102 protein-coding genes and 1 pseudogene (1 of these 103 cut by a window edge) are annotated in these 114,331 nt (G+C 61.5%); 48 read left to right on the top strand and 55 right to left on the bottom strand.

The features are described 5' to 3' along the window. Window positions 1-418, bottom strand: the beginning of a protein-coding gene (locus AC07W4_RS16015) for a cytochrome P450 (RefSeq protein WP_495033068.1). Its footprint begins 692 nt before the window's first position; only the first 418 of its 1,110 coding nucleotides appear in the window; its start codon is at window positions 416-418; the stop codon falls past the left edge of the window. A 79-nt stretch (window positions 419-497) separates the two neighbouring features. Between AC07W4_RS16015 and AC07W4_RS16010 the strand changes: the two genes are divergently transcribed. Next, complete coding sequence (locus AC07W4_RS16010) at window positions 498-1,271, top strand: ArsR/SmtB family transcription factor (protein WP_495033067.1); 774 nt, start codon at window positions 498-500, stop codon at window positions 1,269-1,271. 285 nt (window positions 1,272-1,556) lie between these two features. Here the strand turns inward: AC07W4_RS16010 and AC07W4_RS16005 are convergent, their stop codons facing one another. The 5 genes from AC07W4_RS16005 to AC07W4_RS15985 form a co-directional block, all read right to left on the bottom strand. Beyond that, window positions 1,557-2,576: a branched-chain amino acid aminotransferase gene (locus AC07W4_RS16005; protein WP_008052737.1), complete on the bottom strand. Its 1,020-nt coding sequence runs from the start codon at window positions 2,574-2,576 to the stop codon at window positions 1,557-1,559. 277 nt (window positions 2,577-2,853) lie between these two features. Then, the gene (gene lpdA, locus AC07W4_RS16000) at window positions 2,854-4,236 is read right to left on the bottom strand and encodes a dihydrolipoyl dehydrogenase (RefSeq protein WP_495033066.1); all 1,383 of its coding nucleotides are present in this window, start codon (window positions 4,234-4,236) and stop codon (window positions 2,854-2,856) included. 18 nt (window positions 4,237-4,254) lie between these two features. Continuing rightward, a complete protein-coding gene (locus AC07W4_RS15995; RefSeq protein ID WP_495033065.1) occupies window positions 4,255-5,526 on the bottom strand; it encodes a dihydrolipoamide acetyltransferase family protein in 1,272 nt (423 codons plus the stop codon). Next, window positions 5,527-6,585, bottom strand: a complete 1,059-nt coding sequence (locus AC07W4_RS15990) for an alpha-ketoacid dehydrogenase subunit beta (protein ID WP_495033064.1) — start codon at window positions 6,583-6,585, stop codon at window positions 5,527-5,529. A gap of 1 nt (window position 6,586) precedes the next feature. Further along, window positions 6,587-7,822, bottom strand: coding sequence for a 3-methyl-2-oxobutanoate dehydrogenase (2-methylpropanoyl-transferring) subunit alpha (locus tag AC07W4_RS15985; RefSeq protein ID WP_495033063.1), 1,236 nt, complete (start codon window positions 7,820-7,822; stop codon window positions 6,587-6,589). Window positions 7,823-8,007: 185 nt separating this feature from the next. Here AC07W4_RS15985 and bkdR point away from each other — a divergent pair, with 185 nt between their 5' ends. Continuing rightward, window positions 8,008-8,496, top strand: coding sequence for a Bkd operon transcriptional regulator BkdR (gene bkdR, locus AC07W4_RS15980; protein ID WP_007976593.1), 489 nt, complete (start codon window positions 8,008-8,010; stop codon window positions 8,494-8,496). A 168-nt stretch (window positions 8,497-8,664) separates the two neighbouring features. Here the strand turns inward: bkdR and AC07W4_RS15975 are convergent, their stop codons facing one another. Continuing rightward, a complete protein-coding gene (locus tag AC07W4_RS15975) occupies window positions 8,665-9,528 on the bottom strand; it encodes an MBL fold metallo-hydrolase (protein ID WP_495033062.1) in 864 nt (287 codons plus the stop codon). A gap of 103 nt (window positions 9,529-9,631) precedes the next feature. On the opposite strand from AC07W4_RS15975, the gene AC07W4_RS15970 reads away from it, so the two are divergent. From AC07W4_RS15970 to AC07W4_RS15960, 3 genes are all read left to right on the top strand, one after another. Continuing rightward, window positions 9,632-9,973, top strand: a complete 342-nt coding sequence (locus tag AC07W4_RS15970) for an ArsR/SmtB family transcription factor (RefSeq protein ID WP_008052731.1) — start codon at window positions 9,632-9,634, stop codon at window positions 9,971-9,973. Between the two features lie 165 nt (window positions 9,974-10,138). Then, entirely contained in the window at window positions 10,139-11,383 is a 1,245-nt protein-coding gene (locus tag AC07W4_RS15965; protein WP_495033061.1) for an NAD(P)/FAD-dependent oxidoreductase, read from the top strand. Between the two features lie 9 nt (window positions 11,384-11,392). Continuing rightward, window positions 11,393-12,193 (top strand): sulfite exporter TauE/SafE family protein, encoded by an 801-nt coding sequence (locus AC07W4_RS15960; RefSeq protein WP_495033060.1) that lies wholly within the window; start codon window positions 11,393-11,395, stop codon window positions 12,191-12,193. A 3-nt stretch (window positions 12,194-12,196) separates the two neighbouring features. Here AC07W4_RS15960 and AC07W4_RS15955 read toward each other — a convergent pair whose 3' ends face one another. The 6 genes from AC07W4_RS15955 to copC all read right to left on the bottom strand — a co-directional run bounded on the left by AC07W4_RS15955 (window position 12,197) and on the right by copC (window position 17,859). After that, a complete protein-coding gene (locus AC07W4_RS15955) occupies window positions 12,197-13,066 on the bottom strand; it encodes an aldose 1-epimerase (protein ID WP_495033059.1) in 870 nt (289 codons plus the stop codon). Window positions 13,067-13,071: 5 nt separating this feature from the next. Then, a complete protein-coding gene (locus AC07W4_RS15950) occupies window positions 13,072-13,962 on the bottom strand; it encodes an SMP-30/gluconolactonase/LRE family protein (RefSeq protein WP_495033058.1) in 891 nt (296 codons plus the stop codon). Between the two features lie 52 nt (window positions 13,963-14,014). Then, window positions 14,015-14,839, bottom strand: coding sequence for an NAD-dependent epimerase/dehydratase family protein (locus AC07W4_RS15945; protein WP_495033057.1), 825 nt, complete (start codon window positions 14,837-14,839; stop codon window positions 14,015-14,017). Window positions 14,840-15,089: 250 nt separating this feature from the next. Next, complete coding sequence (locus AC07W4_RS15940; RefSeq protein WP_495033056.1) at window positions 15,090-16,385, bottom strand: OprD family porin; 1,296 nt, start codon at window positions 16,383-16,385, stop codon at window positions 15,090-15,092. A 247-nt stretch (window positions 16,386-16,632) separates the two neighbouring features. Then, window positions 16,633-17,490: a copper homeostasis membrane protein CopD gene (gene copD, locus AC07W4_RS15935; RefSeq protein WP_495033055.1), complete on the bottom strand. Its 858-nt coding sequence runs from the start codon at window positions 17,488-17,490 to the stop codon at window positions 16,633-16,635. 3 nt (window positions 17,491-17,493) lie between these two features. Continuing rightward, window positions 17,494-17,859: a copper homeostasis periplasmic binding protein CopC gene (copC, locus tag AC07W4_RS15930; protein ID WP_495033054.1), complete on the bottom strand. Its 366-nt coding sequence runs from the start codon at window positions 17,857-17,859 to the stop codon at window positions 17,494-17,496. 135 nt (window positions 17,860-17,994) lie between these two features. On the opposite strand from copC, the gene AC07W4_RS15925 reads away from it, so the two are divergent. Continuing rightward, on the top strand, window positions 17,995-18,615 hold the full coding sequence (locus tag AC07W4_RS15925; RefSeq protein WP_008046717.1) for a TetR/AcrR family transcriptional regulator: 621 nt from the start codon (window positions 17,995-17,997) through the stop codon (window positions 18,613-18,615). Between the two features lie 125 nt (window positions 18,616-18,740). On the opposite strand, the gene preA is transcribed toward AC07W4_RS15925, so the two are convergent. From preA to hydA, 3 genes are all read right to left on the bottom strand, one after another. Further along, entirely contained in the window at window positions 18,741-20,015 is a 1,275-nt protein-coding gene (gene preA, locus AC07W4_RS15920; RefSeq protein WP_495033053.1) for an NAD-dependent dihydropyrimidine dehydrogenase subunit PreA, read from the bottom strand. Further along, entirely contained in the window at window positions 20,016-21,383 is a 1,368-nt protein-coding gene (locus AC07W4_RS15915; RefSeq protein WP_495033052.1) for an NAD(P)-dependent oxidoreductase, read from the bottom strand. Between the two features lie 160 nt (window positions 21,384-21,543). Further along, window positions 21,544-22,983: a dihydropyrimidinase gene (hydA, locus tag AC07W4_RS15910; protein ID WP_495033051.1), complete on the bottom strand. Its 1,440-nt coding sequence runs from the start codon at window positions 22,981-22,983 to the stop codon at window positions 21,544-21,546. Window positions 22,984-23,524: 541 nt separating this feature from the next. Here hydA and AC07W4_RS15905 point away from each other — a divergent pair. The 6 genes from AC07W4_RS15905 to AC07W4_RS15880 all read left to right on the top strand — a co-directional run bounded on the left by AC07W4_RS15905 (window position 23,525) and on the right by AC07W4_RS15880 (window position 29,110). After that, window positions 23,525-25,009, top strand: coding sequence for an NCS1 family nucleobase:cation symporter-1 (locus AC07W4_RS15905; protein ID WP_495033050.1), 1,485 nt, complete (start codon window positions 23,525-23,527; stop codon window positions 25,007-25,009). 144 nt (window positions 25,010-25,153) lie between these two features. After that, window positions 25,154-26,437, top strand: coding sequence for a Zn-dependent hydrolase (locus tag AC07W4_RS15900; protein ID WP_495033049.1), 1,284 nt, complete (start codon window positions 25,154-25,156; stop codon window positions 26,435-26,437). A 94-nt stretch (window positions 26,438-26,531) separates the two neighbouring features. Continuing rightward, complete coding sequence (locus tag AC07W4_RS15895) at window positions 26,532-26,966, top strand: carboxymuconolactone decarboxylase family protein (protein WP_495033048.1); 435 nt, start codon at window positions 26,532-26,534, stop codon at window positions 26,964-26,966. Between the two features lie 3 nt (window positions 26,967-26,969). After that, a complete protein-coding gene (gene sigJ / locus AC07W4_RS15890; protein ID WP_495033047.1) occupies window positions 26,970-27,908 on the top strand; it encodes an RNA polymerase sigma factor SigJ in 939 nt (312 codons plus the stop codon). Between the two features lie 103 nt (window positions 27,909-28,011). Next, window positions 28,012-28,653 carry a LuxR C-terminal-related transcriptional regulator gene (locus AC07W4_RS15885; protein ID WP_495033046.1) on the top strand — a complete coding sequence of 214 codons (642 nt, stop codon included), beginning with the start codon at window positions 28,012-28,014 and terminating at the stop codon, window positions 28,651-28,653. Window positions 28,654-28,888: 235 nt separating this feature from the next. Further along, window positions 28,889-29,110 carry a hypothetical protein gene (locus tag AC07W4_RS15880; protein ID WP_495033045.1) on the top strand — a complete coding sequence of 74 codons (222 nt, stop codon included), beginning with the start codon at window positions 28,889-28,891 and terminating at the stop codon, window positions 29,108-29,110. Window positions 29,111-29,174: 64 nt separating this feature from the next. On the opposite strand, the gene AC07W4_RS15875 is transcribed toward AC07W4_RS15880, so the two are convergent. Together AC07W4_RS15875 and AC07W4_RS15870 are read right to left on the bottom strand one after the other, a co-directional pair. Then, window positions 29,175-29,942, bottom strand: a complete 768-nt coding sequence (locus tag AC07W4_RS15875) for an SDR family oxidoreductase (protein WP_008046696.1) — start codon at window positions 29,940-29,942, stop codon at window positions 29,175-29,177. A 37-nt stretch (window positions 29,943-29,979) separates the two neighbouring features. Beyond that, window positions 29,980-31,047 carry a phosphotransferase family protein gene (locus AC07W4_RS15870; protein WP_008046693.1) on the bottom strand — a complete coding sequence of 356 codons (1,068 nt, stop codon included), beginning with the start codon at window positions 31,045-31,047 and terminating at the stop codon, window positions 29,980-29,982. A gap of 190 nt (window positions 31,048-31,237) precedes the next feature. On the opposite strand from AC07W4_RS15870, the gene AC07W4_RS15865 reads away from it, so the two are divergent. Beyond that, window positions 31,238-31,633, top strand: a complete 396-nt coding sequence (locus AC07W4_RS15865) for a DUF4280 domain-containing protein (protein ID WP_008046692.1) — start codon at window positions 31,238-31,240, stop codon at window positions 31,631-31,633. A 290-nt stretch (window positions 31,634-31,923) separates the two neighbouring features. After that, window positions 31,924-32,001 (top strand): annotated as a pseudogene (locus AC07W4_RS15860) (DUF4280 domain-containing protein); the annotation flags it as partial. A 147-nt stretch (window positions 32,002-32,148) separates the two neighbouring features. Here the strand turns inward: AC07W4_RS15860 and AC07W4_RS15855 are convergent. The 11 genes from AC07W4_RS15855 to tssB form a co-directional block, all read right to left on the bottom strand. Next, a complete protein-coding gene (locus AC07W4_RS15855) occupies window positions 32,149-32,691 on the bottom strand; it encodes a toxin-antitoxin system YwqK family antitoxin (RefSeq protein WP_495033044.1) in 543 nt (180 codons plus the stop codon). 12 nt (window positions 32,692-32,703) lie between these two features. After that, complete coding sequence (locus tag AC07W4_RS15850; RefSeq protein WP_495033043.1) at window positions 32,704-34,713, bottom strand: type VI secretion system Vgr family protein; 2,010 nt, start codon at window positions 34,711-34,713, stop codon at window positions 32,704-32,706. Window positions 34,714-34,749: 36 nt separating this feature from the next. After that, complete coding sequence (locus AC07W4_RS15845) at window positions 34,750-35,331, bottom strand: hypothetical protein (protein ID WP_495033042.1); 582 nt, start codon at window positions 35,329-35,331, stop codon at window positions 34,750-34,752. A gap of 91 nt (window positions 35,332-35,422) precedes the next feature. Continuing rightward, window positions 35,423-35,956: a hypothetical protein gene (locus AC07W4_RS15840; RefSeq protein ID WP_495033041.1), complete on the bottom strand. Its 534-nt coding sequence runs from the start codon at window positions 35,954-35,956 to the stop codon at window positions 35,423-35,425. 60 nt (window positions 35,957-36,016) lie between these two features. Continuing rightward, window positions 36,017-38,560, bottom strand: a complete 2,544-nt coding sequence (tssH, locus tag AC07W4_RS15835; RefSeq protein WP_495033040.1) for a type VI secretion system ATPase TssH — start codon at window positions 38,558-38,560, stop codon at window positions 36,017-36,019. Window positions 38,561-38,562: 2 nt separating this feature from the next. Next, the gene (tssG, locus tag AC07W4_RS15830) at window positions 38,563-39,588 is read right to left on the bottom strand and encodes a type VI secretion system baseplate subunit TssG (RefSeq protein ID WP_008046677.1); all 1,026 of its coding nucleotides are present in this window, start codon (window positions 39,586-39,588) and stop codon (window positions 38,563-38,565) included. Continuing rightward, a complete protein-coding gene (tssF, locus tag AC07W4_RS15825; RefSeq protein WP_495033039.1) occupies window positions 39,552-41,345 on the bottom strand; it encodes a type VI secretion system baseplate subunit TssF in 1,794 nt (597 codons plus the stop codon). Before tssF ends, tssG begins: the two co-directional genes overlap by 37 nt. After that, window positions 41,329-41,769: a type VI secretion system baseplate subunit TssE gene (gene tssE / locus AC07W4_RS15820; RefSeq protein ID WP_008046675.1), complete on the bottom strand. Its 441-nt coding sequence runs from the start codon at window positions 41,767-41,769 to the stop codon at window positions 41,329-41,331. The genes tssF and tssE overlap by 17 nt, the downstream gene beginning before the upstream one ends. Window positions 41,770-41,784: 15 nt before the next feature. Then, window positions 41,785-42,282, bottom strand: a complete 498-nt coding sequence (locus AC07W4_RS15815; RefSeq protein WP_008046674.1) for an Hcp family type VI secretion system effector — start codon at window positions 42,280-42,282, stop codon at window positions 41,785-41,787. Window positions 42,283-42,359: 77 nt separating this feature from the next. Next, entirely contained in the window at window positions 42,360-43,841 is a 1,482-nt protein-coding gene (gene tssC, locus AC07W4_RS15810; protein WP_495033038.1) for a type VI secretion system contractile sheath large subunit, read from the bottom strand. Between the two features lie 28 nt (window positions 43,842-43,869). Then, window positions 43,870-44,412: a type VI secretion system contractile sheath small subunit gene (gene tssB, locus AC07W4_RS15805; RefSeq protein WP_008046673.1), complete on the bottom strand. Its 543-nt coding sequence runs from the start codon at window positions 44,410-44,412 to the stop codon at window positions 43,870-43,872. Between the two features lie 226 nt (window positions 44,413-44,638). Here tssB and AC07W4_RS15800 point away from each other — a divergent pair, with 226 nt between their 5' ends. The 5 genes from AC07W4_RS15800 to tssA are packed head-to-tail and all read left to right on the top strand — an operon-like array spanning window position 44,639 to window position 52,163. Beyond that, window positions 44,639-45,088, top strand: coding sequence for a type VI secretion protein (locus tag AC07W4_RS15800; protein WP_495033037.1), 450 nt, complete (start codon window positions 44,639-44,641; stop codon window positions 45,086-45,088). Window positions 45,089-45,142: 54 nt separating this feature from the next. Continuing rightward, entirely contained in the window at window positions 45,143-46,474 is a 1,332-nt protein-coding gene (gene tssK / locus AC07W4_RS15795) for a type VI secretion system baseplate subunit TssK (protein WP_495033036.1), read from the top strand. Between the two features lie 18 nt (window positions 46,475-46,492). Continuing rightward, window positions 46,493-47,260 carry a DotU family type IV/VI secretion system protein gene (locus AC07W4_RS15790; RefSeq protein ID WP_495033035.1) on the top strand — a complete coding sequence of 256 codons (768 nt, stop codon included), beginning with the start codon at window positions 46,493-46,495 and terminating at the stop codon, window positions 47,258-47,260. Further along, entirely contained in the window at window positions 47,257-51,078 is a 3,822-nt protein-coding gene (locus AC07W4_RS15785) for a type VI secretion system protein (RefSeq protein ID WP_495033034.1), read from the top strand. Before AC07W4_RS15790 ends, AC07W4_RS15785 begins: the two co-directional genes overlap by 4 nt. After that, the gene (gene tssA / locus AC07W4_RS15780) at window positions 51,075-52,163 is read left to right on the top strand and encodes a type VI secretion system protein TssA (RefSeq protein WP_495033033.1); all 1,089 of its coding nucleotides are present in this window, start codon (window positions 51,075-51,077) and stop codon (window positions 52,161-52,163) included. Before AC07W4_RS15785 ends, tssA begins: the two co-directional genes overlap by 4 nt. Here the strand turns inward: tssA and AC07W4_RS15775 are convergent. The 3 genes from AC07W4_RS15775 to AC07W4_RS15765 form a co-directional block, all read right to left on the bottom strand. Then, on the bottom strand, window positions 52,160-53,131 hold the full coding sequence (locus AC07W4_RS15775; RefSeq protein WP_495033032.1) for a 2-hydroxyacid dehydrogenase: 972 nt from the start codon (window positions 53,129-53,131) through the stop codon (window positions 52,160-52,162). The genes tssA and AC07W4_RS15775 overlap by 4 nt on opposite strands. A gap of 180 nt (window positions 53,132-53,311) precedes the next feature. Then, window positions 53,312-53,899, bottom strand: a complete 588-nt coding sequence (locus AC07W4_RS15770; RefSeq protein ID WP_495033031.1) for a TetR/AcrR family transcriptional regulator — start codon at window positions 53,897-53,899, stop codon at window positions 53,312-53,314. A gap of 28 nt (window positions 53,900-53,927) precedes the next feature. After that, window positions 53,928-54,311 carry a tautomerase family protein gene (locus AC07W4_RS15765; RefSeq protein WP_008046658.1) on the bottom strand — a complete coding sequence of 128 codons (384 nt, stop codon included), beginning with the start codon at window positions 54,309-54,311 and terminating at the stop codon, window positions 53,928-53,930. Between the two features lie 374 nt (window positions 54,312-54,685). Here AC07W4_RS15765 and AC07W4_RS15760 point away from each other — a divergent pair, with 374 nt between their 5' ends. After that, complete coding sequence (locus AC07W4_RS15760; RefSeq protein ID WP_008046650.1) at window positions 54,686-55,966, top strand: serine/threonine transporter; 1,281 nt, start codon at window positions 54,686-54,688, stop codon at window positions 55,964-55,966. Window positions 55,967-56,060: 94 nt separating this feature from the next. Then, window positions 56,061-57,713: a SulP family inorganic anion transporter gene (locus tag AC07W4_RS15755; protein ID WP_495033030.1), complete on the top strand. Its 1,653-nt coding sequence runs from the start codon at window positions 56,061-56,063 to the stop codon at window positions 57,711-57,713. A 175-nt stretch (window positions 57,714-57,888) separates the two neighbouring features. Here AC07W4_RS15755 and acnB read toward each other — a convergent pair whose 3' ends face one another. Beyond that, window positions 57,889-60,489, bottom strand: a complete 2,601-nt coding sequence (acnB, locus tag AC07W4_RS15750; protein ID WP_495033071.1) for a bifunctional aconitate hydratase 2/2-methylisocitrate dehydratase — start codon at window positions 60,487-60,489, stop codon at window positions 57,889-57,891. Between the two features lie 458 nt (window positions 60,490-60,947). Between acnB and AC07W4_RS15745 the strand changes: the two genes are divergently transcribed. Beyond that, a complete protein-coding gene (locus AC07W4_RS15745) occupies window positions 60,948-61,418 on the top strand; it encodes a DUF1289 domain-containing protein (protein ID WP_056727706.1) in 471 nt (156 codons plus the stop codon). Between the two features lie 125 nt (window positions 61,419-61,543). Here AC07W4_RS15745 and AC07W4_RS15740 read toward each other — a convergent pair whose 3' ends face one another. Then, on the bottom strand, window positions 61,544-62,407 hold the full coding sequence (locus AC07W4_RS15740) for a universal stress protein (RefSeq protein ID WP_495033029.1): 864 nt from the start codon (window positions 62,405-62,407) through the stop codon (window positions 61,544-61,546). Between the two features lie 162 nt (window positions 62,408-62,569). Here AC07W4_RS15740 and AC07W4_RS15735 point away from each other — a divergent pair, with 162 nt between their 5' ends. After that, the gene (locus AC07W4_RS15735; protein ID WP_495033028.1) at window positions 62,570-63,178 is read left to right on the top strand and encodes a MiaE family protein; all 609 of its coding nucleotides are present in this window, start codon (window positions 62,570-62,572) and stop codon (window positions 63,176-63,178) included. Window positions 63,179-63,324: 146 nt separating this feature from the next. On the opposite strand, the gene AC07W4_RS15730 is transcribed toward AC07W4_RS15735, so the two are convergent. Beyond that, window positions 63,325-63,813, bottom strand: a complete 489-nt coding sequence (locus tag AC07W4_RS15730) for a GFA family protein (RefSeq protein WP_495033027.1) — start codon at window positions 63,811-63,813, stop codon at window positions 63,325-63,327. Window positions 63,814-64,092: 279 nt separating this feature from the next. Between AC07W4_RS15730 and AC07W4_RS15725 the strand changes: the two genes are divergently transcribed. The 3 genes from AC07W4_RS15725 (at window position 64,093) to AC07W4_RS15715 (ending at window position 67,287) form a co-directional block, all read left to right on the top strand. Continuing rightward, window positions 64,093-64,977, top strand: coding sequence for a LysR substrate-binding domain-containing protein (locus AC07W4_RS15725; RefSeq protein WP_495033026.1), 885 nt, complete (start codon window positions 64,093-64,095; stop codon window positions 64,975-64,977). A 100-nt stretch (window positions 64,978-65,077) separates the two neighbouring features. Continuing rightward, a complete protein-coding gene (gene aguA / locus AC07W4_RS15720; protein ID WP_008050807.1) occupies window positions 65,078-66,187 on the top strand; it encodes an agmatine deiminase in 1,110 nt (369 codons plus the stop codon). A 2-nt stretch (window positions 66,188-66,189) separates the two neighbouring features. Next, a complete protein-coding gene (locus AC07W4_RS15715; protein ID WP_495033025.1) occupies window positions 66,190-67,287 on the top strand; it encodes an extracellular solute-binding protein in 1,098 nt (365 codons plus the stop codon). A gap of 129 nt (window positions 67,288-67,416) precedes the next feature. On the opposite strand, the gene AC07W4_RS15710 is transcribed toward AC07W4_RS15715, so the two are convergent. From AC07W4_RS15710 to AC07W4_RS15690, 5 genes are all read right to left on the bottom strand, one after another. After that, window positions 67,417-68,034 carry a DNA-3-methyladenine glycosylase family protein gene (locus AC07W4_RS15710; protein ID WP_495033024.1) on the bottom strand — a complete coding sequence of 206 codons (618 nt, stop codon included), beginning with the start codon at window positions 68,032-68,034 and terminating at the stop codon, window positions 67,417-67,419. Between the two features lie 4 nt (window positions 68,035-68,038). Then, complete coding sequence (locus tag AC07W4_RS15705; protein WP_495033023.1) at window positions 68,039-68,851, bottom strand: isocitrate lyase/PEP mutase family protein; 813 nt, start codon at window positions 68,849-68,851, stop codon at window positions 68,039-68,041. Window positions 68,852-68,886: 35 nt separating this feature from the next. Further along, the gene (locus tag AC07W4_RS15700; RefSeq protein ID WP_495033022.1) at window positions 68,887-69,969 is read right to left on the bottom strand and encodes a bifunctional transcriptional activator/DNA repair enzyme AdaA; all 1,083 of its coding nucleotides are present in this window, start codon (window positions 69,967-69,969) and stop codon (window positions 68,887-68,889) included. Window positions 69,970-70,171: 202 nt separating this feature from the next. Further along, entirely contained in the window at window positions 70,172-70,792 is a 621-nt protein-coding gene (locus AC07W4_RS15695) for a LysE family translocator (protein ID WP_495033021.1), read from the bottom strand. A gap of 91 nt (window positions 70,793-70,883) precedes the next feature. After that, window positions 70,884-71,780, bottom strand: coding sequence for a DMT family transporter (locus AC07W4_RS15690; RefSeq protein WP_495033020.1), 897 nt, complete (start codon window positions 71,778-71,780; stop codon window positions 70,884-70,886). Window positions 71,781-71,869: 89 nt separating this feature from the next. Here AC07W4_RS15690 and AC07W4_RS15685 point away from each other — a divergent pair, with 89 nt between their 5' ends. Then, a complete protein-coding gene (locus AC07W4_RS15685; protein ID WP_495033019.1) occupies window positions 71,870-73,201 on the top strand; it encodes an aminotransferase-like domain-containing protein in 1,332 nt (443 codons plus the stop codon). Between the two features lie 86 nt (window positions 73,202-73,287). Continuing rightward, complete coding sequence (locus AC07W4_RS15680) at window positions 73,288-73,875, top strand: LysE family translocator (RefSeq protein ID WP_495033018.1); 588 nt, start codon at window positions 73,288-73,290, stop codon at window positions 73,873-73,875. Window positions 73,876-73,892: 17 nt separating this feature from the next. On the opposite strand, the gene AC07W4_RS15675 is transcribed toward AC07W4_RS15680, so the two are convergent. Together AC07W4_RS15675 and AC07W4_RS15670 are read right to left on the bottom strand one after the other, a co-directional pair. Next, window positions 73,893-74,726: an AraC family ligand binding domain-containing protein gene (locus AC07W4_RS15675; RefSeq protein ID WP_495033017.1), complete on the bottom strand. Its 834-nt coding sequence runs from the start codon at window positions 74,724-74,726 to the stop codon at window positions 73,893-73,895. 33 nt (window positions 74,727-74,759) lie between these two features. Next, window positions 74,760-75,263, bottom strand: coding sequence for a VOC family protein (locus tag AC07W4_RS15670; protein WP_008051850.1), 504 nt, complete (start codon window positions 75,261-75,263; stop codon window positions 74,760-74,762). Between the two features lie 322 nt (window positions 75,264-75,585). Between AC07W4_RS15670 and AC07W4_RS15665 the strand changes: the two genes are divergently transcribed. The 5 genes from AC07W4_RS15665 to AC07W4_RS15645 all read left to right on the top strand — a co-directional run bounded on the left by AC07W4_RS15665 (window position 75,586) and on the right by AC07W4_RS15645 (window position 80,920). Beyond that, window positions 75,586-76,041 (top strand): (2Fe-2S)-binding protein, encoded by a 456-nt coding sequence (locus AC07W4_RS15665; protein ID WP_495033016.1) that lies wholly within the window; start codon window positions 75,586-75,588, stop codon window positions 76,039-76,041. 7 nt (window positions 76,042-76,048) lie between these two features. Beyond that, window positions 76,049-78,217, top strand: a complete 2,169-nt coding sequence (locus AC07W4_RS15660) for a xanthine dehydrogenase family protein molybdopterin-binding subunit (protein WP_495033015.1) — start codon at window positions 76,049-76,051, stop codon at window positions 78,215-78,217. 1 nt (window position 78,218) lies between these two features. Then, window positions 78,219-78,800, top strand: a complete 582-nt coding sequence (locus AC07W4_RS15655; protein ID WP_495033014.1) for a hypothetical protein — start codon at window positions 78,219-78,221, stop codon at window positions 78,798-78,800. Between the two features lie 73 nt (window positions 78,801-78,873). Further along, window positions 78,874-79,455 carry a GGDEF domain-containing protein gene (locus tag AC07W4_RS15650; RefSeq protein ID WP_495033013.1) on the top strand — a complete coding sequence of 194 codons (582 nt, stop codon included), beginning with the start codon at window positions 78,874-78,876 and terminating at the stop codon, window positions 79,453-79,455. Between the two features lie 220 nt (window positions 79,456-79,675). Next, on the top strand, window positions 79,676-80,920 hold the full coding sequence (locus tag AC07W4_RS15645; protein WP_495033012.1) for a hypothetical protein: 1,245 nt from the start codon (window positions 79,676-79,678) through the stop codon (window positions 80,918-80,920). A gap of 68 nt (window positions 80,921-80,988) precedes the next feature. Here the strand turns inward: AC07W4_RS15645 and fabI are convergent, their stop codons facing one another. The 8 genes from fabI to gloB form a co-directional block, all read right to left on the bottom strand. Further along, window positions 80,989-81,783, bottom strand: a complete 795-nt coding sequence (gene fabI, locus AC07W4_RS15640; RefSeq protein ID WP_495033011.1) for an enoyl-ACP reductase FabI — start codon at window positions 81,781-81,783, stop codon at window positions 80,989-80,991. 19 nt (window positions 81,784-81,802) lie between these two features. Next, a complete protein-coding gene (locus tag AC07W4_RS15635) occupies window positions 81,803-83,413 on the bottom strand; it encodes an ABC transporter ATP-binding protein (protein ID WP_495033010.1) in 1,611 nt (536 codons plus the stop codon). 1 nt (window position 83,414) lies between these two features. Next, window positions 83,415-84,434 carry an ABC transporter permease gene (locus tag AC07W4_RS15630; protein ID WP_008051868.1) on the bottom strand — a complete coding sequence of 340 codons (1,020 nt, stop codon included), beginning with the start codon at window positions 84,432-84,434 and terminating at the stop codon, window positions 83,415-83,417. Window position 84,435: 1 nt separating this feature from the next. Beyond that, window positions 84,436-85,509: a microcin C ABC transporter permease YejB gene (locus AC07W4_RS15625; RefSeq protein WP_008051869.1), complete on the bottom strand. Its 1,074-nt coding sequence runs from the start codon at window positions 85,507-85,509 to the stop codon at window positions 84,436-84,438. A gap of 4 nt (window positions 85,510-85,513) precedes the next feature. Continuing rightward, entirely contained in the window at window positions 85,514-87,355 is a 1,842-nt protein-coding gene (locus tag AC07W4_RS15620) for an extracellular solute-binding protein (protein WP_008051870.1), read from the bottom strand. Further along, the gene (locus tag AC07W4_RS15615) at window positions 87,352-89,181 is read right to left on the bottom strand and encodes an extracellular solute-binding protein (protein WP_495033009.1); all 1,830 of its coding nucleotides are present in this window, start codon (window positions 89,179-89,181) and stop codon (window positions 87,352-87,354) included. The genes AC07W4_RS15620 and AC07W4_RS15615 overlap by 4 nt, the downstream gene beginning before the upstream one ends. Window positions 89,182-89,480: 299 nt before the next feature. Next, window positions 89,481-90,911, bottom strand: coding sequence for a transglycosylase SLT domain-containing protein (locus AC07W4_RS15610; RefSeq protein WP_495033008.1), 1,431 nt, complete (start codon window positions 90,909-90,911; stop codon window positions 89,481-89,483). 99 nt (window positions 90,912-91,010) lie between these two features. Continuing rightward, on the bottom strand, window positions 91,011-91,778 hold the full coding sequence (gene gloB / locus AC07W4_RS15605) for a hydroxyacylglutathione hydrolase (protein ID WP_495033070.1): 768 nt from the start codon (window positions 91,776-91,778) through the stop codon (window positions 91,011-91,013). A 65-nt stretch (window positions 91,779-91,843) separates the two neighbouring features. Between gloB and AC07W4_RS15600 the strand changes: the two genes are divergently transcribed. The 5 genes from AC07W4_RS15600 to AC07W4_RS15580 all read left to right on the top strand — a co-directional run bounded on the left by AC07W4_RS15600 (window position 91,844) and on the right by AC07W4_RS15580 (window position 97,101). Further along, window positions 91,844-92,602: a class I SAM-dependent methyltransferase gene (locus AC07W4_RS15600; RefSeq protein WP_008051875.1), complete on the top strand. Its 759-nt coding sequence runs from the start codon at window positions 91,844-91,846 to the stop codon at window positions 92,600-92,602. A gap of 92 nt (window positions 92,603-92,694) precedes the next feature. Continuing rightward, window positions 92,695-93,147: a ribonuclease HI gene (gene rnhA, locus AC07W4_RS15595; protein ID WP_007979123.1), complete on the top strand. Its 453-nt coding sequence runs from the start codon at window positions 92,695-92,697 to the stop codon at window positions 93,145-93,147. Between the two features lie 193 nt (window positions 93,148-93,340). Then, the gene (dnaQ, locus tag AC07W4_RS15590) at window positions 93,341-94,099 is read left to right on the top strand and encodes a DNA polymerase III subunit epsilon (RefSeq protein ID WP_008051876.1); all 759 of its coding nucleotides are present in this window, start codon (window positions 93,341-93,343) and stop codon (window positions 94,097-94,099) included. Between the two features lie 117 nt (window positions 94,100-94,216). After that, on the top strand, window positions 94,217-96,472 hold the full coding sequence (locus tag AC07W4_RS15585; protein WP_008051878.1) for an Orn/Lys/Arg family decarboxylase: 2,256 nt from the start codon (window positions 94,217-94,219) through the stop codon (window positions 96,470-96,472). Window positions 96,473-96,486: 14 nt separating this feature from the next. Continuing rightward, complete coding sequence (locus tag AC07W4_RS15580) at window positions 96,487-97,101, top strand: GNAT family N-acetyltransferase (protein ID WP_495033007.1); 615 nt, start codon at window positions 96,487-96,489, stop codon at window positions 97,099-97,101. Here AC07W4_RS15580 and AC07W4_RS15575 read toward each other — a convergent pair. Both AC07W4_RS15575 and AC07W4_RS15570 read right to left on the bottom strand, forming a co-directional pair. Further along, window positions 97,067-97,960: a LysR family transcriptional regulator gene (locus tag AC07W4_RS15575; RefSeq protein WP_008051883.1), complete on the bottom strand. Its 894-nt coding sequence runs from the start codon at window positions 97,958-97,960 to the stop codon at window positions 97,067-97,069. The genes AC07W4_RS15580 and AC07W4_RS15575 overlap by 35 nt on opposite strands. Window positions 97,961-98,048: 88 nt before the next feature. After that, window positions 98,049-98,276 (bottom strand): hypothetical protein, encoded by a 228-nt coding sequence (locus tag AC07W4_RS15570; protein ID WP_008051885.1) that lies wholly within the window; start codon window positions 98,274-98,276, stop codon window positions 98,049-98,051. A 175-nt stretch (window positions 98,277-98,451) separates the two neighbouring features. Between AC07W4_RS15570 and AC07W4_RS15565 the strand changes: the two genes are divergently transcribed. Beyond that, window positions 98,452-99,012 (top strand): NADPH-dependent FMN reductase, encoded by a 561-nt coding sequence (locus AC07W4_RS15565; protein WP_495033006.1) that lies wholly within the window; start codon window positions 98,452-98,454, stop codon window positions 99,010-99,012. Between the two features lie 17 nt (window positions 99,013-99,029). Here AC07W4_RS15565 and AC07W4_RS15560 read toward each other — a convergent pair whose 3' ends face one another. Beyond that, a complete protein-coding gene (locus tag AC07W4_RS15560) occupies window positions 99,030-99,695 on the bottom strand; it encodes a TetR/AcrR family transcriptional regulator (RefSeq protein ID WP_495033005.1) in 666 nt (221 codons plus the stop codon). Window positions 99,696-99,749: 54 nt separating this feature from the next. Between AC07W4_RS15560 and AC07W4_RS15555 the strand changes: the two genes are divergently transcribed. Continuing rightward, on the top strand, window positions 99,750-100,853 hold the full coding sequence (locus tag AC07W4_RS15555; RefSeq protein WP_495033004.1) for a DUF2855 family protein: 1,104 nt from the start codon (window positions 99,750-99,752) through the stop codon (window positions 100,851-100,853). Window positions 100,854-101,022: 169 nt separating this feature from the next. On the opposite strand, the gene AC07W4_RS15550 is transcribed toward AC07W4_RS15555, so the two are convergent. Then, window positions 101,023-101,973, bottom strand: a complete 951-nt coding sequence (locus tag AC07W4_RS15550; protein WP_495033003.1) for a DUF1853 family protein — start codon at window positions 101,971-101,973, stop codon at window positions 101,023-101,025. A 117-nt stretch (window positions 101,974-102,090) separates the two neighbouring features. Between AC07W4_RS15550 and AC07W4_RS15545 the strand changes: the two genes are divergently transcribed. From AC07W4_RS15545 to AC07W4_RS15510, 8 genes are all read left to right on the top strand, one after another. Then, window positions 102,091-102,981, top strand: coding sequence for an NAD(+) kinase (locus AC07W4_RS15545; RefSeq protein WP_008016128.1), 891 nt, complete (start codon window positions 102,091-102,093; stop codon window positions 102,979-102,981). Then, on the top strand, window positions 102,981-103,952 hold the full coding sequence (locus tag AC07W4_RS15540; protein WP_008051895.1) for a metallophosphoesterase: 972 nt from the start codon (window positions 102,981-102,983) through the stop codon (window positions 103,950-103,952). Before AC07W4_RS15545 ends, AC07W4_RS15540 begins: the two co-directional genes overlap by 1 nt. Continuing rightward, complete coding sequence (locus AC07W4_RS15535) at window positions 103,949-104,818, top strand: rhomboid family intramembrane serine protease (RefSeq protein ID WP_495033002.1); 870 nt, start codon at window positions 103,949-103,951, stop codon at window positions 104,816-104,818. Before AC07W4_RS15540 ends, AC07W4_RS15535 begins: the two co-directional genes overlap by 4 nt. A gap of 33 nt (window positions 104,819-104,851) precedes the next feature. Further along, window positions 104,852-105,112: a YeaC family protein gene (locus AC07W4_RS15530; RefSeq protein ID WP_056727623.1), complete on the top strand. Its 261-nt coding sequence runs from the start codon at window positions 104,852-104,854 to the stop codon at window positions 105,110-105,112. Continuing rightward, complete coding sequence (locus AC07W4_RS15525) at window positions 105,109-105,939, top strand: DUF2797 domain-containing protein (protein WP_008051898.1); 831 nt, start codon at window positions 105,109-105,111, stop codon at window positions 105,937-105,939. Before AC07W4_RS15530 ends, AC07W4_RS15525 begins: the two co-directional genes overlap by 4 nt. 10 nt (window positions 105,940-105,949) lie before the next feature. Beyond that, window positions 105,950-108,607 (top strand): aminopeptidase N, encoded by a 2,658-nt coding sequence (gene pepN / locus AC07W4_RS15520; protein ID WP_495033001.1) that lies wholly within the window; start codon window positions 105,950-105,952, stop codon window positions 108,605-108,607. Between the two features lie 1,212 nt (window positions 108,608-109,819). Further along, a complete protein-coding gene (locus tag AC07W4_RS15515) occupies window positions 109,820-110,872 on the top strand; it encodes a WD40/YVTN/BNR-like repeat-containing protein (protein ID WP_495033000.1) in 1,053 nt (350 codons plus the stop codon). A 28-nt stretch (window positions 110,873-110,900) separates the two neighbouring features. Beyond that, window positions 110,901-113,285 (top strand): efflux RND transporter permease subunit, encoded by a 2,385-nt coding sequence (locus AC07W4_RS15510; protein ID WP_495032999.1) that lies wholly within the window; start codon window positions 110,901-110,903, stop codon window positions 113,283-113,285. A gap of 175 nt (window positions 113,286-113,460) precedes the next feature. On the opposite strand, the gene AC07W4_RS15505 is transcribed toward AC07W4_RS15510, so the two are convergent. Beyond that, window positions 113,461-114,180, bottom strand: a complete 720-nt coding sequence (locus tag AC07W4_RS15505) for a FadR/GntR family transcriptional regulator (RefSeq protein WP_032829613.1) — start codon at window positions 114,178-114,180, stop codon at window positions 113,461-113,463. Window positions 114,181-114,331: the final 151 nt, after the last annotated feature.

The following is a 114,331-nucleotide window of genomic DNA, read 5'->3' as shown; positions in this document are numbered from 1 at the left end:
GGGTGAACCCCAACGACGCCGCCACCACGCACACCGGTCCGCGAAACATGGCGTTGTACAGGCCAGCGGCGTCGGCGGTGATCAATCGGGCGCTGACCAAGGCCTCGACTTCCCGCTCATTGACCCATTCCAGCCCCGGCGCAATCGCCGATCGTGGGCAACGCTGGCGTTCACCTTCATTCATGCGCATCAATTGGCCGAACACCTGGCCGGCCATGCCGTGGGCGATCGCCTTGGGGACTGGCTCCTGCGCGGGTCGAACGTGGCAATCGGGATGCGCCAGCACGGCGGCCACCGCCCGGGCGCTGCTGGCCACCCACAGGTTCAGCCCCGGATGAAAAGTCAGCCCACCGTTGGCACGCAGTTGTGCGTAGTAGGGATAGGGATCGGCATGAGTCGCAGCGATGATCGGGTCCATGGGTCACAGCCTTTTGTTGTTGGAAAGTGTTGCTACTATCTCCAGTCGGAAAAGGCGTTGATTCGTCCGGGAGCGAAATATGAGCGCAGAACAACACGACATCGGCGTCTCGCAAGTGGCGGCAGCGATCGCTGAGCCGGCGCGGACGAAAATCCTATGCTCGCTGATGGACGGCCACGCCCGCACCAGCACCGAACTGGCGGCGGTGGCCGAAGTCAGCGCGTCGACCGCCAGTGCCCACCTGGCCAGACTCAAGGAACTGGCGCTGGTGCGGCTGCACGTTCAGGGACGTCACCGCTATTACAGCCTGGCGGACAAACGCGTGGCCCAGGCCCTGGAGGCACTGATGGTGATCGGCCAGCACACAGCGCCGAGGTTCCAGGCGCGGACCCCGGATCGCCTGCAATTTGCCCGCACCTGCTACGACCACATGGCGGGAACCCTGGCGGTGCTGTTGCATGACCGGATGCTTGAAGCGGGCTGGCTTGAAGAAACCGACGAACAGGCCTATCGCTTGAGCGACAGCGGTACGGCAATGTTTCAAGGGCTCGGGATCGAGGTACAGGACTTGAGCACCTTGCGTCGCCGTTTTGCCTGCCCGTGCCTGGACTGGAGCATGCGCCGGCCACATCTGGGCGGGTCGCTGGGCGCGGCGTTGCTGCAAACGGCGCTCAAGCGCAAGTGGGTGACCCAGGATCTGGACAGTCGGGCGTTGGCGTTGACGGCGTTGGGGCGCAAGGAGGTAGCGGGGCGGTTCGGGGTTGAGTTGCCGCTGCTGGTTGAAGGCAATGGCAAAAGATCACCCATCGCGGCAGCTGCGACCACACCAGGTGCATCCATTAACGATCAATAGCATTTTTCCGGTTGCTTCTGTGGTGACTGACATACTGCCTTCGCGGGCAAGCCCGCTCCCACAGGGATTGTGGTGTTTGCAGGATCTATGGCATACCAAAATCCAATGTGGGAGCGGGCTTGCTCGCGAAAGCGGTGTGTCAGGCAATGATGATGTCGAATCTGACGGCCCCTTCGCGAGCAAGCCCGCTCCCACAGGGGGGAGTGGTGGATTCGTCAGTACGATGCAAACAAAAAGCCCCCCGTCGGTCACCCGATGGGGGGCTTTTGTGCGTCTGGCGTCAGGTCAAACCTTGACGATCCAGCCCGCTGGCGCTTCGATGTCGCCGGTTTGCACGCCGGTCAGCTCTTTGTAGAGCTTCTGGGTGACCGGGCCGACTTCGGTTTCGCTGTGGAACACATGCAGGTGGTCGTTGTAGTCGATGCCGCCGATTGGCGTGATCACCGCCGCAGTGCCGCAAGCACCGGCTTCCTTGAAGTCGGAGAGCTTGTCGATGAACACGTCGCCTTCGATCACTTCCAGGCCCAGACGGGTCTTGGCCAGCTCGATCAGCGACAGACGGGTGATGCCCGGCAGTACCGATGGCGAGTTCGGGGTCACGAACTTGTTGTCGTGGGTGATCCCGAAGAAGTTGGCCGAACCGACTTCCTCGATCTTGGTGTGGGTCATCGGATCCAGGTAGATGGCGTCGGCGAAGTGGGCTTTCTTGGCCTTGGAGCCCGGCATCAGGCTGGCGGCGTAGTTGCCACCGACCTTGGCGGCACCGGTGCCTTGTGGCGCGGCGCGGTCGTAGCTGGAAATCTGGAAGTTGTGCGGGGTCAGGCCGCCCTTGAAGTAGGCGCCGACCGGAATGCAGAAGATCGAGAAGATGAACTCGGGGGCGGTACGCACGCCGATGTTGTCACCCACGCCGATCACGAACGGGCGCAGGTACAGCGCGCCGCCGGTGCCGTACGGTGGAATGAAACGCTCGTTGGCACGGACCACTGCCTTGCAGGCTTCGATGAACTGCTCGGTTTCCACCTGCGGCATCAGCAGGCGAGCGCAGCTGCGCTGCATGCGCAGGGCGTTCTGGTCCGGGCGGAACAGGTTGATCGAGCCGTCCTTGCAACGATAGGCCTTCATGCCTTCGAAGCATTGCTGGCCATAGTGAAGGGCAGTGGAGCCTTCACTGATGTGCAGCACGTTATCTTCGGTCAGGGTGCCTTTGTCCCACTCGCCATTGCGAAAGTACGACAGATAGCGCTTGTCGGTCTTGATGTAGTCAAAACCCAGCTTGTCCCAATTGATGCTTTCGTTACCCATGACACCCTCTATCACTTAACAACCGCCGAAACGGTTCAAGGCTTCTGACGTTTTTTGGATGGGGACAACAATACTTCATTCCGGGCTGGTTTCGCAGCCCGCAATTCGATCCTTGTAGCAGCTGTCGAGCAAAGCGAGGCAGCGTTCGGCGGCGTAGCCGTCGCAATTCGGCTGACTCGGTATGCCTGAAAGCATGCGATGGCAGGTTTTGCGTCGACTTCGTCGCCGAACGCTGCCTCGCGGTGCTCGTCAGCTGCTACGGGGTTCTGCGTTCGGTTCAGAGATGCAGCGCGTGGCCAAGGGCACGCAACGCCGCTTCCTGCACCGCCTCACCCAGCGTCGGGTGCGCATGGATGGTGCCGCCGATGTCTTCCAGCCGCGCGCCCATCTCAAGGCTTTGCGCAAACGCCGTGGACAATTCCGATACACCGACGCCCACCGCCTGCCAGCCGACAATTACATGATTGTCGCGGCGGGCGACCACCCGCACGAAGCCGCTTTTCGACTCCAGGGTCATCGCCCGGCCATTGGCGGCGAACGGGAAGCTCGACACGATGCAGTCCCAACCTGCGGCGTTGGCCTCGTCCGGTGTCTTGCCGACCACCACCAGTTCCGGGTCGGTGAAGCACACGGCGGCGATGGCGGTCGGGTTGAACTCGCGGGACTTACCGCTGATCAGCTCGGCGACCATCTCGCCCTGGGCCATGGCCCGGTGGGCGAGCATCGGTTCGCCGCTCAGGTCACCGATAGCGTACACGTTGCGCATGCTGGTCTGGCAGCGGTTGTCGATCCTGATCGACGAACCGTTCATGTCCAGGTTCAGCGCTTCGAGATTCCAGCCCTGGGTGTTCGGCTTGCGACCGACGGCCACCAGCACCTGGTCGGTTTCCAGGTTCAGGGTCGCGCCGTTCGGAGCCAGTACTTGCAAGGTATTTTCTTTTGAATCAAAGCCTTGAACGCTATGTTTCAAGTAAAGCTTCACGCCGAGTTTTCTCAGTTCGTCGTGCACCGGTTGAGTCAGCTCGGCGTCGTAGGCCGGCAGGATGCGCTCCTGCGCTTCCACCACGCTGACCTCGGCGCCGAGCTTGCGATAGGCAATGCCCAGCTCCAGACCGATGTAGCCGCCGCCGACCACAATCAAGCGCTTGGGCACGGATGTCGGCGCCAGGGCTTCGGTGGACGAGATGATCGGCCCACCAATCGGCAACATCGGCAGGTTCACGCTTTTCGAACCGGTGGCCAGCACCAGGTGCTCGCACAGGATGCGTGTGTCGCCGACCTCGACGGTTTTACCGTCAACCACGTTGGCCCAGCCTTGAACGACCTGGACCTTGTTCTTTTTCAGCAGTGCGGCAACGCCGGTGGTCAGGCGATCGACGATGCCGTCTTTCCATTCGACGCTCTTGGTGATGTCGAGGGTCGGCGCCGAAACGCTGATGCCCAGGGCCGAAAGCTGGCTATGGTGTTGCGTTTGATGGAACTGCTCGGCGACGTGAATCAGTGCCTTGGACGGAATGCAGCCGATGTTCAGGCAGGTGCCGCCCAGGGATTGGCCTTCCACCAGGATTGTCGGGATGCCCAGCTGGCCGGCACGGATCGCCGTCACATAACCGCCGGGGCCGCCGCCGATGATCAGCAGCGTGGTGTTCAGGGTCTGCATGACTTTCTCCACAAATGCTTAATCGACAAAGAGCGTGGCGGGTTGCTCGAGCAGGCCACGAATGGCCTGGATGAAGAGCGCCGCGTCCATGCCGTCGACCACGCGGTGATCGAAGGAGCTGGAGAGGTTCATCATCTTGCGGATCACGATCTGGCCTTTGATCACCATCGGCCGTTCGACGATCTTGTTCACGCCGACAATCGCCACTTCCGGCAGGTTCAGCACCGGCGTGCTGACGATGCCGCCCAAGGCGCCGAGGCTGGTCAGGGTGATGCTCGAGCCGGACAGCTCGTCGCGGCTGGCCTTGCCATTGCGCGCGGCGGTGGCCAGGCGAGTGATTTCCGCCGCGCTGTCCCACAGGCTGCGGGCTTCGGCGTGACGTACCACCGGCACCATCAGGCCAATATCGGCTTGCGTGGCAATACCGACATGCACGGCGCCGAGGCGGGTGATGACCTGTGCCTCATCGTCATAACGGGCGTTGATCTGCGGGAAGTCGCGCAGGGCGACGACCATGGCGCGGACCAGGAACGGCAGCAAGGTCAGCTTGCCGCGGGTCGCGCCGTGTTTTTCATTGAGGTGCGCACGCAGCTCTTCCACGGCGGTGACGTCGATTTCTTCGACGTAGCTGAAGTGGGCGGCGCGCTGGGTGGCGTCCTGCATCCGCTGGGCGATCTTGCGGCGCATGCCGATCACCGGGATCTGCTGTTCATCGGTGCGCTGGGTGTAAGCGCTGCTGACCGTCGATGCATTCGACTGACCCTGAGCCAGGTAGGCGTCGAGGTCTTCATGCAGTACGCGGCCGGCGGGGCCAGTGCCCCGCACCAGGCGCAATTGAATGCCGAGGTCCAGCGCATGCTTGCGCACGGCCGGGGAGGCCAGCGGACGCTCATCGGCCTGGCGAGCAACCATCGGGCCCTGGCATACGGCAGCTTTCGGTGCCGGGGCCGCGACCGGTTTGCTTTCAACCACGGCTTCAATTTTGGGTGCGGCCACCGGGGCTTCTTTAACGGGAGCCGGCTGCGCCGATTCCTTAACGTTGCCCGCGCCTTCGACTTCAATGCTGATCAGCACACTGCCAACGGCCATGACTTCGCCTGGCTGACCACCGAGGGCAATCACCTTGCCATGCACCGGCGACGGGATATCGACCATCGCCTTGTCGGTCATCACATCGGCCAGCACCTGATCTTCGACGACCATGTCGCCGACCTTGACGTGCCATACCGACAATTCAACTTCTGCAATGCCTTCACCAATGTCCGGCATTTTAATGACGTGCGTGCCCATTCAGACCTCCATGACCCGTTTCAACGCCGCGCCCACTCGGGACGGGCCTGGGAAATACGCCCACTCTTGCGCGTGCGGGTAAGGGGTGTCCCAACCGGTGACGCGTTCGATCGGCGCTTCCAGGTGGTGGAAGCAATGCTCTTGCACCAGCGACACCAGTTCGGCACCAAAGCCGCAGGTACGGGTTGCTTCGTGCACCACCACGCAACGGCCGGTCTTTTTCACCGATTTGACGATGGTTTCCAGATCCAGCGGCCACAGGCTGCGCAGGTCGATGACTTCGGCGTCAACGCCGCTTTCTTCAGCAGCGACTTGCGATACGTACACGGTGGTGCCGTAGGTCAGCACGGTGACGTCCTTGCCCGGACGGGTGATGGCGGCGACATCCAGCGGCACGGTGTAGTAACCGTCCGGCACTTGTGCGGCGGGGTGCTTGGACCACGGGGTTACCGGGCGGTCGTGGTGGCCGTCGAACGGGCCGTTGTACAGGCGTTTCGGTTCGAGGAAGATCACCGGGTCATCGTTTTCGATGGAAGCGATCAACAGGCCCTTGGCGTCGTACGGGTTGGACGGCATTACCGTGCGCAAGCCGCAGACCTGGGTGAACATCGCCTCGATGCTCTGGCTGTGGGTCTGGCCGCCGTAGATGCCGCCACCGCAAGGCATGCGCAGGGTCATCGGCGCGGTGAACTCGCCGGCCGAGCGATAACGCAGGCGGGCGGCTTCGGAAATGATCTGGTCGGAGGCAGGGTAGACGTAGTCGGCGAACTGGATTTCAGCTACGGGACGCAGACCGTAGGCACCCATGCCCACGGCGACACCGACGATGCCGCTTTCGGAGATCGGCGCGTCGAACACCCGGGAGGTACCGTACTTGTTCTGCAGGCCTTCGGTGCAGCGGAACACGCCGCCGAAGTAGCCAACGTCCTGGCCGAAGACCACGACGTTTTCGTCCCGTTCAAGCATCACATCCATGGCCGAGCGCAGGGCCTGGATCATGGTCATGGTGGTCGTGGTCATGGCGGTTTCCAGCTCGATATTGTTGTTGTGATCGTTCATGTCAGATCCCCAACTCTTGGCGCTGGCGCTTCAAGTGCTCCGGCATCTCTTTATAGACGTCTTCGAACATGGTCGCGGCGCTCGGAATCTGGCCGCCGGCAAGGGTGCCGTACTGTTCGGCTTCTTTCTGTGCGGCGATCACTTCGGCTTCCAGTTCGGCGCTGACGGCGGCGTGTTCCTCTTCGGACCACTGGCCGATCTTGATCAGGTGCTGCTTGAGGCGCGCGATCGGATCACCCAGCGGGAAGTGGCTCCAGTCATCGGCGGGACGGTATTTGGAAGGATCATCAGACGTCGAGTGCGGGCCGGCGCGGTAGGTGACCCATTCGATCATGGTCGGGCCGAGACCGCGGCGCGCTCGTTCGGCGGCCCAGGCAGAGGCGGCGTAGACCGCGACGAAGTCGTTGCCATCGACCCGCAGGGAGGCAATGCCGCAACCGACGCCACGACCGGCGAAGGTGGTGGCTTCACCACCGGCAATCGCCTGGAAGGTCGAAATGGCCCACTGGTTGTTGACCACGTTGAGGATCACCGGCGCGCGGTACACGTGGGCGAACGTCAGGGCGGTGTGGAAGTCCGACTCGGCGGTGGCGCCGTCACCGATCCACGCCGAAGCGATTTTGGTGTCGCCCTTGATCGCCGAGGCCATGCCCCAGCCCACGCCCTGAATGAACTGGGTGGCGAGGTTGCCGGAAATGGTGAAGAAACCGGCGTCCTTGACCGAGTACATGATCGGCAATTGCCGGCCCTTGAGCGGATCGCGCTCGTTGGACAGCAGCTGGCAGATCAGGTCGACCAGCGGTACGTCGCGGGCCATCAGGATGCTTTGCTGGCGGTAGGTCGGGAAGCACATGTCGTCGATGTTCAGGGCCAGGGCCTGAGCGCTGCCGATGGCTTCTTCGCCAAGGCTCTGCATGTAGAACGACATTTTTTTCTGACGCTGGGCGACCACCATGCGGTTGTCGTAGATCCGCGTCTTGAGCATGGCGCGCATGCCCTTGCGCATTATCGCCACCGGTACGTCTTCAGCCCAGGGGCCGTGGGCGTTGCCCTGGTCGTCGAGCACACGGATCAGGCCGCGGGCCAGATCAGCGGTGTCAGCCGGTTCAACGTCGATTTGGGGTTTGCGCACCATGCCGGCATCGGTCAGGTGCAGGTAGGAGAAGTCGGTTTTGCATCCTGGACGGCCCGAGGGTTCAGGGACGTGCAGGCGCAGCGGTTCATACGCTTGGGTCATGGCTTCTACGCTCGATCTTGTGAATTTCTTGTAGTGAGCTGACAGATTTCGTTCGGTAGAAGAAATCTTGTCCTACAACAATCATAGGCCCGGCCAAGAAGAATATTTCTCTCTGTTTCGTTGCGCTGAAGATCATTTGCAGATAAAAAACCTGCATAAACATAAAAAACAGGTGGTTTTGTCTCATGCGTAAACTGGACCGTACCGACATCGGCATTCTCAACAGCCTTCAGGAGAATGCGCGCATCACCAACGCCGACCTGGCGCGTTCGGTGAACCTGTCGCCGACGCCGTGTTTCAACCGGGTCAAGGCCATGGAAGAGCTGGGGGTGATTCGCGAGCAAGTGACGCTGCTGGACGCCGACCTGCTGGGGCTGCATGTGAACGTGTTCATTCACGTCAGCCTGGAGAAGCAGGTGGAGGAGGCGTTGCAGCATTTCGAAGAGGCGATTTCCGATCGCCCCGAAGTGATGGAGTGCTACCTGATGGCCGGCGACCCGGACTACCTGATCCGGGTGCTGGTGCCGACCATCCAGTCGCTGGAGCGCTTCATGATGGACTTTCTGACCAAGGTGCCGGGGGTGGCGAACATCCGTTCGAGCTTTGCGCTCAAGCAGGTGCGCTATAAAACGGCATTGCCGTTGCCGGCGAACGGCCTGACTTTGGGCAATTAAACGCAAGCCCCCGTACCCGTAGCAGCTGTCGAGCAACGCGAGGCAGCGTTCGGCGGCAGAGCCGTCGTAAAACCTGCGACCGAATTCTTTCCGGCAAACCGCGTCAGCCGGATGACGACGGCTGCGCCGCCGAACGCTGCCTCGCGGTGCTCGACAGCTGCTACAGGGTCAGAATTTGTTCAGGGGGATTTTCAGGTAAGTCACGCCATTGTCCTCTGCCGGCGGCAGTTCCCCCGCCCGCACATTTACCTGAATCGCCGGCAATAGCAGCGTCGGCATGCCCAACCCCGCATCGCGCCGGGTGCGCATTTCCACGAAGGCGTTTTCGTCGATGCCGTCGCGTACGTGAATGTTGTTTTTGCGCTGTTCACCGACGGTGGTCATGCATTCAGGTACGCGGCCCTCGGGCGGATAATCGTGGCAGATGTAGAGACGCACATCGGCGGGGAAGGCCAACAGCTTGTGGATCGAGGCGTACATCTGGTTGGCATTGCCACCGGGAAAGTCGCAGCGCGCGGTGCCCACGTCCGGCATGAACAGCGTATCGCCGACCAGGATCACATCGTTGCCGATCAGGTAGGCCATGTCCGCCGGGGTATGGCCGGGCACGTGCAGGGCGGTCGCCTTGAGGTTGCCGATCATGAACGATTCGTCGGGGGCGAAGAGGTGATCGAACTGGGAACCGTCGATGCGAAAGGATGGCTCCAGATTGAACAGCACCTTGAACACGTCCTGGACCTTGCTGATCGACTCGCCAATAGCGATTTTGCCGCCAAGCACCCCGCGCAGATACGGTGCGGCGGACAAGTGATCGGCATGGGCGTGGGTTTCCAGCAGCCATTGCACTTGCAACTGATGGGCGCGCACGAAGGCGATGATCCTGTCGGCCTGGGTGGTCGCGATACGCCCGGCGGCACCGTCGTAATCGAGCACCGGATCGACAATCGCACACTGCCCGCCATCGGCCTCGTAGACCACGTAGCTGTAGGTCGAGGAGGCGGGGTCGAGGAAAGCTTCAATCAGCGCGGGCATGGACACGAACCTGTGCAGGGGGAGAAAAGTCAGTCATGGGTTGCAACACTTTATGTAAAGACATAATGTTCGCAGCTTAAGTGACGTTGAAGGCATCCTGCAAATGCAATCCAGTCTGAACGAATGTGAAGTCGCCCAACTGCGCGCCTCGGCCTCCAAGGCATGTGCGCTGCTCAAGGCCCTGGCCAATGAGGATCGCCTGTTGATCCTGTGCCAGTTGACCCAGGGCGAACGCAATGTGGGCGAGCTGGAAAAAATGACCGGCGTGCGCCAACCGACCCTGTCCCAGCAATTGGGGATCCTGCGCGATGAAGGACTGGTCGCCACCCGTCGTGAAGGCAAGTACATTTTTTACGGTCTCGCCAGTCACGAAGTGATCCAGGTGATGAAAACCCTCTCCGGGCTGTATTGCGGGGCGGTGCTTAAAAGCTGGGTTCAACCTTGATCTTGTTCAATACACCGAACCTGTGGGAGCGGGCTTGCCCGCGATGGGGCCGGCACATCCAACATAAATGGCGACTGACCTGACGTCATCGCGGGCAAGCCCGCTCCCACAGTAGTTTTGTGTGTTGACTGGAAAAATCCTTGCGTGCAGCAAAAGGAACAAGCAATGAACGATCAACACTGGGGCCCATCCATCAGTGCAGATATCGTGGTCATCGGCGGCGGCACCGCAGGCATCGGCTTGGTCGCCAGCCTGCTCAAGCGTAGCCCGCACCTGAACATCACCGTGATCGAACCCGACTCCCGGCACTACTATCAACCCGCCTGGACGCTGGTCGGCGGTGGTGCCTACAACGTGGAAAACACCGTGCGGCCGATGGCGTCGGTGATGCCGCGCGGGGCCCATTGGCTGCAGGCTGCCGTGACGGGTATCGATCCCGACAAGCGCCAACTCACCCTCGGGGACGCGCGTACGGTCAGCTATCAAAACCTGGTGGTCTGCCCCGGCCTGCGTCTTGCCTGGGAGAAAATCGAAGGCCTGGAGGACACCCTCGGCCAGCACGGCGTGACCTCCAATTACAGCTACCGACACGCGACCTACACCTGGGACCAGGTGCAGAAATTGCGCGGCGGCAAGGTGCTGTTCACCCAGCCGGCGATGCCGATCAAATGTGCCGGCGCGCCACAAAAGGCGCTGTACCTGTCCTGCGATCACTGGCGCAAGAGCGGTGTGCTGAACAACATCGACGTCGAATTCAATCTGGCGGGCGCGGCGCTGTTCGGAGTGCCGACCTTTGTCCCGCCGCTGATGAAGTACATCGAGAAGTACAAAGCCCGGTTGGCCTTCAACACCAACCTGATCAAGGTCGATGGCCCGGCGAAAACCGCGTGGTTCGACATCAGGGATGCCGACGGCAATGTCACCCGCCAGGCAAAGGCCTTTGACCTGCTGCATGTCGTTCCGCCTCAGGTGGCTGCGGATTTCGTCGCCTGCAGTCCGCTGGCCGACGCCGCCGGCTGGTGCGAGGTCGACCCCCACAGCCTGCAGCATCCGCGTTATCCCGATGTCTTTGCGCTGGGCGATATCTGCGGCACCACCAATGCAAAAACCGCCGCGGCGGTGCGCAAGCAGATCGTGGTGGTCGCCGAAAACCTGTTGGCCTTGCGCAAGCGGCAGCCGTTGCCGCTGAAGTACGACGGCTATGGCTCCTGCCCGCTGACGGTTGAGAAAGGCAAGGTGATCCTTGCCGAGTTCGGGTACGCGGGCAAGCTGCTGCCGACTTTTCCCCTTGACCCGACGACCCCGCGCCGCTCGGCGTGGTGGCTGAAGGCGACACTGCTACCGTGGTTCTACTGGAACGGCATGCTCAAGGGCCGCGAGTGGCTGACACGTGTGACCAAGGTCGACTGAGAACTCCCTATGTTGCTGGCAAGTCTGTTTGGTGTAGTGATGGGGTTGGTGCTCGGCTTGACTGGCGCTGGCGGCGGTATCCTTGCGGTCCCGGCCCTGGTGTTGGGGTTGGGCTGGAGCATGACCCAGGCCGCTCCGGTGGCGTTGTTCGCGGTGGGCAGTGCGGCGGCGGTCGGTGCCATCGACGGATTGCGCCACGGCCTGGTGCGTTATCGCGCGGCGCTGCTGATCGCCGCGCTGGGTGCGGTGTTTTCGCCGCTGGGCATCTACTTTGCCCACCGGTTGCCGGAAAAAATCCTGATGATCCTGTTCAGCCTGCTGATGGTCATGGTGGCCTGGCGGATGTTGCGCCGTGAGCGCAAGGACGAGGGTCCCAGCGATCATGGTCAGGCCAACTGGGGCCAGAAGAACTGCATGCTCGATCAACAGACCGGGCGCTTTTCCTGGACCGCCAAATGCACCGCGACCCTCGCCGCGCTCGGGGCAGTGACCGGCGTGGTCTCGGGATTGCTGGGGGTGGGCGGCGGCTTTCTGATTGTCCCGGCCTTCAAGCAACTGACCGACGTGCAGATGCGCGGAATCATCGCCACCTCGCTGATGGTGATCAGCCTGATTTCGGCCATCGGCGTGATCGGCGCGTTCAATGCCGGGGTGCGCATCGACGGTTTGGGCATTGCCTTCATCGTCTCCAGCATCGTCGGCATGATCATCGGCCGCAAGCTCTGCGCCCGGGTGCCGGCGCGGGCGTTGCAGCTTGGGTTCGCCAGTGTCTGCCTGATTGTCGCCGTCTATATGTTGATCCGCGCCTGAGTTTCAGAGTGCTCGGTATTGCAGGTTGAAACCCAGTTCCGCGGACTGACCCTGTTCCAGTAAGCGTAACCCCGGCCGGCCGGGCAGGTGGTGCGCGTTGACCGGGTGACTCACCGGTTCGATGCAGAAAAACTCCAGGCCCACGGGACAGTAGAGCAGGTAGTAATCGCTGCCGGTGGCCTGGCAGTCCAGTTCGTATCCGAGGTCGGGCTGGCTGATCAGGCAGTGGCCGTTCCATTCGCAGAAGCCGTTGTCCACGAGCGATTCGGGCAATGACTTGAGCTGCTGAAAATCCCACTCGACCGGCAATGCACTGAGTTGCGTCGGTAGTTTTTTCTCATTGCACAACCATACCTCGCGGGCTGGCGCCTGTAGGCGAGTATTCACAGTGCGCGGCAAGTATGGGTGCAGGCCCAGACCATGCCAGGCGGCACGTTCAGCCAGATGGGTGACGCTCAGTTCGATGCTTAGCTTGCCCTGGCTCAGATGGAAACGCTGGCGGGCGCGATAGGCGAAGGGAACGCTGCTGTCGAGTTGCAGGACTACGTCTTCTCGGGTTTGAGAAACCACCTCCCACACCTGCTGCCAGGCGCTGCCATGAATTGGCAGGGGATCGGTGAGGCTGTTGGGCGCCAGTGCCAGCCAGCCATCGGGGCAATCGAAGCCGCCTTCGGCGATGCGGTTGGACCAGGGGATCAAGGGAAAGCAGCCGAGCTTGCCGGGCAGGCCGGTGTTCAGGGCGTGCTCATCGGCGTGGCGCAACAAGGGCTGGCCGCTGCTGCGCACCGTCCAGTTGACGATACTGGCGCCGAGTTCGGGGGCGAGTGTCAGGTGAGTGTATTCGTCTTCGAGTTCGAGAAGTGCGGGCGTCATCGTCGTCACTGATCCTGAAATCGCGGTTCCGGCAATCCCTTCACGCCAGGATCGAGCGCGAACACGCCCCCGGCCAGTGATTGCGGGTCATGGTCGTCGCCGGGGCGGATCGAGGTCACGAACAGCGTGTCCAGTCGAGGGCCACCGAAGGCGCACATGGCGGGTTTTTTCACCGGTACGGCGAGGGAACGGTCAAGTCGGCCGTCGGGGGTAAAGCGGTGGATCAAGCCTGCGTCGTTGGCGCAAATCCAGTAGCAGCCATCGGCGTCGACCGCCGCGCCGTCGGGTCGACCTTCGTGCTCGTTCATGTCAACGAACACGCGGCGGTTGGAAGGGGTGCCGGTTTCGATGTTGTAGTCGAAGGCCCAGATCTGCTGGATCTGCGGATGGGAGTCGGACAGGTACATCGTGCGCCCGTCCGGGCTGAAGCCCAGGCCGTTGGGCACGATGAACCCGCTCAGCCGGGAATCGAGTGGCCCGCGTTGCCCGGCGCTGTAGCGGTACAACCTACCGTTGGCGGCGTTGGCGCTCATGTTCAGCACCATGCTGCCGGCCCAGAAGCGTCCTTGACGATCGCAGCGGCCGTCATTCAGGCGCATGTCGGCGCGGGCATGGTCGACGTGGGCCAAGGGTTCACTGTCGAGGCTACCGTCGTTGCGCGGATGCAGGCGGAAGAACCCGCTTTCCATGCCGGCGACCCAGCCGCCGTCGGCATGACGCGCGATGCAAGCGAGCATCTGCGGGGTTTTCCAGGTATCCACCTGCCCGGTGTCGGCACTCCAGCGCTGTAAACCGCCGGCGGGAATATCCACCCAGTACAGGGCGTTTTCCTCAGGCACCCAGACCGGGCTTTCACCGACTGCGTTGCGGGCGTCGACAATCAATTGAGCTTGCATGGCAACTCATTCCCTTGGTTTTTGTTGTGGGGATCAAGCGGGGTGCGAAGGTTCAGTCACCGAACGGGCCGGCTACGCAAAAGGCGCCGCCCTGATACAGCCGCGCCGGGTCATCGGCGGCAGGCATCGGCTGGGCTTCGATTTTTTCGCGGAACTGTTCGGAGCTGTCCTGCGCGACAAAACCCAGGGCCGTGGCATGGCGGTTGTCCCACCAGACGTCCTTGTTGTCGGACACGCCGTAGACCACGGTGTGGCCGACGTTCGGGGTGTACAAGGCGCATTCGAGCAGTTGCGTCAGGTCGCCGAAACTCAGCCAGGTGCTCATCATCCGCCGATTGTGCGGCTCGGGGAACGAGGAGCCGATGCGCACGCTGACGGTCTCGATGCCATAGCGGTCGAAGTAGAACGTAGCCATGTCCTCGCCGTAGGACTTGGACAGACCGTAGTAGCTGTCCGGACGGCGAGGGGAGCGGGCGTCGATGACTTCGTCCTGCCGGTAGAAGCCGATCACATGGTTGGAACTGGCGAAGATCACCCGCTTCACCCCGTGGCGGCGCGCGGCTTCGTAGATGTGGAATACGCCGCAGATGTTGGCGCCGAGGATCTCTTCGAACGAGTGCTCGGTCGACACGCCGCCGAAGTGCAGGATAGCGTCCACGCCTTCGACCAGTTGATGCACCGCCTGCTTGTCGGCGAGGTCGCACGGCACGACTTCTTCGCGATCATCGATGGCTGGCGCAATGTCGGCGATGTCCGACAGGCGAATCACATTGGCGTAGGGGCGCAGGCTTTCGCGCAGGACTTTGCCAAGGCCACCGGCGGCGCCGGTCAGCAGCAGGCGGTTGAAAGGGGGGCGGGCGGTTGCTGTGGTCGTCATGGGAATCCTGGACACGTGGTTATTATTGGTTTGTTGTAGGTTGTCGTACGACTGTGCTGAGTATCGTTAGGGTTTCCGGCTCTTGTCAACGCGACATTGGTGGAAATTGACGGAGGGTCGTTCCTGTTCGCTGAACTGAAATACCCTCCTGTGGGAGCGGGCTTGCTCGCGAAGGCAGAGTGTCAGCTAAAAACATGTCGACTGACACTCCGCTTTCGCGAGCAAGCCCGCTCCCACAGTGGTTCTGTGTTTACAGGAGGCTGATCGGATAGCTGATGAAAATCCGGTTCTCATCGAATTCGTTGGTGCTGAAACTCTTGCGGATACTCGCGTTACGCCATTTCACGTTGAGATTTTTCAGTGCTCCACTCTGCACGGTGTAGGCCAGCTCCGATTCGCGACCCCATTCCTCGCCGTCGGTAATTTTCCCGGTGTGCACATTGTCACCGCTGATGTAGCGGTTCATCAGGGTCAGGCCCGGAACGCCCAGGGCGACGAAGTTGTAGTCGTGGCGCACCTGCCAGGATTTTTCCCGGGCGTTGTCATAGCTGGAGTTGTAGCTGTCGTTGGCCAGGGTGCCGCCGCTGGTGCCGTTGACCCGCATCCAGACGTCATCGCCGGTGAGTTTTTGCAGGCCGACGTAGAAAGTGTTACCGCCATACTTGGCCGAGAGCAGGGCGAAAGCGGTCTTGTTGTCGAGGTCACCAGCCTTGGCGTTACCGTCTTCCTTGCCGATGAAATAGCCGAGGTTGGCGCCCAGGGTCCAGTCGCCGAGGGGCTGGCTGTGGGTCAGGTTGAAATATTGCTGCTGGTAAATGTCACTGAGTTCCGAGTACCAGACGCCGACCTGCGTGCGCTTTTCATTGAACGCATATTCACCGCCGCCGAAGTTGAAACGGTCCGAAGTGAACGCCGTTTTGCCGTTCATGAACATGTCTTCCATGCTCGCGTCGTTACGCGGGCTGTTTTTCTGGAATTGACCGCCGTAGAGCGTCAGGCCGGTGATTTCTGTGGAGGTCACTTGAGCGCCCTGGAAGGTCTGCGGCAGCGAGCGACCATCGTCGGAACGCAGGATCGGCAGCACCGGCATCCATTCGCCGACCTTCAATTCGGTTTTCGAGATCTTGCCTTTGAGCGCCACGCCGAGTCGGCCGAAATTGTCGGCGGGGCGGCCATCGCTATGAATCGGCAACAGTTGGGTGCCGCCGGTGCCTTTGCCGCCATCGAGCTTCTGCGAGTACAGGCCCAGTACATCGACTCCGAAACCCACGGTGCCCTGGGTGAACCCGGAGCGGGCATCGAGAATGAAGTTCTGCGTCCACTCTTGCGCCTTGCCCTGGGGGTAGGCCGGGTTGGTGTAGTTGCGGTTGAAATAGGCGTTGCGCAGGTTCAGCGTGGCCTTGGCGTCGTCTGTGAAACCTTCGGCCTGGCAGGTGATGGGCAGGACGAGGGCCAGGCCGCTGCAGCCGATCAGGCTCAGGGTATGACGAGGGGTAAAGTCTGGACGCGAAGAACGGGCGGAGGAATTGCGGACGAGCTTGCTCACTGTGACGCTCCCTTGTTTCTTGTTTTTATTGTTGTCATACGTCGTCGTACAACATTGAGGGCGATATTTGCGGGATTTTTGGGGGTTGTCAATCGGAAGTTATACGATGACTTGGTACGAATTTTGGGATATCCGGGAAACACCTGTGGGAGCGGGCTTGCTCGCGATGACGGATTGTCAGTCAACATTTCTGTTGGATGTCAGGCCGCTATCGCGAGCAAGCCCGCTCCCACAGGGGATGGGGACATCATTTAGAGATCATGGGGGGCAGGGTGCCCAGCAATGAGACCGCCGCCACTGCGCCAAGCCCCAGCATCCACTCCAGCATCACGCTGGCGCGCAATGCTTGCACACGCAGCTCACAATCATTGATGCGCAACCGATGGAACAACGCCAGGCCCAGCATCGCCATCACCAGCGCGGCCTTGATCAACAGGATCAAGGCGAACCCGCTGAACAGCGGCGTCGGCCAGAACGCCCCGGTGAGCACCCGCACGTTGATCAGCCCGGTGATCAGCAGCCCGGCGACCAGGCCGTAACCGACGCCGCTGAAGCGCTGCAGCATCACGCGGATCGAATACCCATCGGGTTGACGCAAGATCATCACCAGCAGCATCAAGCCGCCGAGCCAGGCACCCACGCAGATCAAGTGAATGAGTTGATTGAGGATCAGCAACCGCCCTGCGGCGCCATCGAGCATGGCGCCGTGGCCGACCGGGGCCAGGGTGGCCAGCAGCAGGCCGCTGAGGATCAGGCGCAGCGCAAGGCTGGCGCGCAGTGGGGTCAGCAACAACGCCAGCAACAGCAGGTTGATCAGCAAATGCCAGCGCCAGACCTGGCCGAAAAAGGTATTGCCCAGCACCAGGTGCAGGGTCGACGGATCGAAGGCCGCGTCCCAGGCGCCGGCCATGCTCGCGGTAATCAGCAACAACCAGCAGACCCCGCTGGCCAGTGCCACCACGGCCAGCCAACGGGAGGTTCGTGTCAGCCGATGATCCAGTGCGGTTTCGCCATTTGCCAGCAAGGGCCTGAACACCCAGCCCCCGAACAGCATCAGCACCACGATGAAATGCAGGAAGCGGCACAGCACCAGCGCACTCGCCATGAATTACTGGCCGACCTTGAAGGCGTAGGCACCTTCGCTTTTATGGGTGTCGACGGACACGGCGTGCCATTCGACTTTGTAGGCGCCAGCAGTCAACGGCGCGGCCGGGGTGACGATCAGGGTCTTTTTATCGCTGCCTTCGGTGGTCAGCGCCTTGACCGCCACCGGTGCGCCATCCCGTGTCAACGTGACTTTGGTGAAACTGGCCTCGATACCTTCGGAGAACTCCAGGCGCAATTGCGCCGGCGCGGCCACGGTGCTGTCGGCGGCCGGTGTCTGGCTTTTCAGGTGGGCGTGGGCCAACACCGAAGAAGCGGCCAGCAGCGAGCCGAGCAGGGCAGCGACGGTCAGGGTTTTCTTCAGCAGCATCGTGGGTACCTCAGGCAGTTTCCAAGTGCGCAGAGTTTAGCTTTCCGACAGCGGCTGTACGAAGATTCGTTTTCCCCTGTCGCCGCATTCCAGAGCGGATGCTAGTCTTGCTCAACGTTGTTGTCGGGGACCCGCATGGGCAATCACAAGATCGAGATTCGTCGCAGTAACGTCGAAAAAATCCTGCTGGGGGCGGAAAAAGTCTTCGCTGAAAAGGGCTTTGGCAGCACCGCCATGGCCGACATCGCCGCTGAAGTGCAACTGCCGCGCTCCAACCTGCACTATTACTTCAGCACCAAGACCGAGCTGTACAGCGCCGTGCTCTTCGACTTGCTGGAAGTCTGGAAGCAGGACGCGCTGTGCTTCGAGATGTTCGATGACCCGCGCGTGGTGCTCAGCAGCTACATCCGCGCCAAGATGAACCACTCCCGCAGCCGGCCGTATGGCTCGAAAGTCTGGGCCAACGAAATCATCCATGGCGCGCCGACCCTCGGCGAAGCGCTGGATGCGAGCCTGTACGACTGGGCCAAGATGAAGGAAGCGAAAATCCGCCAGTGGGTGGACGACAAACGCATCCTGCCGGTGGAGCCGTCGAGCCTGCTGTACATGATCTGGGCGTCGACCCAGCACTACGCCGACTTCGATCACCAGGTGAATATTCTCAATGATCATCAGCCGTTGTCGGACATGCAGTTCGAGAAAGCGGTGCAGACGGTGACCAGCGTGATTTTGCGGGGGATTGGGTTGGAGCCTTGAGGTTGGGGGGTGTGGCTGCTGGCCTCTTCGCGGGCAAGCCCGCTCCCACAGGGATCGTATTAACACTGAGATCCCCTGTGGGAGCGGGCTTGCCCGCGAAGGCGCCAGTTCAGGCGCCTCAGATTTCAAGGGCTGACGTGATACGGATTCCTCGGATCATGGTTCCAGTCCAGGAACGGCTTGCCGGTCTCCACCGGCACCATCTCGATGCAGTCCTGCACCGGGCAGGTGATCTGGCACAGGTTGCAGCCCACGCACTCCTCATCGATCACCTGGTACTTGTGTGTGCCATCCGCTTGCTTGAGGCTGGCCACGGCCTGGTGCGAGGTGTCCTCACACGCGATATGGCAACGACCACAACCGATGCAGGCCTCCTGATCAATCTTCGCGATCACCTGGTAGTTGATGTCCAGGTACTTCCAGTCCGTGGTATTGCCCACCGCGCGCCCGGAAAACTCCGAAATGCTGGCGTAGCCCTGACTGTCCATCCAGCGTGACAAACCGTCCTTCATGTCTTCGACAATCCGGAAGCCATGCAGCATCGCCGCCGTGCACACCTGTACCGAACTGCTGCCCAGGGCAATGAATTCCGCGGCGTCGCGCCAGTTGCCGATGCCGCCGATGCCGCTGATCGGCAGGCCCTGGGTCTGCGGGTCGCGGGCGATTTCGGCGACCATGTTCAAGGCAATCGGCTTGACCGCCGAGCCGCAGTAACCGCCGTGGGTACTTTGGCTGCCAACCATGGGGTTGGCGACCATGCGTTCGAGGTTGACGCTGGTGATCGAGTTGATGGTGTTGATCAACGACACCGCATCGGCACCGCCCCGGTGGGCGGCGCGGGCGGCGACGCGGATGTCGGTGATGTTCGGCGTGAGCTTGACGATCACCGGCAACGAGCAATACGTCTTGCACCAGCGGGTGACCTGTTCCACGTATTCCGGCACCTGGCCGACCGCTGCGCCCATGCCCCGTTCCGGCATGCCGTGGGGGCAGCCGAAGTTCAGTTCGATGCCGTCGGCGCCGGTGGCTTCCACCAGCGGCAGGATGTTTTTCCAGGATTCTTCGACGCAGGGCACCATCAAGGACACGATCAGCGCACGGTCCGGCCAGTCCTTTTTGACCTGGGTGATTTCCCGCAGGTTGATCTCCAGCGAGCGGTCGGTGATCAGTTCGATGTTGTTAAAACCGAGTACCTCCCGGTTAGCCCCGAAGTGTGCCGAGTAGCGCGACGACACGTTCACCGCCGCCGGGTCTTCTCCCAGGGTTTTCCAGACCACGCCGCCCCAGCCTGCCTCGAAGGCGCGGACCACGTTGTAGGCCTTGTCGGTCGGCGGCGCGGAGGCCAGCCAGAATGGATTGGGTGCTTTGATGCCGGCGAAGACAATCGACAGATCGGCCATTTACGCAGCCTCCACGTTGAGCATCAGTTGAGCATTGATTGCCTCGGCGGCGCGCTTGCCGTGCTGCACGGCTTGCACGGTGAGGTCTTGATCGAGGCTGGTGCAGTCGCCGCCGGCATACACGCCGGGGATGCTGGTGCGCAGGTTCTCATCGACTTCGATGCGCTCACCCTGGCGCTTGAGTTCGCGCGCGAGCGGATCGGCGAGGGCGTCATTGTCAAAGGCCTGGCCGATGGCCTTGAAGATCGCGTCGGCGGCCAGTTCGAAGGTTTCACCGGTGGTTTGCAGGCGGCCTTCCACCAGACGGGTGCGGGCGAAACGCATGCCGCGCACGCGGCCTTGGTCATCGAGCAGCACTTCTTCGGGTTGTGCCCAGGTCATCAGTCGCACCTGATTGGCCTTGGCAATCTCCTGTTCGTGATGGGTGGCGCCCATGTCTTCGATGCCACGGCGGTACACCAGATTCACATCGTGGGCGCCGAGGCGGGCCATTTGCACCGCCATGTCGATGGCGGTGTTGCCCGCGCCGAGGACGATGCAATGATCGGCCAGGGGCAGTTGCGTCAGGTCATCGGCCTGGCGCAGTTCGCGGATGTAGTCGGTGGCGGCGAGCAGGCCGGGCGCGTCTTCGTGGGCCAGGCCCAGCTGTTTGCTGGCGTTGAGCCCGAGGCCGAGGAACACCGCATCGAACTGTTGGTGCAGTTCGCCGAGGGTCAGGTTCTCCCCGAGTTTGTGCCCATGGCGGATTTCGATGCCGCCGATTTCCAGCAGGAACTCAAGCTCTTTTTGTGCGTAGTCATCCACCAGTTTGTATTTGGCGATCCCGTATTCGTTGAGGCCGCCAGCCTTTGCCCGCGCCTCGAAGATCACCACGTCATGCCCGTGCATGGCACTGCGGTGGGCGCAGGACAAACCGGCTGGACCGGCGCCGACCACGGCGATGCGCTTGCCGGTGGCCGCTTCACGCTGGAACGGGTGAGCGCTGAAGTGGGCGTTGTCCACGGCGTAGCGTTGCAACAGGCCGATCATGACCGGCGCACATTCGTGAGCGTTGTTGCGCACGCAGGCTTGCTGGCAAAGAATTTCCGTCGGGCACACCCGGGCGCAACTGCCGCCGAGGATGTTGGCCGAGAGGATTTTCTGCGCGGCGCCTTGCACGTTGTCCTGCGCGATGTTGCGGATGAACGAAGGAATGTCGATCTCGCTCGGACAGGCATTCACGCAGGGCGCGTCGTAGCAATACAGGCAGCGCGAGGCTTCCAGTTGCGCCTGGCGCTCGTTGAGCGGCGGTGCCAGATCGGTGAAATGGCCGGCGAGGGCGGCCGCATTCTCGATGGGATGCGGGAGGTGGTCCAGGGTCTTGATCACGGTTTTGGCCTCACGGTTATTTGAGGTGCTGCCTCTTATGGGCATTGTTTTTTGTTGCCTGTACCGGCCTCTTCGCGAGCAAGCCCGCTCCCACAAGGATCTCGGGTGTCCACAAAACCTGTGGGAGCGGGCTTGCTCGCGAAGGCCGGAGGCCTCGATTTCAGCGTTTCACAGCCGTCGGCTTGTGCAGTTCAGCCCGCTTGCTCAGCAAATCAAACACCGCCGGGTACGCCGGCCGTTCGATATACCGCCCGGCCCCGCGTTCGGCCCGCAGGTCGCCGTCGGCCCAGACCACGCGGCCCTGGCTGATGGTGTGGCTGGGCACGCCGCTCACGGTCTTGCCTTCGAAGATGTTGAAGTCCACCTGCTGATGGTGGGTCTTGGCGGAAATGGTCCGTGTGCCTTGCGGGTCCCACAGCACCAGGTCGGCATCGGCCCCCACGCGAATCGCGCCTTTGCGCGGGTAGAGGTTGAAGATCTTCGCCGTGTTGGTGGACGTCAGCGCGACGAATTGCTGCATCGAAAAGCGTCCGCTGTTCACGCCCTCATCCCACAACACTGCCATGCGGTCTTCGATGCCGGCGGTGCCGTTGGGGATTTTGCTGAAGTCATCCTTACCGGCGGCTTTTTGCTCGGCGCAGAAACAGCAGTGGTCGGTGGCGGTGGTGTGCAGGTTGCCCGATTGCAAGCCATGCCAGAGCGCCTCTTGATGGCCGCGAGGACGGAACGGCGGGCTCATCACATAACCGGCGGCGGTTTGCCAGTCCGGATGGCGGTAGACGCTGTCGTCCAGCAGCAGGTGCCCGGCCAGTACTTCGCCGTAGACCGGCTGGCCCTTGCCCCGGGCGTAGGTGATTTCGTCCAGCGCTTCCTTGGTCGAGACGTGGACCAGATACAGCGGCGTGCCGAGGGTTTCGGCGATGCGGATCGCCCGGCTCGCGGCCTCGCCCTCAACCTGCGAAGGACGCGACAGCGGATGCGCTTCCGGCCCGGTGATGCCTTGGGCCATCAGCTTGCGTTGCAGGTGATACACCAGTTCACCGTTTTCCGCGTGAACGGTCGGCACCGCGCCCAGTTCCAGGCAGCGTTCGAAACTCGCCACCAGGGTGTCATCGGCGGCCATGATCGCGTTCTTGTAGGCCATGAAATGCTTGAAGCTGTTGACGCCGTGCTGGCTGACCAGCTCGGCCATTTCCTCGCGGACCTGTTCGCTCCACCAGGTGATGGCAACATGAAAACCGTAGTCCGACGCCGACTTCTCGGCCCAGCCGCGCCACTGATGGAAGGCTTCGAGCAAGGATTGCTGCGGATTGGGAATCACGAAGTCGATGATCGAGGTGGTGCCCCCGGCCAGTCCCGCCGCCGTGCCGCTGTAGAAGTCTTCGCTGGCCACGGTGCCCATGAAGGGCAGTTGCATGTGGGTGTGCGGGTCGATGCCGCCGGGCATCAGGTATTGGCCGCTGCCGTCGAGCACTTCGGCGCCTGCAGGAACATCGAGTTTTTCGCCGATGGCCTTGATCACGCCGTCTGCGCAATACACATCGGCGCGATAACTTTCATCATGGGTAACAACGGTGGCGCCACGGATCAACAGAGACATTCCGAGTTCCTCGCAGGCAATGACCGGCTTGTGCCGGCTCTAGATGTTTTATATGACGCCAGCGTCAACAGGTGTATTCCTGTCAGTGCTGTCAGGATTAAACGCTAGCTGCAGTTTTCCGAATCGGCAAGAATATTTTTTATAAGCTTATGCAATTATTAACTTATTGATATTTAACGTTTAAATATAAGAATCACCAAAATGGTGAGCGACCTCACCATTTTGACGCACTTGACAGGATCAAAAAATAGTCAAGATTTCCTATGTGAAATCAGCTGTTTGAGTATGGTCTATGGTTGATGCGCAGCCATTGAAAAAAGATCGACGCACCAGTTTGAGTCCTGACTGTTTCGACAACTTGCCAGGCATTCGGCCTGAGTGGCCTGACAAATAGTCGAGTCAGCGAATAAAACCGATAAACATCAGTTGGTTGCAATGTGTTTATGGAACTGCCCGATGCGTAATCGGGGTACCCGGCACGTTTATTGATGCCGCCAGCCCCCGATGAGCAAAAAATAATTCAAAGAACAGTGGAGCGGCCATGCAACAGATCAGATCGCAAGTGACCGAGCGCGACGGCTTGTTCGAGCTCGAAGCCGGCAGCGATGTCCTCGACAGTCCCCGTTACAACCACGACATTGCACCGACCAAGGTGCGCGAACGCACCTGGAACAAATGGCACATCACCGCGCTGTGGGTGGGCATGGCGATCTGCGTGCCGACCTACACCCTCGGTGGCGTGCTGACCGCGTACTTCGGCCTGACCGTCGGTGAAGCGCTGCTGGCGATTCTGTTTGCCAACATCATCGTGCTGATTCCCCTGACGCTTAACGCCTTTCCCGGCACCAAGTACGGCATTCCCTTTCCGGTGCTGCTGCGCTCGTCCTTCGGCGTGCTCGGCTCCAACATTCCGTGCCTGATCCGCGCCCTGGTGGCGTGTGGCTGGTTCGGCATCCAGACCATGTTCGGCGGGCTGGCGATACATCTGTTTCTCGGCTCGGTGTTCGAGGGCTGGAAGTCTTTGGGCGGCACCGGTGAGGTCATCGGCTTCATGGTGTTCTGGGCGCTGAACCTGTGGGTGGTGATTCGCGGCGCCGAGTCGATCAAATGGCTGGAAACCCTGTCGGCGCCGCTGTTGGTACTGGTGGGTGTAGGGCTGCTGGTCTGGGCCATGCCCAACGTGTCGATGACCGAGTTGCTGGCGATTCCGGCCAAGCGTCCTGAAGGCGCCGGCGTGGCCAGTTACTTCGCGGCGGGGCTGACGGCGATGGTCGGCTTTTGGGCCACGCTGTCACTGAACATTCCGGACTTCAGTCGCTATGCAAAAAGCCAGAAGGACCAGATTGTCGGGCAGATCATCGGCCTGCCGCTGACCATGTTCCTGTTCGCGTCCCTCGGCGTGGTGATGACCGCGGCGTCGGTGAAACTGGTGGGGGTGACGGTGTCCGATCCGGTGACCTTGATCGGCCATATCCAGAGCCCGGTTTGGGTCGCACTGGCGATGGCGCTGATCATCATCGCCACGCTGTCGACCAATACCGCAGCCAACATCGTGTCACCGACCAATGACTTCCAGAACATCGCGCCCAAGGCGATCAACCGCACCAAGGCAGTATTGCTCACCGGGTTTGTCGGGTTGGCATTGATGGCCCATGAGCTGCTGAAAAAACTGGGTCTGATTGTCTCGGACGTCAGTCTCGAAACCGTCTATTCCAACTGGTTGCTTGGCTATTCCAGCCTGCTGGGGCCGATCGCCGGGATCATGGTGGTGGACTATTTTCTGATCAAGAAACAGCAACTGGACCTTGCCGGCCTTTACCGCGATGACGTGTACCCGGCGTGGAACTGGAGCGGGTTCATCGCGTTTGGCGTGCCGGTGGTGCTGACGTTGTTGTCCCTGGGCAGCGATGCGTTCAGCTGGTTCTACAGCTATGGCTGGTTTACCGGCTCGGCGCTGGGTGGGGTTATTTATTACGGGTTGAGTGTGATGCGGCCCAGCCCGTCTGTCGCGAAATCTGCGGTGTAAGTGAGGGCCTCATCGCGGGCAAGCCCGCTCCCACAAGGGGGGAATGCATTCCAAATGTGGGAGCGGGCTTGCTCGCGAAGGCGGCCGCACAATCACCAAAGCATTGCCTGAAGAAACACACAAGAACAGCCAGAGGAGATCATCATGAACGCGGCCGTAGACGTTCTGCAGTCCAGCCATCAGCACATCAACCGCGACCGCCTGTGGCAATCGCTCATGGAACTGGCCAGGCTCGGCGCCACGGTCAAGGGCGGTGTGTGTCGCCTGGCCCTGACCGATCTTGACCGCCAGGCCCGGGACATCTTCGTCAAGTGGTGTATCGATGCCGGCTGCACCGTCAGCATCGACGCCGTCGGCAACATCTTCGCCCGTCGCCCCGGGCGCAATCCGGACCTGCCACCGGTGATGACCGGCAGCCACATCGACACCCAGCCCACCGGCGGCAAGTTCGATGGCTGCTTCGGTGTATTGGCGGGCGTCGAGGTGCTACGCACCCTCAATGACCTCAACATCGAGACTGAAGCGCCGCTGGAAGTGGTGGTCTGGACCAACGAGGAAGGCTCGCGTTTTGCTCCTTGCATGATGGGCTCCGGCGTGTTCGCGGAAAAATTCACCCTCGAGGAAACCCTGGCCAAGGTCGATGCCGAGGGCGTGACGGTCGGTCAAGCACTCAATGCCATTGGTTATGCCGGCCCACGCAAAGTCAGCGGCCACAAAGTCGGCGCGTACTTTGAAGCCCACATCGAGCAAGGCCCGATCCTGGAAGACGAACGCAAGACCATAGGCGTGGTCATGGGCGCCCTCGGGCAGAAATGGTTTGACCTCAAGCTGCGCGGTGTCGAAGCCCACGCCGGCCCGACCCCGATGCACTTGCGCAAGGACGCCTTGGTCGGCGCCGCAGTGATCGTCGGTGCGCTCAACCGCGCCGCTCTCAGCCATCAACCCCATGCCTGCGGCACCGTCGGTTGTCTGCAAGCCTATCCCGGCTCGCGCAACGTCATTCCCGGCGAAGTGCGCATGACCCTGGACTTCCGGCACCTGGAACCGGCGCGCCTGGATGCGATGATCGCCGAAGTGCGCGAAGTCATCGAAACCACCTGCGACGAACACGGCCTGACCTACGAGCTCACGCCAACGGCAGACTTCCCGCCGCTGTACTTCGACAAAGGCTGCGTCGAAGCCGTGCGCGGTGCCGCTCAAGGCCTGGGCCTGTCACACATGGACATCGTCAGCGGCGCAGGCCACGACGCGATCTTCCTGGCCGAACTAGGCCCGGCCGGGATGATCTTCGTGCCCTGTGAAGGCGGCATCAGCCACAACGAAATCGAAAACGCCGCGCCGGATGACCTGGCGGCCGGCTGTGCGGTGCTGTTGCGGGCGATGCTGGCGGCTTCGGCGGCGGTGGCGAAGGGCGAGCTGGCGGCCTGAACCGAGTGACGTGCGCTGAAATTTTCAGCGCACGTCACAACGCGCAATCCTCAATCGTCATCCTGTTGAATCCCTCAATCAGTGGAGCAACACGATGTCGTCCAACACCCAAGCGGTCAACCTGCTGCAAGCGATCCCACAGGTTTTCGAAAGCCTGACCCAGGTCCATGTCGTGCTCGATCAGCATGATCTCGATCCTTCCCTCAAGCACTTGATCCACCTGCGCGCCTCGCAGATCAACCAGTGCGGTTTCTGCGTGAAGATGCACACCCGTGAGGCCCGGGAAGCCAATGAAACCAATGAACGCCTGGATCGCCTGATCGTCTGGCGTCATGTCAGTGATTTCAGCCCTTCGGAGCGCGCCGCGCTGGCGTGGACCGAAGCCTTGACGGTACTGGATGCAAAAACCGATTACGCCAGCCTTCGTATTGAACTGAGGGCGCATTTCAATGACGAACAGATCGGCGCCTTGACGGCCGAGATCGGGATGATCAACCTGTGGAACCGCTTGCAGGTGTCGAGGCACTGATTGATGAACTGCACTGAAAACGCCGCTACTGTGTTCGAGCAGCGCCGGCCCTTTTTGCTTGGTCTGGCCTATCGCATTCTCGGTTCGCGCGCCGAAGCCGAGGATGCGGTGCAAGAGTTGTTCATCAAGTGGCTGGAGGCCGACCGGGCCTCCATCGCCACGCCGGCTGCCTGGCTGACCACAGCCTGCACCCGGCACTGCATCGATGTGCTGCGCTCGGCGCACACATCCCGGGTCGACTACATCGGCACCTGGCTGCCGGAGCCGATTCACACCACCCACCAGGACTCACCCGAACACAGGCTTGAACTGGCCTCGTCATTGTCCACCGCGTTCATGTTGCTGTTGGAACGCCTGACACCCAAGGAGCGCGCGGCGTACCTGCTCCACGAAATCTTCGACATGGATTACCCGCAGGTCGCCGATGCGGTCGGGGTGCAGGAAGCCGCTTGCCGCAAGCTGGTGTCTCGGGCCAAGGCGAGTCTTGGCGGCGGACAGGCCCGTTACCAGCCCGAACCCCTGCGTCAAACCCAATTGCTGGGTGCGTTTCACGGCGCTATCGCCAGCGGTTCGACCGCTGCCCTGAGCGCCATGCTCAGCGAAGACGTTGAACTCTGCGCCGACAGCGGCGGCAAGGCTGCGGCCATCCGCGAAACCCTGTCGGGTATCACTCGTGTACTGGAGTTCATCGGTCAGTCGCTGCACACCTATTGGCAGGCGTGCGAATGGCTGCCCACTGAAATCAATGGTGCACAAGGCGTCATCATCAAGGCCGACGGCAACATCACGGCGGCGATGACCTTTGGCTTTGATGAGGCGGGGCGGGTGAATCGGGTTTTCATCATGCGTAATCCGGACAAACTGGCGGGGCTTGATGGAGATCCCAGTGGGAGCGGGCTTGCTCGCGAAAGCGGTAGACCAGTCAACATGTATGTCACCTGACACACCGCTTTCGCGAGCAAGCCCGCTCCCACAAGGTTCATTGCACTAACCACAACTCCGGCGGTCGTATTCTTCACAGGGTCACAATACATGTGGAGACGTAATGAGCCATGACGTCCTGACCACGGAAACCGATCACCGCCAATTGCGGCAAATCATCGCCGGCCTGTCCGACGGAGTGATTGTGCTGGACCCCAACCAGAGCATCCTGTGGGCCAATGATGCCGCGCTGGCCATGCACGGCGCAGCGCACATCAGCGATCTGGGCAGCAACGCCAAAGCCTATGTCAAACGCTTCGTCCTGCGTTATCGCAACAATCACCTCGTGTCGGCCGACAGCTACCCGATCAATCGGGTGGCCCGTGGCGAGACGTTCAGCGATGTGCTGGTGGAGGTGACATCGGCGGGGAGCGAAGCGTGCACCTGGGTCCATCGCGTGCGCAGCCTGGTATTGGCTGACAGCCGTGGCAAGCCGCAATCGCTGGTGTTGATCATGGACGATGTCACTGACCGGGCCAGCACAGGGCAACTGACCGCCCGTGAGCGCGATGTGCTGGGCCTGATCTGCGAAGGCCTGGCCGACAAGGACATCGCCGCGCGCCTGAAACTGGCGCCGAACACAGTGCGCAACCATGTGGCTACGGTGTATTCCAAGCTCGATGTGCACAGTCGCAGCGGGGCGATTGTCTGGGCTCGGGAGCGGGGACTGTTCTCTGGTGAATCCCGGTCGAAGGGGCAGGGTTAAGGTACAAACGCACTATCGGTCACCACATTGATCGAAGTTCTGCGTTACGAACTGCAAAGCAACTCCCTGTAACCCCCGCATCCGGTGATGTAAGAACTGTCAGCTTTTACGGGTGTTGGCCACGGACTGGGCTATAAATGATTCGCGGATATTTATTTTTTGACAGGTGCATGGATTTTGCACGCCGGTTTTGTTGTCACAAAAAATGTGTCTATCACTTATCGCGGGTCAACCTATGAAAACTCTTGGGAAACGCGTTATCTCACCTTTGTCGCTGGCATTGTGCGTGGCGATCCTCGGCGGCTGTGCCAGTGCGCCACCCCCTCCAGCGGTCACGCCACCCCCTCCTGAACGCACCTGCCAGGCCATGGATAAAACCGATGTCCTGGGCGATGTGCGGGCTGAAGACGGGCAGGTGACCCGAGTCACCACTACGACTCGTTGCGTCACGCAGTAAATCGGGGTTCACTTTGTGGGAGCGAGCAAGCTCGCTCCCACAGGGGGTTGTGGAACTCAGGCCATCAGGACAGGAAACCGCCATCCACATTCAGCGAAACGCCGGTGGTATAGCTGGAAGCATCGCTGGCCAGGTACAACACTGCGCCGGCCATTTCGCTCGGGTCGGCTACGCGCTTGAGCGGGATCTGTTGCAGCGCGGTGTTCAGGATGGCTTCGTTTTTCACCAGTGCCGAGGCGAACTTGGTGTCGGTCAGGCCTGGCAGCAAGGCATTGCAGCGAATCCCGAACTGCGCGCACTCCTTGGCGAAGACCTTGGTCATGTTGATCACCGCCGCCTTGGTCACCGAGTAGATGCCCTGGAAGATGCCCGGCGAAACACCGTTGATCGAGGCCACATTGATGATGCTGCCGCCGCCGTTTTCGCGCATCAGCTTGCCGGCTTCGACCGACATGAAGAAATAGCCGCGGATGTTCACGTCGACGGTTTTCTGGAAGGCGCTGAGGTCGGTGTCCAGTACGTTGCAGAACTGCGGGTTGGTCGCGGCGTTGTTGACCAGGATGTCCAGGCGCCCGAACTGTTCCTTGATGCCGGCGAAGACCTGGCTGATCTGTTCCATTTCGCCGATGTGGCAGGCAACGGCGGTGGCCTTGCCGCCAGCGGCGATGATGGCGTCGGCGACGTGCTGGCAGCCTTCGAGCTTGCGGCTCGACACGATCACGTGGGCGCCTTGCTGGGCCAGCAGTTTGGCGATGGCTTCACCGATGCCACGGCTGGCGCCGGAGACGAAAGCGATCTTGCCGTCGAGGTCGAACAACTGAGTCTTGGACATGGGATTCCCTTGTTATGAAGCCTTGTGATGACACTGATCAGAGGCTGGATTTCGAAATGACCTGCAGGCTCATCTGCTCCAGCAGCTTGTTCATGTGAATGAACTGCGCGAAGCGTTTGTCCTGGGTCTGGCCATGGTAGAAACGGTAGTAGATCTGCTGCACGATGCCGGCCAGGCGGAACAGGCCGTAGGTGTAGTAGAAGTCGAAATTTTCGATGCGGATGCCCGAGCGTTCGGCGTAGTAGTCGACGAACTCACGGCGGGTCAGCATGCCCGGCGCGTGGCTCGGCTGGCGGCGCATCATCTGCACCGGCGCCGGATCATCGGCTTCGATCCAGTAGGCGAGGGTGTTGCCCAGGTCCATCAGCGGGTCGCCGAGGGTGGTCAGTTCCCAATCGAGCACGCCGATGATCTGCATCGGGTTGTTCGGGTCAAGGATCACGTTGTCGAAGCGGTAGTCGTTGTGCACGATGCTGGAGGTCGGATGGTCGGCCGGCATCTTGTCGTTGAGCCAGGCCTTGACCACGTCCCATTGCGGTGCATCGGGGGTCAGGGCCTTTTCGTAGCGATCGCTCCAGCCTTTGATTTGCCGCGCGACGTAGCCTTCGGGCTTGCCCAGGTCACCCAGGCCGTAGGCGTTGTAGTCGACGCGGTGCAGTTCCACGAACTTGTCGATGAAGCTCTTGCACAGGGCTTCGGTTTTCGCCGAATCCAGGCCCAGTTCCGGTGGCAGGTCCGAGCGCAGGATGATGCCGTTGACCCGTTCCATGACATAGAACTCGGCACCGATCACCGATTCGTCGGTGCAGTGCACGTAGGCTTTCGGGCAGTACGGAAAACCATCGCGCAGCTGATTGAGGATGCGGAATTCACGGCCCATGTCGTGGGCCGACTTGGCCTTGTGGCCGAAGGGCGGGCGACGCAGGACGAATTCCTGTTCCGGGTATTCCAGCAAGTAAGTGAGGTTTGAAGCGCCGCCCGGAAACTGGCTGATCTTTGGCAAGCCGCTGAGCCCCGGAATATGGGCCTTGAGGTACGGATCGATCAGGCTGGCATCGAGCTCTTCGCCGGTGCGGATACGGGTGGACTGGTCGTTAAGCGCCATGCTTATCCCTTCTGCTTATTCTGGAGGCCTTAAACTATTGGCTAATCTAATGGTGAGACGTGAGTGCCACAAGCGTGGCACGGTCTTATAGGTTAGCGTGTTGCAGGATAATCAGCGTTCCTGATGTGCGAGAACTCGCCCGGCGGACTATGGTTCAGGGGGCAGGATGCTGCCAGGAAGGAGGTTTGAAATGGGTTGTCCGCAAGTCTGTGCCACCGCTACCCTGCAATGCAGTTTTGGCGCGGCACCGGCCGTGCTCAACGTGCTGCCGGTCAATCGCACACTGACCGCCGGCCTGCCGGCGGCGAACATCATGGATCACATTCCGCTGGTCAACATCATGCCCTTTGGTGTGTGCACGAGCCTGGCCAACCCGACGGTCGCAGCCGCCACCGCCGCGGCGCTGGGTGTGCTGACACCGATGCCCTGCATCCCGGCCACCGCCACGCCGTGGATACCGGGCGGGGCGCCTACGGTGCTGCTGGGCGGCATGCCGGCGATCGACGCCAACAGCACCTTGATGTGCAACTGGGCCGGGGTGATCAAGATTGTGATGCCCGGGCAGATGCAGATGCTCATTCCCTGACTCGATCGAACTGTGGGAGCGGGCTTGCTCGCGAAAGCGGGGTGTCAGGCAACATCGATATTGAATGTGCCGGCCTCTTCGCGAGCAAGCCCGCTCCCACAGGGGAAACAGCACCTTGATGTGCAACTGGGCCGGGGTGATCAAGATTGTGATGCCCGGGCAGATGCAGATGCTCATTCCCTGACTCGATCGAACTGTGGGAGCGGGCTTGCTCGCGAAAGCGGGGTGTCAGGCAACATCGATATTGAATGTGCCGGCCTCTTCGCGAGCAAGCCCGCTCCCACAGGGGAAACAGCACCTTGATGTGCAACTGGGCCGGGGTGATCAAGATTGTGATGCCCGGGCAGATGCAGATGCTCATTCCTTGACTCGATCGAACTGTGGGAGCGGGCTTGCTCGCGAAAGCGGGGTGTCAGTCAACATCGATATTGAATGTGCCGGCCGCTTCGCGAGCAAGCCCGCTCCCACAGGGGATCTTCTGTGAATTGAGAATTTGTGCACTTGCCCGCGATCCCTCAGGCCTCGACAGGATCACTCCAGCGCCTGAACCACCAGCGGACCCTCGAGATCGGCTTGCCCCCGGCGTCCAGCGGTCGCCCATCGGCGGCGAAACCCTGTTCCGGTTCCAGCAACTGACCATTGAGATACCGCGCCTCGACGGCGGTTTTACCGTTGGGGTGAAAGCGCTGATACCGCCCCTCGCGCACGCCATCGCGGTAGCACTCGGCCTCGGCCAGTTGCCCGTCGGGAAAGTAATTGAACGCCTCGCCATGCAGCAGCCCTCGGCGGTAAGTCGCCTTGCGTTGCAGCCAGCCTTGCGGCGCATGGAAACTGGCGATCCCCTGCAGCTTGTCACGGACAAACGGCAGATGCGCCGAGACCTTGCCATTGGGGTGATACAGCAGGGTAGTGCCTTGCAATTCGCCCTGGCTGTAGTGCAAATCGGCTTGTGCGCGCCCGTCATCCTTGATGTGCAACGCACCGTCGAGCTGACCATCGAGCAAGCGACCTTTGAGCTGTTTATCGTTCTGCTGCAAGTCCAGCGGTGTGATGGCCATGGGTTCTCCTTGTCAGTTGACCTGCACCAGGCCGCCCTTGATGGTCAGCATGCCGCCGCCATCCACGGTCTGCGAAGCGGCACCCTTGTTGGTGAGGCTGATCCCGGCATCGTTGGTCATTGTCGTGCCGGCCTTGTTCTCCAGCGAGGTGCCGGCCTGGTTGCTCAAGGAGGTGCCGGCTTGCTGGCTGATCGAGGTGCTGGCCTCGGCGGCAATGTCTGCGCCGCTCTTGATCGCAAAGCTGCCACCGCTTTGCAGGGTCAGGGTGCCGGTCACCTTGATGGTCAGGTTGCCGTCCACGGTCAGGCTGTAGTTGCCGGTGACCGTGTGGTCGTAGTTTCCGCCCGTGCTGTGAGTCTGGTCGGCGCCGACTTTCACCGTGCGGCTGTCCTTCACGTCAAGGCTGTCGCTGCCGGTCTGGATGGTCACGCTGCGTTTGCCTTTCTCCAGGGTCACGGTCTCGTCGCCTTCCTTCACCGTGCGCGTGCGCGCGTTCTGCACCGTCAGGGTCTCGTCGTGGCCAACGGTGGCAGTGGTGTCATTGAGTACGTTGATCTTCAGATCCTTCTGCGCTTGCACAAACACCTCTTCGGCGTCCTTCTTGTCCTCAAAGCGCAACTCGTTGAAACCGCCGCCGCCCTTGGACGACTGGGTCTTGATCCCGGACTGGGTCTGATTGGCCGGCAGCGCGTAGGGCAGGGCGTTGTCACCGTTGTAGACGCAACCGGTCACCAGCGGCCGATCGGGATCGCCGTCGATAAAGGTCACGATCACTTCCTGGCCGATGCGCGGGACGAACTGCATGCCGAACCCCTTGCCGCTCCAGGGCAGCACCACCCGTACCCAGCACGAACTGGTTTCGTCGTTCTTGCCGTCGCGGTCCCAGGGGAATTGTAATTTGATGCGGCCGTATTCGTCGGTCCAGATTTCTTCGCCCGACTTGCCGACCACAATCGCCGTTTGCGTGTGCATGCGCGGCTTGGGCGTGATTCGAGCCGGGCGATAAGGCGTGGCTTTGGGGATCGCTTCGAAGCGATTGCGGTAGTTATCGTGGTTGACTTCGTGAGTCACCGTCGTCACCACCCAATCGATATTCAGGCTCGCATCATCATGACCGGCGAGGGTGAACCAGTGCCCCGGCACCAGCCAGCGGCAGTCGCTTTCGCCGATAAAACGCTTCTCCTGACTGCGCAAGCCATCGACGCGCTGCTTGGTCAGCGTATCGCCGCGGGCCTTGGCGTTGTAGCTGCCTGGATGCTCGTACATCGACCGGGGCCCGGCGACTGCTTCGGCCTGGCTGTAGAGCGAAGTGGTCGGCGTGGTGAATTCGTAATCCGTCGCCCGATAAACCCCGGCTACGGCTTGCATGCACACCTGGCCGGAGCGAATGCCATGCAGTTCGCGCTCGCCCAACTGCTGGCCGAGATAGTTTACCTTCGGCCCGTTCGGGACTTGTGGGAAGGCATCGTTACTGTCCCCCAACACCAACGTGTGTTTGCCGTCTTCGTGGGTAAAAAACCAGAAAATCCCTTCCTCTTCCAACAGGCGCGATACGAAGGCGAAATCGGTTTCGCTGTATTGCACGCAGTACTCGCGCGGGGTGTAGCTGCCGGTGAGTTTCAGCGTGAAATCGGTGAAGCCGTGTGCCTTGAAAATCGTGGTGACGATGTCTGATGTGGACAGGTTCTGGAAAACCCGGTTGTTGCTGGCCAGGGTCAGCCACCAGAGCCAGGGGCGTAGCACGAGTTGATAGCGCTCGGCGGTGGCGTCGGCGGGGAGCTGGCGGATTTCGGCAACCAGTGCGTCGAAGGGCCGGGTTGTCGCGTCGTTGTGCAGGGTCGTGGTGACGTGGGTGGCGACGGCGCCAGTCAGGGCGAGGGCGGCGCCGTCGTTGAGGCCGTTGAGAGTTTGCGAACCCAGCGCGTTGAGCGCTTCTTCGCCGGACAGCGACTCAGGGTAAAGCGCCGACAGCGAGGCGGCGGTGAAAGAGAGGCTGGTGTTGCTGTCGGTGGAGCGGGGCATTGAAAGGCCTCGGGTGGTGGGTAGATAAGGGAAGGCTTACCACTTGAACTTACCGCCACTGGCATGGATTGCAGCCTGGTTATCACTGACCCACGCATCCATGTCTCGGTCTTGTCCATAGTCGTAGCTGTACATCAATACCGAGTTTGCGACATAGGGGGCGAGTTGCGGTCCACAAAGCTGACAGGGGCTGAGTTCGATATAGATACGGGTGACGAAGTTGCTGTAATCGCCGTCCGGAAGGGTGACGCTATTGATCGCCTGGACCAATGCACTGATTTCCGCATGCCCGCGCAGGGTCGTGACGACTTTTTTGGTTGTGGTGGTGTAGTTTCCAAGGAGGTCCAGTTTCAGTGCGCTGTCGCCGAATTTGTACATCAGTACGCCACGTGCGGCATCGAAATGTTCGACCAGTGCGAAACAGGTTCCATGAGACGCTCCCGACCCGGCCAGGGCGCGACGGGTTGAAGAGGACTCATGGCAAATACTGGCCAGGTCGGGAATGGTGCCGCCATTCGTGGCCTGGTTGGCCGCCAGCCAAGTGGCGTATAGAGGGTTTGCCCCTGTCATTGCCACATCTCCACCTGCGTAACGACCGACCTTATGTACTTCCGTCATGTCTATCTCCTGTTGAAAACCCCGTCAGTCCGCTTTTTCTACTGGCCGGTGCAAGGCAGAAAGCTCATCCGATAATGAGCATGCCCATGAGCTACTTCTTCTGCCGGTAAAACACCAAACCGGTGGGCGAAAACAGGAACACAGTGTCTTTGGGGGCGTTGTCGTATCCCGTATCGCTGGAGATGACAATGGTCCGCATGCCGTTCTGGGCGAGTTTCTTGTAACCCGCCCGACAGCGTTTGCAGGGGGCCATGCCTTGATGGATGATGAGGTTGCCCTGGATACCATTGATTTGCGCGATCAGCGTGTCGTCGTATAGCGCGTTTTCAAAACACACCGCCGAGCCGCGCTTCTCGCCGACGAACTTGCTCTTGATCGTCAGCGCCTTGCCGTCCGGTACGTATTGCGCGATGTGGAACGCAATACCATCGGCCAACCCGTAGCGTGTCGTTTTGGGCGTGGCTTCCAGGTCAAGGTTGTCGGCTTTGTTCATCATGTCGACCAGAACATCACCGGCGGGCATGCCGGTTTTACCTCGCTTGTTGTGATCGACGTGCAATATGGTGTTCATGTCGATCGCCTTTCCGTCTTCAGTGTTGATCCCGCACAAGTCATCCCAGTTCATGGGTTTTCTCCTGACTATCTTCATTCACCGAATGTGGCCGAGCGCGGTACTGCCGATATCTCACTCCAACACCCACTCCGCCAACTTCCCCGTCACCTGGGTCATCAGTACGTTCTCTACATCCCTTGCACCCGCCGCACTGCACTTGGCTAACACCGCCTGGACAATCCCGGCATCAAACTCAAACTGCTTCCCGGTGGCGGCCTTGTACCGCCCACGCAATTTCTCCAGTTTCGCCAACACAATCCCTTCCAGCGTCGCCTCATCCAGGGGGCGATACGCGACCACCGTCATCCGCGCCAGAAACGCCGGGCGGAAGGCTTGCAGCAGCACCTTGTGCAAGGCTTCGTTAAAGGCGTCGGTGCCCAGTTGCGCGACCGGTGTGTCGAGCAACAGTTCGGCGCCCACGTTGCTGGTGGCCAGCATCACGGTGTTCTTGAAATCCACCACCAATCCGGTGCCGTCTTCCATCACGCCTTTGTCGAACACGTTGTAGAAGGCTTCGAGCACGTCCGGATGGGCCTTCTCGATTTCATCGAGCAACACCACCGAATAGGGTTTGCGCCGTACCGCTTCAGTCAGTACGCCGCCGCTGCCATAACCGACGTAACCGGGCGGGGCGCCCTTGAGTTGGCTGACGGTGTGGGCTTCCTGGTATTCCGAGAGGTTGATGCTGATCAGGTTGCGTTCGCCGCCGTACAACGCATCGGCTAACGCATAAGCGGTTTCGGTCTTTCCCACGCCAGTCGGGCCGACCAGCAGGAACACCCCGACGGGTTTTTGCGGATCGGTGAGGCCGGCGCGGTAAGCCTGCAGGCGCTGGGCGATAGTGCCCAGCGCGATGCTCTGGCCCATGACGCGCAACCCCATGCGTTGGCCGAGGGTGCGCACGGCGTGGGCTTCGTCGGCGAGCATTTTGCCCACCGGGATGCCGGTCCAGCCGGCGATGACGGCGGCGACGGTTTTGCCGTCGACCTGTTCCGGCACCAGCGGATCGTCCTGGCGAATGGCGTCGAGCCCGGCTTCCAGGCGCACCAGTTCGGCGGCCAGATGATCGATGCGGCTGTCGATGGCTTCGTCCGGTTTGTCGCTGTCGGCGCGTTCGCTCAAGGTCAGCAGTTCGCTGCGGGTTTCCAGCAGTTCGCGCACCGCAACCCGCTCTTCATTCCAGCGCACTTCCAGTTCGCGAATCGCTTGCACATTGGCCACGGATTCGGCTTCAAGCAGGGTGATGCGCTCGCGGTGATCGAGCCCGGTGGCTTGTTCGCGGCGCAGGCGTTCGACTTCGTCCCTGAGGCTATTCTGCCGGTGACGCAGGCTTTCCAGGGGGGGCGGCACGTCGTGCTGGCCGAGGGCGACCCGGGCGCAGGCGGTGTCGAGCACGCTGATGGCTTTGTCCGGTAACTGGCGCCCGGAGATGTAGCGATGGGACAGTTTCACTGCTTCGTGAATCGCCGCGTCGAGCACCTGCACGCCGTGGTGCTGTTCGAGTTTTGCAGCGACACCACGGAGCATTTCCACTGCGGTGGCTTCGTCCGGTTCCTCCACCTGCACCAGTTGAAAACGACGGGCGAGGGCCGGGTCTTTCTCGAAGTATTTTTTGTATTCAAGCCATGTGGTGGCGGCCAGGGTGCGCAACTCGCCACGGGCCAGGGCTGGTTTGAGCAGGTTGGCCGCGTCGCTACCGCCTTCCGCGCCACCGGCACCGATCAGGGTGTGGGCTTCGTCGATGAACAAGATGATCGGTTTTTCCGCGCTGCGCACTGCATCGATCACCCCTTTGAGGCGTTGTTCGAACTCGCCCTTGACCCCGGCGCCGGCCTGCAACAGGCCGAGATCGAGCACACGCAAGCTGACTTCCTGCAAGGACGGCGGCACATCTCCGGCAGCGATGCGCAAGGCCAGGCCCTCGACGACGGCAGTCTTGCCCACGCCCGGCGCGCCAACCAGGATCGGGTTGTTCTGCCGACGGCGCAGCAGGATGTCGATGCATTGGCGAATTTCGCCGTCGCGACCGACGATGGGGTCGATGCGCCCGGCGTGGGCGTCGGCGGTCAGGTCCTGGGTGAACTGGTCCAGCACCGAGTCCTGTTTCGGTGTCGGGGTGCCGGCACTCACCGCACGTTTACCGCCGACGTGCTCGCGAGAATTTTCGGTCCATTCCAGCAGGTTGCTACGCAAAGCTTCCCGGGGAATCTTCAACAGTGATGAAGCACTGTTGAGCAACAGGCTGCGGCGCTCGTCGCGGTCGATCAAGGCAAGTAGCAGCAAGCCTGAGCGAATGCTCTCCAGCCCCAGCACGCTGGCCTGTACCACCGCGTCTTCGAGCAGCCCGGTGGTGTGCGACGACAATGCCGGGGTGCGCGTGCTGCCGGACTTGAACAGCTCCAGCGCTTTGTTGATTTCCGCCGTCAAGGCGTCGCGCTCCAGGCCGAAGCGCGGCAGCAGATAAGCGAAGTCTCCGCCCTCGATGTCCAGCAGTTCCAGCAGCAGGTGTTCGATTTCGACGTAGTGGTGGCCTCGCTGCAGACAGCGTTGCGCGGCCCGTTCCAGGGCGCGGCGGTTGTCCGGGTTGAGGCGTCCGATCAGGCTGGCCAGTTCCATGTTCAGGTGATCTCCAGCTGACGAAGACGGGTTTCGATGCGTTGCACCGCCAGGCTGGTCTGGCGTTGCAGGCCGCCGTTCCAACTGAGCAGTGGCGGCGCCTGGCGACCGAGTTTGATTGGGCCGGCACCGCGTACCAACAGCACCAGGGTGCAATCCAGGTCCGGGCCAAAATACAGTGCGCTGAGGCTGGCCAGTGCCGGGTGCGACTCGCCATCGGGCAGGAACCGCGCCGCCTGGGCAGAGGTCAGCGGGCCAAGGGTCAGGCGGATGCCGGCGTGTTCATCCCAGACTCGGGTGCCGGCCACTGCCGTACGCCCCAGTTGCAGGTTGCGGCCACCGGGGATCATGCGGCTGCGACTGGCGGGCGGGATCTCGCGCCAGGCACCTTCATAGGCACCGAGTTCAACCGGCAGTTCGAAATGCTCACGTACGATGGCTGCAAAACCGGCGAGGGAGCGGCGCCCATCGGCGAACAAGGCGCTGCATGCCAGCACGGCACAATCGGGTACGGCCTGACGCTCGCGCAAGGCTTTGGGCAGTAGCCCGGTCAGGGCCCGCAACTGCGCCTGGACCGCCGAAGCACCGGGGACGGTGAACCCCACGGCAATCCGGTGCTTGCGCATTACTTTGTACAGCAGGCTCAGCAGCCGATGCTGGAACAGATCGAGAAATTCAGCGGGCGCGTAATCCTTGGCCCGCGCGCGTTGCTGCAACCATTCCTGATAGGCGTAGGGTAGCGGGCCGTCGGGGCCGCCGAGACCGAACACCGGGGTGCTGAGGACCGCTTGCTGGCCGGGTTCCTGGGTCAGGCTTTCGATTTCGCTGGCGGCAAACAGCGGCGTCAACGGACCGCGCAAGCGCAGTGCTTCCGCTTGCGGAGCGGTGCCGCTGCCCAGGGACTCGGCTTGTGGATGTTCACGCTCGAGCAGCAACAGTGCCTGCAACAGTTCGAACCCCTGGGGATCCCGGCGCAGTCGTTGGCTCAGGCTCAGAGGGACAGTGGCATGCCGGCTTGGGGTTGCCATGTCTTCACCTCCCTGTCTGCTTGCACCAGCGCCGTGCGCACGAAACGGTTAGCGGTGGCATAGAGGGAAAAGAACTGCGCAAGCACCGCTGAAAACAACACCGCGCTGCTACCGACGAAATGCTGCGGGTCCAGTTGCAGGCGCACCTCCAGCCCATTGCGCCAGCCGCGCCAGGCGTCTTCGCCGACATGGGCGATGACGCGTTCACAACCGAGGCTGAGCAGGCCTTCGATTTGCCGCCAGGCGCTGGCCTCGTCCCGCAGGTTGTGCAGCTGGAGGATTTCCTTGAGTGCGTCAAGCGCCTGTGGCCCTTCGACCAGCGACAAATGATTGAGGGTCAGTTGCGAGACCAGCCGCCAGCGCGACTCGCCGTCCAGTCGCGGCACACTTTGCGGGCTGGGCGGGTTGCGCAGGCGCGCCCAGGCCACGGGGCCCGGGCGTTCAAAACCTAACGGTGTGCCGGCCGGCAGGCTCTGCGCCAGGTGCCGATTGGTGCAAAGCAGTTCAGCGGTGAGGCTGTATTCAATGGCTTCTGACAGCGGGTCGAAACGGGTGTCCACCAGGCTTACCAACAGGTCAGTGCCGAGGCGATTGGGGGTCATGCCGCTGACGCGTCGGGCATGCCAGTAGCACTGTTTATCGGCACCGCCATTCTGGCTGCCGTAATAGGCCGGCACTCGCTGAACCCCGCGACTGGAAGTGGCGCGCATCGCCCGGATGCTATGGATCTCGACGCTGTTTTCCCGGTGGCTGTCGGCGACCAGGCGGTATTCGCTGCGAGTACCGTCCGGGCGCAGGGGCTCCGAGGTTCGCGGAAACAGATTGATCACCGGCGTGCAGCCCAGTGCAAGATCGCTGGCCTGCAGGTGCAGGCGGTTGGTCGGGGCGCGGTCGAAGACGATGTACAGGTACAGCGCTTGACTGTCGCTGGTGGCGCCCGCCAGGGGCAGGTCGAAGAAGTTGAATTTGTCCGCGAAGGCAAAGTACTCGGCGAGCAGGCGCATGCCGGGGTGCACGCCGTCCTCGTCCGGCAGCAAACCTTCATCGCCGGCAAAACCGACGATCTGCGGCAGCCCGACAAGGGCTTTCGGCACGCTGCCAACGGGGCCGGCCAGGACCTGCACGGCATGGGCGCCGAGCAGATCGTAGAGGCAGGCGTTGACCACCGGGGACGCACACAGGTGGACGCGCAACTGTTCGATGCCCAGCGTCGACCACTGGCTGTCACCGAGGCAGCGCAGGCCCAGTCTCAATGCCGACCGCGCCTGGACAACGCCGGTCAGGGCCTGGGCTTCATCGCTGCCCAGCAGTAACGCTTCGGTGATTTCCACCGGCCACAGACGCACGGGTGCACTGGTGCGAAAGTGGATGCTTTCGCCTTTGCCGGTGGTGACGAACAGCGGCGTGTCGCGAGGCAACGGGTAGCCGCCGTCGAGATTGCCTTTGCTCGGGTCCGGCTGGAACTGCACGATTGCGCAGGACGGCAGCGGGCGCATCGCCAATGGATAGAGTTGCTCCAGCAGGGCATCGCTGAATTCGGCGTAGTCGTCATCGAGCCGGCGTTGCAGGCGGGCGGCCAGCAGCGCGAATCCCTCAAGCAGCCGTTCGACGTGGGGGTCGGGGCATTCGTCGGGGGACAACTCCAGCCGCCTGGCGACCTTGGGGTAGCGCTCGGCGAAAATGCCGCCGGCATGGCGCAGCCAGGTCAGTTCTCGTTGGTAGTAATCGAGCAGTTGCGGGTCAATCGAGTCGCTCATGACGCACCTCAAGGCCATCGCTTGCCTTCTCGATGACAAATGCCACGGGCCAGTGCTGCTGGCCGCCGCGCAACTCGCCAAGCAGGCGGATGCTCAGTTGCTGCGGATGGTCGGGGACTGGATTGACCTGAACCTCGCCCAGTTTCAGGCGCGGTTCGAAATGGTTGATGGCCTCGCGCACTTCCCGCGCCAACTGCCGTCGGTCATCGCTACGCTGCTGTTGCAGGGCGGTCCAGTCAGCGAGGCCGTAGTCGAGAATGCTCGGTGGCGAGGTCAGGGCACGAGGGCCACGTCGGGTGTTGAACAGGCGCAGCAATTCCGTGCGGACCGAGTCGAGCAGGTCCTGGAGGTCGAACGCATGCAGCGTGTCGACCTCGCTTGCGGCCAGTCGCTCGAACAGCGGTGGGAGTAGGGAGCCTGCCATGGCCGACGCGCCCGATTACTTGACGAGTTTGTTGGCGGCCATGTCCCAGGTCGAGGCGGCCGTGCCTTCCTTGGTGCCGTCGTCTTTTTGCGCGGTCAGCTCCCATTTGATTTTGGTGAAGTTCAGCGACAGGGTTTCCACGGGTTTGCCACCCGTACCGCCGCTGACGCTGACGTTGGACAGCACCACGTTGGTCAGGGTGTAAATGATGAACGGCATCAGTTGACCACTGCCTTCAGCGGCGTTGCGGCCGATGATGACCTTGGCTTCCGGGATCGGTTTGCCGGCACAGCAGTATTCATTGAGGGAAGGTGTGGAACTGTCGACGAATTTGGTCAGCGTGAACTCGCCGATGTGCGGCTTGCCGGAGGTCCGCTCCGAGTTGCTGACGTCGTTGGTCACCTGCATGGCCACGTTGTGGCTGTAGGACATGACTTCGATCTTGTCCTTGTAACCCTCGAGCAGGCTGTCGCCTTTGATGTCGCCGCCGAGGTCGAGAATAATTGCATCCATCGCATGAAACTCCTGAAGGTTATTGCGCTAGATAAGCAGGGAACTCCCGCCGGGCTGGCCGACGGGAGCGGGGCAGGTCAGGCGGCGACCGGTGGCGGCAGGGTGGCCACCAGGCGGATCGAGGCGGTCAGCTCTTCAAGCTGGAAGTGTGGCCGCAAAAATACCGTGGCCTTGTAGGCACCCGGCTTGCCCGCGACTTCCGTCACATCGACCCGGGCTTCACGCAACGGGTACTGCGCCTTGATCTCTTGCGGCGCGTTGTCGTTGATCAGCACGTAGTCGGCGATCCAGTTGTTGAGGTAGGTCTGCACGTTGTCGCGGGTCATGAAACTGCCGACCTTGTCGCGCATGATCACCTTCAGGTAATGCGCGAAACGCGAGGCCGCGAGCACGTACGGCAACATCGCCGAAATCCGCGCGTTGGCGTTGGCCTCGTTGGTGTTGTAGAGCTTGGACTTGTTGGTGGTCTGGCCGCCGAAGAACACTGCCACATCGCTGTTTTTCTTGTGGCACAGGGCGATGAACCCCAGGTCGTTGAGCTCTTTTTCCCGGCGGTCGGTGATGGCCACTTCGGTCGGGCATTTGAGCGACAGGTCGCCGGAGGTGGTGCGGAAGGTGTGGGCCGGCAAGCCTTCGACCGCGCCGCCGCCTTCAGCTCCGCGAATCGCCGCGCACCAGCCGTATTTGGCGAAGGCTTCGGTGATGCGCTGGGACAAGGCCCAGGCAGCGTTGCCCCACAGGTATTTGCCGTGGTCGCTGCCGTTGACGTCCTCGACGTAGTTGATGCCCTCCACCGGCGAGGTGTCCGGGCCGTAAGGCAACCGCAACAGGAAATGCGGCAGCACCAGCGATACGTAGCGCGAGTCTTCGCTTTCGCGGAAGGCGCGCCACTTGATCAGTTCCTGGCTCTCGAACACTTTCGACAGGTCGCGGGGCACGGCCAGTTCGGTGAAGCTGTTCATGTCGAACAACCGGGGGCTGGCGGCGGCAATGAACGGGGCGTGGGCGGCGGCAGCGACGTTCGACAGTTTTTCCAGCAGGCCGATGTCCTGCGGGTGCCGGCCGAAGGTGTAGTCGCCGACGAGCAGGCTGAAGGGGTGGCCACCGAAGGTGCCGTATTCCTCTTCGTAGATCTTTTTGAACAGCGCGCTCTGGTCGAACTCGACGGCTTTTTCCAGATCGTTCTGCAGCTCTTTCTGGGTGACGTTGAGCAGGCGCAATTTTAACCGGGAACTGGTTTCGGTGTTTTGCACCAACAGGTGCAGGCCGCGCCAGGAGGCTTCGATTTTTTGTAGCTCGGGGTGGTGCAGCACCTCGTTGAGTTGCGCGCTGATCAACTGGTCGATCTGGCTGATGCGGTCGTTGATCATCGCCACGGTGTCCTTGTCGATGGCCATGCCTTCGTCGAGGACCTGAGTGGCGAACTCCGCGAGCATGTCGCGGGCATAGTCCTGCTGGCTATCGTCGTGGGCCATGCGGCCTTCGGCGATGATGCGGTCAAGCAGGGACAGGCTTTGGGTGGTGCTTTCACTGGCGTTGGCGCTGGCTGAAGCGGGCATGGCGACGTCTCCCTAAGTGAATGAGTGATCAGGCTTGCGGTTCGGCCGGTGCTTCGCTGTCGCCTGCGGGGGCGGCGGTGTCCGGACGGGCAGACTTGATCTCTTGCAGGCCTTCGGTATTGGCGATGACGTCGCGCAGCAGTTTGTCCAGGTCATCGTTACCGTCGAGCTTGGTCAGCAGATCGCGCAGACGCTGACGCGCTTCAAACAGGCGCCGTAGCGGGGTCACCTGTTCGACGACCTTCACCGGGTCGAAGTCGTCGATGTGTTTGAAGTTGAGTTCGATGTTGAGCTTGCTGTCATCGCCAGTGAGGGTGTTGGTGACTTGCAAGGTGGCGCGGGGGGCAATCGAGGCGAGCACTTCGTTGAAGTTGTCGCGGTCGATCTCGGTGAAGCGTCGTTCATTGAGCTTGGGAAGGGGCTCGAGCGGCTTGCCGGAAAGGTCGGCCAGAATGCCGACGACCAACGGCAATTCTTTTTTCTCGATGGCGTTGCCGATTTCGACGTCGTAGGTGATTTGCACCCGGGGTGGGCGGACCCTGTCGAGCTTGTGCTGAGTACTTTCGGCCATGTTGGCTGACTCCGATGCATGAGCGGGCGCAATGCATCGGGAGGCCCGCTCATCGCTTTCCCTTGCTGGACCGTAGGTTAGAAAGGGTGGCAGATGGACCTGTCGTTCCTTTGACAAACCTTCCACATTCGGCATGGGGGACCGAACTATCCAAGACGCTAGAACAGGTCTATAAAAATGCAAGTGAAAACGATTTTGGACCGACCCGAGAAAAGGAAAATTCATTTTGTGTGCACGTTTTTTTGCATTCGCCCTGTTCCTGACCCTCACCGGGTGCTCGTTTTTCGGGCCTCGGGTGGACCTCGATAACCTGACCCTGGACGTCGCGCCGAAGGCCAACGACGACACGCCGATTGCCGTGGATTTCATCGCCGTCAATGATCCGGATCTGCTCAAGCAGTTGTCGGGCATCACGGCGCGGCAGTGGTTCGCCGAGCGCGATCAATACCAGCGCGACTACCGGCAACTGATGACGGTTTGGGGGCTGGAGCTGGTGCCCGGCCAGTTCATCGACAAACAACCCTTCCCGCTGGGGGGCAAGCGGGCAACTGGACTTTTGGTCTTCGCCAGCTATAACACTCCCGGAGCACACCGGTTACGGCTCGATGACCAGAGCGATGCCTGGCTCAAGTTCGACAGTCGCGAGATGACGCTGGTCAGCAATACTCCGCAGTGAACACATTGCCAGGCCGCTGGTTTGCGCGGCGACGTAGACGTCGAAGGGAGTCGTATGAGCCTGTTACCTGACGCGGTTTGCTGGCACGAGGGCATGCAATTGCTGCCCCAGCATTTTCAGTTGCAAGGGCTGCGAGCCGAGGCGTTGGTGGCGCATTTTGCCCAGGCCTGCAATCCATGGTTCTGGGGCGTGAACCGGGTCGAATTCGACCCCGGCGCATTGAGTGCCGGGCTGGTGCGGTTGCTCGACCTGCAAGCGACGCTGCCGGACGGTTTGCCGATCAATCTGCAAGTGGGTGTCGGGCCGGCGCTGGAGCTCGATGTCAGCGAAGCGGTCAACGCGTCGGAAAACGCCACGGTCACGGTGTACCTGGCCGTCAGCCCCTTGTGGCGTGCCGGTCAATTGCTGCCGCTCAAGGGCCGGCTGCAATCGGTGATCGGCGACGCGCTGCCGGATTTGACCAGCGGTGAGTACCCCGAGTCGATCACGGTGTGGCGTCCGAATCCGCGGTTGTGCACGCAACTGAACAAGGCCGATTCCATCTGTTTGCCACTGCTGAAAATCCGCAAGGAGGGCGGCGGCTTCCTTTCGCTGCCCTACACACCGCCCACGCCGTGCCTGCTGCCCGAGTCGGTGTTGGGGCGCCGGGTGGCCGGGCTGTGTGCCAGAGCGCGGGAGAAATGCATGTTCCTGGCCGGCCGCCTGCGCCAGGCGCAACAGGCCGGCAATCAAGACGATGCGCTGGAAATCCGTCGACAACTGACGGCGCTCTGGGCGCGCCTGCCGGAGGTCGAGGGGACGCTGAACAGCCGATTGGCCACCCCGCAGGCATTGCACGGTTTGCTGCTCGGGCTGGCCGGTGCCTGGTCCGCGCTGGACCCTTTGGCCGGGGTTCCACCGTTCGCCCCCCTGGATTTTCTGGAGCTGCAGCGCGGCTATGAACCGGTCCTGGACTGGCTCGAAACAACGCTCGAGTTGATCCGCGCCGGCTATCGCAGCCTGCCGTTCGAACGCAGCGAACAGAGCTTCTCGATTCAACTGCCGGACGATCAGCCGAGCCAGCGCCTGGTCATCGGTTTGCGCATGCCCAACGGCAGCAGCGAACAGGCGGCCGGCGAATGGCTGAGCGGCGCGATCATCGCCTCGGCGCCCCATGTGCCCTTGCTCAGTCGCCAGCGCATGAGCGGTTTGCCCCATGAGGCGATGAGCCGTAACGAGCAAGTGGCCTACAGCGTCGGCGACGACACGCGGTTGTTTGTGGTGACGGCCGAGGGTCAATGGTTCGACGGGCAATTGCCGTTGCTGATTGTCGCGCCGGCCGCCAAGCCGGCGAGCAGTCCATGGCAAGTGGTGTTGTTTGTGGCACAGGCCAGTGACAGTGCCTGATCAGGGAAGGGGCGTCGTATGTTCGAGGGGCATGCCGGGGCGGGTACACGGGGCTTGCGCGAAGCACCGTTGAGCAGCGCATTTCGCGAAGCCTGGTTGCAATGGTCACGGGAGTGGAATCAGCTGCCCAGGGACGGCGACGACGATGCGCTGGTGGAGGCGGTGGCCGACCTGTCGACGCAAATTTCCCAGCGTCTGTGGCGCACGGCTTTCGCCCGGGTTGGCGAAGCGGCGACCGATCAGGTCAAGGCGCTGGTCTATGCCTTTGTCGCCTTGATCGATGAAACGCTGGTGTTCACGCCGTGGCCGGGCCAGACCGCCTGGCAAGAAAAACCCCTGGAGTCGCGGATGTACACCAGCCGTCAGGCCGGTGAAAAACTGCCGGCGGCGATCAAGACGTTGCTGGACGAGCAGGTTCCCGCCACCCGCGACCTGGCCAATGTCTATTTGCAATGCCTGGTGTTGGGGTTTGAAGGACGGCTGCGGGGCGAGCAGAGTCAGGCCCGGCATGAAAAATTGCGCCTGGCACTGTTCACGTTTGCCTGGCAGCACGACGCGGAGTATGCCGATGTCAGTGCCCGGCTCGAGCAGCCTTCGGCAGTACCCGCGGTGCAGTTGCCGGTGCGGCAGTCGTTGCCCGATGGCTTTCGCCTTGGTCTGGTCATTCTCGCCATGGTCATGATTCTGACCGGGCTGGGGCAGTTCTTCTGGCGTGACATTCGCCAGGAACTCGACCCGGTGTTGCAGATGACCGACCCGGTGGCCACCTCGGAGCAAGACGCATGAGCACGCTGGAGATCGTGGGGCTGGTCATCGTCCTGTTGGTGGTGCTGGCGGTCATCGCGGTGGCGGTCTGGTGGTTGCGCACCCAGAGCGGGGCGGCGATCCGCAGTTTTTATAACGCGGTGCGTCATATGGAACAGGAGCAGGGCGCTCAGGACCGTTACCAGATTCCATGGCTGCTGATGCTCGGTGATGAAACCCAGGGCACCCAGTTATGCAGCCAGTGGCGCTTGCAACCGACGGATAAACCGGCCTGGTTCGGGCGCTGGTGGTCGGACCCCGAAGGCGCGGTGCTGGTGGTGCCACAGGCGCTGTTTTTGCCCGATGAAGGCATGAGTCTGCAGCGCGGCGGCTGGTGGCGCCTGTTGGGGTTGATCCTGCGCCTGCGCAGCAAACGGCCACTGGACGGGGTGGTCTGGACCGTGCCGGTCAGCCACCTGGGTAATGCCGAGCAGGCCGCGAACCTCGGTCTGGCGGCGCGCCGGCGCTTCATCGATCTGTTGCAGCGGTTTGGCCTGAGCCTGCCGGTTTACGTGATGATCACCGGCATGGAAGAGCTGCCGGGTTTTCAGGAACTGATCTCGGCGCTCCCCGCCGATGCCCGCGAACGCACTTTGGGCTGGTCTTCACCCTTTGGTCCCGAGGCGGTCTGGCAGGCGCAATGGAGTGATCAGGCGCTGGACCAGGTGAATCGGGCCCTGTCGGAATCGATCATTGAAATCGGTGCGTTGTCCGGCCATCTCAAGGGCGAACTGTTCGGGTTGCCGGAACAATTCGAGGCCTTGAGGCATCATCTGCAAACCGTGCTCGAACCGGTATTCCAGGGCAATGCCCAAGGCGAGGCGCCACGTTTTCGTGGGGTGTACTTCACCGCCAACCAGCCCTCGCAAGAGGCTGCCGACGGGTTCTCAGCCCATGACAACGGGTTGCAACAGAGTGCCTTTGCCCGGCAATTGTGGCAGCGCCGGGTGGTTGCCGAACGCGGTCTGGCTCAGGTGGTGCCACGCTTGCTGCGCCTGCGTCAGCGTTGGCAGCGGCTGACCGGTGTGGTGACCCTGGTGATCGGCGTGGTCTGGGCCGCCAGCATGCTCTGGGTCTGGCAGGACTCGGTCAAGGATGCCCATGAGCTGTCGCGTCTGCTGCAAGGCGCGCAGAAAAATTACGTTGCAGTCACCGATGAGTCCCATAGGCTGGAGTCGACCCGGCGCAACGTCCAGGGGTTCTGGCGGGTCCTGGAAAAGGCTCCGCGCTGGAGCTTCACCTCGGTGGTGTTTCCCACCTCCTGGTTCTCGTCGCTGGACAGGCAACTGGAGGATCAACTGCGCCTGACTGCCCTGAGCCATATGTTGGAACCGCTACATGACTTGCTGAAGGCCGAACTGGTGCAACTCAAGGCCATTCGCAACACCGAGCGACGTGGCAACGTCGAAAACGAAGACCCGGCCCAATGGCAAAATTACGTCAAGGCCAAGGACCTGGTGGAGCGCGCGGTACGTCTCGAGCAACAGAATCAATGGTTCAGTCAGGCGCTGAACAACCCCAAGGCGCCGCTCGAAGATCTGGCGTTGCTGAGTAATAACGCGCTGTCCCTGAACCTCAATGCCGGTACGTTGCACCGTGCGGGTTTTTACAACCGGGTATTGCTCGATGCCAATGGCGGTGACCTCAAACCCCTGGACCTGGCCATGGAGCGCGCGGTCATCGAGGAGAACTTTTCCGGGCTCATGGAGCGTTGGCTTGACCAGTATTTTCTGGCCGACAACTTCGTCCGGCAGGCCGGTTATCTCAAGCTGCACCTTGAACGGCTGGAGGCCGGCAGCGGCAATTCCCTGGCGGAACTCGAAGACTTGCGCGCGCTGATCGACGACCTGCAAGCATTGGTCGGGCTGACCAATTCGGCCTGGAGTCGCGGCAAGGGGCAGGACCTGGTGCCGGGTTATCGCGAGATGATGGACAAGGTGCGCCAGAGCAGCCTGCTCGGCCCGCAGATCGAGCAACAGCTGGACCAGCAAGCGTCCAGGTTGCAGCAAAGCTTTCGTGATCAATGGATCGCCCAGGCGGGGGCGCGGGGTAACTTGCTGGTTCAGCAAGGCAGCGGGCAGCTGAGCTTGCAAGTGCATGTCAACCAGCTGAACAACGCGGTACAGGCCCTGTTCAAACGGGATTTCGTGGCCATCGCCTTGCGCGCGGATCAGGCTGCCGCTGCCGTTCAGGGGCAGAACGTCGATGGCGATGACCTCGGTACGGCGCTTAATTATTTTGCCAGCTACAAGAGTTATGCCGCCGAAGAACTTCCACGCATTCCCCCGGCATATCGCGATGCGGTGCTTCAGGCGGCAGAGGGGGCGGCGGCCAAGGCCATGTGGTTGAGTCTCAAGGACCAGAACGACCAACCCCGTGGCGACGATGTATTCAACGTGCTGGCGCCACAGGCCGTGGCCTTGCAAAAAGCCTTCGCCGAGGTCCATCGCAACGATCTGGCCATGCGTGTGCAAAACGCGCTGAACCGTCGCGCCATGGCCCAGGTGGTCAGCGGTCTTGACGAGATTACCGCGCAACCGTTGTTCAGCGGGCGCAGTGAGATCAGTCAGTGGGACGGCTCGAAAAACCTCGGCCTGCAACTGTTTGGCGCCCTTGATGTGCAGGATTTGAAACTGAGCCTAAAGCAGCAATTCAACACCATGCTCGGCATCACCGAACGGCGCACTTCGGCGCTGGAGTGGCTCAAGACCCAGCAACAAGGTCTCTCGGCGCTGGATTACGAACGTGTCATGCAATTCAGCGCGCTCAACGATGAACTGCTCAAGTACAAGGACCAGAACCCTGCCAGCTCACCGGCCCAGATCGAGCAGTTGGTGAGCCGCGACTTCATTGAAATGGACGCCACGTCCTGCGGCCAGATTCTTCAGACAGCCAGCTTGTCCGGCGGGCGCGGGACGCTGGCCCTGCGTGCCCTGGATCTGCAACAGAGCGCGATGCAACGCTGTCAGTTCTTGCAGCAGCAACAAGCAGCGGCGGCCTGGAACGACCTGGCCAACTATTTCAATCAATACCTGGCCGAGCGCTTCCCGTTTGCCAATGGCGTGCAGGCCACCGACGCCGATCCGGCCAGGGTTCAGCACTTCCTCGACTTGATCGACAAACGACTGCCCGTGGCGCAGGCCGGGTTGCAGCTGAGCCAGACGCCGGAGCGCCTGGCTGCGGAGGATTTCCTCAACCGCTTGAAGTTGGCCGGCACCTGGCTGGGTCCGCTGTTCGTGCGGGACAAGAGCGGCATCCTCGGCGTTGAAATGGACGTGCGCTGGCGCACCGATCGTGAGGAGGAGCGTGGCGCCGATCAAGTGATCGCCTGGGGCTTGAATGCCGGTAATCAACAAATCAGTTACCCCGGCGAGCCACAGCCCAACCTGCGCTGGATGGTCGGCCAACCGGTCCGGCTGACCTTGCGTTGGGCCAGGAACGGCTCGCAACGTCCGGCCAATGATCCGTTGCAGCCCAACCTGATGGTGCGTGATTTCGAAGCCGGTTGGGAGTACGGCGGCCCATGGTCGTTGCTGCGCCTGATCCGTTCACACCAGTCGGTGCAGCGCCAGCCGAACATGGACTTCACCGACTTTCCGCTGACATTGCGCCTGCCGGTCACCGCACAGGCCAGCACGGCCGGGCAGACGCTGATGTTTGTGCGTGTGTCGTTAATGAGCCAGGGCTCGAAATTTCCGCTGTCCATTCCACCGCCGCCCACCCGGGCCCCGCGCTCACCGTTCATGCAAACCAGGGCGACTGTGTCTGCGACGGTCATGACTGAGGAGGAGGGCTTGTGAACCTGACTTCACCACCGTTGCCGGAGCTGATTGCCCGACTGCTCGAACCGATCAGCGAAGAGGCACCCTGCGGCGAGGATTTGCGTTACGAGCGTGAGTTCGACCTGGCCCGCGAACTGCGCCGGGAGGACGACACCAGCCTGCCAACGGGAGTCTGGCAATCGTCGATCAAACGGGCGCAATGGCCCGAGCTGGAAAAACTGACCACCACGCTGCTGCTTGAACGCAGCAAGGATTTGATGGTGTGCGCCTGGCTCGGCGAGGCCTGGTTGCATCGGGACGGCCTGGACGGGTTGCCCGGCAGCCTCGCGCTGGTTGCGGGCTTGTGCGAGCGCTACCCCGAGCAGCTTCATCCCCGGGCCGAAGACGGTGACCAGTCATGGCGGGTCATTCCCCTGGAGTGGCTGGTGCGGCGCTACAGCGAAGTGTTGCTGACACGGGTGGCGCTGATCGATCCGCGTCACGGGGAATTCGACGGTTACTGTCTGGACGCGTGGCGGCGATTACAGCTGCAACAGGTACTGGTCAATGACAGCAAGGCAGCAAAAACCGCGGCGGAAACAGCACGGGGCGAACAGCAAAAACTCACCGAACTGATCCGGTCGACACCTCTGTCCCACTGGCTACGCCGCCAGGACAACCTGCTGGCGAGCCTGCAACATCTGCAACGGCTGCAAGCCTGGAGCGATGCTTACCTCGGCGCCCAGGCACCGGGCTTCAGGGGCTTGCAGGAAGTGATCGAGGCATTATTGACACGGGTACAGGAGTTCATCGCCATGCAGCCACGACTGTTGACCGAAGTGCCGGTGGAGTCGCCATCCCTGGCGGCGTCGGAATCGGCCGGGCTGGCGTCGGCGCCATCCACACCTCAGGTGTTTCGCGAGCCGGCGAGCCGCGACGAGGCCTATCGGCAATTACTGTTGATTGCCGAGTACCTGACACGCACCGAACCCCACAGCCCCGTCCCTTACTTGATTCGCAGGGGGGTGGAGTGGGGCAATAAACCGCTGAGTGAACTGTTGGGTGAACTGATCTCGGCCGATGCCGAATCCCGTCGCCTGTGGACGCTGTTGGGTGTCCTTTAATCGGTGATCGGGTACGGCGTGATCGGCGCGGGCAAGGCAATCGGCGTGAGCACCGGTTGGCCGGAGAAAAACGCCACGAGGTTCTTGCCCACCAGTTCGACGGTGCCCTGGGTGGCTTCCGGGGATAGCCCGGCGACATGGGGGGTGAGGATCACGTTGCTCAGGGTCTTGAGTGCATCCGGCACTTTCGGTTCGGCGTCGAACACATCCAGCGCGGCGCCGGCGATCCGGCGTTGCTCAAGGGCGCTGATCAGGTCGGCAGTGGCAATCACGCTGGCCCGGGCAATGTTGACGATAAACCCGTTGGGGCCCAACGCGTCGAGCACCGGGCGATTGATCAGTTGCCGGGTGCCCACGCCGCCGGGCGTGGCGACGATCAGGAAGTCCGAGGCCCGCGCCAGTTCGGTCGGGGTCGAGCAGAAGGTGTAGGACACATCGCTGCGATGCTGGCGATTGTGGTAGCAAATCTCCATGTCGAAACCGGCGCTGGCGCGTTTGGCGATGGCCATGCCGACCGCGCCGAGGCCGAGGATGCCCAGGCGTTTGCCGGCGAGGGAAGGGCGCATGATCTTCGGCCACTCGCCGCGCCGTACGGCGGCATCACAGCGGGGGATGTCGCGCACCAGCGACAGCAGCAGCGCCATGGCATGGTCGGCGACGGACGAGGCGTTGACCCCGGCGCCATTGGTGACGGTGATACCCCGGTTGGCGGCGGCCTGCAGGTCGACGTGTTCATAGCCGGCACCGATCACGCAGATGATCTTGAGATTGGGTAGCGCGGCGATTTCTTCGGCATACAGCCCCAACGGGCCACGGGTGAGGACGGCGTCGATCTGCCCGGTGTGGCGGGCGATGGCTTCGGCGCGCTCGGCGGGCGTCGGGGCCAGGATCAGGTGAAAGCCCTGATGTTCAAGGATAGGTAGGTAATCATTGATGGTTTCAACCAGTACCAGAACGGTTACAGGCATGCTTGGCTCCCTGTGGGCATCGAAAAATCGGCTGGAACGCCACTTGAGATTGCTGACTTCAGGCCGGCTTGGCAACCACCAGCGATCGCAGCCCGTGGCAGCTCCTGGGCCCTGGCGGGCACCGGGCTGAGTGTAGGGGTTGGCGAAGCTGCGATCTTTTTATTGCGCGGTGAGGTCGCTTTACTTCGGCGGCATGAGGACGGCCCGGGCAGCTTCGAGAATTTCATCCGACAGCGGATCGCCCCGGGTGGCCCGGGACAGCATCAGCGCACCGAACATCAGCGAATACTGCACCAGCGCCTGCTGCCGTTTGCCGGCTTCGTCTTCTGCGTCCAGCAGCGAGCCGAGGGAATCGAGCAGGTTGTTCAGGCCCAGCAGATAGGTTTGGCGCAAGCCGCTCTCGGTGGCCTCATGGCACATGTCCCCGGCAAAGGCGACCACCGGGCAGCTGTCGCCCGGATTGTCCCGGCTTTCGCTGGACAGGTAGGTTTCGACCACGGCGCGGTGGGACGCGTCCTTGCTGTCATGCTCGGCCACCCGTCCCAGCCAGCGTTGCGCGGCCTGTTCGAAAGCCCGGCCGCTGGCCTCTTGCGCCAGGGCTTCCCTGGATTCGAAGTGCCCGTAGAAACCGCCGTGGGTCAGGCCCGCGGCAGCCATCACATCGACCACACTGACCCCGTGCAGGCCGCGCTCGCGAAACAGCCGGGTGGCGGCATCGACGATAGTTTCGCGGTTGAGGTCGGCTTGTTTACGGGAAACTCGGGGCATGGGTCATTCTCGGTTTGCAGGTTGAATATCAGAGGGCGTATTGGGCAATCCCGTTGCCGAACGACCAGTTCTCTTTTTTCACTTCCACCAGATTGATGAAAACGTCCTCCAGTCGCACGGCCAGCTCTGCGTTAAGGCTTTCGGCGATGGTCTTGTAGAGGTTTTTTTTCTGCTCCAGGGTTCGCCCTTCGTTGAGGGTGATCTGGATGACGACCAGGTTATCGGTGCGGTTGATGCCCAGATACTCGGGATCAAAGATGAAATGCTGCTCGTCGTGTTCAGTCAGGATCTGGAAGTTATCGTGCTCCGGTACGCCAATGGTCTGGCGCATGGCGGCATAGATCAGTTGCCCAATGCGTTTGGCGTGGGTGGGGTCCCGGTGTTTTTTGATGTCGACGCGAACCAGTGGCATGGGCAGACTCCGGAAGGAATGCGGGTCGGTTAAAAATACATGATGATAGACCTTTATCAAGCGCGCATTGCGCTTTGGCGATGACGCGCAGGTTCACTGCAGATCCCTGTGGGAGCGGGCTTGCTCGCGAAGACGGCGGCACATTCAGCATTGATGTGTCTGACACTCCGCTTTCGCGAGCAAGCCCGCTCCCACAGAGGATCTCCCACAGGGGGATTTTCGACTACCTGGTACCACCGTTCCTCACCTAAGTCTTTGCTTCTGCTCACTAATCCCCCAGAATGCCGCCCCTGTTTCGGCCGGACGCCGCCTGTCGGGTATTCCGACGCGTCCTGGCCGGGTGGCAAGTGACCGGAATGTGGAGATCCCACCGGATGAATGATCAGGCCAATAGCGTTAACGAACGCTATGTAGAAGCGACACCCGCGACGCTGTCGAGCTGGAATCGCCAGGACACCACCTGGATGCTGGGCCTGTTTGGCACGGCGATTGGTGCCGGAACCCTGTTTTTGCCGATCAACGCAGGCCTGGGCGGTTTCTGGCCGCTGCTGATCCTGGCGTTGCTGGCGTTCCCGATGACGTTCTACGCACACCGCGGGCTGACCCGTTTCGTGTTGTCCGGTCGCGAAGGCGCCGACATCACTGAAGTGGTGGAAGAGCATTTCGGCATCAAGGCCGGCGCGCTGATCACCTTGCTGTACTTCTTCGCCATTTTCCCGATCCTGCTGATCTACAGCGTGGCCCTGACCAACACGGTCGGCAGCTTCATGGAGCATCAACTGCACATCACGCCGCCACCGCGCGCCGTGCTGTCGCTGGTGCTGATCCTCGGCCTGCTGGCGGTGGTGCGTTGCGGTGAGCAATTGATCGTCAAGGCCATGAGCCTGATGGTCTACCCGTTCATCGTCGCGCTGCTGTTCCTGGCGGTGTACCTGGTTCCCCACTGGAACGGTGGTATCCTCACCACCGCGAGCAGCGTGCCGGCGCCATCGGCGTTGCTGCATACCCTATGGCTGGCGATTCCGGTGATGGTGTTCTCGTTCAACCACTCGCCGATCATTTCGGCCTTCGCCGTGGACCAGAAGCGTCGCTACGGTGAGCACGCCGAGCAGCGCAGCTCGCAGATCCTGTCCCGCGCCCACCTGCTGATGGTGGTGATGGTGCTGTTCTTCGTCTTCAGTTGCGTGCTGACCCTGTCGCCAGCACAACTGGCCGAAGCCAAGGCGCAGAACCTGTCGATCCTGTCGTACCTGGCCAACCACTTCAGCAACCCGACCATCGCCTTTGCGGCGCCGTTGATTGCCTTCGTGGCCATTTCCAAGTCGTTCCTGGGGCACTACATCGGTGCCAGCGAAGGCCTCAAGGGCCTGATCGTCAAGAGCGGCAAGCGTCCGTCCGCCAAGGCCCTGGACCGCATGACCGCCGCGTTCATGCTGGTGGTGTGCTGGATCGTCGCCACGCTGAACCCGAGCATCCTCGGCATGATCGAAACCCTCGGTGGCCCGGTGATCGCGGCGATCCTGTTCCTGATGCCGATGTACGCCATCCGCAAGGTGCCGGCGATGGCACGCTATCGCGCACAGGCATCCAACGTCTTCGTGACGGCGGTGGGCCTGGTGGCGATCACGGCGTTGATCTACTCGCTGACCGCGTGATCCACCGGCCTGCTCGCGCAGTGCCGGGTTGACAGCTACAGTGGCCGCTGCACGTGATACGTGCAGCGGTTTTTTTTCGCCTGGAGGCACTGGATTGTCGAGCGAACCAAAGGCTGATCCCAGCGAGCAACCCAACCGTTGGCAGGACCTGTTGGCAGGGCTGTCGATTGCCGGTCTGTTGCTGCCCGAAGCGGTCGCCTACTCAAGCATCGCCGCACTGGCGCCCCAGGCCGGGGTGATCGCCCTGTTCGCCGGGTTGCTGTGTTATGGCCTGTTCGGCACCAGCCGCTTTGCGATTGTCTCGGCCACTTCATCCTCCGCCGCCGTGCTGGCCGCCGCGACCGCCACCCTGGCCAATGGCGACCCCGGGCTTCGCGCGACCCTGGCCTTCGGCCTGGTGCTGGTGATCGGGGCGTTTTTCTTGCTGGCGGGGCTGTTCAAGCTCGGCAGCGTGACCTCGTTCATCGCCAAGCCGGTGCTGCGCGGCTTTGCCTTTGGCCTGGCGCTGACCATCATCCTCAAGCAGGTCGCCAACGTGGTCGGCGTGCATTTGACCGATGCCAACCTGGTGCGCTTGCTGCCGCAACTGCTGGAGCAACTGCCGCAATGGAACTGGGTGGCGGCTGGCGTCGGCGCCGTGGCATTGGGCTTGTTATGGCTGTTTGCGCGGTTTCGGAGCTTGCCCGGAGGTTTGTTGGTGGTGGTGATCGGCATCGCGGCGGGGCAGTGGCTGGACCTGCCGGCTTATGGTGTGAAGCTGATCGGCGTGATCGACCTGAGCCTGGAGGTGCCGAAGCTGCCGGTACTGCCGTTTGCCGACTGGCTGCGTCTGGGGGAATTGGCGTTCGCCATGGTGATGATTCTGTATGCGGAGTCCTACGGCTCGATCAGTTCTTATGCGCTAAAGCATCACGACCGGGTGACCTCGAACCGCGACCTGCTGGCGCTGGGGGCTTCCAACTTGCTGTCTGGTCTGTTCCATGGCATGCCGGCGGGCGCGGGGTATTCGGCGACGTCGGCCAATGAGGCGGCGGGTGCCACTTCGCGCCTGGCCGGTATCGTGGCGGCGCTGGTGGTGCTGGTCATTGTCCTGACGGTGCTGCCTTACATCGCCCTGACCCCGGAACCGATCCTCGCCGCCATCGTCATCCATGCCCTGGGGCGCGGCTTGAGCCTGCAGCCGCTGGGACGCTATTTCATCTGGCGCCGAGACCGCTTGCTGGTGATCTGCGCCGTGGGGGCGGTGTTGGTGCTGGGGGTGCTGGACGGCTTGCTGGTGGCGGTGGCGATCAGTGTGTTGCTGATGCTCAAGCAGATGTCGGCGGCGGATATCCAGATTCTGGGGCGCATCGATGGCGGTCACGACTTTGTCGACCTGCAACGCCACCCGGCGGCGCAAGCAGTGCCTGATGTGCTGATTGTGCGGCCGGGGGAAGCGTTGTTCTTTGCCAACGTCGAGCGGATTCTTGGGGGTGCCTTGCGTCTGATCCGGCATTCGCAAACGCCGATTCATATGGTGATTCTAAGTCTTGAGGAATCGCCAGATCTGGATGGCACCAGCATCGAGGCGTTGCAGGAGTTTTTCGTACGGGTGCGTCAGGAAGGTAAGTGTTTGATTCTGGCTCGTCTCAAGGACGACGCACAAACGGCGTTGGCGGCATTGTCGCAGGTGAAGGCTAACGGGGTGGTTTTGAGCGGGCTAAGTGTTGATGGCGCAGTGCAACAAGCCCTGAAGCTGAACGCATAACCCTGTGGGAGCGGGCTTGCTCGCGAAGAGGGGGTGTCAGTCGGTATTTGTATGAACTGACACTCCCTCTTCGCGAGCAAGCCCGCTCCCACAAGGGGGTATGGTGTTGAGGTAGAAGGCATAAAAAAACGCCGCTCATCTCACGATGGGCGGCGTCTTTCATTGCGTTGCAACGTTAGGCTTGAACGACCGGGATGTTGGCGTTCGCAGCAGCTTCACGGAACTCGGCGATCTGGTCGAAGGACAGGTAGCGGTAGACATCGGCCGCCATGCTGTCGATCTTGCCAGCGTATTCCATGTACTCCTCGACGGTCGGCAGGCGACCCAGGATGGAAGCCACGGACGCAAGCTCAGCCGAAGCCAGGTAGACGTTCGCGCCGTCACCCAGACGGTTCGGGAAGTTACGGGTCGAAGTCGACACGACAGTCGAGTTCGGCTCTACACGTGCCTGGTTACCCATGCACAGCGAGCAGCCTGGCATTTCCATGCGCGCACCGGCCTTGCCGTAGATGCCGTAGTAGCCTTCTTCGGTCAGTTGGTGAGCGTCCATCTTGGTCGGCGGCGACAGCCACAGACGGGTTGGCAGCTGACCCTTGACCTGTTCCAGCAGCTTACCGGCAGCGCGGAAGTGACCGATGTTGGTCATGCACGAACCGATGAACACTTCGTCGATCTTCTCGCCAGCAACGCTGGAGAGCAGGCGAGCGTCGTCCGGGTCGTTCGGAGCGCACAGTACAGGCTCCTTGATGTCGGCCAGGTCGATCTCGATGATTTCGGCGTACTCGGCGTCCTTGTCCGCTTCCATCAGCTCAGGGTTGGCCAGCCAGGCTTCCATCGCCTGGGCACGACGCTCCAGGGTACGGGCATCGCCGTAGCCTTCGCCGATCATCCAGCGCAGCAGGGTGATGTTGGACTGCAGGTATTCGGCAATCGACTCTTTGGACAGCTGGATGGTGCAACCGGCAGCCGAACGTTCAGCCGAGGCGTCAGACAGTTCGAACGCTTGCTCGACGGTCAGCTTAGGCAGGCCTTCGATCTCCAGGATGCGACCGGAGAAGGCGTTTTTCTTGCCTTTCTTCTCTACGGTCAGCAGGCCAGCCTGGATCGCGTAGTAAGGAATGGCGTGAACCAGGTCACGCAGGGTGACGCCTGGCTGCAGTTCGCCCTTGAAGCGAACCAGGACCGACTCAGGCATGTCCAGCGGCATGACGCCGGTGGCAGCGGCGAACGCAACCAGACCGGAACCGGCCGGGAACGAGATGCCGATCGGGAAACGGGTGTGGGAGTCACCACCGGTACCGACGGTATCCGGCAGCAGCATGCGGTTGAGCCACGAGTGGATGATGCCGTCGCCCGGACGCAGGGAAACACCGCCGCGGGTCATGATGAAGTCAGGCAGGGTGTGGTGGGTGGTCACGTCGATCGGCTTTGGATAAGCCGCGGTGTGGCAGAAGGACTGCATCACCAGGTCGGTCGAGAAGCCCAGGCACGCCAGGTCTTTCAGTTCGTCACGGGTCATTGGACCGGTGGTGTCCTGGGAACCCACGGTGGTCATTTTCGGTTCGCAGTAGGTGCCCGGGCGAACGCCGGTCACGCCGCAAGCCTTGCCGACCATTTTCTGCGCCAGGGTGAAACCCTTGGTGCTTTCAGCCGGAGCTTCAGGCTTCTTGAACAGGGTCGAAGGTGGCAGGCCCAGCTCGGTGCGAGCCTTCTCGGTCAGGCCACGGCCGATGATCAGCGGAATACGGCCGCCGGCACGAACTTCGTCCAACAGCACCGGGGTCTTCATTTCGAAGGTGGTCAGGACTTCGTCGGTGCCGTGCTTGCAGACTTTGCCAGCATGCGGGTACAGGTCGATCACGTCGCCCATGTGCATGTTGGAAACGTCGAATTCGATTGGCAGTGCGCCGGCATCTTCCATGGTGTTGTAGAAGATCGGAGCGATCTTGCTGCCGAAGCAGAAACCGCCGGCACGCTTGTTCGGCACGTAAGGAACGTCGTCGCCGAAGAACCACAGTACGGAGTTGGTGGCCGATTTACGCGAAGAACCGGTACCGACCACGTCACCGACGTAGGCGATAGGGAAGCCGGCGTTGCGCATTTCTTCGATCTGCTTCATCGGACCGGTGACGCCTTGTGCGTCAGGCACGATGCCGTCGCGAGCCATTTTCAGCATGGCCAGGGCGTGCAGCGGGATGTCCGGGCGGGACCAGGCGTCAGGCGCAGGGGACAGGTCGTCGGTGTTGGTTTCGCCGGTGACCTTGAACACGCGCAGGCTGATCTTGTCGGCCAGGGTCGGGCGCTTCACGAACCACTCGCCGTCAGCCCAGGATTGCAGCACGCCTTGGGCGTGAACGTTACCGTTCTTGGCTTTTTCAGCGACGTCGTGGAAGGCGTCGAACATCAGCAGGGTGTGCTTGAGTTCTTCGGCAGCTACTGGAGCCAGTTCGGCGTCGTCCAGCAGGTTAACCAGAGTCACGATGTTGTAGCCGCCCTGCATGGTGCCGAGCAGTTCAACAGCGCGCTTCTTGTCGATCAGGGGGGATTTGGCTTCGCCTTTGGCGATGGCGGACAGGAAGCCGGCCTTTACATAGGCTGCTTCGTCCACTCCAGGCGGAACGCGATTGGTGATCAGGTCAACGAGGAATGCTTCTTCGCCAGCCGGGGGATTTTTCAGCAGCTCGACCAGGCCTGCAGTTTGTTCGGCGTTTAGCGGCTGGGGAACGATACCCAGTGCTGCGCGCTCTTCGATATGTTTGCGGTAGGCTTCAAGCACAGTTATTACCCTCATCAGTGGTCCCAAATGGGTGTCCGGGACGCTCATCCCGAAATTGCCGTACTCATGCGCTGCATGGCGTTGTGAGCCACTTAGCCAGAATTACCGACAATTCCTTACAGAAGCTGCTTTCAAAGTTTTACGCCTGCAGAACGGGAGCTGATGAGGGTTGGCGTTGGGCTTTTCCCCGCTGGAAAAACCCCTCGCCAACACCGCTCTGAAGGAACGACTGTGCTCGTGACGCTTTGAAAACAGCTTCTAACGGACATTGGCGCCTAAAAAGGCAGGCTGATTCTACGGCAAAAAAAAATTTAAGGTAAGTCAGTGTTTATTGGACTTTGGTGGCGGTGCTCAGCAGAGCCCGATTCTCCATGGGCCCTGAACTTTGAGGGGTGATCAATGGCCGACAAAGGGCTAACATGCGGGCCTGTTCTGCCTTCTCGCGTTTTTGCCTATCTATGCCCAATCAGACCATCAAGACACCCTGCGTCGGCCTCTGCTCCACTGTTTACGGTGACCTGGTGTGCCGTGGCTGCAAGCGTTTCCACCACGAAGTGATCCACTGGAACGGTTACAACGAGGAAGAAAAGCGCGCGGTATGGCTGCGTCTTGAGCAGTTGCTGTCCCAGGTGATGGCCGCCAAGGTGGAAATTTTCGACCCGGCACTGCTGAGAATGCAGCTGGAGCAGCGCAAGATCCGCTTCGTGCCCCATCAGTCGGAATATTGCTGGGCCTATCAGTTGATTGCGCGCGGTGCGCGGGTGATCAACAACCTGGAAGCCTACGGGATGGTGTTGCTGCCGGAGTTTCGCGAGTGGAACCTGCCGGAATTGCGCGACGCCATTGATCGGGAATTTTTCCTGCTCTCCGAAGCCCATTACCAGCGCTACATAGCGCCGGGGTTCCTCAAGGACGCGTTTGGAGGCTGAGTTTTAAAAGCTTCGCGAGCAAGCCCGCTCCCACAGGGGATTTGCGTCGTTCACAAATCCTCTGTGGGAGCGGGCTTGCTCCGGGCGGCGTTCCGACGAAGACGGCCTTTCAATCACCACAAATCTCAATGCTTGACGGCAACCTCCTCCAGATGATCCTCAATCTCCTGCGGCTTGAGCACCAGTACATCGCTCTCGACCGAATCGAGCACCACTTCTGCGGTATTGCCGATCAACGCCCCTGACAACCCGCTACGCGCCACGGTACCGATCACCGTCACTGCCGCCTGCAGCTTGTGCACCATAAACGGAATCAACACGTCCGCCGGGCCTTCCTCGATGTGCAGGTGCTCATCGTCGATGTCGAATTCAGCCTGGAACGACTTGCATTGCTCGCGGTAGCGCGCCTGGATGGTTTCGCTGAGTTGAAACGTTGGGTCGGCCGACGACAGCATCGGCGAAGGATGGGCACTGATCACGTGCAAGTGGGCCTTGGCCAGGGTTGCGATGTCATAGCCATGATCGATGATGGTGTCGTGTAGGTGGCGGTGTTCGAGGTCGCTGTTGCCGACGTCGATGGCTGCCAGGATCACTTTGTCTTTCCATGAACCAGCGGTTTTTACCAGCAGTACCGGGGAAGGGCATTGGCGCAGCAATTTCCAGTCTTCGGGTGTCAGCAGGGCCTTTTTCAGTGCGCTATCGGGAAAGTGCTGCTTCACCACAAGGCCGCAGCCTTCGGCTTGCTGCACCTCGATGATGGTTTCGTGCAGGCTCTGATTCCAGGCCTGCTCGGTGGTGACGGTGTAGCCGTCGGCAAGTAACGCGGCCTTGAGCACGCCCAGCATGCCACTGTGATCATGCTTGGGGTCGCACACCAGCAGGTGCAACTGTGCCTGGGTCACACCGGCGATCAACTTCGCCCGTTTGAGCGCCAGGCTTTCCGAGTGCTCGGGTTCGATGACCACCAGAATGCTGCGAACGGCTTGCATGTGCGGGATCTCCTGAAAATAAAAAAGCACGGCGTTGCACAACTATAGTTGCTGTCTGCGATTCGGGGACTTGATGCATATCAACGGTTGGCGACTGGTGGTCTGCGGGCAGGCCGGTATAATCGGCGCCCTTCGTTTTGAACCTATTTTTCCGTGAGCCCCATGATCCTTCCCGAAATTCACGAGTTCCTTGGCTGCCGCACCCCCGACGGCTGGATCCAGGCCGCGCTGGCCGATCAGGAAACCCTGCTGATCGACCACAAGAACTGCGAATTCAAGGCGGCGAGCACCGCGTTGAGCCTGATCGCCAAGTATCACTCCCACTTCGATCTGATCAACATGATGTCGCGCCTGGCACGGGAAGAGCTGGTGCACCATGAACAGGTCATGCGCTTGATGAAACGGCGCAAGATCGAATTGCGCCAACTGTCCGCCGGGCGCTATGCGTCGGGGCTGCGCAAGGTGGTACGCAGTCACGAGCCGGTGAAACTGGTGGACACCCTGGTGGTAGGGGCGTTCATCGAGGCCCGCAGTTGCGAGCGTTTCGAAGCGCTGGTGCCGCATCTGGACGAAGAGCTGGGCAAGTTCTATTTCGGTCTGCTCAAGAGCGAGGCCCGGCATTTCCAGGGTTACCTGAAACTGGCGTACCAGTACGGCGATGCCAAGGATATCGCCCAGGTGATCGACAAGGTCCGCGCCGCCGAGCAGGAACTGATCGAGTCGCCGGATGTGGAATTTCGTTTTCACAGCGGTGTGCCTGCTGCGGCCTGATTATTCGGTGTTGTTTTTGCGGGCGCCTTCGCGAGCAAGCCCGCTCCCACATTCGACCGCATTCCCATGTCAGAACCCGGTCAACTGTGGGAGCGGCGGTGCGACGATTCGACTTGCTCGCGAAGGGGCCATCAGCAACACAAAAGCTAACGGCTCAAACCCAGGCGTTCATGCCATTGCGCGATGGACTCTTCGGGGTACACATCGAACTGTTTATCCCTTGGCTGCGCCTGGACCTCAACCCACGGCGCCTTCGAACCCAGCATCAGGTGCGTGTGCTCCGGCGGCACCGGCAGCGGCGTGTCGATGGCCGAGGCAAACGGGTGAATCAATTCCGGCCACTGCGGGCTGAACAGCCATAAACCCGAGCCGCAGACCGAGCAGAAATGCCGCTCGGCCGTGCTGCTGTGGGCGCGTTTGTCACCTTCGTCCTTGAGCCGTGCGTGGTAGATCGCAATGTGCTTGCGCCCGCGCACCTTCAGGCTGGCGGCATCGCCACCGAGGTTGATCGCATAACCGCCACCCCCTCGGGTCTTGCGACAGATCGAGCAGTAGCAACGCTGGTAAGGGTAGGGGTGGGCGCTGGTCAAACTGAACGACACCGCACCGCAATGGCAGGAACCTTCGAGTTGCATGGGAGCCTCCGGCTGTCTTGAGCGTATCCAAGACAGCCTAGACCGTCGCCGGTCGCCACCGGTTTCAGTTTGAGTGTTCAACATGTGCCGGGTTTTGGATGGGGGGTGAATGGGCCGGCCCTTTCGCGAGCAAGTCGAATCGTCGCACCGCCGCTCCCACAGGGGATTACATTCCAACTGTGGGAGCGGGCTTGCTCGCGAAGAACGATAACGCGGTGTTACTGGACGCCCACCAACGGCCAAGTCAGCATGTCCCCCTCGAAACCGGGACATGACCTGATGCGACGATTACCTTCCTTGGCAGCCCTGCGAACCTTCGAATGCGCCGCCCGCCACGCCCATTTCGGTCGGGCAGCGGCCGAGCTGTGTGTCACCGACAGCGCGGTCAGCCACCAGATTCGCCAACTCGAAGAGCAGCTCGGCGTGCCGCTGTTCGTGCGCGAGGGCCGGCAGATTCGCCCGACCCTGGCCGCCGGGCGCCTGATGCAGAGCTTGCAGCAGGCGTTCGAACTGATTGGCGATGCCTGCGATGAACTGCGTGACCCTTCATCCCTGGCGGTATTGCGTCTGGCGGTCACCGCCGAGCTGGCGCAAAAGTGGTTGATGAGCCGGCTCACCGATTTCTACGCGCGCTACCCACACATCACCTTGCATCTATACGAACAGCCGATCGACGCCACGGCGCCCGGGGAGGACATCGACCTGTCGATCACCTACGGCACCGGCCCGGTGGACAGCAGCGCGTATTTCGTCCGGCCGCTGCCGGCGTTGCAGTTCTTCCCGGTGTGCAGCCCCGGCCTGTTCAACCAGGGCACCCTGAAAACTCCGAAGGACCTGGTCCGCCATTGCCTGCTGCACGACGACCAGGACGGCAAGACCTGGACCGCGTGGCTCACCAGCCATGCCGGCGATCAGCGCCCCGACCGGCAGCTGTATTTTGCCCACGCCGGGCTGGCACTGGAGGCTGCGGCCCAAGGGCAGGGCGTGGCCATGGGCGACAACTTGACGGCCCAGGAAGATTTGCTCAGCGGGCGGCTGGTACGGCCGTTCACCTCGAGCATGACTGCACTGGGCCAATACGCACTGGTGTGCGAACGGGTGCGGCTGGAGCGTCCGGCAGTGGCGCAGATGCTGGAATGGTTCAACGATCAGTTGCTCGATTGATGAGTTAGATTCAAGTATTCCGAAATAATCATCGTTGGCGAGCCAGTCGCCAACGCCCTTAGCCTGTGGTCATTCCAATCCCCGCTGAAGAGGTTTGACCATGGCCCGCTTGCTCGACACCACCCCCAAACAGGACGGTTTCCGTCTGCCCGGCGAATTCGAAGCCAAGTCCGGTTGCTGGCTCGGCTGGCCGGAGCGCACCGACGTCTGGCGCAACGGGGCCAAGCCGGCGCAGAAAGTCTGGGTGCAGATCGTCACCGCCATTTCCATGAGCGAACCGGTCACCGTGTGCGCCTCGGCGGCACAGTTTGCCACCGCCCGTCGCCAGTTGCCGCCGCAGGTGCGTGTGGTGGAAATGACCTGCAACGACACCTGGTTCCGCGACAGCGGCCCGTGTTTTGTGGTCAACGATCGGAGCGGTGAGGTGCGCGGCGTCGACTTCGAATTCAACGCTTATGGCGGGCTCGACGGTGGCCTGTACTACCCGTGGGACAAGGACGACCAGATCGCCAGCAAAATCCTCGAAATCGAAGGCTTCGACCGCTATCGCGCGCCGTTGATTGCCGAACTGGGCGGCATCCAGAGTGATGGCCAGGGCAGCATCCTGACCACCGAACAGTGCTTGCTCAACCGCAACCGCAACCAGCATCTGGGCAAGGACGAAGTCACCCGCCGCCTGACCGACTACCTCGGCGCCGAGCAAGTGATCTGGCTGCCACGGGGCTGCAAGTTCGACGAAACCGATGGTCATGTCGACGACCTCGCGTGTTTCGTACGTCCTGGCGAAGTGGTGTTGCAATGGACCGACAATCGCGATGACCCGCAGTGGGAAATCTATCAGGAGGCCTACGACATCTTGCGCAGCACCCGCGACAGTCGGGGCCGCGAGTTGATCGTGCACAAGCTGCCGCAACCGGATGTGCTGGAGTGGACGGCCGAAGAAGCCGAAGGCCTGGACCAGCAGGACAGCACCCATACCCGCCAGGCCGGGACGAAGATCTGCGCGTCGTACATCAACTACTACGCCGGCAACAGTTCCATCGTGGTGCCGTTGTTCGGTGATCGCAACGACAAGGTGGCGCTGGCGACCCTGGCCGAATTGTTCCCGAAACACAGCATCGTCGGCATCGAAAACTCCCGGGAAATCCTCCTCGGTGGCGGCAACGTCGCGTGCATCACCATGCCGCAGTACGCTGGCAAAGGAGTGTGAAAATGGGCCTGCACAAACTGACTCAAGCAATACTGCTGGTGCTTGCACCCCTGTGTGTGCAGGCCGCCGATACCGCCAGACCGGTGGTCAACCTGTACATCTGGGGCGAGTACCTGGCCCCGGACACCTTGAAGAACTTCGAGGCGAAAACCGGCATCCATGTGGTGGCCGATCACTTCGATTCCCTGGAAACCGTCGAGACCAAACTGTTGACCGGCCGCAGTGGTTACGATCTGGTGTTGACGGCGGGGCAGCATCTGTCGCGAGCCATCGAGAGTGGCGCGGTGCAGACGATCGACAAACAGCAACTGCCGCATTTCGCCGGGGTCGGCGAGGAGTTCCGCCAGCACATGGCGGCGTTCGATCCCGGCAACCGCCATGCCGGGATCTACGCCTGGGGCACCACGGGCGTGGGCTATCAGGAACAGGCGGTCAAACAGCGCCTGCCGGAAGCGCCGACCGACAGTTGGGCGATGCTTTTCGATCCGGCCGTGGTCTCGAAATTCGCCGATTGCGGGGTCAGCCTGCTCAACGATCCCAATGAAGTGTTTGCGGCGGTCATGAAGTACATGGGCCTGGACATCAACCGCCAGAACCTCGATGACCTGAAGCTGGCCGAACAGCAACTGGCGAAGATTCGGCCCTACATTCGTTACTTCGACAATGACCTGAACATCAGCGACCTGGCCAACGGCAACACCTGCGTGGCGATGTCGTGGAACGGCAACGTGGCCATCGCGGCGGGCCAGGCCGAGGCGGCGGGCAAGCCGTATTCGCTCAAGTACCGGATTCCGAAGGAGGGCACGTTGATCTGGTTCGATGCCATGGTCATTCCCAAGGACGCACCGCACCCGAAGGCCGGTCTGGCGCTGATGGATTACTTGATGACTCCGGAAGTGATCGCGCCGATCACCGACACCATCCATTACGCCAATGCGATCACGGCGGCGGACGGCCTGGTCGACCCGGCGATTCGCAACGACCCGGGGACGTATCCGACGGCGGCGGTCAGGGCTTCGCTGTATAGCAAGAATGACAATGGCAAGGCGTTCAACCGGGCGCTGATCCGGGCGTTCAGTCGGTTGAAGTCGGGGTTGTGATCAGTTTCGGGTGATGTATTGACTGGGCTGACGCTTTCGCGAGCAAGCCCGCTCCCACAGGGGATTGCATTCCAACTGTGGGAGCGGGCTTGCTCCGGGCGGCGTTCCGACGAAGAACGATAACGCGGTCTACCGGTTGGGCACCCGCCACAAATACCACGCCGCCACCGTCCGATACGGGCTCCACGCCAACCCGATCTCGATCATCTGCTTGCGCGTCGGCTGCACCTGGAGCCCCTTGAGCCGTCGATAGCCCTCACGCACGCCAAAGTCATCGGCCGGCAGGATATCCGGGCGTTCCAGGCTGTAGATCAGCAGCATCTCCACGGTCCAGCGACCCACGCCACGCAAGGTGATCAAGCGTTCGATCAGCGCTTCATCATCCATGGCCAGCGCCGTGGCGTAATCCGGCACCACGCCGTCCAGCGAGGCTTGGGCGATGCCCTGAATGGTCGCGATCTTGCTCGCGGAAAACCCGCAACTGCGCAGTCGGTCGAAATCCGTGGCGACGATCTGTTCAGGTCTGGGAAACGAGCCTGAACCGAACAGCGCCAGCAGCCGGCCGACGATCGCATCGCCGGCCTTGGCGTGCAGTTGCTGATAGGCAATCGCCCGCACCAGCGACTCATACGGGTCACGGGCCGCATGGGGCTGGTGCAGGCACGGGCCGATGGCGTCGATGTGGTGGCGCCAGTCTTCATCGATGGCGGCCAGGAACGCGCTGGCCGCCCGATAGCCGTCGGCCATGGGTTCAGGCTTTCCCGGACGGTTTCAACAGGGCGTTGATTTCGCCATAGGTGAAAGCCTTCAGGTTGTGGGTATCGAACTTGCCGGTTTGCAGAAAGCTTTGGGTAATGCCAGCCATGGCGCCGTAGAGGAATTCGGCGATGCCGGAACCGGCGGTCAGACGGCGTACGCCAAGTGCTTCAAGCGCTTCGGGCGACGGCAGACCCGGGAACCCCAGCACATTCAGCGGCAGCGAGGTGCCGTGGCACAGCGCCTTGATCTCGTACTCGGCGGTTACGCCCGCCGCAAACAGGCCATTGGCACCAGCTGCCTGATACAGCGCAGCGCGCCTGAGGGTTTCCGCGACGCGATCTTCGGCAGGTACCAGGCCCCGCAGGTAGACATCGGTACGCGCATTGATAAACAGGTTCACGTTGCGTCGGTCGGCCACCTGGCGCGCGATCTCAATCTTGCGCACCAGCAGCTCCGGCGGTGAGGAACCGTCTTCGATATTGATCCCGACAGCGCCGGCGGCGATCACCGCATCAACCACCTGGGCCACCCGTTCCAGGTCATCGGAATAACCGGCTTCGATGTCCACAGTCAGTGGCACCGAAATGACCCGGGCAATCGATTCGACCGTCGAGACCAGGCGCTCAAGGGGCAGGGTGTTGCCGTCCGGATAGCCATGCACCCAGGCCACCGCCGCGCTGCTGGTGGCTACGGCCTTGTTGCCCAGTTGCTCCACCAGCCGCGCCCCGGCGGCATCGGCGACGTTGGTGAGGATCAGCAAACCCTCGTGATGCAGTTGGTGCAGTTGATTGTCGAGCCTGTCCATCGAGTTTCCTTCCTTATGAAAAATCTGTGGGGGGATCAGAACGCCAGTTGCTCCGTGAACTGCACCGCGGCGTTTTCCAGCCTGAGCAGAAACGCCTTGCGCGGCTGGCCTCCAGCGTAGCCGGTCAACGAACCGTCGGCACCGATCACTCGGTGGCAGGGCACGACAATCGATAAGCGGTTATGCCCGTTGGCCAGGCCCACCGCCCGACTGGCACCGGGCTTGCCCAGGCTCGCCGCGATGGCGCCGTAGGTGGTGGTCCGGCCGTAGGGGATCTTCGCCAGTTCAGCCCAGACCCGGCGGGAGAACTCGCTACCGGGCATGTGCAAGGCCACGCTGAACTCAGTGAGCGTGCCGGCGAAGTACGCGGACAATTGCGCTTCGATCTGCTGCAAATGCGCGTTGTGCCCCGGCGCCACGGCATAACCGAAACGGTTTTGCAGCGCTTGGACCGCAGGGTTCAGCGATGCCTGGTCGAGAAACTCCAGCAGCACCAGCCCGCGCCGTTCGGCCATGGCGATCATCGGCCCCAGCGGCGTGGTCAGGCGCGTGAACAGCAGCGGCTCGCTGTTGGCCGCCTTGCCCGGGGTGATATGAAATGATTTCTGAAAGGCGTCGCGAAATCCGCTCAGGGACTCGTAGCCGGAATCGAAGGCGACGTCATCAATGGAGTCTCCCTGTTTGATCCCGCCCAACGCCATGCCCAGGCGCCGGGCGCGCAGCCAGGCGTGGAAGGTCATGCCGAAATGCTGCTTGAACCAGCGGCGCAGTTTCAGTGGTTCGATGCCTGCGGCCATTAGCTGGGCGTCAGTCCAGCGCTGCTCCGGGTCGGCGTCTACCGATTTGAACAGTGTCTGCACCCAGTCCGGCGCGCTGGCGGCGGTGTCCAGCGGTTTGCAGCGCAGACAGGCGCGATAGCCCGCCGCCAGACACTGTTCGGCGTTGGCAAAGAACTCGACATTCTCAGGCTTCGGGCTGCGGGCAGTGCAACCGGGGCGGCAGAAGATGCCTGTGGTCTTGACCGCCGTGAAGAACACGCCCTCGTAGGAGGTGTCTCGCTCGAGCATGGCGCGAACCATCTCGGCACGGGGCGGAAGCAGCGTTTTTTGTAGGTTCATGGGCGCAGCATAGATCGCGGCATAGGCGACCTCCACCGGAAAATCGACAGCGAATTCCGGACTGGAAATTGATTTCCCCCTGTGGGAGCGGGCTTGGTCCGGGCGGCGTTCCGACGAAGGCGGAGTGTCATTCGACATTGAGGTGACTGACACTACGCCTTCGCGAGCAAGCCCGCTCCCACATTAGGTAAATGCTAATCCTTCAGGCGCGTCTGGCCATCAGAAGTACCGAGGCCGCAGCCGACAGCAACCCGGCACAGCAGCGATTGAATATCCGCTTGCCCGACGGCTTGGCGAACCAGCGGCGCATGTGCAGGCCCATGTAGGCGTAAGCGCCGATGGCGATCCACTCCAGCACCAGAAACAGCGCCCCCAACACCACGAACTGCGGCGCAATGGCGTGGGTCGAGTCGACGAATTGCGGCAGGAACGCGGTGAAAATCAGAATCGCCTTGGGGTTGCCGGCCGCTACCAGGAACTCCTGCCGGGCCAGTGCCAGCGTGCCCACGGGGGCTGTGGTGGCCAGATTTTCGACGCCGGGATCGGCGCGCCACAATTGCCAGGCGAGATAGAACAGGTAGGCAGCGCCGAGGATCTTGATGGCGTAGAACAGCAGTTCAGAGGTTTGCAGCACCACCGCCAGCCCCGCCGAGGCCAGGGCAATCATCCCGGCGAACGCCAGCAACCGGCCGATGCCGGCCACACACGCGGTGCGGTAGCCATAGCGGGTCGAATTGCTGACCGACAGCAGGTTGTTGGGGCCGGGTGCCATGTTGAGGGCGAAGCAGGCCGGCAGGAACAGGGTGAGGGTGGCGAGGTCCATGGTGGGCTCCTGTAGCAAGAACGCTATTTTTATCACGGCTCAGCGGTGGCCAGACCCATACAGTCATGGGCGCAAACCACCGTACACGGGGCTATCCGGCGAATTTCTTCGCCCCGGCCACGCAAAGGATCACGGCGACAGTGACACCCAGCATGCCGACACTGACGTGTTCATGCAGCAGGGTGGCGGCCAGGGTCAGCCCGAAAAACGGCTGAAGCAACTGCAATTGCCCGACGGCGGCGATGCCCCCTTGGGCCAGCCCGCGATACCAGAACACGAAACCGATCAGCATGCTGAACAGCGAGACGTAAGCCAGGCTGAACCAGGCCGGCGTGCTGATGCCGCTGAACGAGGCCGGCATGCGCATCCAGCTGAGCGCCACCACGACCGGCAGCGACAGCACCAGCGCCCAGCTGATCACCTGCCAGCCACCGAGCGTGCGCGACAGCTTCGCGCCTTCGGCATAACCCAGGCCGCAGGCAAGGATGGCCAGCAGCATCAGGATGTCGCCTTGGGGGGACGCGGTCAGCCCTTGGGACAGAGCAAACCCGACCACCAGTAAACTGCCCAGCACCGAGAAGATCCAGAATGCCGCCCGTGGTCGTTCGCCGCCGCGCAGGACGCCGAACACTGCTGTCGCCAGGGGCAACAGGCCGACGAAGACGATCGAGTGCGCGGACGTCACGTATTGCAGCGCCAGCGCGGTCAACAGAGGGAAGCCGATGACTACGCCCAGGGCGACGATGGCCAGTGGTATCAGTTGCCGGGGCGCGGGACGTTTTTCCTTGAACAACCCCAGCAGGCACAGCGCCAGGACAGCCGCGATGGTCGCGCGGGCGACCGTCAGGAACACCGGGTCAAACTCCAGCACCGCCACCCGTGTCGCCGGCAGCGAGCCGCTGAAGATCACCACGCCGATCAGGCCGTTGATCCAGCCGCTGGTGCTGTTTTCCAGCGTCCGGTGTTGCAGGTTCGAGGTCCGTTCCATTTGGCTCACGCTCATTGTCTGATTGCTAGAAACTCATCCTATGAGCGACTATCGATACAATCAAAAAATTGTCATGGATACATCTCGACATGCCTCGATCCCGCTACAAAACACTGGTGGATGCCTTTGCCGCGGACATCCGTTGCGGGCGTTTGCCGCCTGGAACGCGTCTGCCGACTCACCGGCAACTGGCCACGGAGCACGGTCTGGCGCTGGTCACCGCCAGCCGGGTGTATGCCGAGTTGGAGGGCATGGGCCTGGTCAGCGGCGAAACCGGACGCGGGACCTTTGTCAGGGAAACCTCGCTGCCGCCGGGGCAGGGCATCTCGCAGCACGTGGTGGCGGCGGGGATGATCGACCTGAATTTCAACTACCCGTCATTGCCCGGTCAGGCCGACCTGTTGCGCACGGCCTTGCGTCAACTGGCGCTGTCCGGTGACCTGGAGTCCCTCCTGCGCTATCAGCCCCACGCGGGGCGCCTGCACGAGCGGGCCTCGGTCGCGCGCCATCTGCTTGACCGCGGGCTGAGCGTGCCGGCCGAACAGGTGTTGATCGTCAGCGGTGCCCAGCATGGCCTGGCGGTGGCGATGATGACGCTGCTCAAGCCCGGTGATGTGATTGCCGCCGATGCGCTGACCTATCCCGGTTTCAAGACCCTGGCCGAAACTTTGCACCTGGAAGTCTTGCCGATTCCGGTCACCGATACCGGGCCTGATCTGCCTGCCCTGGAAAAACTCTGCCGCAGCCGTTCGGTACGTGCCGTCTACTCGATGCCGACCTTGCATAACCCGCTGGGTTGGGTGATGAACCTCGATCAGCGCGGGCAGTTGGTGGCGATTGCGCGTCGGCATGACCTGATGATCGTCGAGGACGCCGCCTACGCGTTCCTGGCCGAAAACGTACCGCCACCGTTGGCCGAGCTGGCGCCGGAGAGGACGGTGTACGTGTCCGGCCTGTCGAAGAATGTCGCCACCGGGTTGCGTGTCGGTTTTATCGCCGCGCCCGCGCAATGGGTCGCCGCCTTCGAACGCACCATCATGGCGACCACCTGGAACACCCCGGGCGTGATGACTGCCATCGCCACCGCCTGGCTCGACGACGGCACTGTCAGCCTACTGGAGGAGCAAAAGCGCGCGGACGCCCGGGCTCGGCAAGCCTTGGCCCGCGAGGTGCTGGCAGGGCTCAGGACCATCAGTCACCCGAATTCCTACTTCATCTGGTTGCCGTTGGCGGAAGACGCCCGTGCCGACCGGATCGCCATGGCGTTGATGCGCGAACAGGTGTCGGTGTCGCCGGCCGAGCCCTTCGCGATTTCGGCCCATGTGCCGCATGCGATACGCCTGGCGCTGGGTTCGGTGGACATGGATTCACTGCGGATAGCCCTGGGCAAGGTTAAAAACGTCGTTGGCTATTACTCGTAGCGGTGCAGGGCAGTTTTCTTCAATACGCGAGCCGTTCGGCTCTTTACCTTGAGGGCCTTGTTCAATTCGATGGAAGAAGGTGTGCAATGAGTCTGATGATGTCCATGGCAGCGTTTGCGCTGGTCGCTTCCATCACGCCGGGGCCGGTCAATATTGTGGCGTTGAGCTCCGGCGCACGCTTTGGTTTGCGGGCCAGCCAGCGTCACGTGGCCGGGGCCACCCTGGGGTTTGTCTTGTTGTTGGTGTTGATGGGGTTGGGCCTGCATGAGTTGTTGCAACAGTGGCCGGCGCTGACCCGGGTGGTGCAATGGGCGGGGGTGGCCTTTGTGTTGTACATGGCCTTCAAGCTGGCGGCCGACAATGGGCAGGTGCAGGCCAGTGAGTCGGCCCAGGCGCCGTCGATGCTGTATGGCGCCGTCATGCAATGGCTCAACCCCAAGGCCTGGCTGGCCTGCGTGGCCGGCATGGGCGCGTTTGTCGCCGATGGCGAGGCGCGCCTGGTCTGGCAGTTCGCCGCGATTTATCTGGTGATTTGCTATGTGTCAGTCGGTTGCTGGGCCTATGCCGGGACGTTTTTGCGCGGTTTTCTGAACAACGCGGCGGGTATGCGCCTGTTCAATCGCGCCATGGCGTTGTTGCTGGTGGTGAGTGCCGCGTACCTGTTGTTGCCTTGACGGCAATCTCCACGGCTTCACCCCCGATACTGCCCCGGCGTCGCCGCCAGATGCTGTTTGAATGCCCGTTGAAAATGCGCCTGATCGGCAAACCCCGCCTCCAGTGCCACGTCCGCGATCAGCTTGCCGCTGCGCAATTGATCCTGGGCGAACTGGATGCGCCGGTTCACCAGGAACGCGTGGGGCGTCATGCCGTAATGCTGTTTGAAGGCGCGGATCAGGTAGGACGGCGACAATTGCGCCGCCTCGCAAATGTCTTCGAGCCTGAGGGTTTGCGTACAGTGGTCACGGATGTAGTCGGCCGCGCGCTCCAGCTTGAAGTTGGGCTCGCGCAGCGGCGGGTTGGCGGGGTTGAGTCTTAGCTGAACCTCGGTAAAGAACTCCACGGCCACGCTGTGTTTGCGCAGCACGTCCTGTTGCGGATCGACCAGCACTTCATACAAGCCCGTGAGGCCGGCAAACAGCTGGGCGTCCCGGGTGTGGGTCAGGGAAAAGCGGCGAAACGCCGCGTCATCGCTGAAGCCGAGCTGATGCTGCAAATCGGTCAGCCACGGCGTATCGACATACAGCATCAGGTACGACCAGGGTTGGTCTTCGATCGGGTTGCAGGCGTGGACGTCGCCGGGGTTCATCAGTACGACCGTGCCGGCGCTGACCTCGAATGCCGACTGCTCATGCAGATAAGTGCTGCGCCCGGCGGTGATCGCCCCGATGGAAAAGTGCTCGTGGGCGTGCCGGGTGTAGCAGACTTCGCGCCCGTCGGCGATGGAGCGGGCTTCGATGAAGGGCAGGGTATCATCGCGCCAGAAGCGCGGGGCCTTGTCGGCGTTCTTGGCAACGGCGTGCTTCATGCTCACTCCTCGGCAGGTCAGCGCCCGAGTGTATTAGCTCTCGCCGTCAAAGGCTCGTTGCAGCGTGGCGATATCGAGTTTTTTCATCTGCATCATCGCCTGCATGGCCCGTTGGGATTTCTTCGTGTCGGGGTCCTTGATCATGTCCATCATCGCGACGGGGACGATCTGCCACGACAGTCCGAACTTGTCCTTGAGCCAACCGCATTGCTGGGCCTCGGGCGCGCCACCGGCCGACAGGTTGCCCCAGTAATGATCGACCTCTTCCTGGCTCAGGCAATTGACCTGAAACGAAACCGCTTCACTGAACTTGAACAGCGGTCCGCCGTTGAGCCCAGTGAAGCTCTGCCCGTCGAGCTCGAAGCTGACGGTCATGACCGAACCCTCGGGCCGCCCGTGGAACTCGAATCCGGCGTGGCCGTAATGGGTGATGGCAGTGATTTTCGAGTGGTCGAAGATCGAGCAATAGTACTTCGCCGCCTCTTCGGCCTGATCGTCGAACCAAAGGCAAGGCGTGAGTTTTTGTACGCGTAGCATGGTGCCAGCTCCTCTGCAGGTAACGCATGTTCCGGACTTTCAGCGTAGTCAGCCTCTGGTCGTCTGGCCGTACCGTAGATCGACAAATTTGCCCCAGTGTTGCGTAAACGTAGTCAAACGGACTGTCTGTGTGGTGAGGCCGAGGCGCTGGCGCGCGATTCCATGGCCGCCCTTAGAGGCGCCTTTTCATGACCGGTGGTCGATGCGCCACGGCCTGCCGGCAAAATTGCGCTTAGCTGAAGGGATAGCCCGAGGCGCGCGCAGGTTCTACAAGGCCGCAGCGACGCCCCTTCAGATCACCCTGAGTCTGAGGAACCGCGCCATGCTGACCCTGAACATCAATGGCCAGGATCAGGAGCTGGATGTCCCCGCCGACATGCCGCTGCTCTGGGTCTTGCGCGATGTCGCCCACCTCACCGGCACCAAGTTCGGCTGTGGCATCGCCCAATGCGGAGCCTGCACCGTGCACGTAGATGGCGCACCGCTGCGCTCGTGCATCACACCGGCCACCGCCGTGGCCCATGGGCAAAAGATTCTCACCATCGAAGGCCTTAGCGTGGACGGTTCGCACCCGGTCCAGCAGGCATGGGCAGAACTCGACGTGGTCCAGTGTGGTTACTGCCAGTCCGGGCAGATCATGTCGGCAGCGGCGTTGCTGGCGAAAATTGCGAAACCGACCGACAGCGACATCGATCAGGCACTGTCGGGCAATATCTGCCGATGCGGCACTTACCCGCGGATCCGCGCGGCAGTCAAGCGCGCCGCCGAGCTGGGATGAGGCGGCCATGAACAGCATCAACACGTTATCGCGCCGTGGTTTTCTCAAGGGCAGTGCCGTGCTGGGGGGCGGGCTGGTGGTGGCATTTGCCATGCCCGGTGCCCACCGTTTCGCCATGGGCGCGCAGAACCAGGGCAATGTGTTTGCACCCAACGCCTTCCTGCGCATTGGCAACGACAACAGCGTCACCGTATTGCTCGGCCACTCGGAAATGGGCCAGGGCATCTGGACCGGCCTGACCATGCTGATCGCCGAAGAACTGGACGCCGACTGGACGAAGATCCGCGTCGAGCATTCCCCGGCGTCGGCCGCCGATTACGGCCTGCCTGGCTTTGGCGGGATGCAGATCACCGGCGGCTCGACCTCGACCTGGATGGAGTTCGACCGTTATCGCCAGGCCGGCGCGGCGGCGCGCTTGATGTTGATCGAGGCGGCGGCCAAGCGTTTCAATGTCGCTCCATCCGAAATTCATACAGAATCCGGCGTAGTCATTGCCGGTGAGCATCGCGCAACTTATGGCGAGTTGGCCGATGACGCCGGGCAGTTGCCACGGCCGGACCCGGCGTCGATCAAACTCAAGGACGCCAAAGACTGGCGGCTGATCGGCAAACCCACCAAGCGTCTGGACACGCCGGAGAAAATCACTGGGCGGGCGAAATTCGGCATGGACGTGCAGTTCGACGGGTTGATGACTGCGATGGTCGCCCGTTCGCCCACCTTCGGCGGTAGCGTCAAATCCTTTGAAGGCGCCGAGGCGCTGGCGATTCCCGGCGTGCACAAAGTGGTGCAAGTGCCGACAGGCATCGCGGTGATTGCCGATCACTTTTGGGCGGCGAAGCTGGGGCGCGATGCACTGAAAATCGAGTGGAACCCGGGGCCGAACGCCGGGCTCAATAGCCGGGCGCTGCTGGAGAACTTCCGCAAACTCGCTGCCACCCCCGGCCTGAACGCCGGTCAGGCGGGGGATACCCAGGCTGCGCTGGCGAAAGCGGCGAAGAAAATCGACGTTGAATACAGCGTGCCTTATCTGGCCCACGCGCCGATGGAGCCGCTGAACTGCACGGTGAGCATCACCCAGGACAAATGCGAAATCTGGACCGGCACCCAGTTCCAGACCCTGGACCAGATGGTCGCCGGGAAAATCACCGGGCTCAAGCCGGAACAAGTGGTGATCCATACCGAGTTTCTCGGTGGCGGTTTCGGGCGTCGGGCCAATCCGACGTCGGATTTCGTCAGCGAAGCGGTGTATGTCGCCAAGGCCGCCGGTGCACCGGTGAAAACCGTGTGGGCGCGGGAAGACGACATCCGCGGCGGCTATTACCGCTCGGCGTTCCTGCACCATGCGCGTATCGGGCTGGGCGCGGACGGCCTGCCACTGGCCTGGAAGCATGTGATGGTCGGACAGTCGATCATGGCCGGGACCTCGCTCGAAGCGAGCATGGTCAAGGACGGGATCGACAAGACCTCCGTCGAAGGCGTGGCCGACAGCCCATATTTCGAAGGACTGGCCAATCACCAGATCGAACTGCACTCACCGAAAACCGGCATCAGCGTGTTGTGGCTGCGTTCGGTGGGGCACACCCACACTGCGTTTGTCATGGAGTCGCTGATCGATGAACTGGCCACGGCGGCCGGCAAGGATCCGGTGGAATATCGGCGCACCTTGCTCAAGGACCATCCGCGCCACCTCGGTGTGCTGAACCTCGCGGTGGAGAAGGCCAACTGGACCGCGCCACTGCCGGATGGCCACGCCCTGGGAGTGGCGGTGCATGAGTCATTCGGCAGCTACGTGGCCCAAGTGGCCGAGGTGTCCCAGGACAACCTCGCCATCCGCGTGCACCGGGTGGTGTGCGCGGTGGACTGCGGCATTGCGGTCAACCCCCAGAGCATCGCCGCGCAGATGGAGTCGTGCATTACCTTTGGCCTCAGCTTCGCCCTGCACAGCAAGCTGACACTCAAGGACGGGCAGGTGGTGCAGTCCAACTATCACGACTATCAGGTGCTGCGGCTTAACGAAATGCCGGTGGTCGAAGTGCATATCGTGCCCAGCAGCGACAAGCCCGGTGGTATCGGCGAAGCCGGCGTGCCACCCATGGCGCCGGCGGTGGCCAACGCGGTGTTTGCCCTGACCGGGCAGCGCCTGCGGGAGCTGCCCTTGCAGCTGTCGGGGGTGTGAGATGAAACGACATCACTGGTTGCTTGGGGCTGTGATCCTGGTCTGTCTCATAGCCTACGCCTCCCACGTGTTCGCCGATGACCGCGAGGCCTTGCAGGCGTTCGACACCGTGCAGAAGGTCTTCCAGAGCCCCCGTTGCCAGAACTGCCACATTCCCGGGGATTCGCCGCTGCAATTCGATTCCGGCGTGCCCCACGCCATGAGTGTCGTGCGGGGCATGGACGGCAAGGGCTCGGCGGGGCTGCCCTGTGCAACCTGCCATGCGCAAAACAATCCGCCGGCCAGTTACGGTCCCCACGCGCCACCCGGGGCGCCGCACTGGAGTTTGCCACCGGCCGCGCACCGCATGGCCTGGATCGGCCTGCCAGCGGACAAGTTGTGCGCGATGATCAAGGATCGCTCCAGCAACGGCGATCGGGATTTCGCCGCGCTGATCAAGCACGTCAGCGACGACAAGCTGGTGCTGTGGGGCTGGAGCCCTGGCGGCAATCGCGCGCCGGTGCCGGTGCCCCACGATATCTTCGTCGCCCGGTTCAAAACCTGGGCCGATGCAGGAGGACCGTGCCCGGTGGCGGGTAGCTGACCAGCGGCACGCTTGCAGGGAGTCAATGCGGGTACGGGCGACTCTAACGTACATACCTGCCAAGGAGTGAACGATGTTGATCTCAGGCAAAACGGGCAAATCGGGCCGATCAGCCAACCCGTTGCTCACGCCACAGCAAGAGCGCGAACGGCTGCGCGAGCTGGCTCGCCAGGCCGAACGAGAACTGGCAGGTGTGCAGATGGCGAGCATGGACGAGCTGACGCTGCTGTCCAACCGGCACGGCTTCACCGAACTGGCCCGGCTCGGGCTGGAGGCTTGCCGGGAGCTGGAGACGTCGGCAACGCTGCTGTACTTCAGCCTCGATGAATTCAAACGCATCTGCTATCTGTATGGCCGGGTCAAAGGTGACGATGCGCTCAAGACGTTCGCCGATGTCCTGCGGATCGGCTTTCGTGAAAACGATGTGGTCGGCCGACTCGAAGGCGATCGGTTCGTGGCGATGCTGACCGGTTCCAGCGCCGTGGAGATTGAGGCGATCAAGGCCCGGCTCAATGAGATACTCGATGAACGCAACGCCACGGCGCATCGCAGTTACGACATTCGGTTCAGTGTGACCCAGGTCGAATATGACCCCGTTGTTCATGACTCAATCGAGGAGCTGTTGGAGGAGGCCGAGGGGGTGATGAGCCGCTAGGGCCGTGTTGTGTTGGTGAGCCTCTTCGCGAGCAGTCCGAATGGTCCTGAGTTTCTCGCTGCTTGCTTCATGGACGCGTGAACACTCTTTGGCCTATCAGGACAGTTTATTGGCTCCTAAAGACGGTTTAACTGTCATTTATGACAGTGGTTGTTATTTCCCCATTACCTCAAAGTGATTTGTCACCAGATAAGAATCTGACATTTCAGAGGATGGGAACATGACTGCACAAGCTAAAAAAACACCAAAAAAGGCGGGTGAGCTGGATGAGAGCTTTGCCGAAATGGGTTTGATCAATATTCCAGGCGGGAGCCATGGCTCGACTCGATGTGTTGTTGAAAGCAGCCAGGGGAAACTTGTTTACGTCGTCTATCAGGGTCGTTTTTGTTGGTTGCGTCGAGCAATGGCTGATGGCTCACCCGATCCTGAGTTCGGTCAACAGGATGGCGTCACCCAATGGCAATTTGAAGCAGGCACAGACGCCAGACCCACACAACTATTGGCTCAAGCCGATGGCAAGCTCCTGTTGATTGGCTCAACGGGCAGTGACCCATTCATGAGGCGTGTCGCTGTAACGCGATTCAATGAAAACGGCACCCCGGATTTGATCTTCGGCACGAAGATTCTCCCGTTTCCGGTTGATCCCGTACCCCCGGAGCATGCCTTGACCACTCCAGCTCCGGTGGGATGCATCAGCGCTGATGGTCAACTTCTGCTGGCTTCCGGTTATTTGTTGAGTTCCTTTGACAACTCATATCGATTGGAGGTGGGATTGCTGCATCGATTTGATGCGTCTGGCGAGCCTGACCGGGATTTTGGAACACGCGAAGTGCGATTCAACGGCGAAAATTCGAAGATCCAGAGTGTCGATGTTTTGCCTGACAATCGCATTGTTGTATTCGGAAGCCTTGACCGTGTGGATCAAGGCCAGTCAAACCCAAGGTCTGCGTTAGCTTGCTATACATCGAATGGCGAGCTGGATAGAGAGTTTGCGACGCAGGGGTATTGGGAAGCAGGAGATCTCGGTTATTTTGGCCAAATGCAGGTGCATGAAGACAAAATGATATTTTCATCGAGCAGAACGATCGGTGATATGGTTTACCTTGCAGTGAACCGCCTGCTGGCTGATGGCTCCGTAGATTTGTCGTTTAACAGTGGGGAAGCGGTATTGATCAATCTGGATGTGCCTTCCGTTGTTCCCATGTCCATTGCTGTGCAGTCAGACAGGAAAATCGTGGTTGCCGGTTACACCTTTGATGGTGTTCAGCAAACGTTGTTCTGGCTGCGTGTTGGCGACGCGGGGGCGCTCGATCCGGGTTTCGCAGATCAAGGGATGTCCAGATATGCCGACGGCTATTTGAGTGACGGCATTGTTCAGCGTGAAAGTGGCCGAATCATCTTTGCCGCCGATCTGGGGCCGTACATTGGAGAGAAGCACCCTAAAGTCATAGGGGTTCAAAGTTGATGTTGATCGCATGGTTTCTGGTAAAAAAAAACCCGCCTCAATAGGCGGGTTTTTTAGCTGACCGAAAATTACTCTTCGATGCTGCCCATGGCCGTGGTGTTGAAGCCACCGTCCACGTACATGATTTCACCGCTGATGCCGGACGCCAGGTCCGAGCACAGGAAGGCGCCGGCGTTGCCGACTTCTTCGATGGTGACGTTGCGACGCAACGGGGTTTGCGCTTCGTTGGCGGCCAGCATCTTGCGGAAGTTCTTGATGCCGGAAGCGGCGAGGGTGCGGATCGGGCCTGCCGATACGCAGTTGACGCGAGTACCTTCCGGGCCCAGGGAGCCGGCCAGGTAACGTACGCCGGCTTCCAGGGAAGCCTTGGCCATGCCCATGACGTTGTAGTTCGGCATGGTGCGCTCGGCGCCCAGGTACGACAGGGTCAGCAGGCTGCCGTTGCGGCCTTTCATCATTTCGCGGCCAGCCTTGGCCAGGGCCACGAAGCTGTAGGCGCTGATGTCGTGGGAGATGCGGAAACCTTCACGGGTGGTGGCTTCGGTGAAGTCGCCGTCCAGTTGGTCGCCCGGGGCGAAGCCGACGGAGTGCACGATGCAGTCCAGGCCGTCCCACTTCTTGCTCAGCGCTTCGAAGACCTTGGCGATTTCTTCATCGCTGGCCACGTCGCACGGGAAGCACAGCTCAGGGCTCGAACCCCAGCCTTGTGCGAACTCTTCGACACGACCCTTGAGTTTGTCGTTCTGATAAGTGAAGGCAAGCTCAGCGCCCTCGCGATGCATGGCGGCAGCGATGCCGGATGCGATGGACAGCTTGCTGGCGACACCGACGATCAGTACGCGCTTACCGGCGAGAAAACCCATGTGTTGCTCCTCTTTCAGGTTATTGCGCAGTGGCCGGAGCCAAAAAAGCGGCTTCCAGCAACTGCTGTGTATACGGATGTTGGGGGGCGGCAAAAATGCTTTGCGCGTCTCCCTGTTCGACCACTTGGCCATGCTTGACCACCATCAACTGGTGGCTCAGCGCTTTCACCACAGCCAGGTCATGGCTGATAAACAGATACGTCAGGTTGTACTTGCTTTGCAGTGAACGTAAAAGCTCCACTACCTGGCGTTGTACCGTGCGGTCGAGGGCCGAAGTCGGCTCGTCCAGCAAAATCAACGCCGGTTTTAACACCAATGCCCGGGCAATGGCGATTCTCTGCCGTTGCCCGCCGGAAAATTCGTGGGGGTAGCGGTGCCGGGTTTCCGGATCCAGACCTACCTCCTTGAGTGCCGCAATGATCGCTTGTTCCTGTTCCGCCGCAGTGCCCATCTTGTGGATCCGCAAGCCTTCGCCAACGATGTCGTTCACGCACATCCGCGGGCTCAGGCTGCCATACGGGTCCTGAAACACCACTTGCATCTCCCGCCGCAGCGGCCGTACCTGTTGCTGCGTCAGGCAGTCTAGCTGCCGGCCTTCAAAACGAATGGCGCCTTTGCTGGCGATCAACCGCAAAATCGCCAGGCCCAGGGTCGATTTGCCGGAACCGCTTTCTCCCACGATCCCCAGGGTCTGGCCCTGAGGCAGGCTGAAATTGATGCCGTCGACCGCCTTGACGTAATCCACCGTGCGCTTGAGCAGGCCTTTCTTGATCGGAAACCAGACTTTCAGGTCCTCGACCGCCAGCAGGGGCGGGCCGATCACGTTGCTTGCAGGCCTGCCGCCGGGCTCCGCTGCCAGCAGTTCCCGAGTGTACGGATGCTGCGGCGCGCGGAACAGTTCTTCGCACGATGCCTGTTCGACGATGCAACCTTGCTGCATGACACATACGCGATGCGCAATTCTTCGCACAAGGTTCAAATCATGGCTGATCAGCAGCAGCGCCATGCCCAGGCGGGCCTGCAATTGCTTGAGCAACTCGAGGATTTTCAGCTGGACGGTCACGTCCAGCGCGGTGGTCGGTTCGTCGGCGATCAGCAGTTCCGGTTCGTTGGCCAGGGCCATGGCGATCATCACCCGCTGGCGCTGGCCGCCGGACAATTCGTGGGGCAGGGCCTTGAGGCGCTTGTGCGGCTCGGGGATGCCGACCATCTCCAGCAGCTCCAGGGTGCGCTTGGTCGCGACCTTGCCGGTCAGGCCCTTGTGGATCCCCAGCACTTCGTTGATCTGCTTTTCAATCGAGTGCAGCGGGTTGAGCGAGGTCATCGGTTCCTGGAAGATCATCGCAATCCGGTTGCCGCGAATGTGGCGGATGGTTTTTTCTTTCAGGTCCAGCAGGTTCTGCCCGGAATATTCGATGGTGCCGGATGGATGCCGGGCGAGCGGGTAGGGCAGCAGGCGAAGGATCGAGTGGGCGGTTACCGATTTGCCGGATCCGCTCTCGCCGACCAGGGCCAGGGTTTCGCCGCGCTTGATATCGAAGCTGACGCCTTCGACTGCCCGCTGGCAGCGATTGCCAACAACGAAATCGACGGACAGGTCGCGCACTTCGATCAGATTGTGCTGATTCATTTCACTTCCTCGGGTCGAAGGCATCGCGAGCGGACTCGCCGATGAACACCAGCAGACTCAACATCAAGGCCAGCACGGCAAAGGCGCTGATGCCCAGCCACGGCGCCTGCAGGTTGGATTTGCCCTGGGCCACCAGTTCGCCCAGGGACGGGCTGCCCGCCGGTAAACCGAAACCGAGGAAGTCCAGGGCGGTCAATGTGCCGATGGCGCCGGTGAGGATGAATGGCATGAAGGTCATGGTCGAGACCATTGCGTTGGGCAGGATATGGCGGAACATGATGGCGCCGTTCTGCATGCCCAGGGCGCGGGCGGCGCGCACGTATTCCAGGTTGCGCCCGCGCAGGAATTCGGCGCGCACTACGTCCACCAGGCTCATCCACGAGAACAACAGCATGATCCCCAGCAACCACCAGAAATTGGGCTGCACGAAACTGGCGAGGATGATCAGCAGGTACAGCACCGGCAGCCCGGACCAGATCTCCAGGAAGCGCTGCCCGGCCAGATCCACCCAACCTCCGTAGAAACCCTGCAAGGCCCCGGCGATCACGCCGATGATCGAGCTGAGCACGGTCAGGGTCAGGGCGAACAGCACCGAAATGCGGAAACCGTAGATCACCCGGGCCAGCACATCACGGCCCTGGTCGTCGGTGCCCAGCAGGTTATCCGTCGATGGCGGGGCCGGGGCCGGGACTTTCAGGTCGTAGTTGATGCTCTGGTAGCTGTAGGGAATCGGCGCCCACAGCACCCAGGCGTCCTTGGCCTTGAGCAGTTCGCGGATGTACGGGCTCTTGTAGTTCGCCTCCAGCGGAAATTCGCCGCCGAAGGTGGTTTCCGGGTAGCGCTTGAGCGCTGGGAAGTACCAGTTGTTGTCGTAGTGCACCACCAGCGGCTTGTCGTTGGCGATCAGCTCGGCGCCCAGGCTTGCGCCGAACAGGATCAGGAACAGCCACAGCGACCACCAGCCACGCTTGTTGGTCTTGAACAGTTCGAAGCGACGGCGATTGAGAGGGGACAGGTTCATCTCAATGCTCCCGGCTTTCGAAGTCGATGCGCGGATCGACAAAGGTGTAGGTCAGGTCACCAATGAGTTTCACCACCAGCCCCAGCAGGGTGAAGATGAACAGCGTGCCGAACACCACCGGGTAATCGCGGTTGATCGCCGCTTCGAAACTCATCAGGCCGAGGCCGTCGAGAGAGAAGATCACCTCCACCAGCAACGAGCCGGTGAAGAATATGCCGATGAGGGCCGAGGGGAAACCGGCGATCACCAGCAACATGGCGTTGCGGAACACATGGCCGTACAGCACGCGGTGGTTGGTCAGGCCCTTGGCCCTCGCGGTGATCACGTACTGCTTGTTGATCTCGTCGAGGAAGCTGTTCTTTGTCAGCAGGGTCATGGTCGCGAAGTTGCCGATCACCAGCGCGGTCACCGGCAGCGCCAGGTGCCAGAAGTAGTCGAGGATCTTGCCGCCCATGCTCAGTTCATCGAAGTTGTTCGAGGTCAGCCCGCGCAAGGGGAACCAGTCCAGGTAACTGCCACCGGCGAACACCACGATCAGCAGGATGGCGAACAGGAACGCCGGGATCGCGTAGCCGACGATGATCGCCGAACTGGTCCAGACGTCGAAGTGGCTGCCGTGCCGCTTGGCCTTGGCGATCCCCAGCGGGATCGACACCAGGTACATGATCAGCGTGCTCCACAACCCGAGGGAGATCGACACCGGCATCTTTTCCTTGATCAGGTCAATGACCTTGGCGTCGCGGAAGAAGCTGTCGCCGAAATCCAGGGACGCATAGTTCTTGACCATGATCCACAAGCGTTCCGGCGCCGATTTGTCGAAGCCGTACATGTGCTCGATTTCCTTGATCAGCGCCGGGTCCAGGCCCTGGGCGCCGCGATAGGCCGACCCTGCCACCGAGACTTCGGCACCGCCGCCGGCGATCCGGCTGGTGGCGCCTTCGAAGCCTTCGAGCTTGGCGATCATCTGCTCCACCGGCCCGCCCGGGGCGGCCTGGATGATCACGAAGTTGATCAGCAGGATGCCGAACAGGGTTGGAATGATCAGCAACAGTCGCCGAAAAATGTACGCCAGCATCTGATTACTCCGTGCCCGCAGGAGCGGCCTGCAGTATGGTTTCGACTTCTATCGCCGGCTTGATGTCGGGCTTGACCCACCAGGTGGCCGTGCCGATGTCGTACTTGGGCGAGACCTTGGGATGACCGATGTGGTTCCAGTACGCCACGCGCCAGGTCTTGATGTGCCAGTTGGGTATTACGTAATAGCCCCATTGCAGCACTCGGTCCAGTGCACGGGCGTGGGCCACCAGGCTGTTGCGCGAATCGGCGTTGATCAGTTGCTCGACCAGTTGATCGACCACCGGATCCTTCAGGCCCATGGAATTGCGGCTGCCGGGTTTGTCGGCGGCGTCCGACATCCAGAATTCCCGCTGTTCGTTACCCGGCGAGTTGGACTGCGGGAAGCTGCCGACGATCATGTCGAAGTCCCTGGAGCGCACGCGGTTGATGTACTGCGAGACGTCGACCCGGCGAATCACCAGGTCGATGCCCAGGTCGCTCAGGTTGCGCTTGAACGGCAGCAGCACCCGTTCGAATTCGGTCTGGGCCAACAGGAACTCGATCACCACCGGCTTGCCGGTGGCGTCGACCATCTTGTCATCGACGATGCGCCAGCCGGCCTCCTGCAGCAGTTGATAGGCTTGCCGTTGCTGGGCGCGGATCATGCCGCTGCCGTCGGTGGTCGGGTTCTGGAAGGCTTCGCTGAATACCTGCGGCGGCAGCTTGGCGCGGAACGGTTCGAGGATCGCCACCTGATCGGCGTCAGGCAGGCCGGTGGCGGCCATTTCCGAGTTCTCGAAGTAACTGCGGGTACGCGCGTAGGCGCCGTTGAACAGTTGCTTGTTGGTCCATTCGAAATCCAGCAGCAGCGACAAGGCCTGGCGCACACGCACATCCTGGAACACCGGGCGGCGCATATTGAACACGAAGCCTTGCATGCCGGTGGGATTGCCGTTGGGAATCTGTTCCTTGACCAGTCGACCTTCGGTGACCGCCGCAATGTTGTAGGCGTTGGCCCAGTTCTTCGCGGTCATTTCCAGCCAGTAGTCGAACTGTCCGGCCTTGAGCGCTTCCAGGGCGACGGTGTTGTCGCGGTAGTAATCTGTGGTCATCACGTCGAAGTTATAGAAACCGCGATTGGCCGGCAGGTCCTTGCCCCAGTAGTCCTTGACCCGCTCATAACGCACCGAGCGTCCGGCCTTGACTTCGCTGACCTTGTACGGGCCACTGCCCAGCGGGATTTCCAGGTTGCCCTTGTTGAAGTCGCGGTCGACCCACCAATGCTTGGGCAGCACCGGCAACTGGCCGAGGATCAGCGGCAGTTCGCGGTTGTTGGTGTGCTTGAACTTGAACAGGACGGTCAGCGGGTCTTCGGCGATCACTTCGGCCACGTCACTGTAGTAGCCGCGATACATCGGTGCACCGTCCTTGGTCAGCATCTGGAAGCTGAACACCACGTCCTCGGCGCGTACGGGATGGCCGTCATGGAAACGTGCTTCGGGGCGCAGGTAGAAGCGCACCCAGGCGTTATCCGGGGCTTTCTCGATCAGCCGGGCGATCAAACCGTACTCGGTGAACGGCTCGTCCAGGCCCTGTTTGGCCAGGGTGTCGTAGATCATGCCGATATCGTCCGCCGGCACACCTTTGCTGATGAAGGGGTTGAGGCTGTCGAAGCCGCCGAAACCGGCCTGACGGAAAATCCCGCCCTTGGGGGCTTCGGGATTCACATAGTCGAAGTGTTTGAAGTCGGCCGGGTATTTCGGCGGTTCGTTGTACAGGGTCACGGCATGTTGCGGGGCGGCGCAGGCCAGCCCGGCGAACAGCAGACCGCTGGCCTGCAGGAGCAGGGCATGGATGGGTTTCATTGATCTTTCTCCGAAGATTTCAGCCACCACGCGTTCAGGCCCAGGGTATAGGGCGGCGTGGTGACGAAGGCGAGCCGGTTGCGGTACGCCAGACGGTGATAATTGAGGTACCAGTTGGGAACGATGAAGTGCTGCCACAGCAGCACGCGGTCGAGGGCCTTGCCGGCGGCGACCTGTTCATCGCGGGTCTGGGCGGCCAGCAACTGTTCGAGCAAATGGTCGACCACCGGATTGGCAATGCCGGCGTAGTTCTTGCTGCCCTTGACCCCGGCCTGGCTGGAGTGAAAGTACTGCCATTGTTCCAGGCCCGGGCTGAGCGTCTGGTTGAGGGTCATCAGAATCATGTCGAAATCGAACTGGTCGAGGCGTTGCTTGTATTGCGCGCGATCGACCGTACGCAGCCGCGCGTCGATGCCGATGCTGGCCAGGTTCTCGACGTAAGGCTGGAGGATGCGTTCCAGGTTCGGATTGACCAGCAGCAGTTCCAGGCGCAACGGCTGCCCGGTGGCGTTTTGCAAGCGCTGGCCATTGAGCTTCCAGCCGGCCTCGGCAAGCAGGCCGAGAGCTTTGCGCAGGGTCTCCCGGGGAATGCCACGGCCATCGGTCTGCGGCAGGCTGAACGGCTCGGTAAAGAGTCTGGCCGGCAGTTGCTCGCGATAGGGCTTGAGCAACAGCCATTCATGCCCGACCGGCAAACCGCTGGCCGAGAACTCGCTGTTGGGGTAGTAGCTCATGGCACGTTGGTAGGCGCCGCCGAACAGTGTGCGGTTGGTCCATTCAAAGTTGAACATCAGCCCCAGCGCTTCACGGACCCTGGCGTCCGAGAATGTCGGACGGCGGCTGTTCATGAACAGGCCCTGGGTCTGGGTCGGGATCTGGTGGGGGATCTGTGCCTTGATCACGTCACCACGGCGTATGGCGGGGAAGTTGTAGCCGGTGTCCCAGTTTTTCGCCTGATGCTCGATATAGATGTCGAACTCACCGGCCTTGAACGCTTCGAACGCCACGTCGCTGTCGCGGTAGAACTCGACTTCCATGCGATCGAAGTTGTACTTGCCGCGATTGACCGGCAGGTCCTTGCCCCAGTAATCCTTGACCCTTTCGAAGACAATCTGCCGCCCTGGCGTGGCCGAGGCGATGCGATACGGTCCGCTGCCCAGCGGCGGCTCGAAAGTGGTGGCCTTGAAGTCGTGCCCTTCCCAGTAGTGCTGCGCCAGCACCGGCATTTCACCCAGGCGCAGGATCAGCAACGGATTGCCGGCACGCTTGAACACGAAGCGGATGCGCCGCGGGTTGAGGATGTCGACCCGCGACACTTCCTGAAGGCTGGTGCGGTACAGCGGATGGCCTTCCTTGAGCAGCACGCGATAGGAGAACGCCACGTCGTAGGCGGTGATCGGCGTGCCGTCATGAAAGCGTGCTTCGGGACGCAGGTTGAATACCACCCAACTGCGGTTCTCGTTGTACTCCACCGACTGGGCGATCAGGCCATAGCTGGAAGCGGGCTCGTCACCCGACGGCGCGTATTGCCCGGTGCCGACCATCAGCGGTTCGTTGAGTTCATTGATGCCGTATTGCAGGAAGCTCGGCGTGATGACCGGGCTGGTGCCCTTGAAGGTGTAGGGGTTGAGCGTATCGAAGGTACCAAACGCCATGACCCGCAACGTACCGCCCTTGGGCGCTTGCGGGTTGACCCAGTCGAAGTGGGTAAATCGGGCCGGGTACTTGAGCGTGCCGAACTGCGCATAACCATGGCTTTCGCTGATCGTCGCGCTTGCGGTGCAGCTCAAGGCCAGGCTGATCAGGAAAAGGAGGGGACGCTTCAAATAGGGGATCCGGTCCGGGCGGCTTGGGCTTTGTGCTCCGTACAGTAACAGCTTGTATGGGCAGGAAAAAGACGGCGGTTAATGCTTGGTTAATTGTATGGGTAGATGCCTTGTAGCAGCTGGCGAAGCCTGCGTCCGGCTGCGAAGCAGTCGTAGATTCAGGCAAGGCGGTGAATCAGGATGACCTTGCACTCAGGATTCACGACTGCTTCGCAGCCGGACGCAGGCTTCGCCAGCTGCTACAGGGCCGGTGCAGGGTGTCCGGACAAAACAAGCCCCTCGATTGAGGGGCTGTTTTTTTAGTGCGGATTGGCCACCGTCAACATCTGGCCGGGCTTGAGCGCCTGGCCGACTCGCGGGTTCCAGCGCTTGAGGTGCTGCATCTCTACGTTGAAGCGCTTGGCCACGATGTACAGCGAGTCGCCTTGCTGGACCTTGTACTTGGTCTGCTGCTTCTTGGTATTGGCTGCAATCACGGTATTGACGCGCCCGGAGCTACGCTTGCTGGTGTCCTGCATGACCAGGGTCTGGCCGGGCTTGAGGTTCTTGCCGGTCAACTTGTTCCAGCGTTGCAGGTCCTTCACATCGACGTTGTTGGCCTTGGCGATGGAGCCGAGGTTGTCACCCCGCTTGACCCGGTAGGAGCGCTTGACGCTGGCGACCCGGGTGTCGTCGGCACCTTCGAAGACCGGCTTGAGCGATTTCTTGCTGATCAGTTCTTCAGGACGCATGGTCTGCAGGCTGCTGGTCAGCAGTTGCGCCTTGGAGGTCGGGACCAGCAGATGCTGCGGGCCGTCGATGGTGGTGCGTTGCTTGAAAGCCGGGTTGAGCTGGAACAGTTCGTCTTCGTCGATGTTGGCGACTTCGGCAACCTTGGACAGGTCCATGCGCTGGTTGATTTCGACGACCTTGAAGTAAGGTTCGTTGGCGATCGGGTTGAGGTTCACGCCATAGGCTTCCGGCGCCATCACCACCTGCGACAGTGCCAGCAACTTCGGCACGTAGGCCTGGGTTTCGGAGGGCAGCGGCAGGTTCCAGTAGTCGGTCGGCAGGCCGAGGCGTTCGTTGCGCTCGATGGCCCGGCTGACGGTACCTTCGCCGGCGTTGTAGGCCGCCAGGGCCAGCATCCAGTCGCCGTTGAACATGTCGTGCAGGCGGGTCAGGTAATCCAGCGCGGCGGTGGTCGACGCGGTGATGTCGCGACGGCCATCATAGAAACGGGTTTGTCGCAGGTTGAAGTAACGCCCGGTGGAGGGGATGAATTGCCAAAGACCCACCGCGTCGGCCCGGGAATAGGCCATCGGGTTGTAGGCACTTTCAATCACTGGCAGCAGGGCCAGCTCCAGCGGCATGTTGCGCTCTTCAAGGCGTTCGACGATGTAGTGAATGTAGAGACTGCCACGTTCGCCGGCGTTTTCGAGGAAAGACGGATTGCTGGCGAACCACAGGCGCTGCTGCTCGATGCGCGGGTTGACGCCCAGCCCGTCCTGCAGCTGGAAGCCCTGGCGCATGCGCTCCCAGACGTCCTGGGGGATTTGCGGGCTGGGTTTTTCGCTGAGCCAGATCGGCTTCTGCTTGGCGCGCGCGGCGATGTTCGGCGTGTGCGCCGCATCGGTCTGCGGCGCATGGCTGGAACAGCCCGCCAGGGTGGCGGACACAGCCACCGCTATGGCTTGAGCCAGGCGGGTCAATGCGTCGGAACTGATGGCTTTGCGAATAGGTGACGACATTGGCTGGAAGTAAGTTCCGGGCAAAAATGTCGGGCGATTCTAGAAAGCGCACCCTGCGCGGTCAACCTTTCAGAATTGTTGCAATCTTGAGAGGCCCCTTTAGAACCTGTCTTTCCACGCTCGAAGCGCAGCAAAAACCATATCGGGCGCCGAGTTATCGGTGCCGGTCCGTTCGTCCGCTTTTTCTTTAACGGATGTTTCGCCGGAGCGCAAGAACGGGTTTGTGAGCTTTTCCAGCGCCAGTGTCGAGGGTAGCGTCATGATCCCGGATTCCCGTTGGCGGGCGACTTTGGCCAGGCGCTCGGCGGTGTCCGGGTTGTTTGGTTCGACGGCCGCGGCAAACTTCAGGTTGCCGAGGGTGTATTCGTGGGTGCAGTACACCAGCGTGTCATCCGGCAACCCGGCAAGGCGTGTCAGCGAGCTGTACATTTGCTGTGGCGTGCCTTCGAACAAGCGTCCGCAGCCGGCGGCAAACAGTGTGTCGCCGCAGAACAGCAGGCCGTGATGGTAATAGGCGATGTGCCCCAGGGTGTGGCCCGGCACCGCGAGGACGTCGAAGTCCCAGCCGAGCACGCTGACCTTGTCATTGTCCCTGAGCGCAACGTCCCGCCCCGGGATCGTTTCGCTGGCCGGACCATAGACTTTCGCGTCCGTCGCTTTTTTCAGCTGTTCGACGCCGCCGACGTGGTCATGATGGTGATGAGTGATCAAAATATCACTCAGTACCCAGCCCGGATTGGCACCGAGCCAGGCCGTCACGGGGGCTGCATCACCCGGGTCGACGACCGCGCAGCGCTTGCTGCCGTGGTCTTGTAACAACCAGATGTAGTTGTCGGTGAAGGCGGGCAGGGCAGTGATCTGTATCATCGTCGGATTCGCCAAGCGGAAAACATTGGCGCATCTTAGAGCTTCCTGGCGCGTTGGAGAATGCAATGACTGATAAAGCGTTCGCACAAGCCGATCCTGACTGGCTGGCGTTGATCAGCGCCGCCCGCGAGTGGCTGGCCGGTCCCCTCGGGCAATTTCTGCTGGACGAAGAGCGGCGCATGCTCGAAGACGAGCTCGGGCGGTTTTTTGGTGGCTATCTGGTGCATTACGGTCCCTCGGCCCAGACCCCGCCGCCGGCCCCCCAGGTGCAGCGCAATGTGCGCCTTGGCGCGCCGTTGCCGGGGGTCGAGATCGTTTGCGAGGAACAGGCCTGGCCGCTGAGCGAGCATGCCGCCGATGTGGTGGTGCTGCAGCATGGCCTGGATTTCTGCCTGTCGCCCCACGGCCTGCTTCGCGAGGCGGCCAGCAGTGTACGCCCCGGCGGGCATTTGCTGATCATCGGCATCAACCCCTGGAGCAGTTGGGGCCTGCGCCATGTGTTTGCCCAGGATGCGCTGCGCAAGGCGCGCTGCATTTCGCCGTCACGGGTCGCGGACTGGCTGAACCTGCTGGGCTTCGCGCTGGAGAAACGCCGCTTCGGGTGCTATCGTCCGCCGCTTGCGTCACCGGCATGGCAGACCCGCCTGGCCGGTTGGGAGCGCAAGGCCGGTGACTGGCAATTGTCGGGTGGCGGCTTCTATTTATTGGTGGCGCGCAAGATCGTGGTGGGCCTGCGACCGGTCCGTCAGGAACGGCGCGAACCGATGGGCAAGCTGATCCCGTTGCCGATGGCCAAGGTCAACCGGCGCAACATCGAACCGTAATTCACACTTTTCATTTGCGGCCGGGCATGTCCCGGCTTCGGGCGTCGTCGGTCAGCGATCGGCGGGCCAGCGCATTTTCTGGATAGATTGGCATGAGCGATAGCGTAGAACTGTTCACCGACGGCGCCTGCAAAGGCAATCCTGGCCCTGGCGGCTGGGGCGCACTGCTGGTGTGCAAGGGCGTCGAAAAGGAACTGTGGGGCGGCGAAGCCAATACCACCAACAACCGCATGGAGCTGATGGGCGCGATCCGTGGCCTGGAAGAGCTCAAGCGTCCTTGCGAGGTGCTGCTGGTGACCGACTCCCAGTACGTGATGAAAGGTATCAACGAGTGGATGGACAACTGGAAGAAGCGCGGCTGGAAAACCGCAGCGAAGGAACCGGTGAAAAACGCTGATCTGTGGAAGTTGCTCGATGAGCAGGTCAACCGCCACAAGGTCACCTGGAAATGGGTGCGCGGACACATTGGCCATCACGGCAACGAACGGGCCGACCAGTTGGCCAACCGTGGCGTGGATGAAGTGCGTGGGTACAAGCAGGGCTGATTCCGGTACTGCCGATGCATCGCGCCGCGGCCTTCGCGAGCAAGCCCGCTCCCACATTGATCTCCATGCGCCACAGATCCCTTGTGGGAGCGGGCTTGCTCGCGAAGGTGGCGACTCGGTGTATCTGAAAGCCCCTGCAAGCGTGATAACATCACCGCTTTTGCACGATTGACCGATTGAGAGCTGAGCACTGATGGCCACCAGATCCGTTGTACTCGACACCGAAACCACCGGCATGCCGGTGACCGACGGCCACCGGATTATCGAAATCGGTTGTGTCGAGCTGATCGGCCGACGCCTGACGGGCCGGCACTTTCACGTGTACCTGCAACCCGATCGCGAAAGTGACGAGGGCGCCATCGGCGTTCACGGCATCACCAACGAATTCCTCGTGGGCAAGCCGCGCTTCGCCGAGGTGGCCGAAGAGTTCTTCGAGTTCATCAAGGGCGCTCAGCTGATCATCCATAACGCGGCGTTCGACGTTGGCTTCATCAACAACGAATTCGCCCTGATGGGGCAGCAGGACCGCGCGGACATCACGCAGCACTGCTCGATCCTCGACACCCTGATGATGGCCCGGGAGCGTCACCCGGGGCAGCGCAACAGCCTCGACGCCCTGTGCAAACGCTATGGCGTCGACAACTCCGGCCGTGAACTGCACGGCGCCTTGCTCGACTCCGAGATTCTCGCCGACGTCTACCTGACCATGACCGGGGGGCAGACCAGCCTGTCCCTGGCCGGCAACGCCTCCGATGGCAATGGCTCCGGTGAAGGGGCGGACAATTCGGCCACCGAGATTCGCCGTTTGCCGGCGGATCGCCAGCCGACGCGCATCATCCGCGCCAGCGAAGACGACCTGGCCCGCCACGCGGCGCGCCTGGAAATCATCGGCAAATCCGCGGGTGCCCCGGCGTTGTGGGTGCAGTTGGCCGAGGCGCAAGCGCAGGCCTGACGCCCTGGAAAGCTTTCTCGCCACAAGTTGGTGCATCCCGCTCGCCACATCCTCTGCAACACTCTACCCTGAGGTGATTGGCAGGCTCTGGTCTGCTGTCTCGGGACACTGAGCCTCATGTACAAAGACTTGAAATTCCCGGTCCTGATTGTCCATCGCGACATCAAGGCCGACAGCGTTGCCGGTGACCGCGTGCGGGGGATTGCCCGGGAGCTGGAGCAGGAAGGGTTCAGCGTCGTTTCGGCGGTGGACTACACCGAAGGACGTCTGGTGGCGTCGACTTACCATGGCTTGTCCTGCATGTTGATTGCCTCCGAAGACGCCAGCACCCACTCTCATTTGTTGCAAAACATGGCCGAGCTGATCGGTCTGGCGCGGGTGCGAGCACCGGATCTGCCGATCTTCGCCCTGGGCGAAAAGGTGACCCTGGAAAACGCGCCCGCCGATGCCATGGCCGAGCTGAACCAGTTGCGCGGCATTCTCTACCTGTTCGAGGACACCGTGCCTTTTCTCGCCCGGCAGGTGGCCCGCGCCGCGCGCAAATACCTCGATGGCCTGCTGCCGCCGTTTTTCAAGGCATTGGTGCAACACACGGCGGACTCCAACTACTCGTGGCACACCCCCGGTCACGGAGGTGGCGTGGCGTATCACAAGAGTCCGGTCGGGCAGGCGTTTCACCAGTTTTTCGGTGAAAACACCCTGCGCTCGGACCTTTCGGTGTCGGTGCCCGAGCTCGGCTCCTTGCTCGATCACACTGGCCCCCTGGCTGAAGCGGAGGCCCGCGCGGCACGCAATTTCGGTGCCGATCACACCTTTTTCGTGATCAATGGCACCTCCACGGCCAACAAAATTGTCTGGCACTCGGTAGTCGCCCGCGATGATCTGGTGCTGGTGGATCGCAATTGCCACAAGTCGGTGCTGCACTCGATCATCATGACCGGCGCGATCCCGCTGTACCTGTGTCCGGAGCGTAATGAACTGGGGATCATCGGCCCGATTCCACTGAGCGAGTTCAGCCGCGAATCGATCCAGGCAAAGATCGACGCCAGTCCGCTGACCAAGGGCCGTTCACCGAAGGTCAAGCTCGCGGTGGTGACCAATTCGACCTATGACGGCCTTTGCTACAACGCCGAGCTGATCAGGCAGCAACTGGGCAATAGCGTTGAGGTGCTGCATTTCGACGAGGCCTGGTACGCCTATGCGGCGTTTCATGAGTTCTTTGCCGGGCGCTACGGCATGGGCACCTCCCGTGATGAGGGCAGCCCGTTGGTGTTCACCACCCATTCGACCCACAAGTTGCTGGCGGCCTTCAGCCAGGCATCGATGATTCACGTGCGCGATGGTGGTGCGCGGCAACTGGACCGGGATCGCTTCAACGAAGCGTTCATGATGCATATCTCGACTTCGCCGCAGTACGGCATCATCGCCTCGCTGGATGTGGCATCGGCGATGATGGAAGGGCCGGCCGGGCGTTCGCTGTTGCAGGAAATGTTCGACGAAGCCCTGAGTTTTCGCCGGGCGCTGGCCAATTTGCGCCAGCACATTGCCGCCGATGACTGGTGGTTCTCGATCTGGCAACCGCCGTCGGCGCAAGGCATAGAGCGGGTCGTCACCGAGGATTGGTTGCTGCAACCCGATGCCGACTGGCACGGCTTTGGCGGCGTGACCGACGATTATGTGCTGCTCGACCCGATCAAGGTCACGCTGGTGATGCCGGGATTGACCGCCGGTGGCGCCCTCAGCGAGCGCGGGATTCCGGCGGCGGTGGTCAGCAAGTTCCTCTGGGAGCGTGGCCTGGTAGTCGAGAAGACCGGGCTGTATTCGTTCCTGGTGTTGTTCTCCATGGGCATCACCAAGGGCAAGTGGAGCACGCTGCTCACCGAGCTGCTGGAGTTCAAGCGCAGCTATGACGCCAACGTCAGTCTGGCCAGCTGCCTGCCCTGCGTGGCGCAGGAGAATGTCGCGCGCTATCAGGGCATGGGGCTGCGTGATCTGTGCGATCAGTTGCATGCCTGTTATCGCAGCAATGCCACCGCCAGGCACCTCAAACGCATGTACACCGTATTGCCGGAAGTCGCGATGAAGCCGGCGGACGCCTATGATCAATTGGTGCGAGGTGAAGTCGAGGCCGTGTCGATCGATGCGCTGGACGGGCGGATCGCAGCGGTGATGCTGGTGCCTTACCCACCGGGCATTCCGTTGATCATGCCGGGCGAGCGTTTTACCGAGTCGACCCGCTCGATCATCGACTACCTGGCATTTGCCCGCACGTTCGATAGCAGTTTTCCGGGGTTCGTTGCTGATGTGCACGGATTGCAACACGAAGATCAGGGCAGTGGGCGGTGCTACACCGTCGATTGCATCAAGGAATGAGGACCTTTCCCAGTATGCAGCCGGTTATAAATCCGAATTATCCAGGGTTGTCGGTACGGGTTGCCGACGAGGGTTTTGCCGCCTATATCTGGGGCAGTGATTTCAGTTTTGAAGTCGCGGCCTACGGTGCGGCACAAATAGGAGCGCCGGTGGCGCAGTGGTCGGTTACCCCGATCACGCCTTATCGCAAGTGCTACGGCATCGACCCCGAGGAATTCAGCAGCTTTCGCGATGCCGCCGACAGCGCGATTTTCATGGCGTATCTGGATGACCAGCCCGTGGGGCACCTGGTGGTCAGTACCAACTGGAACGGCTTTGCCCATATCGACGAACTGGCGGTGCACGCTCCGGCCCGGCGGCATGGTGTGGCCAAGGCCCTGCTGGATGTGGCGCAGTTCTGGAGCCGCAAGAAAAAGCTCCCGGGCATCATGCTCGAAACCCAGAACAACAACCTGGGGGCCTGCAGGCTCTATGAGCGCTGCGGTTACGTGATTGGCGGGATCGACCACCTGCGCTATCGCGGCATCGATCCGAACACCGCCGAAGTGGCGCTGTTCTGGTATCGATTGTTCGAAAATCCGCTGGAAAACCCGTTCAGTTCGTCAGCATCGCCGCGGCTTGTTCCGTGACGATGGCCAACAGTGCCTGAACAGCCGCAGAGGGTTCGGCGTTTTTCAGGGTCAGGGCGTAGAGGCAGATCGGGACCGCCGGTGCCAGCGGGCAGGCGTCCAGTCCCGAGGCTTTGGCGCCGAGGGCGGTGAAGGGGTCAACGATGGCCAGGCCTTCGCCGGCCTCGACCATGCTGCGCATCATCTGATGCGTCTGGACCCGGGTCTGAATCACCGGGGCAGGGCGCAAACCGTGCAGTTTGTTTTCCAGCGCCGGACTCAACGGATCGTGCCCCTCCAGGCCGATCATCGATTGACCGGCCAGATCCTGCAGTGAAATGTATTTCTGTTTCGGTTGCAGCCAGCCATGGGGCGCGAGCAACTGGAGTTTGCCCTGGGCAATCACCTGACAATCGAGGTCGGCGTGATCGGGGTCATGCAGGCTCAGGCCCAGATCGCTTTCACGCAGCAGTAGGCTTCTGACGATGTCGCGGGTGGGCTGGCTCAGCAGAGTGCAAGGCGCGTCGGGCAGGCGTCGGCGCAGGGTCGCGATGCTGTGTGGCAACAATTGGTTGGCCAGAGGCGGGGTGCAGATGATGCGCAGCGGCGGCGCCAGGTACTGCCTGAGGCTGTTGGCCAGGCGCTGCACCGGTTCGAGCGCATCGTAGACCCGGGTAATTTCCACCTGCAAATCCCGCGCTTCGCGGGTGGCCTGCAATCGCCCGCGCACGCTGGCGAACAGCATGAAACCCAGCTGATCCTCGGCGTCGCGCAGCAAGTGCTCGACTTCGGCCACCGGCAACTGCAGCCATTCGGCGGCGGTGCCCAGGTGACCGGTCTGCAAGAGCGCCTGGATCACTTCGATATGGCGTAAGCGCATGCGTGAAGTCCATGTTCAGCAGGTGGAGGAGTCAGTGGCTGAATCCTACCCCAAGTCCGCGCATATGACTTCTGCTCATAACGACGGGTTATGAAACGCTGGCGGTTTGCGGTTCGCGGGTAATGGTCACGCCGGTTTGCACCAGCATGAATTCATTGTCGTCGACCTTGTTGACACGGTCGCCAATGGCCAGCTTGTAAGTGGTGACAGGGCCTGAACCGTCTACCGCCGGGGTAGAGTCCTGGAACTCGTGCACCGAATAAATACGGCCTTCCGCATCTCTTGCATGGAACTGACCGACGAGTACTGCTGCCATCTGCTTAGAACCTCTGGAGATAAATCACTCAATTTGCGGCACTGTAGACCGTGCTTGGGCGAGGTAAGTTTTCCTACAGGAAAAAAATAGTCAGGGACGCTGTTTTCGGTCGCCCGCTGCTTGAATCGTCATCTATAACTACAAGCTCTTCCTATCGGACAGTCGAGAAACTCTAATGAGCAACGTCTATACGATCGCCGTCGTGGTCGGCAGCTTGAGAAAGGAATCGATCAACCGCAAGGTCGCACGGGCCCTGATAGAGCTGGCGCCGGCCAATCTCAAGCTCAACATCGTCGAAATTGGCGATCTGCCGCTCTATAACGAAGACATCGATGGCGCTTCACCGCCGGCAGCCTACAGCACTTTCCGACAACAGGTGAGCTCATCCGACGCGGTGTTGTTCGTGACCCCGGAATACAACCGATCGGTGCCGGCGCCGTTGAAAAATGCGATTGACGTCGGTTCTCGCCCTTATGGCAAGAGTTCATGGAGTGGCAAGCCCGGCGCCGTTATCAGTGTTTCGCCGGGGGCGGTCGGTGGTTTTGGCGCCAATCACAACCTGCGTCAATCCATGGTGTTTCTGAATGTGCCGATGATGCAGCAGCCGGAGGCCTATCTGGGGAACGCCGGTTCTGCATTCGACGAGGCGGGCAAGCTGTCCGAGTCGGTCAAGCCGTTCCTGCAAAAATTCATCAATGCCTATGGGCAGTGGGTCGAGCAGCACAAGAAAGAATGATGTTCGTTTGCCGGCGCTCAGTCCTGCGAAGCGCTGGCCAATCGGCTGCAAACCAATGCTTCCATTTCCGACAGCCAGGCGGCGGTTTGTTCCGCCGCCGGTTGTGCCGTGATGCAGTAGCGACGACCGCCCCAGGCCATGATGACCCAGGCGTCGATAGTCGGCGCTGACGGCTGTATCGGCAAATCGCCACAGGCCGCGAAGGCTTCCCGCCATTTTTGCGACAGTTCCTCGTACACCCTTCGGTGATGCTTGGGCTCGGCGATCTGATGCTCGATGAGCGACAGGGCATGGTTGAACAGGGGTTGGCGGGGATCGTCAGGGTCGCAGGTCAGGCGCACCAGTCGCTTGATGCGCGTCAGCCAGTCCAGGTCGTTTGCCTGGATGACGTCTTGATCCAGTTGAGCCAGCAGTGCATCCAGGCGATGCCGGATGTAACCTGACAGCAGGGCTTTTTTGCTCGGGAAATAGTCATACAGTGTGCCAACCGCCACGCCGGCTTCCAGTGCCACGTCCCGGGTAGTCAGTCTTGACCAGCCGTTGCGCTGCCAAATCCGAACAAAAGCCTCGTAAATCGCCTCGACGGTGAGGATCGCCCGAGCCTGGCGGGGTCGTTTCAGCGGCTTGGCGCGGGAATCGAGGATGGGGGAGCCGCCCCTGGTGTTTCCGAACCCGCTCTTCATCGGCAGTCATTACCCTTGTGTGACCCGCCACCGTGTCGCAGCAGGAGACCGAACATGCAGGATTTCACCAAGGTAACACGCCTGGTTACCCGCAAAAATGCCCTGGACCAGAGCCGCATGGAGCAGGAGCGACGTAGTCTGGTTCCGGCAGCCGGCGAGGTGATCCTGAAGATTGATCGTTGCGCATTGACCACCAACAACATTACTTACGCTGCGTATGGCGATTCAATGAACTACTGGGGATTCTTTCCTACAGGCTTGGAGGATTGGGGCCACATTCCGGCCTGGGGGTTCGCGGACGTCATTGCGTCAACCGTGGCCGGCATCGAGGTGGGCGAGCGCTTCTACGGTTACTTTCCGCTGGCCAGCCACCTGTGGATGCGCCCGGAACGGGTCACTGAACGTGGCTTCTATGATGGGGTCGGGCACCGCGCGGAGTTGACCTCGGCGTACAACCAATACGCCCGTTGCAGCTGGGATCCGTACTACAACCCGGAAACCGAAAACCTGCAGATATTGCTCAAGCCACTGTTCCTGACCTCTTCAATGCTGGCGGACCTCCTCCAGGACAACCAGTTCTTTGGCGCAACCCGGCTGGTGTTTTCCAGTGCGTCGAGTAAAACCGCCTATGGCACGGCGGTCTGCCTGGAGAGTCATCCGCAACTGGAACGGATTGCCCTGACCTCGGCCGCCAACAAAGCCTTTGTCGAAACCCTCGGTTGTTACGAGCGGGTAGTGTCCTACGAAGAGCTGACGAGTCTTGGGAATGATCGTCCTGCGTTGTATGTGGACTTTTCGGGTGACCTCCAGTTGCGGGATCAGGTGCACCGGCACTTTGCTCGGCAACTGGTCTACAGCTGCTTCGCCGGCTCTGCGCAAAGTACCGATGAGGCACGGTTGACGGCTATCGAGGGGCCCCAACCGGTGTTCTTTTTTGCGCCGATCCAGATCCGCAAGCGCAATGCCGAATGGGGGCCGGAAGGGGTCAGCCAGCATATCGGCGAGGGGTTGCTGCGGTTTTTTCGGCAGGTGACGGAAAGTGAAAAACCATTGCTGAAGGTCATTGAAAGTCGAGGTTACGAGGCGGCGCAAAGCGTCATTTCACGCTTGTTCCATGGCCAGGTTCCACCTGTCGAGGGGCATGTGATTCGGTTGTAGTCGGGGTAGACTTCGTGCTTCCGGGGCTCCTCAGGTAGACCGTGATGACTTCTTCGCGAGCAAGCCCGCTCCCACATTTGATCTCGGTCGAATAGAGGTTTTGTATCCGATGAAGATCCCTGTGGGAGCGGGCTTGCTCGCGAAGGGGCCGGCTCAGGCAATGCAAGACTCAACCCTGTCCCGGCACATTCGGCCAAAGATCCGCCACCAGAAACAGACGCTCGGCCTCTTCCCAGTCGCCGCTGGCATTTTCCGTCAGGCGCACCAGCAGTTGTGCCGGTGCCAACGGGTCCAGGTCATCCAGCCACGCCTGCATCTGTCCGGGGCTCCATGTGTGCTCGGCCGAATAATGCGCCGGCGCCAGCCAAGCGTGGCGGGGCAGGGGTTGCCAGCGCCCGGGCGGGCTTTGGGCCAACAATGCCGGCCAATCCTTTTGATGCAGCCAGCGACCCCGTAGATGCTGCGGATGCGCACCGGACGGCGGGGCTGCCTGCCCTGGCCACGGGTACAGCAAGTAACCCCCCAGCCACAAATGGGCGCTGAACACCTGGATATCCAGCGCCGCCAGCACTTCACGGCTCTCGGGGCGCGCGGAAATCGGCAGTTGATGCTGGCTCAGGTGCGCCAGTTTGCGGTCGAGCCGGTCGTGGCAGCCCGGGCCCAGCCACTGGGCGGTGTCGTGCCCGTCGCCGGATTGCGGGCCCAGGTAGAGCTTGATCGCCAGTTCCAGGTGATGCGCGCCGTCGCGGTCGCGCAGCAGCATGTCCAGTTCACCCAGGGTGTGCCCCTCACGGCGAATCGGCATGTTGGCGGCAATCAGTTCAATGCCCGGCGCATGCTGCACGGCGAATTGCCACAGGCGTTCGTAGTACAAGCCCAGGCGCCGGGTCCGGGCCTGGGCCAGCCAGTGCAGCAGGCCATAGCTATCGCGATCCAACTGCCGCAGCCAGTACTCCAGCCGTTCCGGTGCCTGCACCCAGTCGCTGCCGGCCAGCGGGTGGCGCTGCGGCCACGGGGTATCGTCCAGCATGGGTGGCGCGAGGATGACCCACGCCAGGTCACGCACTTCGGGATGGCGTAACTGATGGGGCAGGTGGAGCAAATCCGGAAATAGCATCATCTTGCGAGCATAGCCCGAAACCCGGGCACACCCTTGAAGCTGAAAGGATTTTGTCTACGGGCGGGTTTCGCCCATAATCGTGGTTTTCGCCGCCACGCAGATCCCCGCAGGAGCCCCATGGAGCAATTTCGCAATATCGGCATCATCGGTCGCCTGGGCAGTTCCCAGGTGCTGGATACCGTCCGCCGACTGAAACGGTTTCTGCTCGATCGTCACCTGCACGTGATCCTCGAAGACACCATCGCCGAAGTGCTGCCAGGGCACGGCTTGCAAACCTCGTCGCGCAAGATGCTCGGCGAAGTCTGCGACATGGTCATCGTGGTCGGTGGTGACGGCAGCCTGCTGGGCGCCGCCCGGGCGCTGGCCAAGCATAATATCCCGGTGCTCGGCATCAACCGCGGCAGCCTGGGTTTCCTCACCGACATCCGTCCCGACGAACTGGAAACCAAGGTCGCCGAAGTGCTGGACGGCCACTATCTGGTGGAAAACCGCTTCCTGTTGCAGGCCGAAGTCCGTCGCCATGGCGAGGCCATCGGCCAGGGCGACGCACTGAACGATGTGGTGCTGCACCCCGGAAAATCCACGCGAATGATCGAATTCGAGCTGTACATCGACGGCCAGTTCGTCTGCAGCCAGAAGGCCGACGGCCTGATCGTCGCGACGCCGACCGGTTCCACCGCCTACGCGTTGTCCGCTGGCGGGCCGATCATGCATCCCAAGCTCGACGCTATTGTGATTGTGCCGATGTACCCCCATACCTTGTCGGGTAGACCCATCGTGGTCGATGGCAACAGTGAGCTGAAAATCGTCGTGTCCAAGGATATGCAGATTTACCCGCAAGTCTCGTGCGACGGGCAGAACCACTTCACCTGCGCGCCGGGCGACACCATCACCGTCAGCAAGAAAGCCCAGAAACTGCGGCTGATTCACCCGCTGGACCACAACTACTATGAAGTCTGCCGGACCAAGCTCGGCTGGGGCAGCAAGTTGGGGGGTGGAGGCGACTGATGCTCGATCCCGCGCGTAGCTACGACCTGATCGGTGACGTGCACGGTTGCGCCCTGACCCTGGAGCACTTGCTCGACCGACTCGGTTATCACAAACAGGGTGGCGTCTGGCGGCATGCCTCGCGCATGGCGGTGTTCGTCGGCGATATCATCGACCGCGGCCCGCGGATTCGCGAGGCACTGCACATCGTCCACGACATGGTCGAGGCCGGTCAGGCGCTGTGCATCATGGGCAACCATGAGTTCAATGCGCTGGGCTGGAGCACGCCGGCGTTGCCCGGCAGCGGCAAGCAGTTCGTGCGCGAGCACACGCCGCGCCATGCCCGCCTGCTGCACGAGACCCTGACCCAGTTCGAACACCATCCGGGCGACTGGCACGACTTCCAGCAATGGTTCTACAAGTTGCCATTGTTCGTCGATGCCGGGCGTTTTCGCGTGGTCCACGCCTGCTGGGACGCCGGGCTGATCGAGCCGCTGCGGGCGTTGTTCCCCAACGGCTGCGTCGACGAGCATTTTGTCCAGGCGTCGGCGGAGTCGGGCTCCTTTGCCTGCACCGTGTTCGACCGGCTGCTGCGCGGCACGGACATGCGCTTGCCCCATGGCCTGACCATGACCAGCGGCGATGGCCTGGTGCGTTCGTTTTTCCGGACCAAGTTCTGGGAAGACGATCCGAAAACCTACGGCGACATCGTGTTCCAGCCGGATGCACTGCCCGAACCCGTGGCCCGGACGCCGCTGACGTCCACCGAAAAGAACAGTTTGCTGCGCTATGGCATCGATGAGCCGCTGTTGTTCGTCGGCCATTACTGGCGCAGCGGCAAACCGGCGCCGATCCGGCCGAACCTGGCCTGCCTGGATTACAGCGCGGTGCTGTACGGCAAACTGGTTGCCTACCGACTGGATCAGGAAACCCGCCTGGATCCGCAAAAATTCGTCTGGGTCGATGTCGAGCGGCCGGAGGTGCTGCAATGAGTGCTGTAGCGGTATTGCGTCTGCCCCTGGCGGTGGACTTGAGCGGGTTCGTCACCCTGCTCAAGCGCATGCAAGTGCCCCATCGGGTCAGCGAGGAAGCTGGCGAGCAGGTGCTGTGGGTGCCGGACAACATCAGCGAAGACGTGCGTGCGCTGTACGAACGTTTTCCGGCGGGCGATCCCGATCAGCAACTGGACATTCCGGTGGCGCAAACCATCAAGCGCCCGGGGTTCGTCGAGCAGTTGAAATACGCCAGGGCCACTGCGCTGGTATTGCTGCTGAGCCTGATCGTCGGCGCGGTCACTTTGCTGGGCGACAACCTTGAAACGATGCGCTGGCTGACCTTCCTCGAGTTCCGTGTGGTCGGCGAGTACATCCACTTCACGCCACTGGCCGACAGCCTGGCGGCGGGGCAGTGGTGGCGCCTGGTCACGCCGATGCTGATCCACTTCGGCATCCTGCACCTGGCGATGAACGGCATGTGGTACTGGGAGCTGGGGCGGCGCATCGAGTCGCGCCAGGGCAGTATCAACCTGATCGGCCTGACCTTGCTGTTCAGCCTGGTGTCCAACTACGCCCAGTATTACTTCAGCGGCCCGACCTTGTTCGGTGGTTTGTCCGGCGTGCTGTACGGCCTGCTCGGGCACTGCTGGATCTTCCAGCTGTTGGCGCCGAACCCGGCCTATCGCCTGCCCCGTGGCGTGCTGGTGATGATGCTGGTGTGGTTGCTGCTGTGCCTGTCCGGGCTGGTGTCGATGATCGGTTTCGGCGAAATCGCCAACGCGGCCCACGTCAGCGGGTTACTCATCGGATGCTTCACCGGTTTGTTGGGCGGATTGTATAACCGCCGTAAACTGGCCGCCTAATTCAAGAACATGCAATAAAGAGACGGAGACCCAATGTCCTCTTTTAACGAAATGATCAACAACATCACCCCCGATATCTACGAAAGCCTGAAACTGGCCGTGGAAATCGGCAAATGGTCCGACGGTGGCAAGCTCACCGCCGAGCAACGCGAGCTGTCGCTGCAGGCGATGATCGCCTGGGAAATCCAGAACCTGCCCGAGGACCAGCGCACCGGCTACATGGGCCCGCAGGAGTGCAGCTCCAAGTCAATTCAAGTACCGAATATCCTGTTCAAGTCGGATGCCATCCATTGATCGAGATTGGCCGCGGTGCAATCAGCAAAATGTCGGCGCGCCTGGACGGGCCGAACGTGCAATATGCATTTCGTCTGGGCGAAACCGAGGTCCCGGTCAATCCGTTGATCGGCACCACGGTGCGCCTGGAATACCTGGGGGCGATCCACTGCATCCATTGTGGACGCAAGACCAAGACCAGTTTCAGCCAGGGCTACTGCTACCCGTGCATGACCAAACTGGCCCAGTGCGACGTGTGCATCATGAGCCCGGAGCGCTGCCACTTCGAGGCCGGCACCTGCCGGGAGCCTGAGTGGGGCGAGAAGTTCTGCATGACCGACCACGTGGTGTACCTGGCGAACTCGTCGGGGATCAAAGTCGGGATTACCCGCGCCACCCAGTTGCCGACCCGCTGGCTCGACCAGGGTGCGAGCCAGGCCTTGCCGATCATGCGTGTTTCGACCCGCCAGCAGTCCGGTTTTGTCGAAGACCTGTTCCGCAGCCAGGTGGCCGACAAGACCAACTGGCGTGCTTTACTCAAGGGCGATGCGGCGGCGGTGAACCTGGCCGAAGTCCGCGATCAGCTGTTCGACAGCTGCGCTGAAGGCCTGCTCGGGTTGCAGCAGCGATTTGGCTTGCAGGCGATCCAGCCGGTGACCGACGTCGAACCGCTGGAAATCCGCTACCCGGTCGAGCAGTACCCGGCAAAGATCGTCAGCTTCAACCTGGACAAGAACCCGATTGCCGAAGGCACGCTGATGGGGATCAAGGGCCAGTACCTGATCTTCGATACCGGCGTGATCAACATTCGTAAATACACGGCTTACCAGCTCGCCGTGCATCAGTAAGGACTCCAGCATGCGCACCGAACAACCGAAGATGATCTACCTCAAGGACTATCAGGCGCCCGAGTACCTGATCGACGAAACGCACCTGACCTTCGAGTTGTACGAGGACCACAGCCTGGTCCATGCGCAACTGGTGATGCGCCGCAACCCCGAGCGTGGCCCGGGGCTGCCGCCGCTGGTGCTGGACGGCCAGCAGCTGGAACTGCTGTCGGTCACCCTGGCCGACCAGGAGCTTTCTGCTGCACAGTATCAGCTGACCGAGAATCACCTGACCCTGCACCCGACCAGCGCTACCTTTACGGTCGATACCAGCGTCAGGATCCACCCGGAAACCAACACCGCGCTCGAAGGCCTGTACAAGTCCGGCACGATGTTCTGCACCCAGTGCGAGGCCGAAGGCTTTCGCAAGATCACCTATTACCTCGACCGCCCGGACGTGATGAGTACCTTCACCACCACGGTGGTGGCCGAACAACACAGCTATCCGGTGCTGCTGTCCAACGGCAACCCGATCGCTTCCGGTCCCGGTGAAGAAGGCCGGCACTGGGCGACCTGGGAAGACCCGTTCAAGAAACCGGCGTACCTGTTTGCGCTGGTGGCCGGTGACCTGTGGTGCGTCGAAGACAGCTTCACCACCATGAGCGAGCGCAACGTGGCGCTACGCATTTACGTCGAGCCGGAAAACATCGACAAGTGCCAGCACGCGATGAACAGCCTGAAGAAATCCATGCGCTGGGACGAAGAGGTCTATGGCCGTGAGTACGACCTGGACATCTTCATGATCGTCGCCGTGAATGACTTCAACATGGGGGCCATGGAGAACAAGGGTCTCAACATTTTCAACTCCAGCGCCGTGCTGGCCAAGGCGGAAACCGCCACCGATGCCGCGCACCAGCGGGTCGAGGCGATCGTCGCCCACGAATACTTCCACAACTGGTCGGGCAACCGCGTGACCTGCCGCGACTGGTTCCAGCTGTCGCTCAAGGAAGGCTTCACCGTGTTCCGCGATGCCGGTTTCTCCTCGGACATGAACTCGGCCACGGTCAAGCGCATCCAGGACGTGGCGTACCTGCGCACCCACCAGTTCGCCGAAGACGCCGGCCCCATGGCCCACGCCGTGCGCCCGGACAGCTTCATCGAGATTTCCAACTTCTACACCCTGACCGTGTATGAAAAGGGCTCGGAAGTGGTCGGCATGATCCACACCCTGCTCGGCGCCGAAGGCTTCCGCAAAGGCAGCGACTTGTACTTCGAACGCCATGACGGCCAGGCCGTGACCTGCGATGACTTCATCAAGGCCATGGAAGATGCCAATGGCGTCGACCTGACCCAGTTCAAACGCTGGTACAGCCAGGCCGGTACACCGCGTCTGGCGGTGAGCGAGTCCTTTGATGCGGCGGCGAAGACCTACAGCCTGACCTTCCGCCAGAGCTGCCCGCAAACCCCGGACAAGGTTGAAAAACTGCCGTTCGTGATCCCGGTCGAACTCGGCCTGCTGGATTCCAAAGGCGCGGCGATTGCCCTGCGTCTTTCCGGTGAAGCCACCGCCCAAGGCACCTCGCGGGTCATTTCCGTGACCGAAGCCGAGCAGACTTTCACCTTCGTCGACATCGCCGAACAACCGCTGCCATCGTTGCTGCGCGGCTTCTCGGCGCCAGTGAAGCTGAGCTTCCCGTACAACCGTGACCAGTTGATGTTCCTGATGCAGCACGACAGCGACGGTTTCAACCGCTGGGATGCTGGTCAGCAACTGTCGGTGCAGGTGCTGCAAGAGTTGATTGCCCAGCAGCAGAAGGGCGAAGCGCTGGTGCTCGATCAGCGTCTGGTGTCGGCGCTGCGCACGGTGCTCTCGGATGAGTCGCTGGACCAGGCCATGGTCGCCGAAATGCTGTCGCTGCCGAGCGAGGCGTACCTGACCGAAATCAGCGAAGTGGCGGACGTCGAAGCGATTCACACCGCCCGTGAATTTGCTCGCAAGCAATTGGCCGATGCGTTGTTCGACGGCTTGTGGCAGCGTTATCAGGCCAATCGCGAGTTGTCGAAGCAGACGCCGTACGTGGCCGAAGCCGAGCACTTTGCCCGTCGTGCCTTGCAGAACATCGCGCTGTCGTACCTGATGCTCAGCGGCAAGCCGGAAGTTCTGGCGGCGACCCTGGAGCAGTTCGACGCGTGCGACAACATGACCGAGCGCCTGACTGCACTCGCCGTGCTGGTCAACTCACCCTTCGAAGCCGAGAAGGCCAAGGCGCTGGCCAGCTTCGCCGAGCACTTCAAGGACAACCCGCTGGTCATGGACCAGTGGTTCAGCGTCCAGGCCGGCAGCGTGTTGCCTGGCGGACTTGCGCGGGTCAAGGCGTTGATGCAGCACCCGGCGTTCAACATCAAGAACCCGAACAAGGTGCGGGCACTGGTCGGTGCGTTTGCCGGGCAGAACCTGATCAACTTCCATGCGGCGGATGGTTCCGGGTATCGCTTCCTGGCGGATCTGGTGATTGAGTTGAACGGCTTTAATCCGCAGATTGCTTCGCGGCAGTTGGCGCCTTTGACTCGCTGGCGCAAGTATGACGATGCTCGTCAGGCTCTGATGAAGGGTGAACTGGAGCGGATTCGGGCTTCGGGGCAGTTGTCCAGTGATGTGTTTGAAGTGGTCAGCAAGAGTTTGGCTTGATCTTGGCCTTTTTGGACTTGGCGGCCTTCGGGCCGACCAGGTTCCTGGTTGATTGAGTACATATCCGTTTCTGCGGTAACGGCGGCTTATGGTTTCGCCCTTACGTACGGCCCCTCGCTGAGGCTCGGGGTTCCTTCGCTGCGGTATTCATCCGGGGGCATTGCCCTCCGGTCGGCTTCGCTTCGACCTACATGCAATGAGTTCGACTGCGTCGAACGGCGCTGCGCGCCAATACCCGGATGAACACCTGCGCTCAGCCTCCCGAGGGGGCGGGTGGATCAAGATCAAGAGCTGCAGGCGAGCTAACGCTCGGCCTGATGAGTGGTGAAGAGCGAAGGTGTACGCCGCTCTGCCTTTGCTCTTCTGTGGGAGCGGCGGTGCGGCGATCCGACTTGCTCGCGAAGGCGGCCTGCCAGCCGACCAATTTCTTTCGAATGTACCCAGCCCAACTGTGGGAGCGGGCTTGCTCGCGAAGGCGGCCTGACAGCCGACCTGAATCTGGCGGATGTACTTTGACCCTGTGGGAGCTGGCTTGCCTGCGATGGCGGTCTGTCAGCCAGCATCAATGCCAGATGTGCCGGCCTCTTCGCGGGCAAGCCCGCTCCCACAGGTTTGGTGTCGTTCGAATAATTGGTGTTCGCCGTAAATACTGTGGGAGCGAACTCGCGATAGCGGCCTGCCAGTCGACCAGGAACATCACAGACGAACGACCCCAACAACCAGGCCGGCCGGTAGGCCGCCTCGGACGCTGTTGCGGTACACGCCCCCTCATGAGGCCGAGCGCAAGTTCTGCGCAGTGGGCAACCCGGCATGGATGCCGGGTTAGCCGCCCCCGGCCATGGATGGCCGATGGCACCGAATGTCAGGGGCAAGAGCGTTTGGTTACTTTGCGCTTTTCAAAGTGACCCGCCGTAAGGGCGGAACCGCCAGAGGCCGTTACCGCAGCAACGGATATGTACACCAATCACCAAACCCCCAATCACCCCACCTGATACCCAACCATTCAGACCACGCCCCCATCCCCCCGGTTAACAAAAGATAACGTGGCGTCGATTGTCAGACATTAAAAAACACCGATAGGATAGGCCAGCTTCCGAAGGGGCTCTGGATTGCGGGTTTCAGGACTATGCTCTGAAACAGCCGGTCCAGACACGCACCCTTGCGGCGCCCAGAAAGGTTGAACGACCTAACAATAATAATGGGAGAAGGTCTATGAGTGAGCCTGTCATGGGTGTGGGTATCTGCCGCCCGCCGGCACTGCGCAAATTAGCGTTGCTGGCTACAGCGCTCTCGCTGTTGGGCTCTGCCATGCTGTCGGCACCTGCGCTGGCCGCGGCGGCGCCAGCATCCGATGTTGTTTATTCCATTGAATCGGCCAAGGCTGCCAAAAGCCTGATGCTCGATGTCGTCCACGCCGGCAAGCGCCTGGTGGCGGTCGGGGATCGTGGGCACATCCTGTATTCCGATGACCAGGGCGCTACCTGGACCCAGGCCAAGGTCCCGACCCGGGCCCTGCTGACGTCGGTGTTTTTCGTCGATGACAAGCACGGCTGGGCCGTCGGCCATGACGCGCAGATCCTCGCCAGCGAGGACGGCGGCGCGACCTGGACCAAGCAATTTGAAGATCTGACACGCGAATCGCCGCTGCTCGATGTCTGGTTCAAGGACGTCGACAGCGGCTTTGCCGTGGGCGCTTACGGCTCGCTGATGGAAACCACCGACGGTGGCAAGCATTGGGAAGACGCCAGCGACCGCCTGGACAACGAAGACCAGTACCACCTGAATTCGATCGCTGCGGTCAAGGACGCCGGGCTGTTCATCGTCGGCGAGCAGGGCAGCATGTTCCGTTCCCCGGACTGGGGCCAGACCTGGGAGAAACTCGAAGGTCCGTACGAGGGCTCGCTGTTCGGCGTGATCGGCACAGCGCAGCCCAATACGCTGCTGGCCTACGGACTGCGCGGCAACCTTTACCGCTCCACGGATTTCGGTACCACCTGGGACCAGGTCGAGCTCAAGGCTGAACGTGGCGACCTGGAGTTCGGGTTGTCCGGCGGTACGTTGCTCGACGACGGTTCCATCGTGATCGTCGGCAACGGCGGTTCGGTGATTCGCAGCAGCGACAATGGCGAAACCTTCATGGTGGTCAACCGTCCGGACCGTATTTCGGTCTCGGCAGTGACGGCGGCAGGCAATGGCAATCTGGTTCTGGCCGGGCAGGGCGGCGTTCGCGTCACCTCGCCAAACGGCACCGAGTCGGGAAAATGAGCCGGGTTAATAATAAGAAGGCGGAGCTATGACTTCCTTGAGTACTCATCACCAGGACAAGGCGACGTTCCTCGAGCGCCTGATCTTCAACAACCGCCCGGCAGTGATCACGATCTGCCTGCTGGTCAGTATTTTCCTGTTCTGGCAGGCGACGCTGATCCGTCCATCCACCAGCTTCGAAAAAATGATCCCGCTGGAGCATCCCTTCATCCAGAAGATGATGGAGCACCGCAACGATCTGGCGAACCTGGGCAACACCGTGCGGATTTCGGTGGAAGCCACCGATGGCGACATCTTCTCCAAGGAGTACATGGAGACCCTGCGTCAGATCAACGACGAGGTGTTCTACATCTCCGGCGTCGACCGTTCCGGCCTCAAGTCGCTATGGAGCCCGAGCGTTCGCTGGACCGAAGTGACCGAAGAGGGCTTCGCCGGCGGTGAAGTGATTCCGCAGAGCTACAACGGCTCCCAGGCCAGCCTCGATCTGTTGCGCAACAATGTGCTCAAGTCCGGTCAGGTCGGACGGTTGGTGTCCAACGATTTCAAGTCGAGCATCGTCGACATTCCGTTGCTGGAGTCCTATCCGGACCCGCAGGACCAGGGCAAGCTGCTGGCGCTGGACTATCGCCAGTTCTCCCACGAGCTTGAAGACAAGATCCGTACCAAGTTCGAAGCACAGAACCCGAACGTGAAGATCCACATCGTCGGTTTCGCCAAGAAAGTCGGTGACCTGATCGACGGCCTGGTGATGGTGGTGATGTTCTTCGGCGTCGCCTTCGTCATCACCCTGATCCTCCTGTTGTGGTTCACCAACTGCCTGCGCAGTACCGTCGCCGTGTTGAGTACTACGCTGGTGGCAGTGGTCTGGCAACTGGGCTTGATGCACTTCTTCGGATTCGGGCTCGACCCCTATTCGATGCTGGTGCCGTTCCTGATCTTCGCCATCGGTATTTCCCACGGCGTGCAGAAGATCAACGGCATCGCCCTGCAATCGAGTGAAGCGGACAACGCCCTGACCGCGGCGCGTCGCACCTTCCGTCAATTGTTCCTGCCGGGGATGATCGCGATCCTCGCCGATGCCGTGGGTTTCATCACGCTGCTGATCATCGATATCGGTGTGATCCGTGAACTGGCCATTGGCGCGTCCATCGGCGTGGCGGTGATCGTGTTCACCAACCTGATCCTGCTGCCGGTGGCGATTTCCTATGTCGGCATCAGCAAGCGTGCCGTCGAGCGAAGCAAGAAAGACGCGGTGCGCGAACACCCGTTCTGGCGCCTGCTGTCGAGCTTTGCCAGCGCCAAAGTCGCACCGGTGTCCATTCTGCTGGCGTTGATCGCCTTTGGCGGCGGCCTGTGGTACAGCCAGAACCTGAAAATCGGCGACCTCGACCAGGGTGCCCCGGAGCTGCGTCCGGACTCGCGCTACAACAAGGACAACAACTTCATCATCAACAACTACTCCACCAGTTCCGACGTATTGGTGGTGATGGTCAAGACCAGGTCCGAAGGCTGCTCGCGCTACGAAGCCATGGCGCCGATCGACGAGCTGATGTGGAAGATGCAGAACACCGAGGGCGTGCAATCGGCGATTTCCCTGGTGACCGTGTCCAAGCAAATGATCAAGGGCATGAACGAGGGCAACCTGAAATGGGAAACCCTGTCGCGTAACCCTGACGTGCTGAACAACTCCATTGCCCGCGCTGACGGCCTGTACAACAACAGCTGTTCCCTGGCGCCGGTGCTGGTGTTCCTCAACGATCACAAGGCCGAGACCCTGGATCGCGCGGTGCATGCGGTGCAGGAGTTCGCCAGTGAAAACAACAAGGAAGGCCTGGAGTTCATCCTCGCCGCCGGTAACGCCGGGATCGAGGCGGCCACCAACGAGGTGATCAAGAAGTCCGAGCTGACCATCCTGATCCTGGTGTACATCTGTGTGGCGGTCATGTGCATGATCACCTTCCGTTCGTGGGCGGCGACCTTGTGCATCGTGCTGCCGCTGGTGCTGACCTCGGTACTCGGCAACGCCCTGATGGCCTTCATGGGCATCGGCGTGAAAGTCGCGACCCTGCCGGTGGTGGCGCTCGGGGTGGGGATTGGCGTGGACTACGGCATCTACATCTACAGCCGCCTGGAAAGCTTCCTGCGTGCCGGCCTGCCGCTGCAAGAGGCGTACTACCAGACGCTGAAGTCGACCGGTAAAGCGGTGCTGTTCACCGGTCTGTGCCTGGCCATCGGCGTGTGCACCTGGATCTTCTCGGCCATCAAGTTCCAGGCCGACATGGGCCTGATGCTGACCTTCATGCTGCTGTGGAACATGTTCGGTGCGCTGTGGCTGTTGCCGGCACTGGCGCGGTTCCTGATCAAGCCTGAGAAACTGGCGGGGCAGAAGGGCAACTCGTTGTTTGCTCACTGATCCATGCAGAAATGAAAAAGCCGCAACCTTGGTTGCGGCTTTTTTATGCCTCGAATTTCACACCGTCCAATGTGGGAGCGGGCTTGCTCGCGAAAGCGTTGTATCAGGCACCCATGATGTCGACTGACACTCCGCCTTCGCGAGCAAGCCCGCTCCCACAATGGATTTTTGTCAGTCAGGCAGGATCGCTTCCGAGCACTACATTCAACGCACTACGCGCATCATCCAGCTGCACCAGCGTCGCATGCCGCGCACCCAGAGCATCACGGTTTTCAATGGCGGTGAGAATCGCCTTGTGCCGGGGCAGCGCCAGTTCATGCAGGTTCGGCCGCTGGTTCGAATGCTTCAAGGCTTCGGCGATGGCCACCGAGAGCATGTTGCACAGGTTGGCCAGCAAGTCGTTGTGCGTGGCGTCGGCGATGCGACTGTGGAAGTCCAGGTCCGGCTGTAACAGCGCCTCCGGTGTCGGCGCGGCTTCCATGCGCTGGTAGGCCTCGCCAATGGACGCGATGTCCGCCTCGGTGGCGAATTGCGCGGCGAGGGCGGCAGCGGCCGGTTCGATGATGCTGCGCACACTGGTCAGCAGGTCGAAAAACTGGTTTTGCGGACTGCTCTGCATCAGCCAGTGCAGCACGTCCGGATCGAGCATGTGCCAGTCCTTGCGCGGCTTGACCACGGTTCCGACGCGCGGGCGGGAATACACCAGGCCCTTGGCAACCAATACTCGGGTGGCTTCACGCAGCACCGGCCGGCTGACCGCATATTCTTCGCACAACAGCGCTTCGGCGGGCAGTTTGTCGTCCGGCAGGAAACGTCCCGAGACGATCTGCATGCCCAGTTCCTGGACGATGCGCGAGTGCATGCTTTTGCGGTCGGAGGGTTTGCGGTAATCCATGGGGAACGGCGCGGTCCTGTGCGAATAGGTGTCGCGCATGATAGCAGGCGCGGCGCAATCTTGAGGCAGGCGAAAATCAAATGTGGGAGCGGGCTTGCTCGCGAATGCGCAATCTCAGCCAACTGAAATGTTGAATGATAAACCGCATTCG

This window comes from Pseudomonas sp. GW821-FHT02A08 (assembly GCF_059422045.1).
This window is presented reverse-complemented; position numbering and strand designations above follow the sequence as displayed.

Coding starts and splice junctions, on each gene's coding strand:
- AC07W4_RS16010 (WP_495033067.1), top strand. CDS start 498: ATGAGCGCAGAACAACACGACATCGGCGTCTCGCAAGTGGCGGCAGCG.
- AC07W4_RS16005 (WP_008052737.1), bottom strand. CDS start 2,576: ATGGGTAACGAAAGCATCAATTGGGACAAGCTGGGTTTTGACTACATC.
- lpdA (WP_495033066.1), bottom strand. CDS start 4,236: ATGCAGACCCTGAACACCACGCTGCTGATCATCGGCGGCGGCCCCGGC.
- AC07W4_RS15995 (WP_495033065.1), bottom strand. CDS start 5,526: ATGGGCACGCACGTCATTAAAATGCCGGACATTGGTGAAGGCATTGCA.
- AC07W4_RS15990 (WP_495033064.1), bottom strand. CDS start 6,585: ATGAACGATCACAACAACAATATCGAGCTGGAAACCGCCATGACCACG.
- AC07W4_RS15985 (WP_495033063.1), bottom strand. CDS start 7,822: ATGACCCAAGCGTATGAACCGCTGCGCCTGCACGTCCCTGAACCCTCG.
- bkdR (WP_007976593.1), top strand. CDS start 8,008: ATGCGTAAACTGGACCGTACCGACATCGGCATTCTCAACAGCCTTCAG.
- AC07W4_RS15975 (WP_495033062.1), bottom strand. CDS start 9,528: ATGCCCGCGCTGATTGAAGCTTTCCTCGACCCCGCCTCCTCGACCTAC.
- AC07W4_RS15970 (WP_008052731.1), top strand. CDS start 9,632: ATGCAATCCAGTCTGAACGAATGTGAAGTCGCCCAACTGCGCGCCTCG.
- AC07W4_RS15965 (WP_495033061.1), top strand. CDS start 10,139: ATGAACGATCAACACTGGGGCCCATCCATCAGTGCAGATATCGTGGTC.
- AC07W4_RS15960 (WP_495033060.1), top strand. CDS start 11,393: ATGTTGCTGGCAAGTCTGTTTGGTGTAGTGATGGGGTTGGTGCTCGGC.
- AC07W4_RS15955 (WP_495033059.1), bottom strand. CDS start 13,066: ATGACGCCCGCACTTCTCGAACTCGAAGACGAATACACTCACCTGACA.
- AC07W4_RS15950 (WP_495033058.1), bottom strand. CDS start 13,962: ATGCAAGCTCAATTGATTGTCGACGCCCGCAACGCAGTCGGTGAAAGC.
- AC07W4_RS15945 (WP_495033057.1), bottom strand. CDS start 14,839: ATGACGACCACAGCAACCGCCCGCCCCCCTTTCAACCGCCTGCTGCTG.
- copD (WP_495033055.1), bottom strand. CDS start 17,490: ATGGCGAGTGCGCTGGTGCTGTGCCGCTTCCTGCATTTCATCGTGGTG.
- copC (WP_495033054.1), bottom strand. CDS start 17,859: ATGCTGCTGAAGAAAACCCTGACCGTCGCTGCCCTGCTCGGCTCGCTG.
- AC07W4_RS15925 (WP_008046717.1), top strand. CDS start 17,995: ATGGGCAATCACAAGATCGAGATTCGTCGCAGTAACGTCGAAAAAATC.
- preA (WP_495033053.1), bottom strand. CDS start 20,015: ATGGCCGATCTGTCGATTGTCTTCGCCGGCATCAAAGCACCCAATCCA.
- hydA (WP_495033051.1), bottom strand. CDS start 22,983: ATGTCTCTGTTGATCCGTGGCGCCACCGTTGTTACCCATGATGAAAGT.
- AC07W4_RS15905 (WP_495033050.1), top strand. CDS start 23,525: ATGCAACAGATCAGATCGCAAGTGACCGAGCGCGACGGCTTGTTCGAG.
- AC07W4_RS15900 (WP_495033049.1), top strand. CDS start 25,154: ATGAACGCGGCCGTAGACGTTCTGCAGTCCAGCCATCAGCACATCAAC.
- AC07W4_RS15895 (WP_495033048.1), top strand. CDS start 26,532: ATGTCGTCCAACACCCAAGCGGTCAACCTGCTGCAAGCGATCCCACAG.
- sigJ (WP_495033047.1), top strand. CDS start 26,970: ATGAACTGCACTGAAAACGCCGCTACTGTGTTCGAGCAGCGCCGGCCC.
- AC07W4_RS15885 (WP_495033046.1), top strand. CDS start 28,012: ATGAGCCATGACGTCCTGACCACGGAAACCGATCACCGCCAATTGCGG.
- AC07W4_RS15880 (WP_495033045.1), top strand. CDS start 28,889: ATGAAAACTCTTGGGAAACGCGTTATCTCACCTTTGTCGCTGGCATTG.
- AC07W4_RS15875 (WP_008046696.1), bottom strand. CDS start 29,942: ATGTCCAAGACTCAGTTGTTCGACCTCGACGGCAAGATCGCTTTCGTC.
- AC07W4_RS15870 (WP_008046693.1), bottom strand. CDS start 31,047: ATGGCGCTTAACGACCAGTCCACCCGTATCCGCACCGGCGAAGAGCTC.
- AC07W4_RS15865 (WP_008046692.1), top strand. CDS start 31,238: ATGGGTTGTCCGCAAGTCTGTGCCACCGCTACCCTGCAATGCAGTTTT.
- AC07W4_RS15855 (WP_495033044.1), bottom strand. CDS start 32,691: ATGGCCATCACACCGCTGGACTTGCAGCAGAACGATAAACAGCTCAAA.
- AC07W4_RS15850 (WP_495033043.1), bottom strand. CDS start 34,713: ATGCCCCGCTCCACCGACAGCAACACCAGCCTCTCTTTCACCGCCGCC.
- AC07W4_RS15845 (WP_495033042.1), bottom strand. CDS start 35,331: ATGACGGAAGTACATAAGGTCGGTCGTTACGCAGGTGGAGATGTGGCA.
- AC07W4_RS15840 (WP_495033041.1), bottom strand. CDS start 35,956: ATGAACTGGGATGACTTGTGCGGGATCAACACTGAAGACGGAAAGGCG.
- tssH (WP_495033040.1), bottom strand. CDS start 38,560: ATGGAACTGGCCAGCCTGATCGGACGCCTCAACCCGGACAACCGCCGC.
- tssG (WP_008046677.1), bottom strand. CDS start 39,588: ATGGCAACCCCAAGCCGGCATGCCACTGTCCCTCTGAGCCTGAGCCAA.
- tssF (WP_495033039.1), bottom strand. CDS start 41,345: ATGAGCGACTCGATTGACCCGCAACTGCTCGATTACTACCAACGAGAA.
- tssE (WP_008046675.1), bottom strand. CDS start 41,769: ATGGCAGGCTCCCTACTCCCACCGCTGTTCGAGCGACTGGCCGCAAGC.
- AC07W4_RS15815 (WP_008046674.1), bottom strand. CDS start 42,282: ATGGATGCAATTATTCTCGACCTCGGCGGCGACATCAAAGGCGACAGC.
- tssC (WP_495033038.1), bottom strand. CDS start 43,841: ATGCCCGCTTCAGCCAGCGCCAACGCCAGTGAAAGCACCACCCAAAGC.
- tssB (WP_008046673.1), bottom strand. CDS start 44,412: ATGGCCGAAAGTACTCAGCACAAGCTCGACAGGGTCCGCCCACCCCGG.
- tssK (WP_495033036.1), top strand. CDS start 45,143: ATGAGCCTGTTACCTGACGCGGTTTGCTGGCACGAGGGCATGCAATTG.
- AC07W4_RS15790 (WP_495033035.1), top strand. CDS start 46,493: ATGTTCGAGGGGCATGCCGGGGCGGGTACACGGGGCTTGCGCGAAGCA.
- AC07W4_RS15785 (WP_495033034.1), top strand. CDS start 47,257: ATGAGCACGCTGGAGATCGTGGGGCTGGTCATCGTCCTGTTGGTGGTG.
- AC07W4_RS15775 (WP_495033032.1), bottom strand. CDS start 53,131: ATGCCTGTAACCGTTCTGGTACTGGTTGAAACCATCAATGATTACCTA.
- AC07W4_RS15770 (WP_495033031.1), bottom strand. CDS start 53,899: ATGCCCCGAGTTTCCCGTAAACAAGCCGACCTCAACCGCGAAACTATC.
- AC07W4_RS15765 (WP_008046658.1), bottom strand. CDS start 54,311: ATGCCACTGGTTCGCGTCGACATCAAAAAACACCGGGACCCCACCCAC.
- AC07W4_RS15760 (WP_008046650.1), top strand. CDS start 54,686: ATGAATGATCAGGCCAATAGCGTTAACGAACGCTATGTAGAAGCGACA.
- AC07W4_RS15745 (WP_056727706.1), top strand. CDS start 60,948: ATGCCCAATCAGACCATCAAGACACCCTGCGTCGGCCTCTGCTCCACT.
- AC07W4_RS15740 (WP_495033029.1), bottom strand. CDS start 62,407: ATGCAAGCCGTTCGCAGCATTCTGGTGGTCATCGAACCCGAGCACTCG.
- AC07W4_RS15735 (WP_495033028.1), top strand. CDS start 62,570: ATGATCCTTCCCGAAATTCACGAGTTCCTTGGCTGCCGCACCCCCGAC.
- AC07W4_RS15730 (WP_495033027.1), bottom strand. CDS start 63,813: ATGCAACTCGAAGGTTCCTGCCATTGCGGTGCGGTGTCGTTCAGTTTG.
- AC07W4_RS15725 (WP_495033026.1), top strand. CDS start 64,093: ATGCGACGATTACCTTCCTTGGCAGCCCTGCGAACCTTCGAATGCGCC.
- aguA (WP_008050807.1), top strand. CDS start 65,078: ATGGCCCGCTTGCTCGACACCACCCCCAAACAGGACGGTTTCCGTCTG.
- AC07W4_RS15715 (WP_495033025.1), top strand. CDS start 66,190: ATGGGCCTGCACAAACTGACTCAAGCAATACTGCTGGTGCTTGCACCC.
- AC07W4_RS15710 (WP_495033024.1), bottom strand. CDS start 68,034: ATGGCCGACGGCTATCGGGCGGCCAGCGCGTTCCTGGCCGCCATCGAT.
- AC07W4_RS15705 (WP_495033023.1), bottom strand. CDS start 68,851: ATGGACAGGCTCGACAATCAACTGCACCAACTGCATCACGAGGGTTTG.
- AC07W4_RS15700 (WP_495033022.1), bottom strand. CDS start 69,969: ATGAACCTACAAAAAACGCTGCTTCCGCCCCGTGCCGAGATGGTTCGC.
- AC07W4_RS15695 (WP_495033021.1), bottom strand. CDS start 70,792: ATGGACCTCGCCACCCTCACCCTGTTCCTGCCGGCCTGCTTCGCCCTC.
- AC07W4_RS15690 (WP_495033020.1), bottom strand. CDS start 71,780: ATGGAACGGACCTCGAACCTGCAACACCGGACGCTGGAAAACAGCACC.
- AC07W4_RS15685 (WP_495033019.1), top strand. CDS start 71,870: ATGCCTCGATCCCGCTACAAAACACTGGTGGATGCCTTTGCCGCGGAC.
- AC07W4_RS15680 (WP_495033018.1), top strand. CDS start 73,288: ATGAGTCTGATGATGTCCATGGCAGCGTTTGCGCTGGTCGCTTCCATC.
- AC07W4_RS15675 (WP_495033017.1), bottom strand. CDS start 74,726: ATGAAGCACGCCGTTGCCAAGAACGCCGACAAGGCCCCGCGCTTCTGG.
- AC07W4_RS15670 (WP_008051850.1), bottom strand. CDS start 75,263: ATGCTACGCGTACAAAAACTCACGCCTTGCCTTTGGTTCGACGATCAG.
- AC07W4_RS15665 (WP_495033016.1), top strand. CDS start 75,586: ATGCTGACCCTGAACATCAATGGCCAGGATCAGGAGCTGGATGTCCCC.
- AC07W4_RS15660 (WP_495033015.1), top strand. CDS start 76,049: ATGAACAGCATCAACACGTTATCGCGCCGTGGTTTTCTCAAGGGCAGT.
- AC07W4_RS15655 (WP_495033014.1), top strand. CDS start 78,219: ATGAAACGACATCACTGGTTGCTTGGGGCTGTGATCCTGGTCTGTCTC.
- AC07W4_RS15650 (WP_495033013.1), top strand. CDS start 78,874: ATGTTGATCTCAGGCAAAACGGGCAAATCGGGCCGATCAGCCAACCCG.
- AC07W4_RS15645 (WP_495033012.1), top strand. CDS start 79,676: ATGACTGCACAAGCTAAAAAAACACCAAAAAAGGCGGGTGAGCTGGAT.
- fabI (WP_495033011.1), bottom strand. CDS start 81,783: ATGGGTTTTCTCGCCGGTAAGCGCGTACTGATCGTCGGTGTCGCCAGC.
- AC07W4_RS15635 (WP_495033010.1), bottom strand. CDS start 83,413: ATGAATCAGCACAATCTGATCGAAGTGCGCGACCTGTCCGTCGATTTC.
- AC07W4_RS15630 (WP_008051868.1), bottom strand. CDS start 84,434: ATGAACCTGTCCCCTCTCAATCGCCGTCGCTTCGAACTGTTCAAGACC.
- AC07W4_RS15625 (WP_008051869.1), bottom strand. CDS start 85,509: ATGCTGGCGTACATTTTTCGGCGACTGTTGCTGATCATTCCAACCCTG.
- AC07W4_RS15620 (WP_008051870.1), bottom strand. CDS start 87,355: ATGAAACCCATCCATGCCCTGCTCCTGCAGGCCAGCGGTCTGCTGTTC.
- AC07W4_RS15610 (WP_495033008.1), bottom strand. CDS start 90,911: ATGTCGTCACCTATTCGCAAAGCCATCAGTTCCGACGCATTGACCCGC.
- gloB (WP_495033070.1), bottom strand. CDS start 91,778: ATGATACAGATCACTGCCCTGCCCGCCTTCACCGACAACTACATCTGG.
- AC07W4_RS15600 (WP_008051875.1), top strand. CDS start 91,844: ATGACTGATAAAGCGTTCGCACAAGCCGATCCTGACTGGCTGGCGTTG.
- rnhA (WP_007979123.1), top strand. CDS start 92,695: ATGAGCGATAGCGTAGAACTGTTCACCGACGGCGCCTGCAAAGGCAAT.
- dnaQ (WP_008051876.1), top strand. CDS start 93,341: ATGGCCACCAGATCCGTTGTACTCGACACCGAAACCACCGGCATGCCG.
- AC07W4_RS15585 (WP_008051878.1), top strand. CDS start 94,217: ATGTACAAAGACTTGAAATTCCCGGTCCTGATTGTCCATCGCGACATC.
- AC07W4_RS15580 (WP_495033007.1), top strand. CDS start 96,487: ATGCAGCCGGTTATAAATCCGAATTATCCAGGGTTGTCGGTACGGGTT.
- AC07W4_RS15575 (WP_008051883.1), bottom strand. CDS start 97,960: ATGCGCTTACGCCATATCGAAGTGATCCAGGCGCTCTTGCAGACCGGT.
- AC07W4_RS15570 (WP_008051885.1), bottom strand. CDS start 98,276: ATGGCAGCAGTACTCGTCGGTCAGTTCCATGCAAGAGATGCGGAAGGC.
- AC07W4_RS15565 (WP_495033006.1), top strand. CDS start 98,452: ATGAGCAACGTCTATACGATCGCCGTCGTGGTCGGCAGCTTGAGAAAG.
- AC07W4_RS15560 (WP_495033005.1), bottom strand. CDS start 99,695: ATGAAGAGCGGGTTCGGAAACACCAGGGGCGGCTCCCCCATCCTCGAT.
- AC07W4_RS15555 (WP_495033004.1), top strand. CDS start 99,750: ATGCAGGATTTCACCAAGGTAACACGCCTGGTTACCCGCAAAAATGCC.
- AC07W4_RS15550 (WP_495033003.1), bottom strand. CDS start 101,973: ATGATGCTATTTCCGGATTTGCTCCACCTGCCCCATCAGTTACGCCAT.
- AC07W4_RS15545 (WP_008016128.1), top strand. CDS start 102,091: ATGGAGCAATTTCGCAATATCGGCATCATCGGTCGCCTGGGCAGTTCC.
- AC07W4_RS15540 (WP_008051895.1), top strand. CDS start 102,981: ATGCTCGATCCCGCGCGTAGCTACGACCTGATCGGTGACGTGCACGGT.
- AC07W4_RS15535 (WP_495033002.1), top strand. CDS start 103,949: ATGAGTGCTGTAGCGGTATTGCGTCTGCCCCTGGCGGTGGACTTGAGC.
- AC07W4_RS15530 (WP_056727623.1), top strand. CDS start 104,852: ATGTCCTCTTTTAACGAAATGATCAACAACATCACCCCCGATATCTAC.
- pepN (WP_495033001.1), top strand. CDS start 105,950: ATGCGCACCGAACAACCGAAGATGATCTACCTCAAGGACTATCAGGCG.
- AC07W4_RS15515 (WP_495033000.1), top strand. CDS start 109,820: ATGAGTGAGCCTGTCATGGGTGTGGGTATCTGCCGCCCGCCGGCACTG.
- AC07W4_RS15510 (WP_495032999.1), top strand. CDS start 110,901: ATGACTTCCTTGAGTACTCATCACCAGGACAAGGCGACGTTCCTCGAG.
- AC07W4_RS15505 (WP_032829613.1), bottom strand. CDS start 114,180: ATGGATTACCGCAAACCCTCCGACCGCAAAAGCATGCACTCGCGCATC.